Origin of the sequence: Hymenobacter sp. UYP22 (assembly GCF_040547285.1) — a bacterium.
In the GTDB taxonomy this organism is placed as follows: Bacteria; Bacteroidota; Bacteroidia; order Cytophagales; family Hymenobacteraceae; genus Hymenobacter.
Map to the genome: position 1 here is coordinate 1 of NZ_JBEPPK010000015.1, position 115,343 is coordinate 115,343.

Annotated in this window: 101 protein-coding genes, 1 tRNA gene and 1 pseudogene (1 of these 103 running past the window's edge); 40 read left to right on the forward strand and 63 right to left on the reverse strand. The window is 58.1% G+C overall.

All coding sequences use genetic code 11. The features are described 5' to 3' along the window. Positions 1-117: 117 nt before the first annotated feature. The 15 genes from ABIB60_RS18510 to ABIB60_RS18580 form a co-directional block, all read right to left on the reverse strand. Positions 118-1,218 (reverse strand): RluA family pseudouridine synthase, encoded by a 1,101-nt coding sequence (locus tag ABIB60_RS18510; protein WP_502915138.1) that lies wholly within the window; start codon positions 1,216-1,218, stop codon positions 118-120. A 115-nt stretch (positions 1,219-1,333) separates the two neighbouring features. Then, positions 1,334-1,972, reverse strand: a complete 639-nt coding sequence (locus ABIB60_RS18515) for an OmpH/Skp family outer membrane protein (RefSeq protein WP_354581970.1) — start codon at positions 1,970-1,972, stop codon at positions 1,334-1,336. A 36-nt stretch (positions 1,973-2,008) separates the two neighbouring features. Then, the gene (locus ABIB60_RS18520; RefSeq protein WP_354581971.1) at positions 2,009-2,689 is read right to left on the reverse strand and encodes an OmpH/Skp family outer membrane protein; all 681 of its coding nucleotides are present in this window, start codon (positions 2,687-2,689) and stop codon (positions 2,009-2,011) included. 42 nt (positions 2,690-2,731) lie between these two features. Beyond that, positions 2,732-5,263, reverse strand: coding sequence for an outer membrane protein assembly factor BamA (gene bamA / locus ABIB60_RS18525; RefSeq protein ID WP_354581972.1), 2,532 nt, complete (start codon positions 5,261-5,263; stop codon positions 2,732-2,734). Positions 5,264-5,272: 9 nt separating this feature from the next. Continuing rightward, the gene (gene uppS, locus ABIB60_RS18530; RefSeq protein ID WP_354581973.1) at positions 5,273-6,019 is read right to left on the reverse strand and encodes an undecaprenyl pyrophosphate synthase; all 747 of its coding nucleotides are present in this window, start codon (positions 6,017-6,019) and stop codon (positions 5,273-5,275) included. A 145-nt stretch (positions 6,020-6,164) separates the two neighbouring features. Next, positions 6,165-6,938 (reverse strand): type IX secretion system protein PorG, encoded by a 774-nt coding sequence (gene porG / locus ABIB60_RS18535; protein WP_354581974.1) that lies wholly within the window; start codon positions 6,936-6,938, stop codon positions 6,165-6,167. A 39-nt stretch (positions 6,939-6,977) separates the two neighbouring features. Beyond that, on the reverse strand, positions 6,978-7,880 hold the full coding sequence (locus ABIB60_RS18540; RefSeq protein WP_354581975.1) for a DUF6089 family protein: 903 nt from the start codon (positions 7,878-7,880) through the stop codon (positions 6,978-6,980). A gap of 125 nt (positions 7,881-8,005) precedes the next feature. Further along, complete coding sequence (locus tag ABIB60_RS18545; protein ID WP_354581976.1) at positions 8,006-8,899, reverse strand: NAD kinase; 894 nt, start codon at positions 8,897-8,899, stop codon at positions 8,006-8,008. A 36-nt stretch (positions 8,900-8,935) separates the two neighbouring features. Continuing rightward, entirely contained in the window at positions 8,936-10,243 is a 1,308-nt protein-coding gene (locus ABIB60_RS18550) for a POTRA domain-containing protein (protein WP_354581977.1), read from the reverse strand. Positions 10,244-10,418: 175 nt separating this feature from the next. Beyond that, positions 10,419-11,096, reverse strand: a complete 678-nt coding sequence (locus ABIB60_RS18555; protein ID WP_354581978.1) for a CBS domain-containing protein — start codon at positions 11,094-11,096, stop codon at positions 10,419-10,421. A gap of 153 nt (positions 11,097-11,249) precedes the next feature. Then, positions 11,250-12,029 (reverse strand): alpha/beta fold hydrolase, encoded by a 780-nt coding sequence (locus ABIB60_RS18560; protein ID WP_354581979.1) that lies wholly within the window; start codon positions 12,027-12,029, stop codon positions 11,250-11,252. A gap of 5 nt (positions 12,030-12,034) precedes the next feature. Beyond that, complete coding sequence (locus ABIB60_RS18565; protein ID WP_354581980.1) at positions 12,035-12,649, reverse strand: anthranilate synthase component II; 615 nt, start codon at positions 12,647-12,649, stop codon at positions 12,035-12,037. Between the two features lie 40 nt (positions 12,650-12,689). Beyond that, on the reverse strand, positions 12,690-13,211 hold the full coding sequence (locus ABIB60_RS18570; protein WP_354581981.1) for a CvpA family protein: 522 nt from the start codon (positions 13,209-13,211) through the stop codon (positions 12,690-12,692). 73 nt (positions 13,212-13,284) lie between these two features. Next, positions 13,285-13,749 carry a GatB/YqeY domain-containing protein gene (locus ABIB60_RS18575; RefSeq protein ID WP_354581982.1) on the reverse strand — a complete coding sequence of 155 codons (465 nt, stop codon included), beginning with the start codon at positions 13,747-13,749 and terminating at the stop codon, positions 13,285-13,287. Positions 13,750-13,778: 29 nt separating this feature from the next. Continuing rightward, a complete protein-coding gene (locus ABIB60_RS18580) occupies positions 13,779-14,834 on the reverse strand; it encodes a hypothetical protein (protein WP_354581983.1) in 1,056 nt (351 codons plus the stop codon). Between the two features lie 82 nt (positions 14,835-14,916). Here ABIB60_RS18580 and ABIB60_RS18585 point away from each other — a divergent pair, with 82 nt between their 5' ends. From ABIB60_RS18585 to ABIB60_RS18620, 8 genes are all read left to right on the forward strand, one after another. Beyond that, positions 14,917-15,630: a pyridoxine 5'-phosphate synthase gene (locus ABIB60_RS18585; protein WP_354582080.1), complete on the forward strand. Its 714-nt coding sequence runs from the start codon at positions 14,917-14,919 to the stop codon at positions 15,628-15,630. A 121-nt stretch (positions 15,631-15,751) separates the two neighbouring features. Beyond that, on the forward strand, positions 15,752-16,765 hold the full coding sequence (gene mnmH / locus ABIB60_RS18590; protein WP_354581984.1) for a tRNA 2-selenouridine(34) synthase MnmH: 1,014 nt from the start codon (positions 15,752-15,754) through the stop codon (positions 16,763-16,765). 11 nt (positions 16,766-16,776) lie between these two features. Beyond that, positions 16,777-17,166, forward strand: coding sequence for a VOC family protein (locus tag ABIB60_RS18595; RefSeq protein ID WP_354581985.1), 390 nt, complete (start codon positions 16,777-16,779; stop codon positions 17,164-17,166). A gap of 37 nt (positions 17,167-17,203) precedes the next feature. Then, complete coding sequence (selD, locus tag ABIB60_RS18600) at positions 17,204-18,262, forward strand: selenide, water dikinase SelD (protein ID WP_354581986.1); 1,059 nt, start codon at positions 17,204-17,206, stop codon at positions 18,260-18,262. A 58-nt stretch (positions 18,263-18,320) separates the two neighbouring features. Beyond that, a complete protein-coding gene (locus ABIB60_RS18605) occupies positions 18,321-18,914 on the forward strand; it encodes a PH domain-containing protein (RefSeq protein WP_354581987.1) in 594 nt (197 codons plus the stop codon). Between the two features lie 153 nt (positions 18,915-19,067). Continuing rightward, the gene (locus ABIB60_RS18610) at positions 19,068-20,966 is read left to right on the forward strand and encodes a tetratricopeptide repeat-containing sensor histidine kinase (RefSeq protein WP_354581988.1); all 1,899 of its coding nucleotides are present in this window, start codon (positions 19,068-19,070) and stop codon (positions 20,964-20,966) included. Positions 20,967-21,035: 69 nt separating this feature from the next. Continuing rightward, positions 21,036-21,815 (forward strand): alpha/beta fold hydrolase, encoded by a 780-nt coding sequence (locus ABIB60_RS18615; protein ID WP_354581989.1) that lies wholly within the window; start codon positions 21,036-21,038, stop codon positions 21,813-21,815. Between the two features lie 63 nt (positions 21,816-21,878). Next, positions 21,879-22,586: an SAM-dependent methyltransferase gene (locus tag ABIB60_RS18620; protein WP_354581990.1), complete on the forward strand. Its 708-nt coding sequence runs from the start codon at positions 21,879-21,881 to the stop codon at positions 22,584-22,586. Between the two features lie 58 nt (positions 22,587-22,644). Here the strand turns inward: ABIB60_RS18620 and feoB are convergent, their stop codons facing one another. Together feoB and ABIB60_RS18630 are read right to left on the reverse strand one after the other, a co-directional pair. Further along, positions 22,645-24,828, reverse strand: a complete 2,184-nt coding sequence (gene feoB, locus ABIB60_RS18625) for a ferrous iron transport protein B (protein ID WP_354581991.1) — start codon at positions 24,826-24,828, stop codon at positions 22,645-22,647. Between the two features lie 10 nt (positions 24,829-24,838). Then, on the reverse strand, positions 24,839-25,057 hold the full coding sequence (locus ABIB60_RS18630) for a FeoA family protein (RefSeq protein WP_315998402.1): 219 nt from the start codon (positions 25,055-25,057) through the stop codon (positions 24,839-24,841). 264 nt (positions 25,058-25,321) lie between these two features. Between ABIB60_RS18630 and ABIB60_RS18635 the strand changes: the two genes are divergently transcribed. After that, positions 25,322-26,218: a carboxypeptidase-like regulatory domain-containing protein gene (locus tag ABIB60_RS18635; RefSeq protein WP_315998403.1), complete on the forward strand. Its 897-nt coding sequence runs from the start codon at positions 25,322-25,324 to the stop codon at positions 26,216-26,218. Positions 26,219-26,315: 97 nt separating this feature from the next. Here ABIB60_RS18635 and ABIB60_RS18640 read toward each other — a convergent pair whose 3' ends face one another. From ABIB60_RS18640 to ABIB60_RS18650, 3 genes are all read right to left on the reverse strand, one after another. Beyond that, positions 26,316-26,669: a GxxExxY protein gene (locus tag ABIB60_RS18640; RefSeq protein ID WP_354581992.1), complete on the reverse strand. Its 354-nt coding sequence runs from the start codon at positions 26,667-26,669 to the stop codon at positions 26,316-26,318. 200 nt (positions 26,670-26,869) lie between these two features. Next, positions 26,870-27,520, reverse strand: a complete 651-nt coding sequence (locus tag ABIB60_RS18645; protein WP_354581993.1) for an OmpA family protein — start codon at positions 27,518-27,520, stop codon at positions 26,870-26,872. Positions 27,521-27,622: 102 nt separating this feature from the next. After that, positions 27,623-30,127, reverse strand: coding sequence for a bifunctional UDP-N-acetylmuramoyl-tripeptide:D-alanyl-D-alanine ligase/alanine racemase (locus tag ABIB60_RS18650; protein ID WP_354581994.1), 2,505 nt, complete (start codon positions 30,125-30,127; stop codon positions 27,623-27,625). Between the two features lie 161 nt (positions 30,128-30,288). Between ABIB60_RS18650 and ABIB60_RS18655 the strand changes: the two genes are divergently transcribed. The 3 genes from ABIB60_RS18655 (at position 30,289) to ABIB60_RS18665 (ending at position 35,025) form a co-directional block, all read left to right on the forward strand. After that, entirely contained in the window at positions 30,289-31,179 is an 891-nt protein-coding gene (locus ABIB60_RS18655; RefSeq protein ID WP_354581995.1) for an EamA family transporter, read from the forward strand. A 209-nt stretch (positions 31,180-31,388) separates the two neighbouring features. Next, positions 31,389-33,962 carry a YfhO family protein gene (locus tag ABIB60_RS18660; protein WP_354581996.1) on the forward strand — a complete coding sequence of 858 codons (2,574 nt, stop codon included), beginning with the start codon at positions 31,389-31,391 and terminating at the stop codon, positions 33,960-33,962. A gap of 166 nt (positions 33,963-34,128) precedes the next feature. Next, positions 34,129-35,025, forward strand: coding sequence for a 1-aminocyclopropane-1-carboxylate deaminase/D-cysteine desulfhydrase (locus ABIB60_RS18665; protein ID WP_354581997.1), 897 nt, complete (start codon positions 34,129-34,131; stop codon positions 35,023-35,025). A gap of 7 nt (positions 35,026-35,032) precedes the next feature. On the opposite strand, the gene ABIB60_RS18670 is transcribed toward ABIB60_RS18665, so the two are convergent. After that, a complete protein-coding gene (locus ABIB60_RS18670; protein ID WP_354581998.1) occupies positions 35,033-36,241 on the reverse strand; it encodes a hypothetical protein in 1,209 nt (402 codons plus the stop codon). Between the two features lie 210 nt (positions 36,242-36,451). On the opposite strand from ABIB60_RS18670, the gene ABIB60_RS18675 reads away from it, so the two are divergent. Both ABIB60_RS18675 and ABIB60_RS18680 read left to right on the forward strand, forming a co-directional pair. Further along, on the forward strand, positions 36,452-37,081 hold the full coding sequence (locus ABIB60_RS18675; protein ID WP_354581999.1) for a DUF4230 domain-containing protein: 630 nt from the start codon (positions 36,452-36,454) through the stop codon (positions 37,079-37,081). 11 nt (positions 37,082-37,092) lie between these two features. Continuing rightward, entirely contained in the window at positions 37,093-37,500 is a 408-nt protein-coding gene (locus ABIB60_RS18680) for a hypothetical protein (protein WP_354582000.1), read from the forward strand. Positions 37,501-37,534: 34 nt separating this feature from the next. Here ABIB60_RS18680 and ABIB60_RS18685 read toward each other — a convergent pair whose 3' ends face one another. Continuing rightward, the gene (locus ABIB60_RS18685) at positions 37,535-38,035 is read right to left on the reverse strand and encodes a regulatory protein RecX (protein WP_354582001.1); all 501 of its coding nucleotides are present in this window, start codon (positions 38,033-38,035) and stop codon (positions 37,535-37,537) included. A gap of 169 nt (positions 38,036-38,204) precedes the next feature. Between ABIB60_RS18685 and ABIB60_RS18690 the strand changes: the two genes are divergently transcribed. Then, positions 38,205-40,856, forward strand: a complete 2,652-nt coding sequence (locus tag ABIB60_RS18690; protein ID WP_354582002.1) for a DUF5686 and carboxypeptidase regulatory-like domain-containing protein — start codon at positions 38,205-38,207, stop codon at positions 40,854-40,856. Positions 40,857-40,924: 68 nt separating this feature from the next. On the opposite strand, the gene ABIB60_RS18695 is transcribed toward ABIB60_RS18690, so the two are convergent. Genes ABIB60_RS18695 through ABIB60_RS18705 form a run of 3 tightly spaced genes read right to left on the reverse strand, consistent with a single transcriptional unit; the run spans position 40,925 to position 42,512 of the window. Further along, positions 40,925-41,206, reverse strand: a complete 282-nt coding sequence (locus ABIB60_RS18695) for a DUF4834 family protein (RefSeq protein ID WP_354582003.1) — start codon at positions 41,204-41,206, stop codon at positions 40,925-40,927. 24 nt (positions 41,207-41,230) lie between these two features. After that, on the reverse strand, positions 41,231-41,983 hold the full coding sequence (locus ABIB60_RS18700) for an FkbM family methyltransferase (RefSeq protein ID WP_354582004.1): 753 nt from the start codon (positions 41,981-41,983) through the stop codon (positions 41,231-41,233). A gap of 49 nt (positions 41,984-42,032) precedes the next feature. Beyond that, positions 42,033-42,512: a hypothetical protein gene (locus ABIB60_RS18705; protein WP_354582005.1), complete on the reverse strand. Its 480-nt coding sequence runs from the start codon at positions 42,510-42,512 to the stop codon at positions 42,033-42,035. Positions 42,513-42,650: 138 nt separating this feature from the next. On the opposite strand from ABIB60_RS18705, the gene ABIB60_RS18710 reads away from it, so the two are divergent. Then, a tRNA-Thr gene (locus tag ABIB60_RS18710) sits at positions 42,651-42,726 on the forward strand. A 115-nt stretch (positions 42,727-42,841) separates the two neighbouring features. On the opposite strand, the gene ABIB60_RS18715 is transcribed toward ABIB60_RS18710, so the two are convergent. Further along, a complete protein-coding gene (locus ABIB60_RS18715; protein WP_354582006.1) occupies positions 42,842-43,318 on the reverse strand; it encodes a hypothetical protein in 477 nt (158 codons plus the stop codon). Positions 43,319-43,552: 234 nt separating this feature from the next. On the opposite strand from ABIB60_RS18715, the gene ABIB60_RS18720 reads away from it, so the two are divergent. Further along, positions 43,553-44,311 (forward strand): SDR family NAD(P)-dependent oxidoreductase, encoded by a 759-nt coding sequence (locus ABIB60_RS18720; RefSeq protein WP_354582007.1) that lies wholly within the window; start codon positions 43,553-43,555, stop codon positions 44,309-44,311. Positions 44,312-44,675: 364 nt separating this feature from the next. Here the strand turns inward: ABIB60_RS18720 and ABIB60_RS18725 are convergent, their stop codons facing one another. Continuing rightward, on the reverse strand, positions 44,676-45,041 hold the full coding sequence (locus ABIB60_RS18725) for a hypothetical protein (RefSeq protein ID WP_354582008.1): 366 nt from the start codon (positions 45,039-45,041) through the stop codon (positions 44,676-44,678). Positions 45,042-45,357: 316 nt separating this feature from the next. Between ABIB60_RS18725 and ABIB60_RS18730 the strand changes: the two genes are divergently transcribed. Further along, positions 45,358-45,957, forward strand: a complete 600-nt coding sequence (locus ABIB60_RS18730; protein ID WP_354582009.1) for a C40 family peptidase — start codon at positions 45,358-45,360, stop codon at positions 45,955-45,957. A gap of 356 nt (positions 45,958-46,313) precedes the next feature. Continuing rightward, positions 46,314-46,475, forward strand: a pseudogene (locus ABIB60_RS18735) (YkvA family protein); the annotation flags it as partial. Positions 46,476-46,874: 399 nt separating this feature from the next. Here the strand turns inward: ABIB60_RS18735 and ABIB60_RS18740 are convergent. The 5 genes from ABIB60_RS18740 to ABIB60_RS18760 form a co-directional block, all read right to left on the reverse strand. Next, positions 46,875-47,147 (reverse strand): acyl carrier protein, encoded by a 273-nt coding sequence (locus tag ABIB60_RS18740; protein ID WP_315998422.1) that lies wholly within the window; start codon positions 47,145-47,147, stop codon positions 46,875-46,877. Between the two features lie 175 nt (positions 47,148-47,322). After that, complete coding sequence (locus ABIB60_RS18745) at positions 47,323-50,796, reverse strand: efflux RND transporter permease subunit (protein ID WP_354582010.1); 3,474 nt, start codon at positions 50,794-50,796, stop codon at positions 47,323-47,325. A gap of 31 nt (positions 50,797-50,827) precedes the next feature. Then, positions 50,828-51,949, reverse strand: coding sequence for an efflux RND transporter periplasmic adaptor subunit (locus tag ABIB60_RS18750; RefSeq protein WP_354582011.1), 1,122 nt, complete (start codon positions 51,947-51,949; stop codon positions 50,828-50,830). An 84-nt stretch (positions 51,950-52,033) separates the two neighbouring features. Continuing rightward, positions 52,034-53,725, reverse strand: a complete 1,692-nt coding sequence (locus ABIB60_RS18755; RefSeq protein ID WP_354582012.1) for a TolC family protein — start codon at positions 53,723-53,725, stop codon at positions 52,034-52,036. A gap of 24 nt (positions 53,726-53,749) precedes the next feature. Next, positions 53,750-54,364, reverse strand: a complete 615-nt coding sequence (locus ABIB60_RS18760) for a TetR/AcrR family transcriptional regulator (RefSeq protein ID WP_354582013.1) — start codon at positions 54,362-54,364, stop codon at positions 53,750-53,752. A gap of 213 nt (positions 54,365-54,577) precedes the next feature. Between ABIB60_RS18760 and ispF the strand changes: the two genes are divergently transcribed. The 5 genes from ispF to ABIB60_RS18785 all read left to right on the forward strand — a co-directional run bounded on the left by ispF (position 54,578) and on the right by ABIB60_RS18785 (position 61,986). Next, positions 54,578-55,054, forward strand: a complete 477-nt coding sequence (gene ispF / locus ABIB60_RS18765; RefSeq protein WP_354582014.1) for a 2-C-methyl-D-erythritol 2,4-cyclodiphosphate synthase — start codon at positions 54,578-54,580, stop codon at positions 55,052-55,054. Positions 55,055-55,172: 118 nt separating this feature from the next. Beyond that, on the forward strand, positions 55,173-56,855 hold the full coding sequence (locus ABIB60_RS18770) for a M28 family peptidase (protein WP_354582015.1): 1,683 nt from the start codon (positions 55,173-55,175) through the stop codon (positions 56,853-56,855). Positions 56,856-57,030: 175 nt separating this feature from the next. After that, a complete protein-coding gene (locus ABIB60_RS18775) occupies positions 57,031-58,431 on the forward strand; it encodes a LutB/LldF family L-lactate oxidation iron-sulfur protein (RefSeq protein ID WP_354582016.1) in 1,401 nt (466 codons plus the stop codon). 119 nt (positions 58,432-58,550) lie between these two features. Beyond that, positions 58,551-59,588, forward strand: coding sequence for a hypothetical protein (locus ABIB60_RS18780; protein WP_354582017.1), 1,038 nt, complete (start codon positions 58,551-58,553; stop codon positions 59,586-59,588). A gap of 364 nt (positions 59,589-59,952) precedes the next feature. Further along, positions 59,953-61,986 carry a T9SS type A sorting domain-containing protein gene (locus ABIB60_RS18785; protein ID WP_354582018.1) on the forward strand — a complete coding sequence of 678 codons (2,034 nt, stop codon included), beginning with the start codon at positions 59,953-59,955 and terminating at the stop codon, positions 61,984-61,986. Between the two features lie 241 nt (positions 61,987-62,227). Here the strand turns inward: ABIB60_RS18785 and sdaAA are convergent, their stop codons facing one another. The 3 genes from sdaAA to ABIB60_RS18800 all read right to left on the reverse strand — a co-directional run bounded on the left by sdaAA (position 62,228) and on the right by ABIB60_RS18800 (position 64,664). Then, positions 62,228-63,133, reverse strand: coding sequence for an L-serine ammonia-lyase, iron-sulfur-dependent, subunit alpha (gene sdaAA, locus ABIB60_RS18790; RefSeq protein WP_354582019.1), 906 nt, complete (start codon positions 63,131-63,133; stop codon positions 62,228-62,230). Between the two features lie 173 nt (positions 63,134-63,306). After that, a complete protein-coding gene (gene msrB, locus ABIB60_RS18795) occupies positions 63,307-63,765 on the reverse strand; it encodes a peptide-methionine (R)-S-oxide reductase MsrB (protein WP_354582020.1) in 459 nt (152 codons plus the stop codon). Between the two features lie 89 nt (positions 63,766-63,854). After that, positions 63,855-64,664 carry a M949_RS01915 family surface polysaccharide biosynthesis protein gene (locus tag ABIB60_RS18800; RefSeq protein WP_354582021.1) on the reverse strand — a complete coding sequence of 270 codons (810 nt, stop codon included), beginning with the start codon at positions 64,662-64,664 and terminating at the stop codon, positions 63,855-63,857. Positions 64,665-64,703: 39 nt separating this feature from the next. Here ABIB60_RS18800 and ABIB60_RS18805 point away from each other — a divergent pair, with 39 nt between their 5' ends. Continuing rightward, positions 64,704-66,227, forward strand: coding sequence for an NAD(P)H-hydrate dehydratase (locus ABIB60_RS18805; RefSeq protein WP_354582022.1), 1,524 nt, complete (start codon positions 64,704-64,706; stop codon positions 66,225-66,227). A gap of 41 nt (positions 66,228-66,268) precedes the next feature. Here ABIB60_RS18805 and ABIB60_RS18810 read toward each other — a convergent pair whose 3' ends face one another. From ABIB60_RS18810 to pafA, 5 genes are all read right to left on the reverse strand, one after another. Beyond that, positions 66,269-68,554, reverse strand: a complete 2,286-nt coding sequence (locus ABIB60_RS18810) for a GH92 family glycosyl hydrolase (RefSeq protein ID WP_354582023.1) — start codon at positions 68,552-68,554, stop codon at positions 66,269-66,271. Between the two features lie 77 nt (positions 68,555-68,631). After that, positions 68,632-69,519, reverse strand: a complete 888-nt coding sequence (locus ABIB60_RS18815) for a UbiA family prenyltransferase (RefSeq protein ID WP_354582024.1) — start codon at positions 69,517-69,519, stop codon at positions 68,632-68,634. Between the two features lie 50 nt (positions 69,520-69,569). Next, complete coding sequence (locus ABIB60_RS18820; RefSeq protein WP_354582025.1) at positions 69,570-70,253, reverse strand: DUF6766 family protein; 684 nt, start codon at positions 70,251-70,253, stop codon at positions 69,570-69,572. Positions 70,254-70,389: 136 nt separating this feature from the next. Next, positions 70,390-70,971 (reverse strand): inorganic diphosphatase, encoded by a 582-nt coding sequence (locus tag ABIB60_RS18825; protein ID WP_354582026.1) that lies wholly within the window; start codon positions 70,969-70,971, stop codon positions 70,390-70,392. Positions 70,972-71,119: 148 nt separating this feature from the next. Then, positions 71,120-72,832 (reverse strand): alkaline phosphatase PafA, encoded by a 1,713-nt coding sequence (pafA, locus tag ABIB60_RS18830; RefSeq protein WP_354582027.1) that lies wholly within the window; start codon positions 72,830-72,832, stop codon positions 71,120-71,122. A 123-nt stretch (positions 72,833-72,955) separates the two neighbouring features. Here pafA and ABIB60_RS18835 point away from each other — a divergent pair, with 123 nt between their 5' ends. Next, entirely contained in the window at positions 72,956-73,681 is a 726-nt protein-coding gene (locus ABIB60_RS18835; RefSeq protein ID WP_354582028.1) for an HAD family hydrolase, read from the forward strand. Between the two features lie 70 nt (positions 73,682-73,751). On the opposite strand, the gene atpG is transcribed toward ABIB60_RS18835, so the two are convergent. The 8 genes from atpG to ABIB60_RS18875 all read right to left on the reverse strand — a co-directional run bounded on the left by atpG (position 73,752) and on the right by ABIB60_RS18875 (position 79,834). Beyond that, the gene (atpG, locus tag ABIB60_RS18840) at positions 73,752-74,642 is read right to left on the reverse strand and encodes an ATP synthase F1 subunit gamma (RefSeq protein WP_354582029.1); all 891 of its coding nucleotides are present in this window, start codon (positions 74,640-74,642) and stop codon (positions 73,752-73,754) included. A 105-nt stretch (positions 74,643-74,747) separates the two neighbouring features. Further along, on the reverse strand, positions 74,748-76,331 hold the full coding sequence (gene atpA / locus ABIB60_RS18845) for a F0F1 ATP synthase subunit alpha (protein ID WP_354582030.1): 1,584 nt from the start codon (positions 76,329-76,331) through the stop codon (positions 74,748-74,750). Between the two features lie 6 nt (positions 76,332-76,337). Beyond that, the gene (gene atpH, locus ABIB60_RS18850) at positions 76,338-76,898 is read right to left on the reverse strand and encodes an ATP synthase F1 subunit delta (RefSeq protein WP_354582031.1); all 561 of its coding nucleotides are present in this window, start codon (positions 76,896-76,898) and stop codon (positions 76,338-76,340) included. A 90-nt stretch (positions 76,899-76,988) separates the two neighbouring features. Further along, a complete protein-coding gene (locus ABIB60_RS18855) occupies positions 76,989-77,483 on the reverse strand; it encodes a F0F1 ATP synthase subunit B (protein ID WP_354582032.1) in 495 nt (164 codons plus the stop codon). Between the two features lie 169 nt (positions 77,484-77,652). After that, on the reverse strand, positions 77,653-77,910 hold the full coding sequence (gene atpE / locus ABIB60_RS18860; RefSeq protein WP_125432155.1) for an ATP synthase F0 subunit C: 258 nt from the start codon (positions 77,908-77,910) through the stop codon (positions 77,653-77,655). A 55-nt stretch (positions 77,911-77,965) separates the two neighbouring features. Further along, positions 77,966-79,030, reverse strand: a complete 1,065-nt coding sequence (gene atpB / locus ABIB60_RS18865; RefSeq protein ID WP_354582033.1) for a F0F1 ATP synthase subunit A — start codon at positions 79,028-79,030, stop codon at positions 77,966-77,968. Between the two features lie 33 nt (positions 79,031-79,063). Continuing rightward, positions 79,064-79,471: a hypothetical protein gene (locus ABIB60_RS18870; RefSeq protein ID WP_354582034.1), complete on the reverse strand. Its 408-nt coding sequence runs from the start codon at positions 79,469-79,471 to the stop codon at positions 79,064-79,066. Positions 79,472-79,585: 114 nt separating this feature from the next. Next, a complete protein-coding gene (locus ABIB60_RS18875; protein WP_354582035.1) occupies positions 79,586-79,834 on the reverse strand; it encodes an AtpZ/AtpI family protein in 249 nt (82 codons plus the stop codon). Between the two features lie 210 nt (positions 79,835-80,044). Here ABIB60_RS18875 and porW point away from each other — a divergent pair, with 210 nt between their 5' ends. The 3 genes from porW to uvrC all read left to right on the forward strand — a co-directional run bounded on the left by porW (position 80,045) and on the right by uvrC (position 87,726). Then, on the forward strand, positions 80,045-83,242 hold the full coding sequence (porW, locus tag ABIB60_RS18880) for a type IX secretion system periplasmic lipoprotein PorW/SprE (RefSeq protein ID WP_354582036.1): 3,198 nt from the start codon (positions 80,045-80,047) through the stop codon (positions 83,240-83,242). Between the two features lie 120 nt (positions 83,243-83,362). Beyond that, complete coding sequence (locus ABIB60_RS18885; protein WP_354582037.1) at positions 83,363-85,702, forward strand: transglycosylase domain-containing protein; 2,340 nt, start codon at positions 83,363-83,365, stop codon at positions 85,700-85,702. Between the two features lie 215 nt (positions 85,703-85,917). After that, positions 85,918-87,726 carry an excinuclease ABC subunit UvrC gene (uvrC, locus tag ABIB60_RS18890; protein WP_354582038.1) on the forward strand — a complete coding sequence of 603 codons (1,809 nt, stop codon included), beginning with the start codon at positions 85,918-85,920 and terminating at the stop codon, positions 87,724-87,726. Between the two features lie 119 nt (positions 87,727-87,845). On the opposite strand, the gene porN is transcribed toward uvrC, so the two are convergent. The 10 genes from porN to lipB form a co-directional block, all read right to left on the reverse strand. Beyond that, the gene (porN, locus tag ABIB60_RS18895; RefSeq protein ID WP_354582039.1) at positions 87,846-88,721 is read right to left on the reverse strand and encodes a type IX secretion system ring subunit PorN/GldN; all 876 of its coding nucleotides are present in this window, start codon (positions 88,719-88,721) and stop codon (positions 87,846-87,848) included. A gap of 48 nt (positions 88,722-88,769) precedes the next feature. Then, positions 88,770-90,359 (reverse strand): type IX secretion system motor protein PorM/GldM, encoded by a 1,590-nt coding sequence (gene porM / locus ABIB60_RS18900; RefSeq protein ID WP_354582040.1) that lies wholly within the window; start codon positions 90,357-90,359, stop codon positions 88,770-88,772. A 62-nt stretch (positions 90,360-90,421) separates the two neighbouring features. After that, positions 90,422-91,189, reverse strand: coding sequence for a type IX secretion system motor protein PorL/GldL (porL, locus tag ABIB60_RS18905; RefSeq protein ID WP_315998453.1), 768 nt, complete (start codon positions 91,187-91,189; stop codon positions 90,422-90,424). 139 nt (positions 91,190-91,328) lie between these two features. Further along, a complete protein-coding gene (porK, locus tag ABIB60_RS18910; RefSeq protein WP_354582041.1) occupies positions 91,329-92,348 on the reverse strand; it encodes a T9SS ring complex lipoprotein PorK/GldK in 1,020 nt (339 codons plus the stop codon). 236 nt (positions 92,349-92,584) lie between these two features. Continuing rightward, positions 92,585-93,574: a PorP/SprF family type IX secretion system membrane protein gene (locus ABIB60_RS18915; RefSeq protein WP_354582042.1), complete on the reverse strand. Its 990-nt coding sequence runs from the start codon at positions 93,572-93,574 to the stop codon at positions 92,585-92,587. Between the two features lie 147 nt (positions 93,575-93,721). Further along, complete coding sequence (locus ABIB60_RS18920; protein WP_354582043.1) at positions 93,722-94,537, reverse strand: uroporphyrinogen-III synthase; 816 nt, start codon at positions 94,535-94,537, stop codon at positions 93,722-93,724. A gap of 72 nt (positions 94,538-94,609) precedes the next feature. Beyond that, positions 94,610-95,797, reverse strand: coding sequence for a DUF4271 domain-containing protein (locus ABIB60_RS18925; RefSeq protein WP_354582044.1), 1,188 nt, complete (start codon positions 95,795-95,797; stop codon positions 94,610-94,612). 18 nt (positions 95,798-95,815) lie between these two features. Continuing rightward, entirely contained in the window at positions 95,816-96,886 is a 1,071-nt protein-coding gene (locus ABIB60_RS18930; RefSeq protein ID WP_315998458.1) for an MraY family glycosyltransferase, read from the reverse strand. Positions 96,887-96,955: 69 nt separating this feature from the next. After that, positions 96,956-97,375: a hypothetical protein gene (locus ABIB60_RS18935; protein WP_354582045.1), complete on the reverse strand. Its 420-nt coding sequence runs from the start codon at positions 97,373-97,375 to the stop codon at positions 96,956-96,958. Between the two features lie 13 nt (positions 97,376-97,388). Further along, a complete protein-coding gene (lipB, locus tag ABIB60_RS18940) occupies positions 97,389-98,183 on the reverse strand; it encodes a lipoyl(octanoyl) transferase LipB (RefSeq protein ID WP_354582046.1) in 795 nt (264 codons plus the stop codon). A gap of 107 nt (positions 98,184-98,290) precedes the next feature. Between lipB and ABIB60_RS18945 the strand changes: the two genes are divergently transcribed. Beyond that, positions 98,291-98,647, forward strand: a complete 357-nt coding sequence (locus ABIB60_RS18945; RefSeq protein ID WP_354582047.1) for a YraN family protein — start codon at positions 98,291-98,293, stop codon at positions 98,645-98,647. Between the two features lie 92 nt (positions 98,648-98,739). Here the strand turns inward: ABIB60_RS18945 and ABIB60_RS18950 are convergent, their stop codons facing one another. The 3 genes from ABIB60_RS18950 to ABIB60_RS18960 all read right to left on the reverse strand — a co-directional run bounded on the left by ABIB60_RS18950 (position 98,740) and on the right by ABIB60_RS18960 (position 102,427). Then, positions 98,740-99,696: a toxin-antitoxin system YwqK family antitoxin gene (locus ABIB60_RS18950; RefSeq protein ID WP_354582048.1), complete on the reverse strand. Its 957-nt coding sequence runs from the start codon at positions 99,694-99,696 to the stop codon at positions 98,740-98,742. Between the two features lie 255 nt (positions 99,697-99,951). Continuing rightward, on the reverse strand, positions 99,952-101,784 hold the full coding sequence (gene htpG / locus ABIB60_RS18955; RefSeq protein ID WP_354582049.1) for a molecular chaperone HtpG: 1,833 nt from the start codon (positions 101,782-101,784) through the stop codon (positions 99,952-99,954). A 175-nt stretch (positions 101,785-101,959) separates the two neighbouring features. Continuing rightward, on the reverse strand, positions 101,960-102,427 hold the full coding sequence (locus tag ABIB60_RS18960) for a hypothetical protein (RefSeq protein WP_354582050.1): 468 nt from the start codon (positions 102,425-102,427) through the stop codon (positions 101,960-101,962). Between the two features lie 531 nt (positions 102,428-102,958). On the opposite strand from ABIB60_RS18960, the gene ABIB60_RS18965 reads away from it, so the two are divergent. The 10 genes from ABIB60_RS18965 to ABIB60_RS19010 all read left to right on the forward strand — a co-directional run bounded on the left by ABIB60_RS18965 (position 102,959) and on the right by ABIB60_RS19010 (position 114,361). Next, positions 102,959-103,303, forward strand: a complete 345-nt coding sequence (locus ABIB60_RS18965) for a hypothetical protein (RefSeq protein ID WP_354582051.1) — start codon at positions 102,959-102,961, stop codon at positions 103,301-103,303. Between the two features lie 163 nt (positions 103,304-103,466). Beyond that, positions 103,467-105,869 carry a TonB-dependent receptor gene (locus tag ABIB60_RS18970; protein ID WP_354582052.1) on the forward strand — a complete coding sequence of 801 codons (2,403 nt, stop codon included), beginning with the start codon at positions 103,467-103,469 and terminating at the stop codon, positions 105,867-105,869. A gap of 28 nt (positions 105,870-105,897) precedes the next feature. Then, entirely contained in the window at positions 105,898-107,118 is a 1,221-nt protein-coding gene (locus tag ABIB60_RS18975) for a hypothetical protein (protein ID WP_354582053.1), read from the forward strand. A 36-nt stretch (positions 107,119-107,154) separates the two neighbouring features. Beyond that, positions 107,155-107,712, forward strand: coding sequence for a hypothetical protein (locus tag ABIB60_RS18980; RefSeq protein ID WP_354582054.1), 558 nt, complete (start codon positions 107,155-107,157; stop codon positions 107,710-107,712). Between the two features lie 269 nt (positions 107,713-107,981). Then, a complete protein-coding gene (locus tag ABIB60_RS18985) occupies positions 107,982-110,444 on the forward strand; it encodes a TonB-dependent receptor (RefSeq protein WP_354582055.1) in 2,463 nt (820 codons plus the stop codon). Positions 110,445-110,564: 120 nt separating this feature from the next. Continuing rightward, the gene (locus ABIB60_RS18990; protein WP_354582056.1) at positions 110,565-111,497 is read left to right on the forward strand and encodes a cation diffusion facilitator family transporter; all 933 of its coding nucleotides are present in this window, start codon (positions 110,565-110,567) and stop codon (positions 111,495-111,497) included. Positions 111,498-111,680: 183 nt separating this feature from the next. Next, positions 111,681-112,946: an MFS transporter gene (locus ABIB60_RS18995; protein ID WP_354582057.1), complete on the forward strand. Its 1,266-nt coding sequence runs from the start codon at positions 111,681-111,683 to the stop codon at positions 112,944-112,946. A gap of 76 nt (positions 112,947-113,022) precedes the next feature. Next, positions 113,023-113,400, forward strand: a complete 378-nt coding sequence (locus ABIB60_RS19000; RefSeq protein WP_354582058.1) for a hypothetical protein — start codon at positions 113,023-113,025, stop codon at positions 113,398-113,400. A 93-nt stretch (positions 113,401-113,493) separates the two neighbouring features. After that, complete coding sequence (locus ABIB60_RS19005; RefSeq protein ID WP_354582059.1) at positions 113,494-113,943, forward strand: DUF6526 family protein; 450 nt, start codon at positions 113,494-113,496, stop codon at positions 113,941-113,943. A 115-nt stretch (positions 113,944-114,058) separates the two neighbouring features. Further along, positions 114,059-114,361: a DUF4286 family protein gene (locus ABIB60_RS19010; RefSeq protein WP_354582060.1), complete on the forward strand. Its 303-nt coding sequence runs from the start codon at positions 114,059-114,061 to the stop codon at positions 114,359-114,361. Positions 114,362-114,489: 128 nt separating this feature from the next. On the opposite strand, the gene ABIB60_RS19015 is transcribed toward ABIB60_RS19010, so the two are convergent. Both ABIB60_RS19015 and ABIB60_RS19020 read right to left on the reverse strand, forming a co-directional pair. Continuing rightward, positions 114,490-114,990: a GNAT family N-acetyltransferase gene (locus ABIB60_RS19015; protein ID WP_354582061.1), complete on the reverse strand. Its 501-nt coding sequence runs from the start codon at positions 114,988-114,990 to the stop codon at positions 114,490-114,492. A gap of 147 nt (positions 114,991-115,137) precedes the next feature. Next, on the reverse strand, positions 115,138-115,343 hold the 3' portion of the coding sequence (locus ABIB60_RS19020; protein ID WP_354582062.1) for a hypothetical protein. It continues 25 nt past the right edge of the window; the window shows 206 of its 231 coding nt (coding positions 26-231); the start codon falls outside the window, past its right edge — the gene reads right to left on this strand; its stop codon occupies positions 115,138-115,140.

Here is a 115,343-nt window from a genome sequence, read left to right on the forward strand (position 1 = left end):
CCCTAATCAAGTCCATCAGCAAGCGAAAAGCCCCGCCGGAAAATCCGAGCGGGGCCCTTGCCTTATTCCTGTCAACAGTTAGCCGGACGCGACAACTTTCTGGGGCACCTACAAACTTTACGAGTATTCAGTGGAGTACTGAGTCCAGTTGGTCAGTAGCTGCTCAAAATCGTCAGGCAGTTCTACCTCAAATTGAAGAAACTCCCGGGTAGTTGGGTGCTCAAAGCCCAATGATTTGGCATGAAGCGCCTGACGGGGCATTAGCTCTAGCATCTTCTCGGCAAATACTTTATAAGCACCCGTACGCTGGCCGTACACGATTCTGTCGCCGCCGTAGGTGGCGTCGCCAAACAGGGGGTGCCCGATATGCTTCATGTGCGCCCGAATCTGGTGGGTACGGCCGGTTTCGAGGTTGCACTGCAGGAGCGCTACTTTACCAAAGGACTGCAGCACTTTGTAGTGCGTAACGGCATGCTTACCCTGGTCACCATCTGGGTATACAGCCTGCACCTTCCGATCTTTGAGGCTGCGGCCGATATGCCCCCGAATGGTTCCGGCAGGCTCTTTGGGCACGCCCCATACCAAAGCCAAGTAGGTTCGCTCAATGGTATGATGAAAAAACTGATTGGAAAGGTGCGTCATGGCAAACTCGGTTTTTCCAACTACCAATAGCCCTGAAGTGTCCTTATCAATGCGGTGCACCAGGCCCGGACGAATTTCGCCGTTGCGGCCGGTAGGCAGGTTCTGCAGGTGGTAGGCCAGCCCATTTACCAGTGTACCGTTCCAATTGCCAAAAGCCGGATGCACTACCAGCCCAGCCGGCTTATTTACCAAGAGTAGTTCAGCATCCTCGTACCGGATATCAAGAGGCATGGGCTCCGGCACAACCTTGAACTCCCGGGGTGGCTCCGGCAGGGTAATAGTGATGGTGTCGCCGGGTTTTACGCGGTAGTTGGACTTCACTGGCCGCTCATTCACCTGCACGGCTTCGGCCTTGATGGCGTTTTGAATGCGGGTGCGCGAAGTAGCCGGTAGGCGGTTCAGCAGAAACTTATCTAGGCGCAGCAGTTCCTGACGCTTATCGGCCGTGATGCGGTGGTGCTCATACAATTCATCACCGCCTTCACTATCGTCGTCCAACTCCGCCTCCGGCACGGGCGGGGCAGTATTCGATAAGATGGGTTGCTGCGGGTTTTCTTCCTGCTCCAACATGGGGATATACGGTCAACTCACTAAGTATTCCAGCATCCGGGCTGGGTTTCTATAAAACAGCAACAGCCGGAGCTAGTGCCCCGGCTGCGCCAGAATTCAACTCAAACTAGACCGTGGAGCCTTATTTCTTGGTCTTCGTTTTGGTTTTGGTAGCCGCTGGAACAGCCGAAGGGGCCGCAGCAGCCGGGGTGGTTACTTTAGCAGCCGGAGCGGCAGCACCCGGCGTAACACCCATTTTCTTCAGAACCAGATCTGATACGTCGCCGTCCTTGGGGCCGTGCAACAGCACGGGGCTGGCACCGTCCGAGTTCAGGATGTAAGTGTAGCCGTTCTCTTCGGCTACGGCATCAATGTTCTTCTGTAGCTTGTCCAGCGCCGGCTTCAGCAGCGCCTGCTGCTTCTGCTGCAGAGAGGCTTCTGCATTCTGCTGGAACTCCTGCATGGACTGCTGCAGGTTTTGCAGTTCCTTTTCTTTATCAGCCCGTACGGGGTCAGGCATAGCTTGGCCGCCCTTCTGATAGGCCTCCAGCTTGGTACGGAAATCAGTTTGCTTGGCGTCCAGCTGATTCTTAAGCTGCGTGCTATAATCCTTCAACTGCGACTCGATCTGCTTGCTTTCGGGCATCTGGCTCAACACGTACTCTACGCTGGTATAGCCAATTTTCAGCGGTGCAGCCGTCTGTGCCATTGAAACCGTAGCCGTGGTGAAGGTAAGGGCGGCAGCAGCCAGCGCAACGCGGAACTTGTTCATGGTGGTCATCAAAAAGGGAAAAGTCAGAGAGTTAGATGCGTAAAGTTACTTCTTTCGGGTAGAAGGTCGTGCGGCCGGACGCGCCGGCTGCTTACCAGCTACTGGTTCCTCCTCCACGGCAGCATCACCGGATGGAGCAGCGGGAGTAGCCACTGTTTTCACCGTGCCCTTCTGAGCCGGCTGGTTGCGCTCCTCCGATGCTAAACCCAATTCTTCCAGTACAAATTCCGTGTAATCATGCACGGGATTGGTGTACAGCATGGTCAGGTCGCCGGATTTATCGAACATGATGGCCAGCTGCTTCTTTTTGGCCACCTTTTCAATGGCCTCAAATACCTTATCCTGCACGGGTTTGGTAAGCTCCTGGCGCTTCTTGAAAAGCTGGCCCTCGAAGCCGAAGATTTTGTTTTGGTAGGATTTAATATCCTGCTCCTTTTTCAGAATCTCGTCTTGGCGCTTTTTCTTCATGGCCTCTGTAAGAACCACTTCTTCGGCCTGATAATTCCGATACAGCTTATCCAGGTCCTTTTTCTGGGTTTCGATATCCTTCTGCCAGTTGCCCGACAGCGTATTAAGCTCCTGCTGGGCCTGAGTGTAGGCGGGCATCTTGCTCAGGATGAACTCCGAATCCACATAGCCGAACTTTTGGGCCTGCGCCGCCTGCGGGGCCAGCATCATCCACACTAGCCCCAGCAGGGCCACTGCTCCCGAAAACAGTTTTTTCATACAGATAAGAGGGAAGATGAACGGCCCGCAACGCCGCTAGGCTTAGCGGAGCTGCTGACCAATGATAAAATGGAATCGGCCGGCTTCCTGCTTCTGGCCAGGGGTAGCCACTGGCACTTTGTCGAAGCCCCAGCCGTAATCGAAGCCTAGCAAACCGAATGCCGACATGAAAATCCGGGCCCCTATTCCCGCCGAGCGGTACAACTTGTAGGGGTTGTAAGTAGCGTATTGCTCGAAGGCATTACCCGCTTCTGCGAAGCCCAGCACGTACACCGTAGCCGCTGGGTTGAGGCTGACGGGATAACGCATTTCCATTACGAATTTATTGTACACCACGCCCCCGGCCGAGTTTTGGCGGGATGGAGGCAGTGCATCGGCTTCGTTGGGGTCGGCGTAACCGCGGAGGCCTACGTATTCGGTACCGGCTATGAAGTTGCTGGAGCCACCGTAGCCTAGGCCTGAGCCACCGAGCTTGAACCGCTCAAATGGGCCAATAGGACGGGCACTGTTGTAGCTGCCAATAAACCCGAAGTGCGCCCGCGTGTTCAGTACCAGCTTGCCCACCATCGGCGAGAACCACGAAGCATCGAACATCCACTTATGAAACTCTACCCACTCGTTCACGCTGGGGTGCGAGCCCGGGAACAGGGAGTAAGGCGGCGTCAGGTTCACGCTCAACGACAACGAGGAGCCCCGACGCGTAAACGTAGGGTTGTCGATGCTATTGCGCGAGAGGGTAGTGTTGAATGTTACGTTGGTGGCGTTACCGGTACCCGTAGGGAAGAAGTTGGTACCCAGAGCCGTGTAGTTCTGCAGCTTGTACTGCGTCACTGACATGGCATTGCTCAGGGTAAAGTAGTCATCGGGCCAGCGTAGGCGGCGGCCCAGGCTCACACTACCCCCGTTGGTTTTCAGGAAGCTCCCGGTTTCAGCGTCGAAGTTGGTACCCAGGCGGTAAATCGTCTTGGTCAGGCTCACCGACAGGGAGTTGGGCTTGCGGCCACCCAGCCAGGGCTCCGTGAACGAGAAGGAATAGGCCTGGTACTGCAAGCCGTTGGCCTGCACGTTCAGAGCTAGGCGCTGCCCGTCGCCGGCCGGTACGGGCGTCCAGTTGCGGAGCGTGCCGGCTTTGCGCAGGGAGAAGTTATTGAATACCAACCCTACCGTGCCGATGAAGCCAGCGTAACCACCCCAGCCACCCGAAAGCGTAATCTGGTCGGAGGGTTTCTCCTCCACGGTGTAGTTGATGTCTACGGTACCGTCGGCTTGGTTAGGCACGGGGTTCAAGCCAATCTTCTCGGGGTCGAAGTAACCCAGCGTGGCAATTTCGCGCTGACTGCGGATGAGGTTTTCACGGCTGAATTTCTCGCCCGGCAGCGTGTACAACGCCCGGCGCACCACGTGGTCGGAGGTTTTGGTGTTGCCGGCAATATTCACATCCTTGATGCGGGCCTGCACACCTTCGGTCACGCGCATCTCAATATCAATTGAGTCGCCCTCTACTTTGGTTTCTACCGGCTCAATCTGGAAGAACAGGTAGCCGTCGTTCATGTACAACGACGACACATCCTGCCCCGTAGGGTTATAATTCAGCCGTTTGTCGAGGGTTTCCTTGCTGTAGACGCTGCCCTCCCGAATACCTAGCACGGAGGCCAGGGTTTTGTCGTCGTAGAGGTAGTTACCCTTCCAGGTGATGTTGCGGAAGTAGTACTTCGGCCCCTCATCCACTTTCACCGTCAGGCGCAGGCCATCACCCTCCCGCGACAAGGAGTCGGACACAACAACCGCGTCCCGGTAGCCTTCACTGTTGTAGAAGTCAATGAGCTTCTGCTTATCATCAGCAAACTCCTTAGGCTGATACTTGCCCGAGTTGAAAAGCTTGGGAAACTTCTTCTCCTTGGTTTTCTTGAACTTGCCTTTCAGCTTACCATCTTTGAAGGCCGTGTTGCCCTCAAACACGATTTCGTTGATCTTTACTTTGTCGCCTTTATCAACGTTAATGAGCAGCACTACGCTATTGGACAGGGCCGAATCCGGCTTCTGCACAATGTTCACCTTGGCATCCAGGAAGCCTTTGTTGGTGTAGAACTTGCGCACCTGGGAGCGGGTGTTGCTCAGCAGCGCGTCCGTGACCACCTTCCCCCGAATCAGCTTGATTTTATTTTTCAGCTCATCGGCCTGGCCTTTGCCAATACCGGTAAACTCAAATTTGGACAAGCGGGGGCGCTCTTTCAGGTTGAAATCCAGGAATACCCGGTCACCTTCCACGCGGGCAATGCTTACGCTCACGTCACCCAAAATGCCTTGGTCCCACAGTTTCCGAATGGCCCGTCCAATTTCCTCGCCGGGAATGGTAATCGGGTCACCTATTTTCAGTCCCGTTAAGCCAATCAGGGTATTGGGGTCAAGGTAACGTGCGCCGCTAATGGTGATGCCGCCCAGCGTGTAGCGCTGGCCCTGCTCACCCTCAGTTGAGGGTGCTTGAGTCTGACCAAAGGCAGCTGGAGCCGAGGCAGTACCTAACGCCAGGGCTAGTGCAGTTGCCGGAAGTAACTTGTGATAAGAAGAACGCATGTTCTGGAATTACGAAACGGTTAGCTGCTCACTGGTTTTACCAAATCGACGCTCCCGCTGCTGGTACGCCCGCAGAGCATCATAAAAATGCTCCCGCCGAAAATCCGGCCACAGCAAATCGGTAATAAACAGTTCCGTATAGGCCAACTGCCACAATAGAAAATTACTGATGCGCTGCTCGCCACTGGTACGAATCAGCAGTTCAGGATCAGGAATACCCGCCGTTGATAGAAACCCCGCCACGGTAGCCTCCGTTACTTGCTCAGGCTGCAAGCGGCCCGCAGCTACCTCTACTGCTATCCGCTGTGTGGCCTGCGTAAGGTCCCAACGGCCGCTGTAGCTCAGGGCCAGCAGCAGCGTGGTACGGGTGCCGCCTTTCGTGAGCTCAATAGCCTCCGCTAATTCCTTCTGGCACGAAGCCGGTAGGTTTTCAATCTGCCCGATGGACTGCAGCTTGATACCATTCTTCAGCAATGTGGGCGTTTCCTGCCGGATGGTGTGTACCAGCAGTTGCATCAGGGCTATTACCTCGTGCGCCGGCCTCGACCAGTTTTCGGTAGAAAAGGCGTAGAGCGTCAAGAAGCGCACCCCTACCTCAGCGGCAGCTTCCACAGTTTCCCGCACGGCCGTAATGGCGCTCTGGTGACCGAAGATGCGTAAACCGCCTTTCTTCTTCGCCCAACGACCATTGCCATCCATGATGACAGCTACGTGAGCGGGTATGTTCTGAGAATCAAGTTCGGACCGGACGGCCATTAGTACTTTTTGCGTAAAGAGGCCGCAAGTTACGCAAATGGTTGCATTCCCATCTGCCTGATAACTGCTTGCGCTATACCGGCTAAAATACGCACCGCCCCCAACACTTAGTATGTTGGGGGCGGAGTAACTGTATCCACCCGAATTACCGGCCCTTCCTCTTGCCTTTTTCCTGGTTGTTATCCGGGCAACGAATCTTGTAGAAGGTGTAAGAAATGCTCAGCCCATTGTAGAAGTACCAGTCTTGGTCGTGCGGGTTACCTACAAGGTCATTCTGCCCCCTCGACTTTCCATCGATGTTGTCTAGGTTATCGGTAAGGGTTTTGCGGGCTCCAGCCTCCAACCCCAGATTCCAGTGCGTTGAAAGCGCATATTTAAACCCTAGCCCTACTGGAACCGCCAAGCTGATTACACTACCCGTTTTATTTAGTTGGGGCTCGAGCGCTGGGTCAGTACTCGTTCTTGTTTTAGGATTTGCGAAGAATCCCGCCAGACCAACGAACACATACGGTGTAAAATGAACCTTGTCTTCCCGGTTATGATAATCGTAAAAATTGTACTCGATACCGCCGCCTAGCTCCACTAGATTACCCTTCATGCTGGCATCCCGATACGCGGCCTGCGGCGTAATGCTCCCATTCAGTCCTTTCACGTTCCGGTCGTCGGCCCGTAGCATTCCAAATAGTCCACTGGCTCGCAGTGTTATCGGGGCCGAAATATCCTTGCGGTAGAAGGCGGTTACTGCGGGTCGGTTATTGCGAAACTGGTAGGAAGGCGACAGTTCTCCTTTATAAGACAAGCCGCCCAATCCGACACCTATTTCACTGGTATTCTGAGCGGCGGTGACACGGGCAAAAAAAATACTCCCTACCGACACGGAGCCGATAAGGAGCATTTGAAAGGGAAATGACTTTGTCATTAGGCTGACTGTTGAGTAAAAGACAGTCAGCTAAACTGACTATCTGAATTTGGGGTTACGAACTCGGGGGGCGAGGATATAGTTAACGGAAATACCCAGCGTGGAGTACCAATCCTTCTCGTTGCTTTTGCCGCGCATTTCACCGCCTTGCTGCGCTTCTGTATAAGTGCCGGGCAGTTCACGGGTGATATCCCAGCCAAAGTACTTGGAAGCATCCGACTGCAGAACGTCACGGCTGGCTACATAATTGCCGCTTACGTCGTCAAGATAGTCGGTAAATGTTTTGCGGAAGCCCAGTTCAATACCTACGTCGAAGCTCTTGTTGAGCTTGTAACGAGCACCTGCACCGAAAGGAATAACGAATTGGGTAAGGCTGTAGCCTTCCGACTGACCTTCCGTTCTGAGCGGCTGCAGAGCCACATACGAGCCGGGCGACAAATTAGTAGCATCGCTGCCAATAAGGGCTTTGGGGTTGTGGCGGATCACGCCAACACCGCCAAACAGGTACGGAACGAAGTCCGGGCGCTTGATGTAATTATTCCGGTTCTCAATCAAATCAAAGATACCGGTTGCCGAGAATTCCAGAATATCGTTGCGGAAGTTCATGTTCCGGTTGTAGCGGAACTTGGCGTCTCCATCATTCTGGTCAGCTGCTTTGGCATCGTCGCCGGTGATACGGCCATAGGCCAATGCGGCACGGGCCGAAATACGGGGAGCGAACCGGCGAGTGATAGACAAGCCAACGTTCGGGCGGGTAGCTCCTGGCCGGAAGCTTGGAATGCTGGGCTTAGGAGTAATATCGCCAAAATAGGCCATACCATTCAGCGTCAGGCCAACCGAGTTGTACTGCTTCCGCTTACTAAACTGCTGTGCACTCGCCTCCGACGCTACCAGCGCGAGGACTAGCAACAAGGCCAAAGTGTGAGTCAAGAGTTGCTTCATATTGAGCGAGGGTTAAAGATATCGGTCTGAAAAAGGGCGAAGTAGCGGTATGGGCACGGTCGCAGTGAGTGACAAAAGTAGAAGATGCCGGGAACTTAAAAAAGGTTTGACAGAAAACTATATACCTAAACTGGTATTCCAGCCGGATTCCGCCGGTCAAGGCCCCAGTTCAACTTACTGCGCAAGGTACTCAGGAAGTTAACGTGGTTTAGTTTTACCAGGCGAGCATTAAAGTTTTCACGGCGAACGGCAATCTGAATACTGGCTTCTACCGTTTGGGAACGAGAGTCAAGGGAGAGTAGAAAATTGTTACTACGCCCTTCAATTTCAAAGGAAATCACACTCCGATCCGACACGATAAGGGGCCGTACGTTCAGATTGTGAGGGCATACGGGAGCAATGATAAAATTGTTTGTTTGCGGGAGCATCACGGGTCCGCCGCAACTTAGAGAGTACCCGGTGGAGCCGGTAGGCGTGGATACGATGAGGCCGTCAGCCCAATAGGAGTTCAGGTATTCTCCATCGATGTAGGTGTGCACTACAATCATGGATGAAGTATCGCGCTTCAGAATACTGAACTCGTTGAGTCCGAAGTTGATATCCCCAAAGGTATCAGGATCGGTATCTACCCGGATCAGGCTCCGGTCTTCCAGCACAAAGTGGCCTTTGAAGAGGGCATCTATGGCTTGGGCAATCTTATCGGGGGAAATGGTGGCTAGAAAGCCTAATCGACCAGTATTGATGCCTAGGATGGGAATCTGGAGTGCTCCCACGTAGGTGATAGTATCCAGGAGTGTTCCGTCGCCGCCAATACTGAGTACGAAGCGGGCTCCAGCCAGGGAGTCGCCGCGCCGGAAGGTGCTTATTCCTTCGGGTATCTGAATGTGCTGACTTAGGTACTCATGAAAGGATTCCAGGATACTTATGTCCGCCTGGCGGCGAATTAAGTCATCCATCATTTCCTGCATGAAAGCAGTTTGCTGCTCATCAAAGGGCTTTCCCAGAATGGCTATTTTCATAACAAAAACATAACCTGACTACCGCGCAAAAAGGGGTCAGATGGGAAACTGCGTGCGAAAGAAGAAGCCGCCCTGTTGCTCCCGATTACGGGCGTATTCCAGCGTAAATACCCAATCGTAGTACGTAACCAGATGAAGTGCAACGCCAGCGGATGCTAACAGGCGGTTGGGGAGTTGGTTGTCGCGTAATACGGCAGGCTGCCGGACGTATCCTGCATCGACAAAGGTATTTAAATAAAATGCCAGCGGAATGCCATTAAAACGGGAGCTGCGCAAGTTGCCTATCTGCAGCTTGCCAAGGTCGAAGAGGCGGTAAGTGAAGCCTTGCTGCAACAGACCCAGGTGCGGGCCCTCTATTACGTACGCATCGTAGCCCCGAACTAGCACATCATACCCGAAGGCCCGGCTATCAGGATAGGCCAAGGCCCGCGCAAAACGAAGCTGGGCAGTAGCTCCCACGCTGTAATAGAATGGGCCGCCCAATGCTACGTAACGAGCGTAACGGCCGCGCAGCGTTAGGATACCAGGGTTGCTGTTATTCAGGAATGACCGGTATGAAATTCCGACTTGCGCATACTGTCCCGTGAGCGGGTAGGCGAAAGTGTTCCGTTGGTTGAGGGTGCTTATGAGGCTAACCTCCATGTACTGCCGCCGGGGTCCATGTAGAAAGTACCGAGGATTATAATACAGTACAGAATCTGATACTTGCTCCCGGTGGTAAGAAACATCCAAGGCCGTGAGGTGCTGTACTGTTCGGCGCCACCGAATACCAGCCGTGGCATACTGGCGCTCAATGGGGAAGCCGGTTTGTTGGCGCAGGTTACGAAGCCGATCATCTACGGTGACGTAGTCGAGGGCACGGCTGCGGTAGTAGGAGTAGCCGGCCCCGAAGCCAATACGCCGACGACGGCCGTACCCGGGGGCCTCATAAAAGAGCTCATACTTGCGGTTGAAGCCCAACTGCAAATTTCCCAGCAACTGCTCATTACGGCCCCGAAAATTGCGGTGCACTACATGTACACCATAATCGACCCGTTTTGCCCGGTCGGGACGGTCAAGCCAGGAGCGAAAGTTACGGTCGGCGAGGGAGAAAATGGGGATGGGAAAAATGTACCACCGTTCCTGTACGCTGTATAAAATTGTCAGCTCCCCGTCGCGGCAGATGGGTTGCACCAGCACCTGGTGGAACAGCTGCAGATTGTACAGACGGCGGCGGTTGGTTTCAAGGCGGCGGATGAGGCTGGTAGTACCCAGCGTATCACCTTCCTGAAAATCAAGCTCAGCTCTTAAGACAATTTCTTTGGTTTTGTTATTGCCGACAAACAGAATACGCCCGACCCGCAACGTGGAATACCCAGCGCACTGTGCCTGGATCAGGCTATCGGCCGTGGACCGGCGAGCAGAGTCGGGCAGTTGTACTGCGGACGCAAGCTCCCGTGGAGGCTGCGAAACCGATGTGACACGGGAAATTTCTCCCAGCCCCAGAAACAATACGGACAGTAGCACCTCCCCTACCGACTCAGATACTCAGGTAGCGCAGCAGGGCATTATAGCGCTCCTGCTCGTCTTCGCTTACCTCGCCAGTACCGCTGAACTGGGCCGTAATGGAATAGCCGAACCGTTCCAGCGTGGCAATAATGCGGGTGATGTTGGGCGTATTGAGCTTGAGCGTAAGTCGGATGCGGTAGGGGTCGTGCTCATCCTGGGCCACGTGGGCGCTCATGATTTTGGCGTTGTTCTCCTCTACGTACCGGCTAATTTGCGTGAGCGAGTAATCTCGCTCCTCCATGGCCAGCACAATTATACCCTGCTGACCAGTAGCCACGGGAACCTTGCCAAAGGCGGCCAGCGTGTCGCTTACCGTTACCACGCCTAAGTACTCGTGCTGCGCATCCAGCACTGGCACCAGCTGAATTTTATTCTGGACAGCCAGCTCAATGATGTTGTAGAAGTGCTGGTCGTGCTGCACATGCACGTCGGTATAGTTCAGGGCCAAGCTCCCCAGCAAGCACTCCACTCCCTCCCGGTCCAGCAGGTCCGATTCCGTTACGAGGCCCCGGTACTGGCGGTCATCGAGCACGGGAAGTTGGCCCACGTGAAATTCCTCCAGCCAGCGGGCAGCCTTTTCCGTTGAGTCCGTCACCTTCAGCGGCGGAATCATTTGATTCAGTAAATCTTCGGCGAGAATGGAATTCATCGGAGAATAGGCGAAAAGCGGGACGAAGCTCGGAGGTGGGGCAATACAAGCCCGAACACCTGCAAAAGGTTTTTGGGCCATTACCTGCCTTCGTAACTACGTAGAAGAGCGGAGAAAACAGCCCAGAGGTTGCACCAACCGAGTCAGCACATATTACGAGGTGGGTACTGAAGCGGCCGTGCGTTCCAGAAATTTAGTAAGCAGCTGGTTGAACTCCCGTGGGCGCTCCATCATGGGGGCATGGCCGCAATGGTCAAGGAAGCGTAGCTCCGCGTTCTGCATCAGGCGGTTGAATTCATGGGCCACTACTGGCGGGGTAATGGTATCATTAAGGCCCCACACCAGCAGCGTGGGCACCCGAATTTTGTGCAGTTCCTTGGCCAGGTTATGGCGCTGGGCTGAGCGGGCAATGCTGATAATGCGCAGACACTTGGCATTGGAGTTTGTCACGCTGAACACCTCGTCCACTAGTTCCTGCGTTGCCACGGCGGGGTCATAAAAGGTATAGGCCACCCGCTCCTGCACGTAGCCGTAATTGCCGCGCTTAGGGAAAGAGCCCCCCATACCATCCTCGAACAGGCCGCTACTGCCCGTAAGAACCAGGCGCTGCACCCGCGTGGGGTTTTGCAGAGTGTACACCAAAGCAATGTGGCCACCCAGAGAGTTTCCCAACACTGTACAGGGCTCTGTGAGGGTAATTTCAGCCAAAAATTCCTCCACGAAACCAACCAGGCCCGGTACGCCGGCCTTCAGTAGAGGCATGTCATAGATGGGCAGCAACGGAATAACTACCCGGTAGCGCAGGCTAAACTGCTGCACCACATCCTGCCAGTTGCTAAGTGCTCCGAACAGGCCGTGCAGCAGCAGCAGCACCTCACCGGTACCCTCGTCCACGTACTGAAATCCATTCTTTTCCTTGATCTGCAGCTCCATCTTTGCTAGGGAATACGCCCGCCGGCCGGAGCTGGCGCGGGCTGTGCAATGATACAATTCTTGACCCAATTGCCCAGAAGTGCCAGTCCGTGGGGGGTAAGCAAGGCTTCGGGGTGGAACTGTACGCCGTGCAAAGGCAGCGTACGATGCCGTAGGGCCATTATTTCGGGGGCCGAACTGATAGTGAAGGCCAAAGGCTCCAGACAGGGCGGCAACTGCTGCAGCACCAGAGAATGGTAGCGGGTAACGGGCATCCGGGCGGGCAGGTTCTGCCAAAGTACGTCCGGCTGGGTCCACTCTACCTCCGACACTTTGCCATGCATGGGCCGCTGCCCCCGCTGCACCGAGGCCCCAAAAAACTCGCCTAATGCCTGGTGTCCCAAGCACACGCCCAGTATGGGTTTTTGTGCGTGGTACTCCGCAATAACTGCCAGTAAATTACCAGCTACTGCCGGCGTACCGGGCCCCGGTGATAGTACCAGCGCGTCAAATGGCAGCTGGCGCAGTTCGGCCAAAGGCGCATCGTTGCGACGAACTACCACCTCACACCCCAGCTGCCGCAGGTAATCCAGCAGGTTGTACGTGAAGGAGTCGAAGTTATCCAGCAGCAGAACACGCATAATACTCAATAACGAAGCTGGCAGCTAGTGGCGTTCTTCTCTAAAACACCTCCCGCAGGCGGCTAAGCAGCGTACCGGCGAAGGGCATTACAAAGGCTACGGCACTCAGGGCAAGTGGCGTGGCCTCCTGCACTATGGGCAACACCTGCGAGTCGGCTACTAGCTTGGGCGATACTAACTGCAGGTCAGCTAACCCTACCCCGTGCAGCAGCAGGCTCAGGCCCAGTACCCACTTGAGTACTCCGCTGGCCGCGCCGCCTAGGTTATCGAGCATGCCCAGTGGGGTAAGGTGCACGGCCGTTTTGATGAACCCGCTGAGCAGGTGTACTCCCCACACAATGGCAGTGAACACCAGCACGAATGATACTAAGGGCAGCATACCGAAAGCATCGCCTACGTAGTGGCGCACCAGCGGAATGGCATCATTCAGCAGAGCTAGCCCTCCTACTGCGCCAAGCACGAAAGCCAGCAAGGAAGCCACCTCCAGCACCAGCCCACGCCGGTATCCCTGCACGGCCCCAATGCCCAACGGAATCAGTAAAAGGATGTCGAGGGTGGACATTGGAGAGGAGGTGCCAAAGCGGAGGTGTGCGTGCCGGACAGTAATCCAGCACGCACACCTCCGCTTTCAGCCCTTACAGATTGGTGTTGTTCAGCAGGTTGTTTACTGTTTGAGAAATTACTCGGCCATCGGCCAAGCCGGCCAGCTCCCGGGCTGCCACGCCCATCACTTTGCCCAAGTCGGAGGGGCCGGTGGCACCCACGCGCTGGATGATGCCCACGAGTTTTTCTACCAAATCAGCCTCGGAGAGCTGCTTGGGCAGGTATTCCTCAATAATGGTCAGCTCGGCCAGCTCTATTTCCTCCAGGTCGGAGCGAAACTGTTTCTGGTACATTTCGGCGGCTTCGCGGCGCTGCTTGGCGGCTTTGGTGAGCAGCTTCATTTCGGCATCGGGCGTAAGGGCGGCACCGTGCTGACCTTCGGCCGTTTCGGCCAGCATAATCTGCGACTTGATGCTGCGCAGAGCCGTTAGGCGCACTTTATCTTTGGCCAACATTGCCTTTTTGATATCGGCGTCGATGGTTTCTTTCAGAGCCATAGGAATGGGGGGATAATGAAGGTGCAAGATTACGGCTTATTCCCGAATACGGGGCCACCGGTCGAGTTAGGGGGCAAGGCCAGGGCCGCCAGCAAACCCGCCGCATCATCTACGTACAAGGCCAGCTCGCAGGCAGTGCGGCGCAGGCCGTAAGGGCCCGTTACGGCTTGAGGAGACGCGCACACCAGCAGCAGATTGGGTGGCGTGAGCAGCGGCCGGGCCAGATTCAGTCGGCCCGGCGCCGGCACCGGGGTATCGGGCAGCAGCTGGGCCGTGAGCAGCGCCGCGCGGGGCAGTCGCACCGTCCAGAAAAACCCGACCTGTATTACCAACTCCTGGTCGGCAGTGAGCTGCACGGGTAGCAGCCGTACCGCCCGCGCGTGTGCCAGCAGCAGTAGTAACCCGTACAGGTGCAGAACCAGTGCAGCGCCGGCTACCAGCGGGTTCCAGCGTACCAGCAGCAGATGAAGCGCGCCCATTTCCGCCACCGACAACAAGGCTATTGTACCCAGGTAAGCCATGCACGCCGAGTTCTGATAAGTGGTGAATACGCGGCTACTGGCGGCTACTATCGGACGGGTCCGCCAGCTCAGCAACGCGTAGTAGAACAGCATGAGCTCGAATACCAGCGGCGCCATTGGTCGGCCAAACACCTGCCGGAAAGCCGCGGTGAGGCACTCCGCCACCTCGGGCGTGTGCGGGCGGGCAGCCCGGAAAGCGCGCTGGAGCCGCCGCAGGTTCAGCAGTGCCAGCGTAAACGTCAGAACTTCCACCGCGCCCAGCGCCTGCCCTGCCCAGCGGACATACTGCTGCTGCGGGCCCGGAATCAGCCAGTGGCCCAGCGCCACGACGGCCACGAAAGCCGCCGCCACGGTACTCACCGGCAGCCGGTAAGGCCGCACTATCAGCAGGTAAAACAGAATCGGTAGCCCCACCAGCACATCAAAGCTGACGGCGGCCGGCAGCAGCGGCGTCTGCGTAAACACTGGCTGCCGGATTATCAGCCATTCAACAAGAATAACGGCTAGTAGCAGCAGGCTAAACCCCAGTGCTGGACGAATAGAAACGGGAAATCGGGCTACCATGGCTGCTTCAACTAAAATCGGCCAACGCTGTTGGGGCTACGTATCTTTGAGCACGTACTCACCCGTAGCGCCGTTCCAGAATATGACCAAGCTCAGCGTAAATATCAACAAAATAGCCACCCTGCGAAATGCCCGGGGCCACAACCGCCCCGACCTGCTACAAGCGGCCCGTGACTGTGAGCGGTTTGGGGCCCAGGGCATTACGGTGCACCCGCGCCCCGATGAGCGCCACATTCGCTACCAGGATGTGCGCGACCTGAAAGCCGTAGTGACTACCGAACTGAATGTGGAAGGCAATCCAACTCCCGATTTCCTGGACTTAGTGCGGGAAGTGCGCCCCGAGCAGGTAACACTAGTGCCCGATGCGCCCGATGCCATTACCTCCAACGCGGGCTGGGACACGATAAACCACCAGGACTATCTGCGCGAAGTAGTGGCCGACCTCAAAAGCCTGGGTTGCCGCGTGAGTATTTTCCTGGACCCGGTAGCCGAGCTGGTACGCGCCGCCGCTACCACCGGCACCGACCGGATTGAGCTGTACACCGAAGACTACGCCCGCCAATACCACGCCGGTGCTGAAGCCGCCCTGCGCCCCTACCGCGCAGCCGCGCTGCTAGCCCAAGAGCTGGGCCTGGGCCTTAACGCCGGCCATGACCTGGACCTGGACAACCTGGCCTACATGCACCAGCACTTACCCGGGCTGCAAGAAGTCAGCATCGGCCACGCCCTTGTGTGTGATGCGCTGTATCTGGGTCTGGAAAATACCATTCAGCTTTACCGGCGGCAGCTAAAGTGAGTTGGTGAATGGTGAAATAGTGAGTTTGACGTTCTACTTGCGCTATATATGCCGTCAGAGGATCAAATCCACCATTTCACCACTCACCAACTCACTAACTCCCCACTCACTATTCCCTCCCGTGCCGCGTATTCCGCTTTCCGATTTTCTGCAGGGTGCTGCCGAGGTGCCCATTCTGGACGTGCGCGCGCCCGTTGAGTACGCCCATGGCCATATTCCGGGGGCGGTGAGCTTCCCCCTGTTTTCAGACGAGGAACGGGCCCGTATTGGTACCACCTACAAGCAGATCAGCCAGGACCGGGCCGTGCTGCTGGGCCTCGATTTTTTCGGGCCGAAGATGAGCCACTTGGTGAAGCTGGCGCAGAAGGTGGCCCCGCACAAGCAAGTGCGCGTGCATTGCTGGCGCGGGGGCATGCGCTCTGGGGCAGTGCAATGGCTGCTAGAGCTGGCTGGATTTCAGGTGCAACTGCTGGATAAAGGCTATAAGGAGTACCGTCGGGGCGTGCTGGTCTCCTTGGAGCAGCCTCGCCCCCTGTGGGTGCTGGGTGGCCTCACCGGCTCCGGCAAAACCGATGTGCTGCACCAGTTAGCGGCCCAGGGCCAACCGGTACTAGACCTAGAAGGCTTGGCCAACCACAAAGGCTCGGCCTTTGGTAGCCTTGGCCAACCCGAGCAACCAACCCAGGAGCAGTTTGAGAACAACCTGGCGGCGGCCTTGGAAGCTTTGTCGGTAGCTGCTTCGGCCTGGGTTGAGGATGAAAGCCGGACGATTGGGGCGGTTCACCTTTCCGGCGGTTTTTATGAGCAGATACGCCAGGCCCCGCTGCTGCTGCTGGAAATTCCGCGGGAGGTGCGGGTGCAAAAGCTGGCCGAGGAGTATGGCCGCCACGACCCGGCCGCCCTGGCGGCTTCCATACTGCGCATCCGGAAGCGGTTGGGCGGCTTGGCTACCCGGGAGGCGTTGGCGGCCATTGGCGACGATGATATGCCGAAAATGGTGAGCCTGGTGCTGGACTACTACGACCGGACGTACCTGCACGGGCTGGAGGGCCGTTCCTTCGTGCGCGTTAGCTCCTCCACCGCCGACCCTGCCGAAAATGCCGCGCTGGTCCGGCGCGCCGCCCAAACGCTATAACCCAATGCCCAATGATTGCCAAGCTGCGGGTTGCCCGCCCCACCGATAACCTGCCGGCCCTGCTGCGCTTCTACCGCGACGGGCTGGGCCTCGCGGAGCTGGTGGCCTTCACCGGGCATAATGGGTTCGATGGCGTAATGCTGGGCCACCGGCAGGCCTCCTACCACCTGGAGTTCACGCACCAACCGGGCCACCCGGTAGGCCGGGCTCCTACCCCCGACAACCTATTGGTGTTTTACCTGCCCGATGCCACCGAGTGGCAGCAAGCCGTAGACCGTATGAGAGCAACCGGCTTTGCGCCCGTTGCCTCCTACAACCCGTATTGGGACCAGCTAGGCTGCACCTTCGAAGACCCCGACGGCTACCGGGTGGTGCTCCAACGCGCCGCCTGGGTTCTGTAGGTTTCCCGTTTTATCGTTGCTTTCCGTTTTGCTTTCTATGACCTCTCCCGACGCTTCCGCCGATGTTCGCCTTACCCAGTACAGCCACGGTGCGGGCTGTGGCTGCAAGATTGCACCCAAGGTACTCGACCAGATTCTGCACACCAGCCTGCCGCAGCCCCAGCATGATAAGCTGCTGGTAGGCAACGCCTCCCGCGACGACGCGGCCGTGTACGATATTGGGGGTGGGCAGGCCATCATCAGCACCACCGACTTTTTCATGCCCATCGTGGATGACGCCTACGACTTTGGGCGCATTGCTTCGGCCAACGCTATTTCCGACGTGTATGCCATGGGCGGGCGGCCCGTAATGGCCATTGCCGTGCTGGGTTGGCCCATTGATAAGCTGGCGCCTGAAGTGGCCCGCCGAGTAATTGAGGGCAGCCGCAGCATCTGCCAGGAGGCTGGTATTCCGCTGGCGGGGGGCCACAGCATCGACTCCCCGGAGCCCATCTTTGGGCTGGCCGTGACGGGCCTGCTCTCTATCGAAAACCTGAAGCAGAACGATACGGCCACGGCCGGCTGCGAGCTGTACCTCACCAAACCCCTGGGCGTAGGCATGCTGACGACGGCCCAGAAAAAAGGCATTCTGCAACCCGAGCACGCCCACATTGCGCCCCAGAGCATGATGCAGCTCAATAAGATTGGGGCGGAGCTGGGCCAACTTTCCGGCGTGCGGGCCATGACGGACGTAACTGGCTTTGGCCTGCTGGGCCACCTGGCCGAAGTGTGCGAGGGCAGCAACCTCACGGCCGAAATCGACTTTGCGAAAGTGCCTCGCCTGGCCGAGGCCGAACAGTACCGCCAACAGAAGGCCATTCCGGGCGGCACCGTGCGCAACTGGGACTCCTACGGCCACAAAGTCGGCCCCATCACCGACGAGCAGCGCGCCTGGCTCTGCGACCCGCAGACTTCCGGGGGCCTGCTGGTGTGCGTAGAGCCGAGCGGCAGAGCGGCTGTGCAGGCAGTATTTGCCCAGTACGGCTTACACCTGGAAGCTTTTGGCCAGTTGCGGGAGCACACGCCCACTGAGCCCTGGATTCTGATAACGGCCTAACTCTCGCTCCTGTTATTTATAGTTTTTCCCGCCCATTACCCGCGCCGCTAGTTTTTGCATGAAGCTCTTTTCTGTTTTGCGCCCTCTGCTGGAAATAGCGGCGCTGGTGGGTGCATTTATTATTGGTCTGCGGTTGGTTACAGGCTTGTTCACCCGCAAAAGTCAGGTATACCGGCCTACCGGGCTGCGCCAGTTTCAGTTGTTGTTCTGGCCCCTGCTGTGCTTAGGAGTGGGCTTGCCTTTCTTAGCCTCTTTCCTCTACGCTCCTACCCTTTCCACCTTCGAGCTCACGCTGCTGGTAGTCCTGGCAGCGGTAATACTCGGATTTTCGGTACCGGCTTTCCTGCTGCATCTGGCCTACTACGCCCGTAATCAGCACACTACCTTGGTTTTCGACCCCAAGCACAACCAGTTGGAAGTGCACGAGGGCGCTACCCCTATTCCGTTTAGCAAGCGTGATTTGGTGCGCGTGGAATACGTTACCTGCAAATCGGAGCAGCTGTTCTGGAGCCCGTATGCGTACCTGCAACTCCACTTGCGCTCCGGCCACGTGCTTACCATCACCTCTCTGCTGCTAAAGCTGCCCCCACTGGTCGAATTTCTGCGCAATACTCCGCTGGAACGCCGCCAACGCTGGTTCTGCTGGCCCTGATACCGCCGCTGCATACAAGTACTGAGGCTGATTCCCTACTGACAAGCTTACAACTCGCGTAGAATTCTATATTTGTTTGTCTGCTTCACTACCTGCGCCTGCTAGTACCGGGGCTATTTGTGGGGAGTTGCCCTGCCTATTTCCCCGTTGCTTATGCGGCGTTTCGTTCTGGTTGCCGTGCTGCTCAGCTGCTTGCTGGGAACTGCCAAAGCCTTTGCGGCTACGGAGGCCGAGCTTGTGCGGCTTCTACGGAGCCAGCCCGCTGACACTGTTCGGCTTCGGCTGTTAAATACGCTCTGCCACCAGCTACACGATAATGAGCCTACCCGGGCCTTGCCCTATGGGGAGCAAGCCGTGGCGCTGGGCCGGCAACTGCGGTACCAGCCCGGGTTGCTACAGGCCCTGCTAAACCTGGGAAACTGCTACGCCAACCTAGCCGATGGGGCCCACGCTCTGCGGCTGCAGCAGGAGGCCTTGCTCTTGGCCCGCCAACTTCGCTCCACCAATGACATAACCCGGGCCCTCACCGATATGGGCCGGGTGCAACAGGAGCGCAATGATACAGCGGCGGCCATGCGCAACTACCAGCGGGCCCTCACCTACGCCTACCAACCTGGTGTGCAGCCCCACACCCAGTTGTTGCTGTTCGGTAACCTCGGAAACCTGTACTTCAACCTCCGTCAGTACCCCGAGGGCCTGCTCTTTACCCGCCGGGCTCTGCAGCTGGCCCGCCGCACCGGTGACCAAGCCGGCGAAGCGCAGTATCTGGCCGATATGGGAGCGTTTTACATGCAGATGAACCAGTTGGAAACGGCGGAAGGGTTGCTGCGAAAGGCTGTTCTCCTAGCTCAGGCTCAGCGCAATGAGCGTTTCAGGGCTAGCAACCTGGAGCTATTGGCTACCGCTCTGCTGCTCCGCAACCAGCTGCCGGAAGCCGACAGCCTGGCCCAGCAGGCTCTGCTGACGGCCCGCCGCATCCAGTACAAGGAGCGGATATTGGGTGCATATGGTTTGCTGGCGAAAATAAATGCTCAGCAGGGCCAGCACGAGCAGGCGTACGCGTGGCAGGTTCGGCACCGCGACCTGAATGACAGCCTGAACAGCCGCTCCCGCATGCAGATGCTCACGGCCCTGCAAACCCGCTACGAAACCGCTGAAAAGGAACGCCAGATCAAACGCCTCACGGAGCAGGAACAAACCACCCAGCAGCGCAATCGGGCGCTGTGGGGTACCGTGGCAGCCCTGCTGCTGGGGCTCAGCGGCATGGCTTATTTGTACACCAAGCTCCGCCTGAGCCGCAGTGCCCTGGCCGCCAACCATCGGGCGCTGGGAGAAGCTACCCGGGAACTGCGGCAGCTGGCCGCTTCCAAAGACCGCCTCTATGCCATTGTAGCCCACGATTTGCGCGGCCCGGTGACGGCTTTTGCGGGGGTTACTGAGCTGATCGACTTCTACCTCAAAAAAGGCGACGAGGATGGCCTGCGCCGCTTGCCCACGCTCGTTCGGCAGTCGGCTTACCAGCTCAACCACCTGCTGGATAATTTGCTGAACTGGGCCGTAAACCAAACTGGTGAGCTCGCCTTCCGGCCCGAGCGGCTGTTGGTGCGGGAGTTGTACCAGGATACGATACGCCTCTACGAAAATGCTGCCGAGGCCAAGCAAATCACCTTGCACAGCCAAAGCCCGGAGTGCCTGGCCGTGTGGGCCGATGCGCACATGACGCAAACCATTCTTCGTAACCTCATAAGCAATGCCCTGAAGTTTACCCCCGCCGGCGGCTCCATTCACCTGCTTGCCCAAACCGATGGGGCTGGCACCGCCACTCTGTGCGTGCAGGACTCCGGCGCGGGCATGACCACCGCGCAAACGGCGGCGTTGCTTGCCTCAGGTCCCTTGATGCCGTTGCCGCGTACGGCACGCTCCGGCACGGGGCTGGGGCTGCTGCTGTGCCGGGCGTTTGCGGATCGGCAAAGCGGGGCACTATCTATTACGAGCAGTCCGGAGCAGGGCACCAAGGTGTGCCTCACGCTGCCGGCTGCCCAGCCCCGTTAGCCACCTGCCGGAATTTGCTGGAACCGTGGGCGGGCATTTCAATTTCGCAGGCCCCATCTTTGTGCCCTTATGCTACAACTACACTTCCGCGAAATGGGGCAGGGGGCCCCGCTGGTCATTCTGCACGGGCTGTTTGGCACCCTCGACAACTGGCAAACCCTGGCCCGCCGCTGGGCCGAAGCCGGCCACCGGGTAATTGTGGTGGATTTGCGCAACCACGGCCGCTCCCCCCACGCCCCGGAGCACACCTATGCCCTCATGGCCGAAGACGTGCTGGGCCTGTTCGACCAGCTACAGCTGGGGGCTGATACTACCCTCATGGGCCATAGCATGGGTGGCAAAGTAGCCATGCGCTTCGCCTTGGACTATCCCGAGCGGCTGGGCAAGCTGATTGTGGTAGACATTGCCCCACGCTTTTCTGATATGCGCCACCAGGATGATATTGTGGCCGGATTAAACGCCGTGCCGCTGGCTACTCTGGAGAGCCGTCAGCAGGCCGATGAGGCGCTGGCCCAGCATATCAAGTGGCCCGATGTGCGTCAGTTTCTGCTCAAAAACCTGTACCGCCGCGAGGATAACTCCTTTGCCTGGCGCCCCAACCTGGCGGCCCTCACCGCCGAAATGGACGACATCGGGGCCGAAATTACCGCTGCCCACCCCTTCCTGAAGCCTGCCTTGCTTATTCGGGGCGGCAAGTCCGATTACGTGAGCCCCGAGGACAAGCTCTACGCCATTCCGGCCCTGTTCCCGAACTCGCAGGTAGAAACTGTAGTAGATGCCGGCCACTGGGTACACGCCGAGAAGCCGGAGGAAGTTTTCCAGTTGGTTACGGCCTTTCTGGGGCAGTAAGGCCCCGCGCATTCAGGCGAGGCCAGCAGCACTTCATTATTCTCACTTACCCAGCTTCTCCCTGTGCCCGGTACGCTCTATCTTATTCCCACCATTCTGGCCGATGATACGGCCGCGCAGGTGCTGCCGCCCCAAGTAGCCGAGCAGATTCAGGGCCTGCAGTATTTCCTGGTAGAAAACGCCCGCACGGCCCGCCGCTTTATCAAGAGCATGGCCCCGCAGCACGTAATTGAGGAGTTGCGCATCAGCGTAATTGACAAGGACAGCACTGAGGCCCAGATTCAGGCAGCTCTGCAACCCGTGGTGGCTGGCCAGACTGCGGGTGTGATTTCCGAAGCCGGCTGCCCCGGCATTGCCGACCCCGGCGCCGAGCTGGCCCGCCGCGCCCACCAACTCGGTATTCGGGTAGTGCCGCTAGTTGGCCCCTCTTCTCTCCTGCTGGCCCTGATGGCTTCGGGGATGAACGGACAGAGCTTCGCGTTTCATGGCTATCTGCCCATAGAGCGGGGCAAACGGATGGCGGCCATCAAGAAGCTGGAGCAGCAGGCTTTGCAACAGCACCAAACGCAGCTATTCATCGAAACCCCCTACCGCAACCTGCCCCTGCTCGAAGATTTGCTGAGTACCCTGCACTCCAGTACCCGCCTCTGCGTAGCCGCCAGCCTCACCGCCGCCAACGAGTTTATCCGCACCGATACGGTAGCCGGCTGGAAAAAGCACCCGCTGCCCGATATTCACAAGCAGCCCGCCGTTTTCCTGATTGGGCAATGAGGTAGTTGTTAGTTGTTTGTATTTCGAAAACTAACGACTAACAACCAGCAACTACCAACTACTTCAGCAGCTGGTACACCAACAGCGACGACACGTAGGCCAGGCCCGTCATGTAGAACAGCTGCAGCAGTGGCCACGTCCAGCCTTTGGTTTCGCGGTAGGTGGCGGCCAGGGTGCTCATGCACTGCATGGCAAACACGTAGAACACCAGCAGGGAAAAGGCCCGGGCCGGCGTGAAAAATGGCTGCCCGTTCACATCCTTTTCGGCGGCCAGCTTTTGCTGCACGGTTTGCTGGTCGGCATCCTGGCCCACGCTGTAAATGGTGCTCATAGTACCCACAAACACCTCCCGGGCCGCAAAGGAGGTAAGCAAGGAAATACCAATCTTCCAGTCGAAACCCAGTGGCCGGATGGCTGGCTCCAGCACGTGCCCGAACACGCCGGCGTAAGAGTTTTCGAGTCGTTCAGAAGCCACCCGGGCTTCGGTTTGCTCCGGGGTGAGGAGTTGCGCAGCGGCCTGCGTACGGGCAGTTTTTTCGGCTTGGGCTATGCGGTCGGAAGGCCCGTAAGAGGCCAGTACCCACAGCAGGATCGAAATAGCCAGAATGACTTTGCCCGCCTGAAAAACAAAGGCTTTCACCTTCTCTACAATGGTGATACCCACGTTTTTCCAGCGCGGCCAGCGGTACACCGGAAACTCCATGATGAAGTAGCTCCGCTCCTGGGTTTTAAGCAGTAGCTTCATGGCCCAGGCCGAAATAATAGCCGCAAAGAAGCCCAGCAGGTACAGGCCCATCAGGGCAATGCCGCGCAGGTTGAAAATGCCCAGCACCGGCTCATCGGGCACTACCAAGCCAATGAGCACCGTGTACACCGGTATGCGAGCCGAGCACGACATCAAGGGCGTGACGAAGATGGTGATAAGCCGGTCTTTGCGGTTCTCGATGGTGCGGGCGCTCATAATGGCCGGCACGGCGCAGGCCACCCCCGAAATCAAGGGCACGATGCTCTTGCCATTCAGCCCAAAGCGCCGCATGATGCGGTCCATCATAAATGTTACGCGGGCCATGTAGCCGGTTTCCTCCAGCACCGCAATAAAGGCGAAGAGCAAGGCAATCTGGGGAATGAAGATGAGCACCCCGCCCAGGCCCGCCAGTACGCCCTCCGTGAGCAGGTTCACCAGCGGCCCGTCAAAGTTAGTCTGGATAAGCCCATTTATCCACGCCACTCCCTGGTCAATTAGCTCCATGGGGTAGCTGGCCCAGGCAAATACTGCCTGAAACATCAGGAACAGAATGCCGAAGAAAATCAGGTAGCCCCACACCTTGTGCGTCAGTACCCGGTCAAGGCGGTTGCTGTAGGGCTCGTTCTGCTCGGTGCGCGTCACCGACACGCAGTTGAGCAGTACCTCGTTGATGCGCTGGTAGCGGCTGATAGTTTCCTGGGCCTGCTGCTCGGTGGGCTTGAAGCCGTACTGCTCTGTCAGCTCCTGAATGTAGGCCCGGTCATCGACCGATAAAAAACTGATGTGCTGGTACTGGTGAGCGTAGTGCAGCGCCAGGTAGTCGTTGTGCAGGTTAAAGTAATACCGAATCTGCCGAATCATGGGCAGCAGGTCTTCGGTAGGCTCATAGAAATGCACGGTAGGCGCATCCAGCGTCTGCGCCATCACAATTTTCAGGGCCGCAATACCCACGCCCTTGCGGGCATTCATCGGGATGATGGGCACGCCCAATTCCTGCTGCAATGCCGGAATATCAATCTGGACGCCGTGCTGCTCAGCTACGTCCATCATATTCAGGGCCAGTACCGTGGGCAGGCCCATGTCAGCCAGCTGCGTAAATAGTAGCAGGTTGCGCCGCAGGTTACTGGCATCCACCGTCACCACCACAAAATCGGGGTACTGGGTGCTGGTCTGGTCGTAGAACAGGTCGGTAATTACCTTCTCGTCCAGGCTTTTGGGGTAGAGCGAGTAAGTACCCGGCAGGTCAATTATTTCGGCCCGGTGCTGGGAAGTCAACTGGCTGATGCCCGTTTTGCGGTCTACCGTGACGCCCGGAAAGTTGCCGACCTTTTGATTGAGCCCCGTAAGCTGGTTGAACAGCGAGGATTTGCCGGAGTTGGGGTTACCCACCAGCGCAATACGAGTGAGGGCCCCAGGATGACGTTGGGCGGCTGTTTCCAGCTGCCTGGCCGATACGCCGGCCCCGGCCCGTCCGGAAAGTAATTGCCCACCTGTCATGTATGCGTACTTATTTCAGAAGAATAGTTGCCGCCTCGCTCACCCGCAACGACAACGTATAGTCGGCCATGTCACCTACCACCAAGGTGATAGGGCAACCCAAAGGAGCCCGGCTGTTCAAGCGAACCTGCGTGCCCGGAATGCAGCCCATTTCCAGCAGCTTGAGGGCCATTTCAGGATCTTTCAGGCAACAAATAGTCCCGCTTTCTCCCAGTTGGAGGTCTTTCACGCTACGAGGAGCGGAAACGGGAGAGGTAATTGGTGGGCGTTCAGACACGGGCGGGACTATTTAGACTTACTTCAAACAAAGGTACCACCCAATTATGTTTCAGCCAACATTCGCTGAGGCACCGGTTTTTTTGGGTGTCTCGGGCAATGCGCTGATTTGTAACTATTCCGAAAAGGAATTGCACCGGTATAAATATTCAGGGAAGTATTGCTTTTCTTGCCGCATTTCATTGTAATTTTGGGATATACACTAGCTTGCTCGCATATGCTTCAACGCGTACTTTCTCTTTTTGCACTGGTTTTACTACCAGCTTTAAGCTTTGCTCAGGATGCGAAAATGACGGGCCGCATCGTCGATGAAAAGACGAAAGAACCCATTCCGTTTGCGTCTATTGGTTTGAAAGAAGAGCAAACGGGGGCCCTCACCAACGAGTATGGCTTCTTTCAGCTAGCCATGCCCCAGAAGAACCCTCAGGATTCCCTGATTGTGAATGCTTTGGGTTATTTCCGTAAGGCAGTCCTCATCAAGCCCGGCATTAAGGTGCAGGATATGATTATTGAGGTTCCCAAGCGTGCCATTGAGCTGGCCAACGTAACGGTAAAAGGCGGTAAGGTGAAAAACCTGGCTCTGGGCTCCAACTCCAATACGCCCGGCGAGGGCATGATTCAGGGGATGCCGGGCAGCCAGTACGCTTTCTTCGTAAAAAACGAGAAGGGCAAGAAACTAGGTAACGTCCGCTCGGTGTCGTTTTACATTGGTGAAAACGGTTTTCCCCGGGAGCCATTCCGAGTACGTCTGTACAAGGCCGATGGCAACTACAACTCGCCCAACACCGATTTGCTGACGGAAAACATTGTGGTATCGGCCCCGAAAGGTGGAGAGTGGTACACCGTTGACCTGACGCAGTACAACATTGAAGCCCCTTTGGAAGGCTTCTTTGTGGCCATGGAGTGGATTGTGAGCGGGGACAACTTCTACAGTGTAAACTTCATGGACAACTACACGCCCTACGGTCAGATTCTGCGCCCCACTTTCGAATTCAAGGAAGCCCGCACCTGGAACTACACCATTGGCCGGGGCTGGAGCCTGATTACCCTGGCTAACAACGGCATGCGCTACAACGCCATGATCCGGGCCGAAGTAGACCAGATTAAAGACTAACCACTGATTGCACGGATTTTTCGCGGATTCCGCAGATTTTGTGGACGGCTCCTGCTCTGGCAGGGGCCGTTTTCTTTTTGGGTTTTGCTTGGTATGGCTATGCGGGGGGGCAGTTAGGTATATGATTGGGGTTGTGCAAAAATCGACGGAATTTCAGGCTGGTTTCGCCAAAATTCAGCAGCAACGCTACTTCAAGCCGGTAGGCTTTTAGATAGTTTATCACTTGGGCAAAGTGACTTTCCTGTAATTCACTGACAGCCTTCAGTTCCAATAAAATACTGCCAGCAACCAGCAAATCTGCCCGCCGGGTGCCAATAACAGCGCTTTTATAATAAACCGGCAACGAAACTTCACACTGGTGAGCTAGACCGACTTCTCTGAGCTCAACAGACAAACCACGCTGATAAATAAGCTCGGGAAAACCATGGCCTAGTTCCCGATGCACTGCCATAGCGCAGCCGATTATTTTTTGGTCAACTCATTGTGTCGAATATCAACCAGCATAAGAAAAGACAAATGGAGTAGTAGCAGTGGTAGTGATGATAGTGAAAACGAACTGTATCAAGGTATAAAAAGAAAACGGCCCCTGCCAGAGCAGGAGCCGTCCACAAAATCTGCGGAATTCGCGAAAAATCCGTGCAATCAGTGGTCTTATTTGATGACGGCAATTTCTACGCGGCGGTTTTGCTGGCGGCCGGCGGGGGTAGCGTTGGTGGCTACCGGTGCCGATTCACCCATGGGCTCCAGAGTTACCTGGGTTTCCGACATCATACCGTTGCTCACCAGCCATTTCTTTACGGCGGCGGCGCGCTGGGCGCTCAGCTCCCGGTTATAGCTCTTGTCGCCGCGCGCATCGGCAAAGCCTAGCACCCGCACATCTTTGCCCCGGTAGCGCCGGGCAATAGAAGCACTGATTTCGGACAGGGCACGGGTAGCGGAAGGCTTGATTTCGGCTTTATCGGTGTCAAATAGCACCTTTTCTTCCAGGCCGTACACATTGTAGGTATCATCACCGCGCACCGACACTTCGGGCAGGTCAATTTCCTCCAACTTCACATCGGCCAGCTTCGCCTTGGTCATGTCCCAGGAACGCTCCACCGCATTAGCGGCTTTATCGGCCGCCGCCCCTACCTCGCCGGCCGCGGCGGTAGTGGCCTCGGCAGCCGTTTCACCTTTGCGGAACACTACGGCTGTATCGGCAGTGGCTTCCTGAGGTTGGTCTTTGTCTTCGGGTTTTTTAAGGTCGGAGCACGAGGCCAGCAACGTGGAAGCGGCCAGCACCGACAGGAAGGTCTTACGCATGGGAAAGTAAATGTTGGGGAGAGAAAGTATGTTACGGGGACTATATACGTAAATCCGGCCGCCCTGACTATGCGCCCCGCTATTTTAGCCTGTCGCTGCTGGCTACACTTCCGCCACAAATACCCGCTTCACCCGCTCACTCACATTAGTGAGTAGCTCGTAGGGAATGGTACCAATGCGAGCCGCCAGTTCCGTAAGCGGCAGGCCCTGACCAAATACCGTGGCCAAGTCGCCGGCCTGGGCGCCCGGAATGTGCGTTACGTCCACCATACACATATCCATGCACACATTGCCCACCAGCGGGGCCCGTTGCCCTCGTATTACTACTTTCCCGGCCCCGTTGCCGAAGCGTCGGTCGTAGCCATCAGCGTAGCCGATGGCCAGGGTGGCAATGCGCCGCTCGTGGGTGGCGGCCTGGCCCCGGCGGCCGTAGCCCACGGTATGACCAGCCGGCAGGGTTTTAATCTGCGAAACGGTGGTGCGCAGCGTGCTAACCGGGTGCAGGGCATCCTGCTCCTGCCCGGTGGCCTCCACCCCGTACAGCCCAATACCCAAGCGCACCATGTTGTGTTGGGCCTCGGGAAAGCGCACGATGCCGGCCGAGTTGAGAGCGTGTTTCAGAATACTGTACCCCAACGCTTGCTCAACCAGCGGCGTCATGCGCTGGAAGGCAGCCAGCTGAGCCCGGGAGAAGTCGTTGTGCTGGGCTTCATCGGCGCCGGCCAGGTGGGTAAGGGCACTAGCCACGCGCACGTGAGCCGCATTTTCCTTGAGCAAACGGCAGAGTTCCGGTAAATCTTCCTCGGCAAACCCCAGGCGGCGCATGCCGGTATCGAGCTTGAGGTGAATGGCGGGCATGGGCGCTTCCCGGGCGGCCCGCAGGTACTCCTGCAGCAGCTCAAAGGAGTAGATTTCCGGCTCCAAGTGATACTGGCGCAGCTTCTGAAAGGCATCGGGGGCGGGGTTCATCACCATCAGCGGCAGGCTGATGCCGTGCTGGCGCAGGTCCACGCCCTCATCGGCGTAAGCCACGGCCAGGTAGTCGGCGCGGTGAAACTGGAGCAGGTTGGCTACCTCGGCGGAGCCGCTGCCGTAGGCGAAAGCCTTGACCATCACCATAAGCTTCACGCCGGGCTGCAGGCGGCGGCGGTAGAAGTTGAGGTTGTGCACTAAGGCATCTAAGTCTACTTCCAGCACCGTGCCGTGGATTTTTTGCTGGAAGGCGGCTACAATCCGCTCAAACCCATAGCGCCGGGCTCCCTTCACCAGCAGCACTTCCTGGCGGAATTGCTCAGGCCTGAAATCAGCGAGAAAAGCGGCCGTATCGGGGTAGAAGCTGGTGCTTAGTCCCTGAAAGGCTGCCTGATGCTGGCTAATATCGGGCCCGATGCCGATGAGGCACTCCACCCCGTGCAGGGGCAGCAAGGCCGCTACCCGGGCGTACAGCTCGGCCCCACTCAGCCCCGATTCCAGCACATCGGAGAGGATGAGGGTGCGGCGGCCGCGGCGGGTTTGGCGGGCCAGCGCATCCAGGGCCAAGCGCAGGCCGGCCAAGTCGTTATTGTAGGTATCGTCGAGGATGTAGCAGTCATTGACAGCCTGCTTCATTTCCAGCCGCATGGCTACGGGCTGCAGCCGGTCGAGACGGGCCTGAATATCGGGGGGGGCTACCTGCCGCCACAGCAGCACCGCGAGGCAGTGCAGGGCGTTTTCCACGGAGGGCTCATCGGCGAAGGGCAGGGTAAAGGTGTGCTCCTGGGGCCGGGGGCGGTTGCGCTCTAAGCGCACCACGGTGCGGCCGGCGGCGGCTTCCTGCACCGTCACCAGCACATCGGCCTGGTGGGCATCGTAGAGGGGGCGGTGGCGGGTCCAGGCTACTAGGGCGGTTCGGGTGGGGTTTAGCTGCCGGCGGGCAGTAGCGTGCACCAGCTCGTGGTCGGCGCAGTAGAACAGGGTGTTTGTGCCTTCGAATAGCCGCATTTTTTCGGCGGCCTTCTCCGCCTGGGAGGCAAAACCGGCATCGTGGGCGGTGCCCAAATTGGTGAAGATGCCTATGGTGGGCTGAATTACGTGAGCCAGCCGAGCCATCTCGCCGGGCTCCGAAATGCCGGCTTCAAAGATACCTACCGTGTGCTGGGCCGTCAGCTCCCACACGCTCAGGGGCACGCCTACCTGGGAGTTGTAGGAGCGCGGGCTTTTGCACACCAACTCATCGGGGCTCAGCAGCTGGGCCAGCCACTCTTTCACAATAGTTTTGCCGTTGGAGCCCGTGATGCCAAATAAGGGCAGGGCAAACCGCTGCCGGTGCCGGGCGGCCAGCTCCTGCAACGCCACCAGCGTATCAGGCACCCGTACGAAGCCGGCCTCGGGGTAAGCGGCTACGTCAACGGCATCCTGCACGACAAACTGCCGGACACCGGCCCGGTATAGCTCCGGCAGGTAGCGGTGCCCATCGTGCTGGGGGCCGCGCAGGGCGAAGAACAGGCTGTCGGCAGGTGTTTCAACCCGCCGACTATCCAGCAGCAGCCGTTGCGCAGTAGCCGGAGTGGTGGGGAGTTGCAGCAGGGTACCACCAAGCAGTGGGGGCAGGTCAGAGAAGAATAGCATAGCGCCGCAAAGGTAGGCAGGTGAGCAAGGGCAGTATAATAAGCTGCTGCGGCCCCGCTTTGTTGGTGGTATATCTGGGCCAGTAAGGACTGTAATTCACACGTTTTACCGGGGGCGGCAGTGGTGACATGCTACCTTTGCGTCCCTTTTACTTCCTACCCTTGAAAATCTCCCGTTACCACCTGGCCGCTTTTGTTGCTTTCTTCATCTGGGGCTTTTTTCCGATACCTCTGCGCTGGCTGGCCGGCTACCCCAGCGGGCAGATTCTGTTTTTCCGGGTATTGTTTTCCCTAGTGCTCCTCCTGCTCATTCATGGGGTGGCGCGGCGCGACACGGTGCGCCAGACGTGGGGGCAGTGGCGGGCGGCCCCGGCCACTGAGCGGCGGCAGGCTTCGGTGAGTACGGTGGTGGGGGGCTTTCTGCTCACGGCCAACTGGCTGCTGTTTATTTATGTAGTAAACCAGGTAAGCGTGCAGGCCGGCTCCTTCGCCTACCTCATCTGCCCGATTCTGACTTCGTTGCTAGGGTTTGTGGTGCTGGGGGAAAAGCTGCGGCGTAACCAATGGCTGGCTATTGGGTTAGCGGCAGCCAGCTGCGCGCTACTAGGCTCCGGCGAAGTCCGGACGCTGCTGATGAGCCTAGTGGTGGCCTCTACCTATGCGGCCTACCTCATTAGCCAACGCCGCCTCCAGGGCTACGACCGACTGGTACTGCTGACGGTGCAATTAATCTTGTCGGCCCTGGTAATTCTGCCGCTGGCCCCGCTGCTGGGTGCCCAGCCCTCAGCCGGCCTGCACGATGCGCATTTGCTTGCCACGGTTGTGCTACTGAGCATTGTTTTCACGGTGCTGCCGCTGTTTCTGAACCTGTACGCGCTCAACGTGCTGCCCTCGGGCGCAGTGGGCATCTTCATGTACATCAACCCACTGCTGAGCTTTCTGCTGGCTTTTCTGTACTTCGGGGAGCAGGCTACGGGGGTACAGTTGGGAGCTTATGGGGTGATTTTCCTGTCGATTGTGCTGTACAACTGGAAGAAACCAGCCACGGGATGAACAACTGGCCCTCATCATCCTGAGCGGAGCGAAGGACCTCATCACGCGTGAACGATACGTTGCTACGTAATAAGGTCCTTCGCTCCGCTCGGGATGACAGCCCTCCTACCCTCTTACCCGCACACCTTCCTACCCTCCTAATCACCTATCCTGCTTACCTTCGGGCCTGGGTTGATTCTCTACCCGTAGCCGACTTTTTAGTAAGCCGAATGATTACTCCTCCCCGTCAGGCCGTGGCGCCGTGGTGGCGGCGGGTGCTGCCGCACCTGCTGGCCGTATTGTTTTTCCTGGTGCTGGCCGCCGCGTACTTCTCCCCCATCCTCTTCGATGGCAAGACGCTGGCTCAGCATGATATCGTGCAGTTTAACGGCGGGGCCCACGAGGCCGCCGAGTTCCGGGAGCGAACCGGCGAGGAAGCCCTCTGGACCAACTCCATGTTCTCGGGGATGCCCACTTACCTCATCAGCACCCGCTTCCCCGGCGACCTGAGCCAGTACCTGCACAAGCTGTTTACGCTGGGCCTGCCGGCGGTGGTGGCCAACCTGTTTCTGGCCCTGGTGTGCGGCTACGCGCTGTGCGTGGCCCTGGGCCTCTCGCCGCTGGTGAGCGTGGTGGGGGCCATTGCCCTGGGCTTCACGAGCTACAACCTCATTATTCTGGCTGCTGGCCACAATACCAAGAGCCTGGCCCTAGCCTACGCCCCCCTGGTGCTGGCCGGCTTGCTGGTGGCCTTCCGGCGCAACAAGTGGCTGGGCACGGCGCTGTTTGCCCTGGGCCTGGCCATGAACATCCGCTCCAATCACCTCCAGATTACTTACTACCTGTTGTTGCTGGTGCTGGTATTTGGGGTAGTAGAGCTGGTATTTGCCTTCCGCGAAAAGCGCCTGCCCGATTTCCTGACCCGCACGGCCCTGCTGGCGGTGGCCGCGCTGCTGGCCGTGGGCGTGAGCTTCGGCCGCCTCTATACAACCCTGGAGTACAGCAAATACAGCATCCGGGGCAAGTCGGAGTTGAAAACGCCCGCGCCCGTGGCACCCGGCCAGACGCCCGCTCCGGCCGAGGATGATGCTGGCTCGGGCCTGGGCAAAGACTACGCCTTCAGCTACAGCTACGGCATTGGCGAAACGGCTACGCTACTGATTCCGAACTTCTATGGCGGGGCTTCGCAGATGAAGCTGTCTGATAACTCGGAGTCGGGTAAGGCCTTGGCCGCGGCCGGCGTGCCCCCGGCGCAGCTTTCCGATGTACTGGCCCATATGCCCACCTACTGGGGCGACCAGCCCATTACCAGCGGCCCGGTGTACGTGGGCGCGGTGGTGTTCTTCCTGTTCGTGCTGGGCCTGATGGTGGCCGACCGGCGCACCCGTATCTGGCTGTTGGTGGGCACGCTGCTGTCTATTGTCTTGGCCTGGGGCAAGAACTTCGATACCTTTAACTATCTGATGTTCGACTACTTCCCGGGCTACAATAAGTTCCGGGCGGTCAGCATGGCCCTCACTATTGCCCAGCTGGCCATGCCGGTCCTAGCGGTACTGGCGTTGGCCCGGGTGCTGCGCGGCGCCCCCTCGGCCATTGCGGCGGCTCCGGCCAGCACCCACCCCAGCCTGGCCGGCCTCGTGGGTAAGCCCGTGGATACGGCCGACACGGCAGACTTTAAAAAGCACGTCGTGCGCGCGTTGGGTATTACGGCGGGGCTGTGCGTACTGGCATTCCTGGCCGGGCTAGTGTCTGACTTCGCGGCGCCCATTGACGCCCAGTTGCAGCAGCAGGGCTTCCCGCTGGAGGCACTGCGCGCCGACCGGGCCGGCTTGCTGCGCACCGACGTATTCCGCTCCCTGTTTTTTGTGGTGGTGGCCGGCGGGCTGCTGTGGTTTTTCCTGCAGCGCAAGCTTTCAGCGGGCCTCACGGCTACCCTGGTGGGCCTACTCACGCTGGTCGATTTGTGGGGCGTGGATAAGCGCTACCTCAATGACGGCAACTTCCAGCAGGAAACCATTGCCGAACAGTTTGTAGCCTCCCCCGCCGATGAGCAGATCCGGCAGGACAAGGACCTGAGCTACCGGGTGCTGAATGTGCAAAACCCCTTCAACGAAGCCCAGACCTCCTATTTCCATAAGAGCATTGGCGGTTACCACGGGGCCAAGCTGCGCCGTTACCAAGACTTGATTGAGCGCCAGATTTCGGCCAATAACACCGCCGTACTCAACATGCTGAACACTCGCTACGTGATTGTGCCCGGCGAGCAGGGGCAGCCCCAGCAAGTGCAGCGCAACCCCGGGGCGCTGGGTAATGCCTGGTTTGTGAGCGAAGTGCAGAAAGTGCAGAACCCCGACGAGGAAATCAAGGCCCTGACCGGGCTGAACACCGCTACCACAGCCGTAGTGGACGCCTCCAAGTTTCCGCTCAACAAAACGGCATACTCGGCCGAGGGCTCCACCATTGCCCTCACCGATTATACACCCAACGCCCTCACCTACCGCGCCAACGCGGTCCAGGACGGACTGGTCGTTTTCTCGGAAATCTACTATGCCGACGGCTGGAAGGCCTTTATTGATGGCAAGGAAGTGCCCTATCTGCGGGCCAACTACGTGCTGCGCGCTTTGCAGGTGCCGGCCGGCAACCACACCATCGAGTTCAAGTTTGAGCCCTCCGAGTACGCCATTGGCAACACCGTTTCCCTGGTATCCTCGGTGCTGCTGATTGCCGCTATGCTGGTAGCCCTGTTCTACGCCCTCAAGCACCGCCCCGAGCCCCGCTCCGTAACCGATACGCTGCTGGCGTAACAGAATAAGCAACAACCTGCAGCGAAAACGCCTGTCATCCTGAGCAGCGCGAAGGATCTTGTCACGTCAGCCTGGTAATCGTTCCAACGGCTCGTTCTGACAGCATAAGATCCTTCGCGCTGCTCAGGATGACAGGCGTCTTTTTTTACCACCTAATAGCTACTTTATGGTTCTTCAGCCTATTCCGGAACCGGCGGCTGAGCGGGCCGGCGTACGGCTGCTGCTCCTGCGCGACGACCTGACCTACCCGGAGCTGCCGGGCAACAAGTGGCGCAAGCTCAAATACAATCTGCAGGAAGCCCGCCGCCAGGGCCACGATGCGCTGCTGACCTTCGGCGGGGCCTACTCCAACCACCTGGCGGCCGTGGCGGCGGCGGGCCGCCTACTGGGGCTGCGCACGGTGGGCGCAGTGCGGGGCGAGGAGCTGGCCCATCGGCCGCTCAACCCCACGCTCACCCAGGCCCGGGCCGATGGTATGGAGCTGCATTTCCTGGACCGGACCACTTACCGCCGCAAGCAGGAGCCCGGGGTAGTGGCGCAGCTACTGCAAGCAACCGGCCCAGCCTACGTGCTGCCCGAAGGCGGCTCCAATGCCCTGGCCCTGCCCGGCTGCGCCGAGCTGGTAATGGAGCTGCGGGCTGAAACATCCTTTGACTACCTGTGCGTGGCCTGCGGCACGGGCGGCACGCTGGCGGGCCTGGCCACCGGCTTGCAGGGCCCGGAACTAGCCCTGGGGTTTGCGGCGCTGAAAGGCGCGGATTTTCTCCGTCAGGATATCGACCAGCTTACTCAGGCGGCCGCAGGCCGCACCTACACCAACTGGGAGCTGCACACGACCTACCACGGCGGCGGCTACGCCCAGCTCAGCCCCGAATTACGGCAGTTCATTCAGGAATTCCGGCGGCGCCACGACGTCCTTCTCGACCCTATTTATACCGGCAAGATGCTGGTGGGTGTGCTGGATTTGCTGGCGCAAGGCCACTTCCGGCGGGGTAGCACGGTAGTAGCGGTGCATACGGGTGGTTTGCAGGCCTGGGCAGGTTTCGGGGGGGCGCCGGAGTGAAGTTGGCTTACTGCTCCGCCTGAGCCACCGGGGCGCGGGCATGCAGCCAATGCGCTACGGCCACGCCGGCCAGGGCAAATACGCAGGGCAGCACCGGCAGCAGAAACCGCACGTCCCAGTCCTCCACCGTCAGCATTACTACCAGCCCCTGCACTGCCACCACACCGCCCAAGAACACCCGCGCCGGCAGCCAGGCCGCACTGGCGCGCAGCCCCCGCCCCGCCAGCCAGTAGCAGGGGTAAATGAACAGCACAATCAGCCCGATGTGGCTCCAGGAGTAGTAGGTTTTGACGTAGCTGAAAAAGAGTAGCCCCTTCAGCGCCGCCAGTTTGGCGAAGTACACCGGGTTGGCCATGATGAAGTAGCCCAGTCGCAGCACCGGGGCCAGTCCGGGTGGGGGCAACAACAACGGCTCGGTGGGCTCCACTACCCAGGGCGTATAGCCGTAGATGATTTCGCCCCGCAAATAGGTTTCGACCAGCGTGAAGGTGAGCAGCAGCTTGTTGAGCACCCACCACCACAGCGGGGCCAGCAGCGCCCCGGCCAGCAGTGCCCGTCTGAAGGCCCGGCGCCCTGGTAGCTGCCACAGCCGGGCCAGGCCCGCCAGACCCGCCGCCGCGGCCACCACAAACCCGTTGGGCCGCACAATGCCCGCCAGCAGCACCAGCAGGCCAAACACCACCCAACGCTCCGCGGGCCCGCGCCGCGCCCGCACCAGCGCCCAGAACGAGAGAATGGTTAGGCTGGCAAATAGGCTCTCAGTGAGAATGTACACGTTAAACTGTTGGGCGTCGCGCCAGCCGACGAGGGCGGCCGTAGCCAGGGCCGCAGGCCGCCAGTCGGCGGGAACGGGCGTGAGGCGGCGCAGGGTGCGGTAGAAGGCCCGGGCGGCCAGGCCACTCACCGCCATCTGGCCCAGCACGATGCCCCACCAGCCCGCCCCCAGCTTCAGCCACAGGCTGATAAACAGCGGATAGCCCACGTAGCGGAGGTTATGGTCGTGCTCGAAGTACCATTCCCGGGCAATGCGGGTGCCGTAGGCCAGGTAGCGGCCACTGTCGTTCACGTAGCGCGGGCCGTGGTGCTGCACCAGCAAGGAAACCTGCACCAGCACCCACAGCCCCAGCAGCAGCCAGCCATGCCAGCGCCCCAGCCACACCAGATAGGGGCGGGCAACGGTTGGCGGGGCAGCGGGCAGCGGGTTGACTTTCAGCATGAACTGCAAAGGACGGTAGAAGCCGTAAAACTTTTCGCACCGCGCAGCTCAACTATGCGTATTTCATCCTCGGAGCGGTTCGGGCAATTGCTCGTCTAGCTTTCTGCCACCGCGCCCGGTAAACCCGCTTGCCGCGTACCGGCAGCAGGCCCACGCTGCTCCAACCGGCACATTTGCCGCATTTTTCCCTCATTCTGCTTATTCATTGCTATGCCTTACTTGCTCCGCCGTTTACTGCCGTTGTTGTTTCTGCTGGGGTTGGGGTGGTTTCTCTGGACGAAAGTGCGCCCCGCGCTCAGCAGCTTTGAGAACCCACTGAACCCCACTCCCCGCATCACCGTCACGCACAACACGGTGCTGGAGAAGGTAGAGGCTCTGGGCCGCATGGAGCTGGTGCGCTACCAATTTAAGGATGTGGTGGAGTATAAAAAGAGCACCTACCGCTTCCTGCCCGATGCCAAAGTAGCCCTGATTGTGGCCGGCCACGCCGTAGGCTGCCTCGATTTGCGCAAGGTGCGCCCCCAGGATGTGGTGCTGGAAGGCGACTCCGTGCTGCGCCTGGCCCTGCCGGAGCCGGAACTCTGCGTCTGGCAGGTCGACCATTCCAAAAGCAAGGTATACAGCGTGGAAAACGGCTTTTTTCAGGATGCCGAACTAGTGGATGCCGGCTATAGATACGCCGAGGCTAACGTGCGCACCGCCGCCCTGCAATCCGGCATTCTGGCCCAAACCACCCAAAACGCCGAGCTGATTCTGCGGCCCATGCTGGAAACCATGACCGGCCGCCGCGTGGTGCTTACCAAGCCCATGCCGAACCCAGTGCTACCCCAAAAACGCTAAGCCGAGCCCGCATGAAAGTGGTTGAGTATGAACGGAGCCTGCAGTGGGTGGGCCACTTGCACTGCCCCAGCTGTCAGCACGACAACATTGGCTGGCGCTCCAGCGGCATGAGTGAGGCTTTCCCGCACTTCTACTGTTCCCGCTGCTCCAATGTGTACCTGAACCGGCGGGCTCAGGACCTGGTTTATTACGAAGCCACGCCCGAGCTACTGACCCGCATTGCCGCCGCCTTGCCCGCCTGCCTCTGCGGCGGCCACTTCACCCCCACCGCCGGCCCCAAATGCGCCGCCTGCCACCACGAAATTCCCCTCGTGCGCAACGCCGTGCAGCATCTGCAGAACCCAAACATGGTGCTTTTGGATGGAGCCTGCCTTATCCGCGACGAGGGTGAAGCATATCAAGTACGCATCTTAAGCTAAGTGCCGCACTGGTAAACTCCGTGCCCGGCGCGGCTTATTCCTCGTCTTGCCCGGGCTCCTTGCCCAGGTCTTCCAGGGCCATCTTGATGAGGTCCTGCTCGTAGCCTTTGGCCGTAAGGTAGAGCTGAATTTTCTGGCGGCGCTTGCCGGGGTGGCGCTCCTTTTCCTGGCGGTCTTTCTTCTCCAGCAGATCTACCAGGTTCTGGTAGTATTCGTCGCCGTCGATTTCCTTGAGGCCTACTTTAATGCAATAGTCGGTGAGGCCTTTTTGCTTAAGCTCCTGAGTGATGCGGCGGCGGCCCCACTTCTTGCGCACGTGGCCGCGCACAAACGTCTGAGCGTAGCGCTCCTCGTCTAAGAAACCCTCCCGGCTTAACCGAATCATGATTTCGCCGGCTTCGTCTTCCGTCAGGCCGTAGTCGCGCAGCTTGCTTTCCGTTTCCTTGAAATTGCGCTCCTGGTACACGCAAAATGCCAGAATTTTCTGCAGGGCCTCGGTAGGGGTGTAAAACTTCTTTTTGGCGGGCTGCATCATCGGTAAAGCAGAAAAAACAGGAAGGTAAAGAGTGGCCTTATAGGACGCAGATCAGTCAGAAAACGTTCGGGGAGGCGGCAAGCTACGGCGTTGCCCGCGTTCCGCCTACTTAACTTCATCGGCGCAGGCAACCGGCTGGCCTCGGTTTATATCTATCTTGACAACCTCTGTGGATATCTTCTCTATGCGCTACCCCTACCTACTGCTCTGCTTTTTTCTGTTCAGCTTAAGCCCGGCCCGCGCTGGCATTGTGCGGGGGCTGGTTTCTGACTCCAAAAATACCGGGCTACCCTTTGCCAACGTTGCCGTGAAGGGCACTACCACCAACACGGCTACCAACGAGCAGGGCAGCTACCAGCTGCGTCTAGCCCCTGGGCGCTATGAGCTGGTGTTTCAGTACGTGGGGTTCAAGCCCCGGATGGAAACGGTGCGCGTGGCCGGCGGCGACACCGCCACGGTACTGAACGTAACGCTTACTCCTGAAAGCTACCAGCTGCGCGAAGTAGTAGTGCGCTCCACCGACAAAGACCCCGCCTATAGCATTGTGCAGCAGGCCATGCAGTGGCGGCGCTACCACCAGCGGGAGGTGGCGGCCTTCAAAGCCCGCGCCTACGTAAAAACCCTGGCCCGCTTTACCGATGTACCGGGCAAAATTCTGGGGTTGGTGAAGGTGGGGCCCGATTTCAAGCCGGGCATTTTCTACCTCTCCGAAACCGTGTCGGAAATGAGCTTCCGCCAACCCAACGTGGTGCAGGAGCGCATGATTTCCTCCCGCGTGAGCGGCGACACCAAGGGCATCAGCTTTAACCGGGCTAGTGCGGGTCGGGGGCTCAATTTCTACCAGAACGTCCTGAAAAGCGGCTTTTCGGAGCGGGGGTTTGTGTCGCCCATTGCGGCCAATGCGCCCCTGTTCTACCGCTATGAGCTGGAAGGCAGCACTCAGCAGGGCGGCCTGCTTCTGCACAAAATTAAGGTGATGCCCCGCCGCCGCACCGACCCAGTGTTTGCCGGCCATATTTACGTGGTAGATGGCACCTGGCGGCTCCACTCCGTGAGTCTGGACCTGACCAAGGATGCCCAGCTTGATTACGTGGAAAGCCTGCACATTGAGCAGCTGTTTGCCCCCGCCCCCGGCCCCTCCGATGTATGGGTGATGCAGAGCCAGAAGGTAACGTTGGGCTTTACGGCGCTGGGCTTCAAGGGCAACGGCTACATCACGGCCATCCTCTCCAACTATAAAGTATCGCCCACCTACCCTAACCGCCCTGCCCCCACTAGCCCGCTCCCGCCCGCATCCTCCGCGCCCGATGATGCCCCCGTTACCCGCGAAACCGTGGCACAGGTGAAAAAGCAGAAGCCCAAGCTTGATGGCCTGAGCCGGGCCGCGCGCCAGCAAAGCCGCCAGGCCGCCGCCCACGACACAACCGGGCTGGGCCTGGGCAAGCTAAAGCGCGGGGAGGTAATGCTGGTGGAAAAAGGGGTGAACGAGCGGGACACCAGCTACTGGGCCAGCATCCGGCCTCTGCCCCTTACCCAGGAAGAGCAAAAGGACTACTTGGTAAAGGACAGCACGGAGGTAATCCGCAACTCCCGTCCCTACCAGGACTCCCTGGACCGCAAGCGTAATGAACTGGGCATTGGCAAGTTTCTGCTTACCGGCTATACCTACGGCAACACCTTCCGGAAGCGCCAGTGGTATGTAGCCCCGGTATTTAATATCATCAACTACAACACGGTAGAGGGCATTGTGGCTAACCCCCAGGTAACGTATACCCAGCGCACCGACGACCGAAGAACGTGGTCCGTTACGCCTAGCCTGCGCTATGGCTTCAGTAACGAGCTGCTCAGTCCCAGTGTGGCTGCCTCCTGGCAGCTGCACCCCGTAAAACTGGCCCGCCTAAGCCTGACCGCCGGCCGCACCATCGAGAATTTCGACCCTAACACCCAGCTTACGCCCTTCATCAACTCTTACTACACCCTGTTTGAGAACCGCAACTACGCCAAGCTCTACCGCCGCGACGGGGTGGCGCTAGGCTACCAGTGGGAGCCGGTAAACGGCCTCACGGTGCAGGCTGCCAGCAGCTACTTTGTGCGGCGGGAACTCCAGAACACTACTATCAAGCTGATTGCTGACCGGGAAGGGCGCGCATTTACCTCCAACGTACCTGTAAACGAGGAGCGGCCCGATAACACCCAATTTGGCCAAAGCGAGGCTCTGACTACGGAACTAACCGCTTCTTTCCGGCCCGGACAGCGCTACATTACCCGCCCCAACGGCAAGGTGAACCTAGGCTCTAAGTACCCCACGTTTCAGGTTACCTGGCGGCAAGGTATTGGCGGCGTATTGGGCTCCGAGGTGCGCTACACGCTGCTGGAAGCGGGTGTGCGGCACTCCGTTAGCCTGGGGCTGTTGGGCACGAGTAATTATCAGGTAGAGGCGGGCTTTTTTCCGGGCAACGGTACCCGCTTAGCTTTCATGGATTTCCGCCATTTCAGTGGCAACCGCACCTACCTCACCGAGGATTTCGCCAAGTTTCAGCTCCTGGATTACTACCGCTATAGCACTGCCGATAAGTTTGTAGAAGTGCACTACAACCACCATTTCAATGGGTTTCTGCTCAACAAAATTCCGTTGCTGCGGCAGCTGCATTGGCAGGAAGTAGCCTCGCTCAATTACCTCACCACGCCTACCGCCAACCACTACTTGGAATTGGGAGTAGGCATTGAGCACATCTACAAACTCCTGCGTGCCGATTTCTACACCGGCTTTCAATCGGGCAAGCGGGCTGGCACCGGCATTCGGGTAGGTTTCGGGTTTTAGGTGAAGCACGACAGAAAAAGGTCAAAGCTCGGTTTCTGGAGCCCTGACCTTTTTCTGTCGATTCGCTGCTACTTCACTTCCTCAAAGTCCACGTACTCACCGCCGTTAAACTCCTTGGGCTTTGGGCGCTTTACCCGGGGCGGCACGTAATCAACCTGCACCTCACCGGTGGGCGTGTGGCTGGGCCGGGGCCTGGCTTGTGGAGGGTTAGCAAACGGGTTGGCTCCGTAGTGCTGGCCAAATTTCTGCGCCTGCTTTTTGAGTAGATGCTTCACTGCGAAACGCAGGACCAGCGGCAGCACGTACCGCACAAACAGCCACAGGATAATCAGAGCAAGAAAAAACTTCATGGGCAGAGCGCCGGTTAAAAACGCTTAGGCGAGGGGTTGAAAGTAAAAATCGGCCGTAACGGCGCTTTCCAGCTGGGCCGTGGTGCAGGGCACCAGCTCCAAACGCTCCGACAGCACAAATGGTTTGTAGCCCAGCTCGGCCAGTAAGCCAGCCACGGCCCGGCGGTTTTCCAGCCCGTTCAGCTCCGTCTGAATCAGTGGGCGGAAGCGGCGCAGGGTTTCCTGCATGTGCCGGAACACCTCATACTCGAAACCCTCTACATCACACTTCACAAAATCCAGGCGGGGCAGGTGGGCAAACAGCTCATCGGGCACCCGCATGGGTACCTCGTAGGTACGGGCGTAGTGCTCATGGGGGTTACTGGCCGCTACTTTGGTCATGCCGTGGTGCAGCAGGCCGTTACGCTCGGGCGTGCCCATCTGCACGGTGCGGTTTTCGCCGCCCAGCGCGTAGGGCAACAGGGTGAGGTTGGCAATGCCGCTGAGGTGCACATTGTCTTTCCAGATGGCCTGAAAATCGGGAATAGGCTCCACGGCCAGCACTTGGCCCTGGGCACCCGCCAACTTCGATAGGGCCACGGAATAGTACCCCAGGTTGGCCCCAATATCCAGGCAGACAAAGCCGGGACGCACTATCTTTTCCAGGAAGAACAGCTCCGGATACTTCTGGCGGCCCCAGCCCGAGCCAACTAGCCGCAGGTACACTCGGCTCACCAGCCGGATATACCGCTCAAAACCCAGAGTCCGGACCAGCAGCTTGCGCAGTTGTTTCATCATAACGCTGCAAAGATGCCGGAAACGCCGCAAACCCAGAACCTGCGGCTGCTCAACTTTGCAGACCGTTTGCTTCTTGCACCTTGTTCAGCGCCCACGAGGTTGTGGCAGCTGCTAAGCCGCCTACCAAGTACCAGGCAACCGTCATGGCCTTGGTTTGCGGAGTGCGGTTGCTGGGGGCTTTGCCCAACCCTAGTGGCCCGGGCAGTAGCACGCCGCCAACACCCGCCGCCAGCCCCAGAGCCGCGCCCCGCCACCACACTCCCGTTCCTGTTCCAACCAAGCTATAGTACAGGCCGTTGCTAAGGATGTCGCCCGCCAAGGTGAGCTTGTAGGCCGTGGCATGGTTAGGCTGGGGTGCCTCAGCGTGGGCCAGCAGTTTCCGCAGCCCCCTCTCACCCAACAGGTCCATGCGCGGGGCATCGTCGGGGCGAATACGGCGTACCGTTTCGTGCAGAACATTCAATACAATGGCCCCAGCAAAACCACTGGTAAATGCTTGGGGCAAGTGACGAGAGAAGGAAGTTGCCATACAGCAAAGTGGTTTTGTTAAGAAGAAGCCCAAGAAAGGGTTTGCATCAGTCTGGAAAAAAATACGGGAGGCAGTTGCACGTTGTTCCCGCGCCTTTCTATCTTTGCTGCCCCTGGCAGAACTACTGCCACGGAAAACGCCTGTTTAGCTCAGCTGGTAGAGCAGCTCATTCGTAATGAGCAGGTCGTTGGTTCGAGTCCAATAACAGGCTCCAAAGCCCCGCTTCTGTAAAGCAGCGGGGCTTTTTTGCGTTTACATGAAAAAGCAGGAGCCGCCGGATGTACTCCGGTGGCTCCTGCTTTTTCATGTAGGTAATACCAGTGGGTGGCTTACAGGTCGGTGGCGTAATCGTCTTCGCCGTAGCTGCGGGTAGCACCGCGGTATACCGAGTCACTGGATTTGTTCCAGCTGCTGTCTTCGTCGCTGCTGCCGCGGTAGGTTTCGCCTTTCGGGCTGCTCTTAGCGCGCAAGGCCAGCCAGCTCAGACCACCTACCAGCAAAGCGCCGCCGATTACCTTTTGGGTGGGCGACAGGCTGTTTACCTGATCTACTGCTTTCGTGCTGAAGTCTTTGGCTTTCGAGCTGAGGTCTTTTACCTGCTGCGACAGTTGATTTACGTCGATGTTCTTCAGCCACTGCTGCTGGTCCAGCCATGACTTCTGCTGGCCCTCCTGGTGCGAAGATTCCTGCGAAGAGCTTTCCGAGGAAGCCGAAGCGTCCGACGAGCCGTTTACTTCGCTGGCGGGGGTAAAGGTGATATGCTTATGGGCTGGAGCGCCGGGCTGATGTGATTTTTGCGTGCTCATGGGCGACGAGATTAGGTTGAATAGAAAGGGAGATACGGGTGACCATCAGGTCATTTGCCTCCCTATTCGTGAAAAGCCGGCAGAAGGTTACCGCTACTTTACCGAACTCTCTGAATCTGTGGGTTGCGGGCCCGTTTTCCGGTTAGGCCTTTGTGCCTAGCTCCGCCGTGCCGCCCAACCTCCCGTTCAGCTTCCCGTTAGGAGGAAACGTCTCTCATGTTTGTGCTTCCTTTTATGCCCTTCACTCCCCTCCCCGACGCCAATAAACGTTTTCAGGATAAAGTATGCGTAATTACCGGTGCCACTTCGGGTATTGGCCAGGCCGTGGCCGTGCGCATGGGCCGGGAAGGCGGGCGCGTGGCCGTACTGGGCCGCGACGCCGAGGACGGCAAAACCACGGTGCAGCTCATTAAACAGGCCGGTGGTGACGCCCTCTTCATTCGTACGGATGTAAGCAAGGATTCGCAGTTAGTCCACGCCGTGGAGCGTACCTTAAAGGAGTGGGGCCGCATTGATGTGCTGGTGGACAACGCCGGTATGATGACGTTTGAACCCATTCTGAAGCTCGACCCCAAAGACTGGGACCAACTTATGCAGGTAAACTTACGGCCCCTGTTTCGGCTAACGCAGCTTTGCCTGCCGCACATGAAGCAGGGCAGCATTATAGCCGTTAGCTCCGTGCATGCGCAGCAGACCACTTCCAATGTAGTACCCTACGCCACTAGTAAGGGAGCCATTGAGGCATTTGTGCGCGGCCTTAGCCAGGAGATTCCGCACACCCACACCCGTATCAATGCCGTAGCGCCCGGTGCCGTAGATACGCCCATGCTCTGGAGCAACCCCAACGTAAAGAGCGGCAAGGAGAAAATTACCGGCCAAGTAGGAACCCCGGAAGAGTTGGCGGCTGCTATCTGCTTTGTAGCTTCCCCCGAAGCCAGCTTCATCAACGGCACCACTTTAGTAGTAGATGGGGGTCGGCTGGCAGCTCTCTAGGCTGTGTGGAGAGTTGATAAAATGTTCTGTCTAGACCGTCATGCAGAGCCGGAGGCGAAGCATCTCGCGTGCTGAGGTTGTAAGGCTCCAGACAGCAGCACGCGAGATACTTCGTCACTGGCTCAAGGCGACACATGCTCTGCAGGACGGTGCTCTCTCCGCACAGACTAGAAGGTGAGAGAGTGAGTTATAGGGTCCGACTGCGCAAGCGACGCTAGCCGAACCTCAGAACTCCACTGCTATACCTACCAAAAGCCCCATCGGGGCGACGTTCCCGCTAAACGGTTGGCGTCGCTCCGATGGGGCTTTTGCAGATTGGGCGTGTCCTGGTTGCTTACAACATTGCCTCTGCCTTTTTACCACCCTATGATTTCGCCTTCGGAGAAGGGTGACGCTCGGCGGGGCCAGGCAAGGGCTTACCTTGAGCATAGAGGTGGGCGTTGAGTTCGGCCGCAGTGCGGGCTTCCGCTTCAAACGGGATATTATAGTAGCCGTGCCGCATCCAGTCGCGCAGGTAGCGGGCCAGAAACCCCAGTCGTCCATATTGCTGAAACTGCCGGATATGCTCCATTTCGTGCGCTACCCAGTACGGGTCCTGCAAAAACTGCTCCCGGCTCACCCCACTCAAATGAATGCTGGTACCCAGTACCATAGCCACATTCTTAGCGCCCAGCTTAGCGCGAGCTAGCCGGGCGAAAGGTGAGTTTTCAACTATACGGGGCAGTTGCATAGGAGGCAAGGTAAAAACCGGGCGGAATGTACGGAAGGCTTTTGGCAGAGGTTGCCAGAAATAGTAGTAATTTTCTACAGTTTAGTTGTGTATACAGAAGAATTTTGCAGCGAAACGGGTAAAAACTTATTGAGTCCGAAATTTTGGCCTTAGCTTTAACCAATGGCCGTCGTCAATTCTTCGGGTTTCGGCAACCAGAAAGGTCTTATTTACTCTCTTTTGTCATCCGGTTTTCCGGTTGCCTATCGAATAATCAAAAGCACGCATACTCCCGTTCGGCTGACCCCAGCGGGCCTTCTTTCTCCCACGACGGACAATGAAAAACAGCATTCTGTATTGCCTCGCCGCGGCCTCGATGGTCCTGTCTTTTTTCTTCGAACAAAATCCTTCCGCTACGGCTACTGCGCCGCTGGCGGTTACGCAAGAAGCCTCCCTGTTGGGCGCCTTATTTTCGGGTGAGGAGGAAACCCGCCTGCTTACTGCTTCCGACTCGGTAGCATACGATAAAGTGGCGCACCGGTTGGGCATTGAAGCCAGCTACGACGCCGATAAAAACCTGCTGGAAACCGTAGTATCGTGGTTGGGTACCCCCTACCGCTACGGCAGCAACAGCAAAAGCGGCACCGACTGCTCGGGCTTCGTTACCCGCGTATTCAAAGAGGTGTACGGCATCACGCTACAGCGCAGTTCCCGCTCCATGTTCACCAGCGTGAAGCACGTGCAGAAAGATGAAATGGAAACCGGCGACCTGGTATTCTTCCGCCGGGGTCCAGGCCAGCCCATCTACCACGTGGGTATCTACCTGAAGGACGGTAAATTTGCTCATTCGGCCTGCGGGGGTGGCGTAATGGTGAGTTCCCTGAACCAGGCGTATTACAGCCGCAACTTCTACGCGGCTGGCCGCGTGGAGCGCTGAACGCCCCTATTTCTACCTGGCTTTTCTATAAGGCCCCGTTCCTGCGAACGGGGCCTTTTTGTTTTTCCTGTCGACCTGCAGGCAGGAAAACCATTTTGAGCTAACAACGGTATAGCACACCGCCAGATTACTCTATCTGTTTACCCTTCTCTCCCTCCGCCGCCATGGATAAGCACAACCCCAAAGGCCAGGACATAGCCTCCTCCCCTATTTTTAAGAAGTTCGTCGGGAAAGCCGAGGAATACGTGAAAAAGCCCACGCGCATGAAGCAGTTGCTGAATGACGCGTACCAGAAAGCCAGTGATAAAAAAGACGTAGGAACCATTGCCCACGAGGCCTGGGAGACGCTGCAAACCATGCTGCGCCTGATCCGCACCTCCGTTTCGGGGGAGTACACGGGCCTGCCCACCTCCACGGTTGTTGCGGCCGTTGCCGTCACCATTTACTTTCTCAGCCCCATCGACCTGATTCCGGACTTTATTCCGGTGCTTGGTCTGCTGGACGACGTTGCCCTGGTAGCGTGGTTTAGCACCACTATCAAGGAAGAGATGGACAAGTTTCTGGAGTGGGAGAAAACCCGCCCCGCAGTAGTGGAAGACACCACCCCGGAGCCAGCCGCCACTCCAGCCAAACCCGCCACTGCGAACAGCTACTCGGCGGGCTCCGATGAAGCTCACACCTCCGCTACCTTGCACCACGATGTAGCCAGCACCACCACCGACAGCAGCCGGGAGCCCAGCGCCACCGCTGAAAGCCGCCCAAATGGTGGTGACGCGGGCGGAAACGTGCGCTAACCATTATCAACTCAGCAAGAGGAAGCCCCGTGGAGGCGGCCGCACTGGTAGTGCGCCGCCCCCACGGGGCTTCATACGTGTATGCAAAAAAGGGGTAAGGCTTCTTCAGCCCAAGGCAATTGGTTACGCGGCCTGCTGACGAGCGGGGGTATGCGACACTACGTACTTCACAAAATCACCCACCGTAGCCAGGGGCACCTCATCCGGAATGGTGATGTGAAAGTTGCGCTCCAACTCCAGGATAATATCGACCACGTCCACGGTGTCGAAGCCAAATTCCCGGCTCAGGTCGGTACCAATGCGCAGGCGACGAGCCTTGATGGCTTTGCGCTTGCTGATGATGCGCAGCACTTGCTGCTGAATGGTTTTGGGGGCGGTAGTCGTTGAGATAACCATACGAGGAACGACAGGGTACGAGGGAGAAAAAAGCGAGCAAATTAGGCCGGCTCCAGCAGTGGCCGCCCATCCGGGCGGAGGAGTAGCTGCGGGGCCGAGATGGTTGCAAGCCAGGAGAGAAAAAAGCAACGGCCGGACCACCATTTGGCAGTGGTCCGGCTGTTGCAACAGCCACTTAGTGCGAGAGCACCGGCGGCCTAGCGGCTTCTACTTCTTCAGCGTCGGCCACGGGCTCATCGTTCTTTTTGAGGCGCAGCTTCAGGCTTTCACTCAGCAAATACATCACCGGCACTACCACCAGGGTAATACCAGTGGCAAATACCAGACCGAAGATGATGGTCCAGGCCAGGGGGCCCCAGAACACCACCGACTCACCACCGATGAAGAAGTGGGCGTGGCCGCTGGCAAACAGCTCGTAGAAGTCGATGTTCAGACCAATGGCCAGCGGAATCAGGCCCAGCGTGGCGGCCGTGGCCGTTAGGATTACCGGGTTCAGGCGGGTACGGCCGGCCAGCACAATGGCTTCGCGCAGGGGCATACCCTGGGCCCGCAGAATATCCATGAACTCGACCAGCAGAATCCCGTTTTTCACCACGATACCGGCCAGGGCGATGATGCCAACCCCAGTCATTACAATGGAGATGTTCATGCCTGTAATGGCCAGGCCCCAGAACACACCCGCAATGGAGAACAGCACTTCGGAGAGGATGATAACCGGCTTGCTGAACGAGTTGAACTGCGTCACCAGAATCAGGAAGATGAGGGCCAGCGCACCCAAACCAGCCATGGGCAGGAAGTCGGTGGTTTCCTTCTGATCTTCCTCGGCGCCACCCATTTTAATGGTGTAGCCGGCTGGGGTCGGGAACGACTTTAAGGCCGTGCGGATGTTAGCCACCACATCGGGGCCGGTGTAGCCATTGAGCACGTTGGAGCTGATGGTGATGACGCGCTTGGTGTCTTTGCGCCGGATACCGCCGTAGGTGGAGCCGTAGCTAACCTGGGCAATGGACGAAATAGGCACCTGACGCACGGCACCGGTCGCGTCGCGGAAAGTCAGCGGGGAGTTGATGATGGCATCTACGTCGTTGCGGTAGGGCTTGGCGTAGCGCACCTGCACGGGGTATTCATCATCGGGGGTCTTGAATTTGCTGGCCTCCGAGCCGTAGATGGCCGTGCGCACTTCCAGACCGATCTGGCCGGTGCTGATGCCTTCCCGGTTGGCCCGGGTCCGGTCGATGTTCACCGCAATTTCAGGGTTACGGTCCTCCAGGTTGGAGCGCAGGGCTTCCACGCCGCCAATGTTGAGCGAATCGACGTAGCGGGTTACCTTCTTGCTGAGCTTAGCCAGGGTGGGGTAATCGTCGCCGATAACCTCAATGGCAATGGGCTTCTGCTGGGGCGGGCCGCTGGCTTCCTGATCAACGGAAATTTCGGCGCCGGGAATCCCTTTTACGGCCTCCCGGATTTTGTCCATGTAGGTGCCGGTAGTGGGGCCGGTTCGGTCGCTGAGCTCTTTAAAGGCCACCGCTACCTTACCCATGTTCGACATGGCCGTACCACTTGCCGACGAGGCGTCGCCGGGGTCACCGGCGCCGATGGCCACGTTGCTAATGACCGATTCCACATCGGGGTTGTTGCGGCCGATAACGCCGTAGATGCGGTTTTCCAGCACTTTGGTGATGGAGTCCGTAATTTCTACGCGGGTGCCCACCGGCATTTTCAGGTAGGTATAGATGAATTTCGGGTCGCCTTTAGGGAAGAAGTCCACCTTGGGGCTGCGCATGCCAATGGCAACGAACGAGCTGATGAACAGCACAATTACGCTTATCATTACCAAGGCCGGGTGGTTGATGGACCAGCGTACCAGGTTGGCGTAGCCGTTCTGGAACTTAGGCAGGGCGCGGGTCTGGAACCAGGCAATCATCTTCACCAGCACAAACTTGTCGAGCAGGATAAAGCCGGCCAGCGCCAAGCAGACGTTGCCGATGAAGTGCCCGATCAGGCCGCTGGTTTCGCCGTCGGGGCCCACCTCGGGCGTAGCACCCAAGGCCAGCACGTTGAACAGAATGCCCAGCGCCACCAGCACGCCCACGGCAATTTTAAGCCCCTTGGTCAGCTTGGGTTTGCTGTGCAGGTCCTCTTCAAAGTGCTCCTCGCGCTCCATGAAGCTCACGGCAAACACTGGGTTCATGATGAAGGCCACCACCAACGACGACATCAGGGTGATGATGAGCGTCACGGGCAGGTAGTACATGAACGAGCCCACAATGCCAGGCCAGAACATCAGCGGTACGAAAGGCGCCACCGTGGTCAGTGTACCGGCCAGTACCGGCACGAATACCTCGCCAGCGGCGAACTTGGCGGCCTTTTCGGTGCTCAGCTCGGGGTGCTCGTGCAGCAGGCGGTGGGTGTTTTCGATAACCACAATGGCATCGTCCACCACAATACCCAGCGCCAGCAGGAAGGCGAAGAGCACAATCATGTTCAGCGAGAAGTCGAAGCCCGGGATAATCAGGAAGGCCAGGAACATCGAAATCGGCACCGAGAGGCCCACGAACATAGCGTTGGTGGTGCCCATGAAGAACAGCAAGATGGCCGTTACCAGCAGGAAGCCAATAACGATGGTGTTGATCAGGTCGTGGAGGGTTACGCGGGTGTCGTTGGAGCTGTCACCGGTGATGGTAACTTTTAGCTCCTTGGGCAGCGTTTTCTCAGCATCCTTCACCAGGGCCTTGATTTTATCGGAGGCGTCAATCAGGTTTTCGCCCTGGCGCTTCACCACGTTCAGGGTAATGGCGGGCTTGCCGTCGAGGCGGGCGTACGATTCCCGATCCTTAAAGCCGTCCTGCACGGTAGCAATATCACCGAGGCGTACGGCGGCTCCGTTCAGGTTTTTTACCTGGATATCGGCAATGTCTTCGGCACGCACGTACTGGCCGGCCACGCGCACGGCTCGCTTCTGGGAGCCCACATCCACGGAACCGCCCGAAATGGTCACGTTTTCGCGGGCAATGGCGTTGCTGATGTCGGAAAAGCTGAGGCGCGAAGCCCGCAGCTTGTTCAGGTCCACATCCACGTTCACCTGCTGGTCGAGGGCCCCCACAATGTCCACGCGGGTAATTTCGGGCAGGGCCTCAATCTTATCCTGGAAGTCGTCGGCGTACTTTTTGAGCTGCACGGCGGGCAGGTTGCCACTCAGGTTCACGAACATGATGGGCTGCTCCGATATGTTCACCTCGTTTACCGTGGGCGGCGAAGGCAAATCGTTGGGCAGCTCGGGCGCGGCCTTATCAACGGCGTCCTTGATAAGCTGCTTGGCATACTGCACGTCTACGCCCGAGTTGAACTCGATATCAACGATACAATAATCCTGGTTGGAAGTGGAGTTGATTTTCTTGACCCCGTTGATGCTTTTCAGCTCCTTTTCGAGCTGGCGCGTCACCAAGTTCTCAATATCCGCCGGAGAGGTACCAGGGTAAATGGTGGCCACGATAATGCGCGGAATAACGATGTCGGGGAATTTTTCCTTGCCCAGCTTGATGTAGGCAAAAATCCCCGCCACGCACAGCAGCACCGTGATGATGTAGATGCTGGTTTTATTATTAATCGACCAACTGGTCGGCCCAAACTCTTTCTCTAGATCCTGCATGTTGTTGGGTTTTTGGCGGTTGGGGCTACGCTTACAGCGTTACCAGTTGGCCTTCGTTCAGGGTCTGATACCCGGCGGAAATCACCTGGTCGCCGGCTTGGAGGCCGCTGGTTACTTCCACCTTGCCGTTATAAGTCTGGCCGGTCTGGATAACGCGCTTGGCGGCTACTTTTTTACCGCCTTTCTCATTCACTACCAGCACGTAGCTGTTCTGCTCGTCCTTCTGCACCAAATCCACGGGCAGCACGGTAGCGTTCTGCCGGTCGTAGTTCTGGATGCGCACATTGGCCACCATGTTGGGGCGCAGTTGGCCCGCCTTGCTGCCGCTCAGGCGCAGCTCCGCCGTAAAAGTGCGACTAGTGGGGTTGATGGTGCTGGACACCACGCGCACGGTGGCGGGCAGTTCCTCATTGCCCAAGTCCGGGATGGTTACTAGGGCCCGGTCGCCAGCTTTGATGCGGGAAGCGTAGGCTTCGGATACATCGGCCAGAATTTTACCGCTGCCGCTGCTGCTGATAAGCTTCACTACCGGGGCACCGGGGGCTACGGTTTCGCCAATCTTGGGCAATACATCGTCTACGGTACCCGAGAAGGGAGCCACCACGCTGTAGAGGGCGCGCTGCTGGTTGAGGGCCGCCAGGTTGCGCTGCAGGGCCTGGTAGTTGTTTTTGGCTTGCAGATACTGTATTTCGGTGCCAATCTGCTGTTTCCAGAGGCGGTCCTGCTTTTCATATACAACGCGGGCCAGGTCCATGCGGGTACGCAACTCGGCAATGCTGGCGTCGAGCACGGAGGCATCCACCGTGGCCAGGGTCTGGCCTTTGCTTACCCGGTCGCCGCGCTGCACGCGCAGGCTGGTGAGGGTACCGGCGGCGCGGGCAGCTACGTTGGCGTTCTGGTCGAAGTCGACACGGCCTTGTAGCTCCAAGTAGCTCTTGAAGCTCTCGGGAGCTACTTTGATAACCGATACGGGCGTCGTTTGGGCAGCGGCACCCTCGGCCTTAGCACCAGTTTTGGCTTCCAGCTCGGCAATTTTGGCCTGATTGGCGGCCTGTTCTTTTTTCAGCTCAGCCAGTTGAGCGTTGGGGTCTTTCTCGCCGCAGGCGGTCAGCAGGCCCAACGTTAGGATAAAGGCGGAAGTAGCGTATTTCATCTTGAGGAGAAGCTAGGAGCTAGAGTTATGGGGTTGGCAGCTGGGTCAGAAGCTTCTAGCTCCTAGCTTCTGACGTCTAGCTTCTTACTTCTTGGCTTGGTTATACAGCTCACCGGTGGCCTTGTCCCGGTCTACTTTGGCTACCAGCACGTCGTAGATGGCGGCGTAGTAGTTGGTTTGGGCTTCACGCAGGCTGGTTTCGGCCGTTACCACTTCCAGGTTGGAGCCTACACCCTCCTGAAACTTGATGCGCGACACCCGGGCCACGTCGGCGGCTAGGTCGAGGTTGGCCTTCTGGTTATCCAGCACGTCCAGGGCATTCACCAGGGTGGTGCGGCTCTGGGCATCCTGCAGGTCGATGCTCTGACGCAGGGTTTCGAAGCCCCGCTCAATAGTTTGCTGGGCAATGCGGGCCTGCTGCACCTGGTACTTGCGGCGGAAGCCATCAAACACCGGAATCTGCAGGCTCAGGCCGTAATTGCCAAAGCCAAACCAGTTCTGGTTAGGGAAGCCGTTGGCAGCGCGGGAGTCAGGGCCCCGGAAGGCAAACAGGTCGCCCTTGGTCTGGCCCGAGCCCGAGAAGCCGTAAGCGGCCGTGAACAGCAGGCGGGGGTAAGCCCCAGCCCGGCGGTTGGCCAAATCCAGCCCGGCCAGGGCCTGCTGGGTTTCCAGGGTGCTGAACTCGATGCGGTTGTTGTAGTTGAAGGCGGCAGCCAACTGGCCGGTGCGTGCCCCGCTGAGAGCGGTTTGCTGGTCCTGCTGGCGCTGCGCATCGGTGCTGCCGGAGGTGGGAGCCGTGCCGGTAGGCACACCGCCCAGGCCCGTTACGCCGCCGCCGTTAGTAGCACTGGCCACGCCCAGACGCTGGCGCAAAGCCCCGGCATCCACCACGGCCGCGCCGAGCGAATCCGAAAGCTGAATTTCCTGGTTTTGGGGTAAACCCATCTGAAACTTCAGCAGGGCCACGCTCAGCTCGGTGAGGCGCTGGGCTTTTTGCTGCTCTACCAACAGGTTATTGCGCTGCACTTGCAGGCGCTGCACATCCAGCTTCTCGGCAAAACCGGCCTTAAAGGTTTCGTTGGTTTGGTAAAGTACCGTATCGAGGCGCTGCACATTGCGGGCCAGCAACGACAAGCGGGCCCGGGCTACCAGCGTGCTGTAGTAGGCCTTGCTCACCTGCTCCACCACGTCAATTTCGGCCTGTTGCGTCTGCTTTTTGGCCAGCTCCTCGTACACCTTGGCTGCGCGCAAACCGATAAGGTAGGAACCATCAAAGAGCAGCTGAGACACAGAGGCACTGGCGTTGCCGGCGTTGCGCAGGCCAAAAGCCAGGGCCTGGGGTGGCACGGGCTCCGAAGGCAGCGTTACGGTGCCCAAGTTTACCGTTTGCCCGCTTTGCACGGCGGCAATATCCGCCGGGGTGAGGGTGGTGGCCGAGCCTCCGCCCGCAAACGCCCCAAAATCAACCAGCGACTTTTGCAGCTTGAAGTTATCGGCCACGTTGGCGGCCACGTTCACCTGCGGCAAACCGGCGGCTTTAATTTCACCCACCCGCGCCTTGGCAGTTTGCTCATTCAGGCGCGTGGAGAGCAGGGTCGACTTATTCTTGACGGCGTAGTCGATGGCCTGCTGCAGGCTCAGGGGCATCAGTCCGGCGGCCGCGGAGGTGGCCAGCGCCGGCTGCTGGGCCGGGGCCGTCTGCGCCAGGGCGGCACCGGCGGGGGCCAGCAGGCCCGGCCCGGCAGCCAGCAACATAACGCGGAGGTTGTTTTTCATATCAGGGAAAGCAGGTGATGAAGCTTATTCTTCTTCCGTCACGTGACGGTACTCGTTGATCAATTTGTGGCCTTTAAGGGACACCACGCCCAGCAGAAAATGCTCGTTGCAGGCCATCTGCACCCGCATCTGGTCGAACTGGGCCGGCGGGTACACATCGGGGTTGAACAGCACGTCTATCTGGGCCAGGCGCAGGCGGGAAAGCACTTCAATGTCGAGGTCGGCGCGGTAGAGGCCTTCCTGCACGCCCCGGCGCAGGTTGGCCTGAATCTGCTGCAGAATGAAGCCGCTCTTGTGCTCGTGAAACAGGCCCCAGGCCGCGGGGTAGTACTTGCGCAGGTCGTGAATGGCGTTGGGGTTGATGTTGGCGAACTGGCGCTTGGCCCAGTCCATCATCTGCACCATCTCGTCCACGGCGTTGCGCGCGTGCCCGATGATACCCTCACACTCGCCCTGCACCCCAGTCAGGTGGTTGCCAATGACGGCGGATACAATCTGGTCTTTGTTCTCGAACCACTTGTAGAGCGTCTTCTTGGAGATGCCCAGGTGGGTGGCAATGTCGTCCATCGACACGCTCTTAATCCCGTTGCGGGTGAAGAGGCCAATGGCGGCTTGCAGAATTCGGTCTTTGATTTCCATGACTACGGCAGCAAAGGTACTATGGAAACTTTTAATGACTCCGTAGTTTCCATTAATTTTTTGCTATCCTTTTTCATGCGGACCGACTTCTTCCCCGCTACTGACGCACGCGGCCAATTTTTACTTTACCCGCGGGGCATTTTTTTCCCGGTCAGCAACGGCGTGGTTCCCGTACCTTGCCACTCTATTCTGTTTCCCTTCGCCTCGAACCCTATGAAAATCCGGACTGGCTTCGGCTACGACGTTCATCAACTGCAGGAAGGCCTGCCCTTCTGGCTCGGTGGCATTCAGGTGCCCCATACCCACGGCGCCTTGGGCCACTCCGATGCCGACGTGCTCATTCACGTCATCTGCGACGCGCTGCTGGGCGCAGCCAACCTGCGCGACATTGGCTTTCACTTCCCCGACACCGACCCGCAGTACAAGGGCATCGACAGCAAGCGGCTGCTGGCCGAGGTAGTGCGCCTGCTCCGGGAACGGGGTTACACTATCAGCAACATCGACTCCACCATTTGCCTGGAAGCCCCCAAAGTCAACCCCCATATTGCCGAAATGCAGCGCGTGCTGGCCGAGGTGATGGGCATTGAGGCCGACGACATCAGCATTAAGGCTACCACCACCGAAAAGCTGGGCTTTGTGGGCCGCCGTGAGGGCGTGGCCGCCTACGCCGCGGTGCTGATTACTAAGTAGCAGCCTGCTTCCGGGCCGCAGCGCAAAGCAAAAGCTTCTCGCTACTGCTCCCGCTGAATGCAGCCTTTTGCCCCTGCTTCGTCTTTAGCCGAACTCCACCCCTACCGTTTTACTCTGTATGAAAAAAACTTCCCTGCTCACCTGGCTGCTGGCCGCGGGCGTAGCTACCTCCGCAGTGGCTCAGGCACCCGAAAAAATCAAGGTAAAAACCAAGCGCAAAGCCAAAACCGAGGTAACCGCCACGCCGGTAATGGAAACGGCTGCTCCGGCCGCCGCCACCGACTTGCCCCAGGGCTACGCCGAAACCATTACTCAGGCCGACCTGCGCCAGCACCTTTCCGTGCTGGCCTCGGATGCCTACGAGGGCCGCGAAACCGGCGAGAAAGGCCAGAAAATGGCCGCCGACTATATTGCCAAGCAGTTTGCCGACTTAGGCCTGAAAGGCCCGGTTACCGGCTCCGACAACCCCTACCTGCAGCACTTTACCATGGTGCGCAGCTCCTGGGCCGATGGGGCCACCATGAAAATCGGGACGACTAGCTACAAATGGCTCACGGATTTCTACGCTTTCGGGGGCAACGGCTTCCAGCAGGAAACCAGCGTGCAGCCCGTATTTGCCGGCTACGGCATTGAGCAGGACGGCTACTCCGACTACGCCGCCCTGGGCGACGTGAAAGGCAAGGACCTGCTGATTCTGCTGGGTGAGCCCCAGACCGATAAGGGCACTGCCCTGTTGGGCAAGGATGGCCAGAACAGCAAGTGGGGCCAGGATTACCGGGCCAAGCTCACGCTGGCCGCCCAGAAAGGTGCCCGCTCGGTCATCTTCGTGGATTTCAACCCCAACAGCAACTTCGAAAAGCTGGCTGCCCGCATGACGCCCTACATCAGCCGGCCCAGCATTGCCTTCAAGGAAGCTTCCCAAACTACCCGACCCACGGCCTACTTTGTGAGTCCGGCGCTGGGCTACAAGCTGCTGGGCACCACGGCCCCCGCCGTTACCAAGTACACGGCGGGCGTGAGCAAGGCCGCCAAACCTACGGCCAGCCCCTTCAAAGTGGCTAAAGTGCTGGTGAAAGCCCCCAAGAAAACCGAGGACTTCACCACCGAAAACGTGCTGGGCTACCTGGAAGGCACCGACAAAAAAGATGAAATCATGGTGTTGTCGGCGCACTACGACCATATCGGCATCATCAACGGCGAGGTGCACAACGGCGCCGACGATGATGGCTCGGGCACCGTTACGGTGCTGGAAATGGCCCAGGCCTTCGTGAAAGCCAAAGCCGAGGGCCACGGCCCCCGCCGCAGCATCCTGTTCCTGACGGTAACGGGGGAGGAAAAGGGCCTTCTGGGCTCGGAGTACTACACCGACCATCCTATTTTCCCGCTGGCCAGCACCGTGGTGGACCTGAACACCGATATGGTGGGCCGCACCGACAAAGACCACGAGGGAAAGGGCGACTACGTGTACGTAATTGGCTCAGACAAGCTCAGCTCCGAGCTGCACACCATTCTGCAGGCGCAGAACGACAAGTACACCAAGATGGACCTGGACTTCCGATTCAACGACCCGGAAGACCCCAACCGCTTCTACTACCGCTCCGACCACTACAACTTCGCCAAGCACCGCATTCCGGTAGCCTTCTTCTTCAACGGCGTGCACGATGACTACCACGGCGCCGGCGACGAAGTAGAAAAAATCGAGTTTCCGAAGATGGAAAAGCGCGCCCGCCTGGTGTTCTACACCGCCTGGGACTTGGCCAACCGCGACCAGCGCATCGTGGTGGACTCGAATAAGAAGTAGAACTACTGTCATTCCGAGCGAAGCGAGGAATCTGGGTTACCCGCCAGAAGGTGCACCCAGATTCCTCGCTTCGCTCGGAATGACAAGAAACATCTTTAGCCTAAAAACCCGCCGAACCCTATGAGGTTCGGCGGGTTTTTATATTTGCTAAGAACCTGTTGCTATCTGTGCTGCCATGAACCCGACGATACCCACGCCCGCTCCCAAAAAATCGGCCCAGTTTCTGGTTGACTCCGACCGTAAAGCCTTCGACCTGGAGCACCGGCGCAAAATCCGCTTCAACATTGGCAAGTACAACGCGGCCGTGCAGACGGGCATGGGGTTTTACCAGGACCACGAATTGGCCCGGGACCGAGCCTCCTACCTAAAAACGCAGGTTATCAACCGCCTGGATGAGTACTTGCTGCAGTTTGAGGAGAAGTTCACGGCCCGGGGTGGTAAGGTTATCTGGGCCCAGAACGCGGAGGAGGCCTTGTTCGAAGTAGGTAAGATTATGGAGCGCCGCCAGGCCCGCACCGTGGTGAAGGCCAAAAGCATGACCACCGAGGAAATTCACCTCAACAAATACCTGGAGAAGCGCGGTATTGAGTCGGTAGAAACGGATTTGGGTGAGTTCATTGTGCAGTTGAACGGGGAGCGGCCCTACCACATTGTAACGCCGGCCATGCACCTGAGCAAGCTCGATATTGCCGATATCTTCGTCAAGCACCTGGGCATTGAGTACACCGACGACGCTCAGAAGCTGGTACTCACGGCCCGCCACCTGCTGCGCAACAAGTACACTGCCGCCGAGGTGGGCATTACCGGCGGTAACTTCCTCATTGCCGATACCGGGGCCGTGTGCGTAACCGAAAACGAAGGCAACGCCCGCCTATCGGCTACTTTCCCGAAAACCCACATTGCCATTGTGGGCATTGAGAAGGTGATTCCGCGGCTGCAGGACCTGGATTTGTTCTGGCCCCTGCTCAGCACCAGCGGCACCGGCCAGCAGGTAACGGTGTATAACACCATTTACACTGGCCCTCGCCAGCCCCTAGAAAAGGACGGCCCCGAGGAAATGTTCGTGATTCTGCTGGATAACGGCCGCACCAACCTGCTGGCCCAGCCCGACAAGCGCGAGGCCCTGAACTGCATCCGTTGCGGAGCCTGCCTGAACGTGTGCCCGGTGTATAAGAACATTGGCGGCCACACCTACGAGGCCACGTACTCCGGCCCCATCGGCTCAGTAATTACGCCCCACCTCTCGGGCATGGCCGAAAACAAGCACCTGAGCTACGCCAGCAGCCTGTGCGGGGCCTGCACTTCGGTGTGTCCCGTCCGGATTCCAATTCACAACATTCTGCTCAAAAACCGCCAGCAGAGCGTGCAGGAAGGTCACACCGACAAAGAGGAGCGGCGGGCTGTGGGGCTGTGGCTGTACGGCATGAAACACCGCTGGGTGTGGGATTTGGCCCCCGCCGCCGGCAAAAATTGGGTACTCAGCCGCCTGCTGGGCGAGGTAGGCTGGAACAAGCGCCGCGACGCCGTGCAGGTAGCTCCTAAAACGTTCCGCCAGCTTTGGAAGGAGCGGAAGTAACGCTCAAGACGTAGCCCGGCTGGTACAACCAGCTTGCCAGCCGCTTGCAGCCGGCCAACCCTGGCAGCCACCTGGTAGTACAAGCACGGCGGCACTGCAGCCGCGCGTGCTTGCTGTATATGCTTGATTTTGTATTTCGGGCGCTGGCTTTTATAGCGGGCGTTTACTTGGTGGCCGATACCGTGCTGGCCGCTATCCGCTCGTTTGTGCTGCCGCGCAGTGACTCGGCGTGGCTGAATACGGCCGTGTTTCGGCTGGTGCGCTGGGTGTTTGAAAATGCCGCCCGCCTGGGCCGCTCGTACGAGCAGCGTGACCGAATTCTGGCGTTGTACGCGCCCGTGGGTTTGGTTATGCTGCCTATTGCCTGGCTCACGATGGTTAGCCTGGGCTACACCGCCATCTTCTGGGGATTGGGCGAAGGAGACCTGGAGCGCTGCTTCCGCATCAGCAACAGCTCCCTGCTCACCCTCGGCTCCGAAGACCCCAGCCACGACGTACTGCCCACGGCTATGTCGTACTCCGAGGCCACGTTGGGCCTGCTGCTGCTTACGCTGCTCATTTCCTACCTGCCCACCATGTACCAGGCCTTCTCCAAGCGTGAGCTAACGGTGGCGCGGCTGGAACTGCGGGCCGGCATTAAGGCCTCAGCCGTGAAGCTACTACTGTGGCTAAACCGCTCCGGCTCTTTGCAAAACGATGGTAATCAGTGGCGCGAGTGGGAGGAGTGGTTCGTGGAAATAGAGGAAACCCACACCTCGTTGCCCATCATGGCGTTTTTCCGCTCGCCGCAGCCCGGCCGCTCCTGGATTACGGCCGCCGACATCATTCTGGACACGGCCGCTCTGATCAGCAGTACTGTGGACCAGCCCCGCGACGCCCACCTGGAGCTGTGTTTCAAAGCCGGCTGCGTATCCCTTAACCGCGTGTCGCGCTACTTCAAGTACGATGCCGGGGCCGAAGAATCGGCGGGCAAGGCCCCAGCCCCGCCCAGCCGCGCCGATTTTCAGGACGCCTACGAGCAGTTCCAGGCGGCTGGGTTGCCCCTGCACGATGAACCCGTGGCCTGGGAGCAGTATCAGGAGCTACGCAGCCGCTACGCCGGGGCCATTGCCTACCTGGCTCGTCTTATCATGGCCCCGGTCATTGAGCCCATCTAAACAACCCACCAACTTCTTGCCAGACTTCCCTTGAGGCTCAGGCTCCTAGCCTTGCCGGAGGCCCAGCTTTACTTGAGTTGCGGGGGCCCCTGAAATAGTTACGGCCGAAGGCCTGCCTTATTCAGTTTGCTTGCTTCCTGCTTTCGTCCAAACAGAAATGCCCCTCTGTTCACTAGCTTACTGTAGAGCTTGGGAAAGATCTATTTCGATGCTCTTTATATATAATTTTTCGAATTTAATATTGATTTATTTTAGCAAACCTACTTCAACTTTTCCGGCACACCTGCGTTAAGCGCCCCAACTGTGCTCAACCTGGGACAGGAACCTAGTTGATTTTCTGCGCTTTTACTTTCGCTTTACCTATATGATTACATTCATCTACCAATTTGGGAATAGTACTTCCCGGCGGCTGGGAGCATTGTTGCTTTTCCTCCTGTTGGCGGCTCCCGCCTGGGCTGGTTCCGGCTTCTATAAGAACTTCGTGGTCCTCAACTCCGGCCAGGGTAATGTGTATTATGACACGGAACTGACTGACACTGGCAACCCCAATTTTGGGGGTAGCCTCGGGTCGTTTGACCGTACTACCGGCCAACTGCTGCTTAATGGCGCGGAAGCCAACACGTTTGAGAATAACGGCGACGATATTCAGGCTACCCGCCTCTACTACCGCCTCTACCGCCAGGGCACGGCGGCAGCCGGCTTTCAGTCGATTGAGCTGGGCTTCCGGGCCCGGGGCGTAGATGGCAACCCCACCAACGAAAAGTGGGATGTACTCACTGCTAACCTCGATTTGTTGGCCCGCACCAATGGCAATGGCACCTATATTCTGGAGGTGTACTTTGAGGGCAGCGGCGTGAACAACGGCAATGGCTACCAGGTATACGACAGCCGGGGAGGGCAAAATTACCGCGCCACCTTCACAGTAACCGGGGCTACGCCCGCTACCACCACCTGGACGGGTAGCCAGGGCACCAACTGGTTTAACGACAACAACTGGACGGCCGGCGTACCCACGGCCCTAACCGACGCCCTGATTCCGGTAGGCCCCATCAATTTTCCGGATATTACCGCTGGCATCGCACAAACCCGCAACCTCACCGTAGCCGGCACCGACCCTACCAACCGCGCCGTGCTGCGCCTGACGGAGGGCGAGCTACAGGTATTTGGTAATTTCTCCAACCCAGCCTCAGGCTATGAGCAGAGCGGCGGCTTTTTTGTACTTGCTCGCACCGGCGACCAGCAGTTTGATGGCGACGTATTTTTTAACGTCCGCGTTGAGGGTGGTGGTGTGAAAACGCTGACCAACACGGCCAGCATTGTGGGGCGGCTTACGTTTGTCAGCGGTATTCTGCAAACCTCCGTCAACGACCCGAACGTTTTCAATATCAACCTGTTTGCCAACGCCCGCATTGAGAACGAAACGGAAAGCAGCTTCTTGCTGGGCGTGGTGCAAACCAACCGACTGGTGACGCTGGGCGTAGCTCAGGACTTTGGCAACATAGGCTTCACGCTGACCACCACCGGCCGCGCCGCCGGCCAGACCCTAGCTTCCCGCCTTACGGGCCTTACTTTTTCGGGAGCCGGTAGCAGCCAAAGTGTGCAGCGCCAGTTCAACCTCGTGCCCGATGTGAACGGAGGGCTGAATGCTACCATCGTCTTCCGCTACCTCGACCGTGAGCTAAACGGCATTCCGGAGGCAGATCTGGTACTGTTCCAGTCGCAGAACAGCGGGGCTACCTGGGGGTTTGTGGGCAAAGACGGGCAGGATCAGAATGCCAATGACATAACCAAAGCAGGAGTGGATCGGCTGAGTTTCTTCACGCTGGGCGACCGGAACAACCCTTTGCCCGTTACGCTCACCAGCTTTGAAGCGCAGCGCCAGGGTTCCGACGCGCTGCTGCGCTGGGCCACCGCCCAGGAACTCAACAATGCCGGCTTTGAGGTACAGGTATCTACCAACGGCCAGGTGTTCCGCACGCTGGCAACCGTACCCGCTGCTTCGGCCAACTCCCAGCAGGCCCGCACCTATCAGTACACCGACCGGGAAACCGGCAAAAGTGGCCTGCGCTACTACCGCCTGCGTCAGCTCGACCTCAATGGCCAGGCCACCTTATATGGCCCGCGCACGGTAGCTTTCGGCGTGGCCGCGCGCACCGTGTACCCCAACCCGTTCAGCTACAGCCTACGAGCCCCGATACAGTCGGCCGTGGCGGGCACCGTAACCACCAGCCTGCTTGATGGCCTCGGCCGGGAAGTGTACCGCGCCACCACGCAGGTGGAAGTTGGAGCCGCCGAAATTGCGCTGGATGCCCTGGACCGGCTACCTGCCGGAACCTACTTCCTCCACCTCACCCTGCCCGATGGCTCTCAGCAGCGCGAAAAACTGCTGAAGCGTTAATCAATACTTTCATTCAGGCTCCCATGAGAAAAGCCTTACCGAACTAGAGTTCGGTGGGGCTTTTGCGTTGAAGGCTGCTCGAAAAGTTGATAGTCTTTATAATTCGCCTGTCATGCTGAGCGAAGCCGAAGCATCTCTACTTCTGGCTAACTTAATCTTACAAACGAAGCGGTAGAGATGCTCCAGCTTCGCTCAGCATGACGGTCTGTTTTGATTTGCTTATTCAACCACAGGGGCGGCCTTATTCCGTTTCCTCGTCGGGCAGAATCTGGACGTCTTGCACCAGCACCATTTTCTCGATTTCGCGGCCCCGAGTAGTGTTGGCCAGGCCACCGAGGGCGGTTTCCTTGTAGCGGGTTTCCATGCTCTGGCCCACTTCGCCGAGGGCGGCCACGCACTGGTCCACGGGAATTACGGGGTCGACGCCGGCAATGGCAATTTGGGCGGAGCTGAAGGCAATGGCCGAGGCTGAGGCGTTGCGCACCACGCAGGGTACTTCCACCAGGCCCGCCACCGGGTCGCAGACGAGGCCCAGCATGCACTGAATGGTAATCGCCACGGCCGCAAACGTTTCCTCCACCGAGCCGCCCAGACAGTAGACAATAGCCCCCGCCCCCATGGCCGCCGCTGAGCCGGTTTCGGCCTGGCAGCCGCCCACGGCCCCAGCCAACGAAGCGTTCTGCTCAATAATGAGGGCCACGCCCGCCGCTACCAGCAGCCCTTCCAAAATGGCCCGGTCTTCCAGCTTGTGAATATCCTGGAGCGTAACCAGCACGCCCGGCAGAATGCCCGAGGCTCCGGCCGTGGGCGCGGCTACCACCCGGCCCATGCACGAATTCACTTCCTTAGCTCCCAACGCCCGGGTTACCAGATTTTTGAACTCCGGCGAAAGCACCGTAACGGGTGAGGCGGCAATTTTCTTGGCCCCATTATTTACCATGCCCGAGCGGGAGGTCATGTTCTGGGTAAGGCCGGTGTGCACGGCGTCACGCATTACATCGTAGGCCCGCTGCAGGCCCGTCCAGATCTGCTCCTCGGTGCGGCCTTTCTGCTCAATTTCGTAGGCGAGTACGGGCTGATAAAGCGGTTCGCCGGTGCTGGCACAGTGGGCCTGCCAACTGGCAAAATCAGTGAAAAGCAAGGACATGGTGGGTGGAAAATGGGGTGGGAAAGCAGCAGTAACACGGACCGTTTCCGGCAAGTTGCGGAAGCGGGCTACGAAAGTCGGCAGAAATTTGGCAGTTCTGGTAGCGGCCCTCAAACAAATACCCCGGCGCCTGGCGCCGGGGTATTTGTGAACTCACTAAGGATGGTAGGCTACTACGCCTCCTGCCGCTCACTCACCAGCTTCACCGAGGCCGAGTTGATGCACAGGCGTAGGCCGGAGGGTGGGGGCCCGTCGGGGAAAACGTGCCCCTGGTGGGCGTCGCACACATTGCAGAGCACTTCCACGCGGGTCATGCCGTAGCTGGTGTCCTTTTTGTAGCGGATGGCGTTTTCCTTCACGGGCTGGGTGAAGCTGGGCCAGCCCGTACCGGACTCGAACTTGGTGCGGGAATCGTAGAGCGGAGTGCCGCAGCATACGCAGGCGTACAGGCCCGCCTCGTGGGCTTCGCAGTACTCGCCAGTAAAGGCCCGCTCCGTGCCGTGTTCCCGCGTAACGTGGTACTGCTCGGGAGTGAGCTGGGCGCGCCATTCGGCGTCGGTTTTTTCTACTCGTTTATCGGGGGCCGGGCCGCCGTGGTTGGCCAGCCGGATTACATCATTCCAGGTTTGCATGGTTGTCGAGGATAAGGTCAGCAATTCAACTACTGTGCAAACGCGGGGGCTGGGCCGGAAGTTTTCCACTGTTGCGTTAGGGAGGCACCCTACAACTCTTCCAGCGTATTTCCTCGCACCGACCAGCGCTGCCATTCCTGCCGCGCAAAACGCAGAAAAGCCGGCGGAGCTTTCCTGAAGTCTTTCTCGTTTTCGTAGCGCCCACCAAACAGTTCGTAATGCTCTTCCAGCCGCGCCGCGCTAATAGTATCCAGACAGCAGGCATTGGCGGGCCGGCGCTCTGAGGCCGGAATTGAATCGTACTGCACCACGGTATAGCCGCGCAACGCGTATTTGGCCTTGCCCTCGTGCAGAATGAGCTTAAGCGTAGCCGGGCTCACGTCGCTGGTGCAGGTAAGCGAATAGAGTAGCGTCGTTTCCGTGAGCCCGTCGGCATCCAGGTCGGTTACGGAGGTAGCACCCGGCACAGGTCCCAGCCCCAGATCGAATGGGCAGCCCGCCACTCCATCCTGCAAGTGCCACAGCTCCTGCCACTGGCGCTGGCCGGCCCGCTGCACATACTGGCGGGCGTACATATCGACCGACTGCGCTTCTTCCGGCCCGTCGGGTTGGGGCGGGTCGTCGCGGACGGGCGTGCGAGTGAGTACCAGCAGGTTTAATCCATTCTGATCAGTCCACTGCTTCAGTTCCAGCACCCGGCCCGGTTGGCGGGGCACTCCGGCCGGCAGCTGATTGAGCGGCAGATCCTGCACGCGGACTACGTTGTCGGCATCAACGGGAATAGCGGCCGCAGGTGCTGTGGCCGGAACAGCGGGAGCCGTCGTGGTTTCGGGCGAGGAACGTTGTTCGGAGCAGGCTGCCAGCAAGGGCAGCGTCGCCAGCCAGAGAATAGCGCGCATGATGTATCTGATAAACCAGGTTCCAAGTATAGGCAGAATATGAAGCTCCTCTCCGCCGCCCAAACCCGCACCCTCGACCAAGCCACCATCAAAGCGCAGGGCATTACCTCCCTGGAGCTAATGGAGCGCGCGGCCACGGCGTTGCTTGACTGGCTACTCACGCAGCTGCGCCCGGCCTACGCGACGCCGTTTCACCTATTCTGTGGCCCCGGCAATAATGGCGGCGACGGGCTGGCCCTGGCGCGCCTGCTCCACGAGGCGGGCTACACCCCCACCGTGTGGCTGCTGCCCGCCGGAAAATACTCGGCTGATTTTCTGGCTAACCTCCAACGGCTGCCTGCTGACGTTGCCTGTGATGAGCTAAAGTCAGCCCGGTTCCCGGAGCTGCCAGCCGACGCGGTACTGGTTGATGCCTTATTTGGCACCGGACTTAGTCGGCCGCTCACGGGCGTAGTGGCCGAGGTAGTAGCGCACCTGAACCAGAGCCCGGCCCTCCGGGTTGCGGTGGATATGCCCTCGGGCCTGCTTACCGACGCACCCCAGCCGCCCGCCAGCCCAGTTGTGCAGGCGCACTACACGCTATGCTTTGAGTTGCCCAAGCTCGCCTTCCTGCTGCCTGGCAATGCGGAGTATGTGGGGGAATGGCAAGTTCTCCCGATTGGGTTGGAACAGGCAGTTATCCACAAAATGCCTGTGGATAACTATTTTATTGAGGATAACTTTATGCGGGGCCGGCTACCGAAGCGCCCGAGGTTCAGCCACAAAGGTACATTTGGCCACGCGTTGCTCTTGGCTGGCAGCCAAGGTAAAATTGGGGCGGCGGTATTAGCCGCTAGTGCCTGTCTGCGTGGTGGGGTGGGGCTCCTGACGGTGCAAGTGCCGCGGGTGGGGTACGCTATTATGCAAACTGCCGTACCCGAAGCCATGTGCCTGACTGACCCAGCACCGGATTTCCTCACCGAACTGCCCGATCTGAAGTCCTACGCTGCCGTGGGCATCGGGCCGGGTTTGGGCCAAACAGATGCCAGCCGGGAGGTGCTACGCCAGCTGTTGCAAGCCGCCCGGGTGCCGCTAGTGCTGGATGCCGACGCGCTGAACCTGCTGGGGGCCAACCGGGAGCTACTGGATTTGCTGCCGCCCGATACGCTGCTTACCCCCCACCCCAAGGAGTTTGAGCGGCTGGTAGGCGAGCCCGCCCGGGACGATTACCACCGTCTGGAGCAGCTTCGGGCCTTTACGCGGCACTACCATTGCTACTGCGTGCTGAAAGGCGCTTACTCGGCTTTGGCTACGCCCGATGGCCAGGTGTACTTTAACAGCACCGGCAACCCCGGCATGGCCACCGGCGGCAGCGGCGACGTGCTGACCGGCTTGCTCCTGGCCCTGCGCGCCGACAAACGCCTCTCGCCCCTCCATGCGGCCTTACTTGGCCTCTACGCCCACGGCCGGGCCGGCGACCTGGTCGCCCGGCAAACCGGGGAGGCGGGCCTCGTGGCTGGTGATATTGTGCACTCTATTGGGCCGGCGCTGCAGGAGCTGACCGATGCGAACCTCACCCCCTAGCCCCCTCTCCTCGAGGAGAGGGGGACAGGGGGTGAGGTCGGCTACCGGGTTTTCGATACCGAGAATGGTGCGGCCTGCAACGTGTTGCCCCGGCTACGGTTGGGCTGCGAAGTCATATCAAAATCTAAGGTGGCACCCTGCATCAGGGCCTCATGGCTCAGCCAGTTTTGCGGGTAGTCCTGCCCGTTGATTTTCAACCCGTTGATGTAACGGTTGGCGGCGCTGTTGTTGGGCGCGTTTAGGACTACCTGCTTGCCGTTTTCCAGGGTCAACGTTACTTTAGGGAAGAGGGGGGCGCCCAGCACGTACTGGTTGGTGGCGGGACACACCGGGTAGAAGCCCAGGGCCGAAAATACGTACCAGGCCGAGGTCTGGCCGTTGTCCTCGTCGCCGCAGTAGCCGTCGGGGGTGGGCTGGTAGAGGCGGTTGAGGGTTTCGCGCACCCAGTACTGCGTTTTCCAGGGCTGACCGGCGTAGTTGTACAGGTAGGTCATGTGCTGGATGGGCTGGTTGCCGTGGGCGTAGTTGCCCATGCCCGCAATCTGCATTTCCCGAATTTCGTGGATGACGGAGCCGTAGTAGGAAGCATCGAACACCGGAGCCAGGGTAAACACGGTATCCAGCGCGGCCACAAACTGCTTAGGGCCGCCCATCAGGTTCATCAGGCCCTGCACATCATGAAATACCGACCAGGTGTAGTGCCAGCTGTTGCCCTCCGTAAAAGCGTCGCCCCACTTGAACGGGTTGAAGGGCGACTGGAACGTACCGTTCTGGTTTTTGCCCCGCATCAGCCCGGTTTGCTTGTCGAAGAGGTTGCGGTAGTTCTGACTGCGCTTTTCGTAGAGCTGCACTTCCTTTTTGGGCCGGCCCAAGGCTTTGCCTAGTTGGGCAATGGCGAAGTCATCGTAAGCGTACTCCAGGGTACGGGCCGCACTTTCGTTGATTTTGACATCGTAGGGCACGTAGCCGAGCTTGGTGTAGTAGCCCGCGCCGGCCCGGCCCACGGCTTCCATTGGGCCCTGGTTGTTGGCCCCTTTCAAGGCGGCTTCGTACAGGGCATTAACGTCATAGCCCCGCACCCCTTTCAGGTAGGCATCGGCCACAATGGAGGCCGAGTTGTTGCCCACCATGATGTTGCGGTAGCCGGGGCTGGCCCACTCCGGCAGCCAGCCACCTTCCTTGTAGGTATTCACCAGCCCTTCCTGAATCTGGCTGTTTACGCTGGGGTACAGCAGATTGAGAAAGGGAAATAGCGCCCGGAACGTGTCCCAGAAACCCGTATCGGTGTACATATAACCGGGCAGCACCTGCCCGTTGTAGGGCGAGTAGTGCACCGCCTTACCCGCGGCATCCAGCTCGTAAAACTTGCGCGGAAATAACAGGCTGCGGTACAGGCAGGAATAAAACGTGCGCTGTTGGGCCTCCGAGCCGCCTCCTACCTTGATGCGGCCTAGCTGCTGCGCCCAGGCCGCGTGGCCTTTCTGCTTCACGGCCTCAAAATCTGCCGCCCCAATTTCCTGCTCCAGGTTGCGCAGGGCCTGCTCCGGACTGATAAACGACGAGGCCACCCGTACCTGCACCTGCTCACCCTTACGGGTTTTGAAGCCCACTACCGCGCCAGTGTGGCCTCCAGTAGCTTCCAGCAGCTTGCCATCCAGCACCTTATCCTGGTAGATGGTGCTACTGCTGAACGAGTGGTCGAACTCCAGCACGAAGTAATTCTTGAAATTGGCCGGCACTCCCCCGCTGTTGCGGGTGGTATAGCCAATGATGCGGCGCTGCTGGGGCAAAATCTGGACGTGGGAGCCTTTGTCGAGGGCGTCCAGCACCACGTAGGCACTGTCGGTTTGGGGGAAGGTGAAGCGGAAACGGGCGGCCCGCTCGGTGGGGGTTAGCTCGGCGGTTACGTCGTGGTCGGCCAGGTATACCTTGTAGTAGTGGGGCTGGGCTACCTCCGCTTTGTGCGAAAACCAGCTGGCTCGCTCCTCCTCCTCAAACCGCAGCTTGCCGGTGATGGGCATGAGGGCAAACTGCCCGTAGTCGTTCATCCAGGGCGAGGGCTGGTGGGTTTGCTTGAAGCCCTTGAGCTTGTCGGCGGAGTATTGGTAGGCCCAGCCGCTTCCCATTTTGCCGGTTTGGGGCAGCCAAAAGTTCATGCCCCAGGGTAGCGCAATGGCCGGATACGTGTTGCCGTTGGAGAGACTGGGCTTGGAATCGGTGCCCATCAAGGGGTTTACCAACTCTACCGGGTCGGGCGTTTGGCCTTGGGCCATTCCCACTACCAGACAGCTCAGCAGGGCCATACCAGCCCATAACAGTTTCAGCATAATGCACCTAAGTTCCGGGGCCTGTACCGCACAGGCCGGGCAAGAATAGTCGTTTTTGGGCAGGAACCCGCACGTTTTCAGCGAAACCCTACCGCCTGCCCCCGCGTGGCCCACCATACGGCCAGAAATTGCAGCACCATTACACCATCCGTCAGCAGGGCAAAGTAGTAGTCGGGGCGCCTTTCCTCCGCAAACCAAATAACCAGCGCTGCCGCCACTATGGGTAAAAACAACGCTACCCCCTGGCCTGCCGGGGTACCGGGTGGTACCAGCGCCGCCGCTATGGCCAAGGCACCCAGCGCTATGTATTTGGTAGTCCTGATACCGAAAATGCCCGGAAACGTACGGGTGCCGGTAGCCTGGTCCTTGGTATGGTCCCGAATGTCAAACACGAAGGCCAGCGCCAGAATAAACAGGAAGCGCCGCAGAAACAACAGCCACACCACTGGCTCCATTAGCTCCCGGCCCAAGTACAACGCCGGCACCCACACCGTTACGCCAGCCCAGACGTAGGCAATCAGAAAGACCTTCAGCAACGGTAAATCCCGCAGGGCCCACCAGCGGCCCTGCCGCTTCAGCAAGGGCATGGAGTACAGCACCGAAATCAGGCCCAGGTGCAACAGAAACGGGGTGAGGCGCAGCAACCGCGCATCCAGCAGAAATAGCGCCCCCGCCACCAACCCGGCTACCAGGGCTACTACCAGCAACGTGCGCCGATGCCGCTGCATCCACTGTTTGCGCTTGGATAGGCCGGGGTGCTGGCCTTGCTTATAGGGCAGCACACTGTCGAGGTTGTAGAGGAAGAGCGTGGCCGAAAAAATCAGCCCACCCAACCGCGCCGGAATGTGTACCTGCCAGAACAGAAACGTGGCCCACATCAGCCCCAGCGCAGCCCCCGCCAGCCAGGTGCTGCTGTACAGCACGGCATCAAGGCAGCGGCGAAGCAGGTGAAACAAGGTAGACACGGGCAGACGGGTTGAGTGAGCAAGATACCACTGAACCCTGCCACTCCGCCCTACTTGCCCGTGTCGCCGTGCGCTGCATCCACCGGCTTGGACTCCGGGGAGCCGTGCTGCCGCAGGAATATCGACAGTCCGACAATAGAGACGATGGAGAGAAACTCGCTCTGCCAATTCTGGAGCGACTCAAACCAGAACCGGTTGGTAGCCATGTACTCCAGAGTGGTTACGGCCGGTTTACCATGCTGCCGCTGCTCGATGCTGTACACCTCGGCCCCACCTTGAGCATGCAGCCACACAGAGCCGAAAAATAGCAGAAAGAAAGCAATACTGAGGGAACGGCGGTACAGGGCTAACTGCCAGCCCCCACACTTTACAGGGCCCGGAGCGTCCTCTTTGCCGGGGTCGGGCTCCTTGTCTACTTCTTCCTGCTCATAGAGCTTCTTGGACTCGGAGGAGCCGCGCTGTCGCAGCCAGACGGTGAGCACCACATAAAGGCCCATTTGCAGAAACTCACTTTCCCAGTTCTCGAAAGTTGCCTCCAGGAAATGCCCGGAGCGGGCGTACTGCCCTACGCTCAAGGCAGCCAGCCCCAAGTCTTCCAGCTCAGAATTGTACTCGTGCCAGCCGGTAAAAAACTGCCCCACTAACGTACCTATTACCAGGGACGTGCCCAGCAGCAGCAGGCTATTTTCGTAGAGGAACCGAAGAAAGCGGGATGTTGGCGGATGGTTGGGCATGGGCTCCTCATACGCAAAGCCCCCGGCGGAAAGATGCTACGGTTGAGCCGGAAAATGCAGCTCTTAAACGCAACAGCCCCCGGCGTCAGGAATGACGACCGGGGGCTGCACGGTGTGTAGAAGGAAGTAGGGTGGATTAGCTCAGGGCCTCCTTTACGTCCTCTTCATCTTTGGGGTTGCCCTTGGGGAAAGTTTTTTCGTACAGCTGAATGCTGTCTTCGATGATGCGGTAAGCATCTTCCCGGCCCATAAAACGCTCTACGGTTACTTGCTTGTGCTCCAGGGCTTTGTAATCCTCAAAGAAGCGCTGCATTTCCAGCAGAGTGTGGGGGGGAAGGTCGGCAATATCGTTGTAGTGGTTCACCGATACGTCGTTGGCGGCCACGGCAATGATTTTGTCGTCTTCCTCGTCCTGGTCAATCATCTGCATCACCCCAATCACCTTGGCATCCACCAGGCACATGGGCACGATATCCACCGAGCACAGCACCAGAATGTCGAGCGGATCTTTATCGTCGCAGTACGTTTTCGGGATAAAGCCGTAGGCGGCCGGATAATGCACCGCTGAGAACAGCACACGGTCCAGCTTCAGCAGGCCGCTGTCCTTGTCCAGCTCATATTTGCCCTTCGAGCCTTTGGGAATTTCAATGATGCCGTTAACGATTTTGGGAGCGTCTTCGCCACGCTCTACGTCGTGCCAGGGGTTAAAGTGAGCCATTAATGGGTATTGGTTTTTGGTTGTTCGTTGTTCGTTTTTGGCTTCTGATCTTTAGTTATTCGCTTTAGCTACCTGTTCTCGGATGTCGGCATGTATAGTCAGACAAGCGGCTGAAACAAAAAACCGAAAACGAATAACCAAAAACCAGTTACCAGCCCAGCACTTCCGGCAGCGGTTGGCCGGTGCAGCCATCAGGTTCCTGAATATGGAGCCAGCGGGCAATGGTGGGTGCAATATCGGTAATCTTTGCCGGAGCTGAAGACTGTCCGTGCTTTACGTGCCATCCCCAGAACACTACTGGTACGTGGGTGTCATAATTGCCCGAGGAGCCGTGGGTAGTACCCTTGTTGATGGGAAACTGGTACGACTCCAGCCAGCCCGGCTCCAGCACTACCAGCACGTCGCCGCTGCGCTTGGGGAAGTAGCCGTTTTCCAGGTACATCAGCATCCCGCTTTCCCAGTGCGACTTCTGCACATCCTCGGCGGCCAGGGCCCGCGTTACGCCCGCAAAGCTGAGCATAATGCCCGCCACCTCGCGCTGCACTTGATAGAGGTCCAGCTTCTTCTCGGCAAGCAGGGGGCGGTTCAGGTACACCTGCTGGTTTTCGTAGCTGAGCACCCATTTGCCAGGGCCGTGCAGCTGCTGTAGCTTGCGCTGCACCGAGTCGCGCATGAGGCCCGGCCCCACCGAGCCGGCCGGTATTTTCTTGTCAATCAGGAAATTGGGCGAGTGGGCCGCGCCGTGGTCAGCACTCAGGAATACCAGCGCCTGCTTGCGGCCCACGGCTTTGTCGAGGTAGCTGAACAGCCGTTCCAAGTCCCGGTCAAGGCGCAAATACGTATCCTCGGCCTCAATGGAGTTCGGCCCAAACTGGTGGCCGACATAGTCGGTGCTGCTGAAGCTCAGGGCCAGGAAATCAGTCTGGCCGCGCTGGCCCAGCTGCTCGGCCCGCATGGCTTCCAGGGCAAAGTCCAGGGTGAGCGAGTTGCCAAAGGGAGTGGAGCGGATCAGGTCGAGGTTGCGGGCGGTGGCTACGGGCGCTTTTTCGCCGGCGGCCTCCATGTTGCCTTTCACGGCCCGGGTGGGCGCGGCGCTCAGGGCGGGCAAATCGTGGGGGAATACCGGCTTGGCTTCACCCTTGAAGGCGCCCTCCCACGCTACATCATCCGGGGAGCTTTCGGTGTACTGCGCAATGGGCAGCAGCGTGTTCCAGGGCTGATCCAGGTACTTGGCGGCTCGGTTCTCGGCGTTGAACTTCGTAGCCCACTCGGGCAGCTGCTGGGCGTAAAAGGTGCTGGTAATAAAGGCACCATTGGCCCCATCGTACCAATACGCGGCATTGGCCGCGTGCCCGGCTGGCAGAATGGAGCCCCGGTCTTTGATGCACACTCCAATCACCTTGCTCTGGAAATTAGTAGCCAGCCGCAGCTCGTCGGTGATGGTAGTGGTGAGCATGTGGCGCGGCGACTGTTGGCCGGCGGCCGCTGTGCCGCCTACGGCCTGCACGGTATTATCCTCCGTTACGTAGGTGCCCCGGCCCTGCTCCCGCTCCAGCCAATTGTTGCCGATAATGCCGTGCACCGAGGGCGTGGTGCCGGTGTAAATGCTGGCGTGGCCCGGGCCGGTGTAAGTGGGCACGTAGTTATAGTGGGCGTTTTCGTAGCTGAACCCCTCGCCCAGCAGGCGGCGAAAGCCGCCGCGGCCGTACTTGTTCCAGTAGCGGTAGAGGTAATCGTAGCGCATCTGGTCCACCACAATGCCCACCACCAGTTTGGGGCGCTCAAGGGGTTTGCCGGCTTTCTGGGCAAAGGCCGGAACCGCCAGGGTAGCGGCCAGCAGTAGGCTCAAGGGTGTTTTCAAGGCGGAAAGAAAGTATGAAGCAGCACCTTTAGGCCCTGCTGGGTTCGGAACTGCAAAGATAGCCCTGCCTCGCCGGAGTTGCGTACTACGCTGGGAGCTTCTGCCACGTATACCACCACTTACATGCCTACTGTTCAGCCTTACGCCCTCATTTTCGACATGGATGGCGTGCTCATCAATAACACCTCCGAGCAAGCCAAAGCCTTCCAATTGCTATTCCGCGACCTGGGCCTGACCACTAACGCCCGCAAACTGTTGCGCCGCCTCAATGGTATGCCGGCCACCAACATTCTCAAGACTGTTTTCACCAACCCCGTTCCCGAAAAACAACTCAAAGAGTACGCCGCCCAGCGGGAGTTTCTGTACCGGGTGCTGTACTGGAACAAGCGGCGGGAAGTGCCTGGCCTCACCCGGTTTCTGCAGGCCGCCCGCGCGGCCGGTTTCCGCATTGGCCTAGGCACTGGCTCCGCTACCGATACCATTGAGTACATCATCGACCACCTAGACCTGCGCCAGTATTTCGACGTAATAGTGGGCAAGGACGACGTGGATAAAGGCAAGCCCCACGCCGAAACCTACACCGTTACCGCCCGCCGACTGGGTATTCCGCCCGAGCGGTGCGTAGTAGTTGAAGATGCCATTTTGGGCGAGCAAGCGGCTTACCGCGCCGGCATGCATTGCATCGGGGTTACCACTAATCTCAAAGTCGCCGATTTCCAGGCCCCGCTCCTCACCATCCCCGATTTCACCCAACTTACGCCGCAGCGGATTCTGGAGTTGCTGAACCAAAATCCGAAACTACCCCAGCCCAGCCGGGAGCTTGCCAAACGGCAGTACGCTCAGCTGTAATGCGCGCAACAGCAAAACGGCCCGCCTCCTTCCGGAAGCGGGCCGTTTGTTTTTTGATTCAGGCGAAACCTTAGCGGCTGGCAGCCAACGCTTCAGCACCACCCACGATTTCGAGAATCTCGGTGGTAATGGCCGCCTGGCGGGTCCGGTTGTAGGTCAGCTTGAGCGACTTGAGCAGCTCACCGGCATTTTCGGTAGCTTTTTCCATAGCCGTCATGCGGGCGCCATGCTCCGAGGCGTTGCTTTCCAGCACCGCCTTGTACAGCTGCACCTTCAACGACTGCGGAATCAGGGTACGCACGATTTCCTCCTTCGAGGGCTCGAAGATGTAATCGACGTTCGAGGTAGCCGAAGATCCGGCGGGCAGTTCAGCAGGCAGCAGCGGCAGCAACTGCTCGGTCCGAACAATCTGGGTAGCCACGTTTTTGAACTCGTTGTACACCATCACCACCTCATCGTACTGGCCTTCCCGGAAACCGTCCATGGCTTGCTCGGCCGCTTCGCGCACCGTATCGAACGAGAGCTTGCCGAACACGTGCGTGTAGTTGCCCACCAGCGCACCGCGTCGGCCGAAGAAGTCGTGTGCCTTCTTGCCGATGGCCATATAGGCTACGTTGCCGGCGGCAGCCTGCGTTGCGTAGCGTTCCTGCACCACGGCATTCACGCCCTTAAACACGTTGCTGTTGAAGGCACCAGCCAAGCCCCGGTCGGAGGTAACGGCAATAATCAGTACCCGGCGTACCTCGCGCTGCTCCGCGTACTCGCTTACCACATCCTCGCCGGCCAGCGCCGTAAGGTTGCCCAGAATGCTGTTGAGCCGCTGGGCATAGGGGCGCATGCGCAGGATGTTATCCTGAGCCCGACGCAGCTTGGCGGCCGCCACCATTTTCATGGCTTTGGTAATCTGCTGCGTGCTCTGCACCGACGTAATGCGGCTCCGAACTTCTTTTAAGCTAGCCATATTATTAAGGATTAAGGATTAGGGATGAAGGATTAAGGATTAAGCAGCTTGTCCATCTATTGAACAGCTCCTTTATCCTTAATCCTTTCATCCTTTATCCTGGAGCTATTTACCGGCGTACACCGACGACAGGTCCTTGGCCACCTGACGGATAGCGCCGGTGGTGGTGTCGTCCAGTTTGCCAGCCTTCAGGCCTTGCAGCACCTCGGGGTGGCGGGTGTTCATCACCTGCGTGAACTCACGCTCGAACTCGCGCACCTTGTTCACTGGCACTTGGTCCAGCAAACCGTTGGTAGCGGCGTAGATGATGGCCACTTGATCCTCCACCTTCTGGGGCGAGAACTGGGGCTGCTTCAGGATTTCCAGGTTACGACGGCCCCGCTCGATGGTGAGCTTGGTCGAGGCATCTAGGTCGGAGCCGAATTTGGCAAAGGCCTCCAGCTCGCGGAACTGCGCCTGGTCAAGCTTCAGCGTACCGGCTACCTTCTTCATCGACTTGATCTGGGCGTTACCACCTACGCGCGATACCGAGATACCTACGTTAATGGCGGGACGCACACCCGAGTTGAAGAGGTTGGTTTCGAGGAAGATCTGGCCGTCCGTAATCGAAATTACGTTGGTCGGAATGTACGCCGAAACGTCACCAGCCTGGGTTTCGATGATGGGCAGAGCCGTCAGCGAACCACCACCTTTCACCAAGTGCTTGATGCTGGCGGGCAGGTCGTTCATGTCCTGGGCAATGGCGTCCGAAGCGTTGATCTTCGCGGCGCGCTCCAGCAGGCGGCTGTGCAGGTAGAATACGTCACCGGGGTACGCCTCACGTCCGGGAGGACGACGCAGCAGCAGCGACACTTCGCGGTACGCTACGGCCTGCTTGGAGAGGTCATCGTATACTACCAGAGCCGGACGGCCGGTGTCACGGAAGAACTCGCCGATGGCAGCACCGGTGAAGGGAGCAAAGAACTGCATGGGAGCCGGATCCGAAGCCGATGCCGACACTACTACGGTGTAGTCCATCGCACCGCCTTTGGTCAGGGCGTTTACTACCTGCGCCACGGTCGAAGCTTTCTGGCCCACGGCTACGTAGATGCAGAAAACCGGCTCACCACGCTCGAAGAATTCGCGCTGGTTCAGGATGGCGTCAAGGGCTACCGTCGACTTACCCGTCTGACGGTCACCGATGATCAGCTCACGCTGGCCCCGGCCGATTGGAATCATGGCGTCAATAGCCTTGATACCCGTCTGCATGGGTTCGTTTACCGGCTGACGGTAAATTACACCGGGAGCTTTACGCTCCAGGGGCATATCATAGGTGTCGCCCTGGATAGGGCCACGGCCGTCGATGGGCTGGCCCAGCGTGTTTACCACGCGGCCAATGATGCCTTCACCTACTTTAATGGATGCAATTTTATTGGTACGGCGCACCGTAGCACCTTCCCGGATTTCAGAGTAGTCACCGAGCATTACGGCACCTACGTTATCTTCTTCCAGGTTTAGCACCAGGGCCTGCAGGCCGTTTTCAAATTCGAGCAACTCCCCCGACTGGGCTTTGCCCAGACCGTAGATACGGGCTACACCGTCACCAACCTGCAGAACCGTACCTACCTCTTCGAGTTCGGCTTCGGTTTTGAAGTTGGAGAGTTGTTCCCGCAGAATGGCGGATACTTCATCCGGACGTACTTCTGCCATGGTGGGTTATACTAAAGAGTGGTAGGGGTTCTTTGAGAATTCGGTGCGCAGCTTGCGCAACCGGTAGCTTACCGAGTCATCAATCAGCTTGTCGCCGATGCGCAGTACGAAGCCGCCAATCAGCGCCGGATCAACTTTCTCGGTCAGGGTAACATCCTGCTGGCCGGTTTGCTGGCGCACCAGCTGAACGACTTGCAGGCGGGTAGGCGCATCCAGCGGAGCCGCCGTGGTTACCTCGGCTAGCTGCATGCCGCGCAGTTGGTTGTACTGGCGCTGAAACTCGGTGCCAATAAACTCCAGTGCGCTTTCACGGTTCTTCTGCGTGATAATGGTGAAGAACTTGCTTGTGATATCCGATACCTTGCCGGTGAACACCGCGTTCAGGATGGCTAGTTTTTTATCGTGCTTCACAATAGGGTTGCGCAGCAACAAGCGCAGCTCACGGTTCTCGTCCAGCACTTTCGTGAACAAGTCCATGTCCTGCTTTACCTGCTCCAGCGTCCCGCGCTCCTCCGCCAAATCCAGCAACGACTTCGCGTAACGGGAGGCAACTCGTAGTTCAGACATTGATTTCAGTATTGAGTAGTTGGTAGTGCGTATTGAGTTGGCGGTTATCCGGCAAGGCGAATCTCACTACTCAATACTCGATACTCACTACTAATTCAATTTCACTTCTTGCAGATACGAGTCCACGAGTTGCTGCTGGGCGGGCTGGTCGGCCAGCTCGCGGCGCAGGATGCGCTCAGCAATATCAATGGAAAGCTTGGCGGCGGTGTTCTTCACCTCGGCCAGAGCAGAGTTTTTCTCGTTCTGAATGGCTTCGCGGGCTTGCAGGATCATGCGGCTGCCTTCTTCGGTTGCCTTGTTTTTGGCCTGCTCAATGAGCTGGTTCGAAACGTCGGTGGCTTCCTTCAGAATACGGTCACGCTCCATGCGGGCTTCAGCCAGCAGCTTTTCGTTGCCGGCTTTCAGCTCCTGCATCTCCAGCTTGGCCTGGTCGGCCATGCGCAGAGCGCCTTCGATGGAGCTTTCCCGCTCTTTCAGCGAGGCCAGGATGGGCTTCCAGGCAAATGCACGCAACAGCAACAGAACGATGCCGAAGATGAAGATTTGCCAGAAAATAAGGCCTAATTCGGGCGTTACAATTGACATCTGGAAAACTAGTAGGTAGTGTGAGTGATAGGTGCCGGTAACTGCTACAATTCGGACGTTAGTTCCGCCGCTTACCGGCGCAGTCCGGTACCAGAAAAGCCAAGACAGCCCGCTACGCCGTGCGCTGAAGCGACGCGCGCAGCGGGCTGCTCTTGTACTATCTCAAACCCTACAGGTTGAACGAAATCAGCAGGCAGACTACTACTGCGAACAGCGCCAGACCTTCAATCAGGGCGGCTACGATCAGCATGGCAGTTTGGATTTTGCCCGAAGCCTCAGGCTGACGACCGATGGCCTCCATAGCCTGACCACCAATACGGCCGATACCCAGACCGGCGCCCAGAGCAACCAGACCGGCACCGATAGCGGCACCAAATACAGCCAGACCAACGGAGTTAGCGAGTTGCAGCAACAGAGAAAGAAGCATAAAAAAATGGTTTGTGGGGAGTGAAAAACAAAAAAATCAAGGGGGTGGTGAAAGCTTAGTGCGCGTGGGCCGGCTCCGCGCCGTCGCCACCGCCCATCTGGTAGTCGGCGTCGTGGTGCTCTTCTACTGCGCCGCCAATGTACATGGCCGTCAGCAGCGTGAAGATATAGGCCTGCAGAATGGCTACCATCAGTTCCAGCACGTTAATAAACAGGCCGAAAGCAACCGAAACCGGACTTACGTAAATGCTTTGGAAAATGAAGATGAGCGAGATGAAGCTCAACGTTACAATGTGGCCGGCCGTGATGTTGGCGAACAAACGCACCATCAGGGAGAAAGGCTTTACCACGATGCCGATTAGCTCCACCGGAATCATGATGGGCAGCAGGGCCTTGGGTACGCCGGGCGTAGCAAAGATGTGGTGCCAGTAGTTCTTGTTGGAGCTGAACAGGGTGATGAGCAGGGTCAGCACGGCCAAGGTCAGCGTAACGGCAATGTTACCGGTGAGGTTGGCACCGCCGGGCATCAGGCCCAACAGGTTGTTGAACCAGATAAAGAAGAACACCGTGAGCAGGTAGGGCATGTACCGCTCGTACTTCGGGCCGATGGATTTCTTGGCTACCTCGTCGCGGATAAACACGATGATGGGCTCGAAAAAGGACTGGATGCCTTTGGGGGCACCGCTGCCGCGCTTCACGTAGCCGCGGGCTACGGCCGAGAATACGATGAGCAGCAGTGCTGCGCTCAACAGCAGGGAGGCTACGTTTTTGGTGATGGAGAAGTCGTATACCTTGCTACCATCTTCCGACACCAAGTGCTCGTGCTCGAGCTTCATGCCGTTGTACACTTTGCCTTCGGCCAGCTGCGAGGAGGAGAATACGCTCAGGCCGTGGGCCGGGCGGTAGGCAATTACGGGCAGCGGCAAGGTGAAATGCGTACCGTGCTCTTCATTGCCCAGGGTGGCAAAGTGCCACTCGTGCGAATCACCGATGTGGTGCAGAATCATCTCCCCGGGGCTGAAGGCCTCCTTGTCGGTGGCTTCCGCGGTAGTGGCCGTCGGTTCGTTAGCGTAGACAGAGAACGAGAGGAAGCAGAAGAGTGCTAAAAGTAAGCGCTTCATTCAGAGGGGATTGGGGTGGGGTTCACAAAACCTTCATCTTGGATTTTCACCCGGTTTTGAAAACGGGCGCAAGTTACTCAGAACGCTCCACACTTCAAACCCGGCAAACAGAAAATACAAGAGAAAGAAGCTCCCGAGGAAAGCCCAGCGGCCGCTGCCCTCGTGCCGCCCGCCGGTAAAAAGGTACACCAGCACCAGCGTAAGGGACAAAAGCAACCGTGCAACCATGCTACCCATATAGGCGACCATAAAGTTTTGCGCGTCGCTCTGCACGAGCTTAGCAATGACCCAATAGGTGAGCAACGTCAGCAGAAAGAAGAAGCTGAACGTGTACACCGTAAACGGATGCACAATGCGCGGCCCAAACTGGCTGTACAGGGCATATAGGATAAAGCCCAGTAACAAGGAAAAGCCTATATATGTGCGGAGAAAAGACTTCAATGGCTGTGAGGTTAAGAATGAAAGAACTGCCATTCTATGGATGAGAATAGGAGTCTGGGTACTGTACTGACGGTCAACTTAGATTCTGCCCTACGCCCGTAACAACTTGGAGCATTACTGGTCCTTCGACACGGAACGGATGACGTTATATAAGGCCGCAAACAGGCCCAGCAGCATCAGGCTCAGCGTAAACCACGGCGTTTTGTTCTGGAAGTGCCCATCAAGCCAGTAGCCGGCCCAGGTGCTGAGGCCAATGGTAGCCAGCATTTGGGCCCCGATGCCGGAGTAGCGGGCTACAGAGCGCATCCGGTCGGCGTTGTTTTCTGGATCGGGGCGGGGTGGTTGTGGGGTGGGCGAAGTCATGAGCAGACAAACCAAAGGCGGTAGGAACGACAAAATTACGTGGTAGCGGGTTAGCAACCGGCCCCAGCCCGTACTTGGATTACGGGTAGCCGGGAAACCTGTACTTTTACCTACGCTGCTTCGTTGGGGAAGTGCGCACCGCCGAACGATTTGGACGGAGTGCTGCGTTTTCCGGTCAACATCTTTTCTGTCCTGAGCTTCTCTGCCGCTTTGACAACGACACCTTCTCTGTTTTTACGCGTACTTTCTGCCTCTTCGGCCACTGTGGTGCTGGCAGCTGGCATTGCCGGGTGTGCCTCGGAGCGCCCCTCATTAATTGGGCACGCGTACGATAATGTGGTAGCGCGCGACAACGCGTACTTTCTAGCGCGGGAAAAGCTGCGGGCCACCGAAATCACGCTGAACGCCGCCCGTCTCAACGACTACAACCGCGTCCTGCCCATATTCCCTACCCTGGATGATGCCACTGTGGCCCGCGCCACGGCCGACATGGACGACATTATCAAGAAGGCCTCTCTGCCAGTGCAGCACCGCCCCGGCTCCGACTGGACAGATGACAGCTACCTGCTCATCGGCAAAGCGCGCTACTACAAACGAGAGTTAGAGGACGCGGCCAAGACCTTTAAGTACGTAAATACCACCAGCAAGGACTCCAATACCCGCCATGAAGCCCTGATTTGGCTGATGCGCACGTTTGTGGCCCTGAAGGAGCTGGAAAATGCCGCCGCCGTTTCCGACCTTCTGGATAAGGAGCAGGGCTCGGAGGCCAACGCCCGGGAGCTGTTCCTGACCCGGGCCGACTACTTCCTGCAAGTAGGCGAACCGGCCCGCGCCATCGAGAACCTGGAAAAGGCTATTCCTTACATCGAGCCGAAGAACGAACAGTCGCGCACCCGCTACATTCTGGCGCAGCTGTACCAAAACCAAGGCGACGATAAGCAGGCCTACGCCCAACTCAACCAGATTCTGAAGAAGAATCCACCCTATGAGCTGGACTTCTACAGCAAGCTGATGCTGGGTCAGGTTTCAGACTTGAACCAGAACGATCGGGCACGGCTGGATAAGTACTTCGCCAAGCTGCTGAAGGATACTAAGAACAAGGAGTACCGCGACAAGATCTATTACGAAATGGCGCGGCTGGAATACCGGCAGCAACGCTACCCCGAGGCCTTGGCGCTGCTACAGAAGTCGGCCCGCGTGCCTACCACCAACCGGGCGCAGAAGTCGTACACCTACTTGCTGGACGGCCGCATTTACTACGAAAACCTGCAGAAATACCGTCTGGCGGCAGCGTACTACGACAGCACGGTACAGAACCTGCCCCGGGAAGCCCCCGACTACGCTGCTACGGCTGAGCGGGCCGCTATTCTAAAGGATTTTGCGCAGCAGCTCACCGTCATCGAAACCCAGGACAGCCTGCAAACCCTGGCCCGCCTGGATACCGCCACGCTCCGCACCCGGCTGACGACCTATGCCCAGGCTGAGCTGGACCGGCAACGCAAAGCCGCCGAGGCTTTGGCAGCCCGCCAAGCGGTAGAAGCCCAGCGCGGACAAGCTCAAACTGCCACCGGCCTCAGCAACAGCCGCGACCTGCAGCCCAACGTGAGTGCGGAGGATTTCCTGGCCGGCAACACGGGGGCCAAATGGTACTTCGATAACCCCACGGCCCTGAGTACGGCTCGCAACGACTTTATTCGGCGCTGGGGCGACCGTCCGCTGCAGGACAACTGGCGGACGGTAAACCAGGCCAGCAACTCGGCGGTAACAACCCGTGGGGGCAATGTACCGGTTAGCATTGCCGGCAACAGCAATACCGTTGTGAACGGCACCGAACAGCCCGGCACCTCCCTCGACCCAGCGGTCCAGCTAAATACCCTGATAAGCTCCTACCGCCAAAACCTGCCACTGACGAGTACTCAGCTGCAGCAATCAGACGCGCAGACGGAAGAGGCGCTATATGCGCTGGGTGGCATCTATAACCAGCAACTGAAAGAGCCGGCTCGCGCCGCCGAAACCTACGAGAAGCTACTTACCCGTTACCCGAAAGGCCCGCACACCTCCGAAACACTGTATATCCTGTACCTGCTGTACAAGGAGCAGAACGACACGGGCAAGACCGAAGGTTATGCTGTCCGGCTCCGGGAGTCCTACCCCAACTCATCCTACGCCCGTCTGGTAGCCGACCCCGAATACCTGCGCCGCACGTCGGTGGCTAACGCGCAGGTGGCTATCCTGGTCGATTCAGCCTTTACTTTCTACAAGAAGCAGGAATTCAAAAAATCAGCGGCGGTACTGGCCCGCACCCGCAAACAGTACCCGGAAAACGACCTGAATGATAAGGTTGATTTCTTGAACACGTTGCTGACCATCCGTACGCAGCCGCCCGTGGCCGCTAAAGCGGCGGTGGAGAAGTTCTATAAAGCTTACCCGGAAAGTCCCCTGGCCAACCAGGCCGTGGCTATGATAACCACGTACAAAAAGTACGACGAAGGCCAGATTACCGGCGCGCTGATTTCTACCGATAAGCCCCCGATATCCGTGTTCCGCCCCGGTGAGGTAGAAAACCGGATGCGTATCTATTACCAGGAAAATGAGTCGCCGGTGGTAGCTATGGCACGGTCAAAAGCCTCTACTCCAGCATCTGCTCCGGTTGGTAGTACTCCTGCTCCTACGTCCGTGGCAGGTACCCCACCGGCCCCAACAGCTGTAGTGCCGACCGATAGGGCTCCGGCGGCTACTACTGCCACTCCAAGCCAGCCGGCAGTTACTGAGCCAGTAGCTCCCCCAGCCCCGCCTACCCCTGAGGAAACTGCTAAAGCGGCCCGTATGGCGGCCGCGCAAGCCCGGGCCCGAGGAAAAAAGGTAGCACCCGTGAAGGCCACAGTACCCCCTGCTTCCTCTCCGGCTGTATCCGCTACAGGAACTGCTGCTCAGCCTACTACATCCCCCCCCGTTTCCGCCACGCCTAGCCCAACCCCAGGCTCCACAGCCGTTACGCAGTCGGCTCCGGCAACCGTAGCTCCTCCTACTGCCCCTGCTTCGCCCTTCAAGGCGAACCCAACGGCTTCGCATGCAGTAATTCTGGTATTCGCCAAGGATGCCCCGGCCCTGAAGGATTTGCCGGCCCAACTCGGCGCCTATAACGTACGCTACTTTAAGTCGAGCAGCCTGTTGGTGCGGCAACAGCCATTGAGTGCAACCCAGGAAATGCTACTCGTGGAAACTCTACCCGGAGCTAAACTGGCCCAGAACTATGCGCTAAAGCTGCGCGGGCCCCAGTCGCCGATAAGCAAGCTGCGCGGCGCGGGTTACCAAACGGTGGTAATTAGTATTGACAACCTGCCAGTGCTGCTGCAAATGCAGAATCTGGAGGAGTATCAGCGCTTCTACCAGCAGACCTACCGTTAACTTTGCAGGCAGAAGGCAAAGAGGAAAAGCCCTGGCTTTTGCAGACCGATACGCCTCTTCCGGTGAGAAAGACAGCGGCGGCTTCTTTGACTTTTGACCTTTTACCTTTCTCTTCTAGCAATGGCTTACCCCGCCAAAAGCAAAGCTTCTTCCCGCAAATCAACTTCCTCCGGCCGTTTCACGGGCTGGGCCCGCAGCCTCTGGGTTCTTTTTGGGCTTGGCGTGGGCGGGATGATACTGTACGTATTGGCCGTAAGCGTCAATTTTCTGAATCTGTTCGGGCGCATGCCCAACCTGAAAACCTTGGAAAACCCGCGCAGTGAGCTGGCCTCCGAAATCTATTCGGCCGACAACGTGCTCATGGGCAAATATTTCCGGGAAAACCGCACGCCTACGGAGTACGAGGACCTGCCCCAGCACCTGGTAGACGCGCTGATTGCCACTGAAGACGCCCGCTTCGAGGAACACTCCGGCATTGACCCCCGGGCCACGGGCCGGGTAGCGGCGGGCCTGCTCACGGGCGGCAGCGGCGGCGGCGGCTCCACGCTCACCCAGCAGTTGGCTAAAGTGCTGTTCCGCACCCGCGAGGACTTGAACGATGGCATCCTGAACGATGTGCCGGGCGTGCGCATGCTCGTTACCAAAACCAAGGAGTGGATTCTGGCCACCCGCCTGGAGCGGAGCTATACCAAGCGTGAAATTTTGCGCATGTATTTGAATACCAACGACTATGGCTCCAACGCTTTTGGTATTAATACGGCGGCTAAAACCTTCTTTAGCAAGAAACCCCGCGACCTGACGCGCCCGGAGTCGGCTACGCTGGTGGGCGTGCTGAACGCGCCTTCCCGCTTCAGCCCTAAGTTTAACCCGCAGCGCTCCAAGGCCCGCCGCAACTGGGTACTGCGCCAAATGACCAAGTATGGTTACATGGATGCCCAGCAGCTCCGCGCCGATACCCTCCAGCCTATTGTGCTGCGCTACAACGTAGAAAACCAGAACGAGGGCATTGCCCCCTATTTCCGGGTGGAAGTGAGCAAGATGCTCAAGCAGTGGGCCAAGGAAACCGACCACGACCTGTACGCCGACGGCCTGAAAATCTACACCACCATCGACTCACGCATGCAGAAGTACGCGGAGGCGGCCGTGGCGGAGCACATGAAGCTGCAGCAGAAGTGGTTTGACCAGCAATGGAAAGGGCAACAACCCTGGCGCGACGAAAACGGCCGCATCATTCCTAACTTCTTGAGTACTTCCATTCAGCGCACCGAGCGGTACCGTTCCCTCAATACCCGTTTTGGCGGCAACAAAGACTCCATCAAGTACTACCTCAACAAGAAGTACAAGATGAAGGTGTTCACCTGGAACGGGGGCGAGAAGGAGGTGACTATGTCGCCTATGGACTCCCTGGCCTACTACAAGCGCCTGCTGCACTCTGGCTTTATGGCCATGAACCCGCTGAACGGGCAGGTAAAGGCTTGGGTGGGCGGCATCAACTTCAAATACATCAAGTACGACCACGTGAAGCAGGGTAAGCGGCAGCCGGGCTCCACCTTCAAGCCTTTCGTGTACGTAGCCGCCATCGACCAGGGATACTCCCCCTGCTACCAGCGCCCCGACGTGGCTACTACTTTTCCGGCCGAGCGGGGGCGCCCCGCCTACACGCCTCGCAACTTTGAGGGCAGTTACTCGGGCCGCACGTTCACGCTCCGTCAGGCGCTAGCCCGCTCTATGAACTCTATTACGGCTTGGCTGGTGCAGAAACTGGGGCCCGAAACGGTGGTCAGCTACGCCAAGCGCCTGGGCATCACCTCCCCTATTGAAGCGGTACCGGCCGTGGGCTTCGGTTCCTCCGACGTGAGCATTTATGAATTGGCCGGCGCGTACAGCACTTTCGTTAATAAAGGCATCTGGACGGCCCCCATGATGGTCACGCGCATTGAGGATAAAAATGGCAACGTCCTGCGCGAATTCGTGCCACAGACCCGCGAGGCGCTAAGCGAGGAAACGGCCTACTTGATGACCTACATGCTGCGCGGCGCCACCGAGGAGCAAGGCGGCACCAGCATCATCCTGAAAGGTGGCTTCAAGTTTCCGTATGAGATGGGCGCCAAAACCGGTACTACCAGCAATTACTCCGACGGCTGGTTTATGGGCCTCACCCCCGACTTGGTGTGCGGCACTTGGGTAGGCGGTGAAGACCGGAGCATCCACTTCCGTACAGGGGCGTACGGGCAGGGCTCCCGCTTAGCGCTGCCGCTCTACGGCATCTTTATGAAGAAAGTATACGCCGACAAGAGCATCGATATCAATAAAGGTGCCTTCCCCAAGCCTGCGCAGCCGCTCAGCATCGAAATAGACTGTTCCCGCTACTACAACGGTTCCGGCCAGCGCGACACGATTCCCTATGAGCAGAAGCTCAACCAAGTAGAGCTGGAAGACCTGAACGAGGAGGACATCTAAATCACGGATTCTGTTGATTTTTCTCTGATTTCACTGAATTTTACGCAAGGTGGCCGGGACGTCCCGGCCACCTTTTTTGTTCTATCGGTAGCGCCGTACAGGCTGGGTGAACCTCCGCCCCAATGCGTTGCGTACTTCCGTTAAAAAGTAGGTTGAACAGGACAGGCTCTCCCGAAATCTGTGCCATCCAATTCATCTGCAACATCTGTGATTTTATGGCTGCCCGTCCCGAACTACAAGACCAAATTCGTCAGCTGCCCCACCGCCCGGGCGTGTACAAGTACTTCGGAGAGGAGGAAACCATTATTTACGTGGGCAAGGCCATTGACCTGCGCAAGCGCGTGAGCAGCTACTTCACCAAGCAGGACCACAACAAGAAAACCCAGCAGCTGGTCAAGAACATCCGCCGCATTGAGTTTACCATCGTTGATTCCGAGTCGGACGCGTTTCTGCTGGAAAATAACCTCATCAAGCAGCACCAGCCCAAGTACAACATCCTGCTCAAGGATGGTAAGACTTACCCCTACCTGCTGCTCACAAATGAGCGGTTCCCCCGCCTGATTCCTACCCGCAACAAGATTCCGGGTCAGGGCCACTACTACGGCCCCTACGCCAACGTAACGGGTATGAATCTGCTGCTGGAGCTGATTCGGGCGCTGTATCCGCTCCGCACCTGCACCTACAACCTCTCACCTCAGAACATTGCCGCTGGCAAGTTCAAAGTGTGTCTGGAATATCACCTGGGCAATTGCAAAGGCCCCTGTGAGGGGCTGCAAGATGAGGAAACATACAACCAATACATCCAACAGATCCGCCAGATTCTCAACGGCGACCTGCGCCTACCCAAGCAGTATTTCCGGGAGCGGATGACGCAGGCCGCCCAGGAGCAGCAGTACGAGCTAGCCCACCAGTTTAAGCTCAAATTGGACAAGCTGGATGAATTTCAGGCCAAGAGCACCATCGTCAATGCCAACCTCACCAACATCGACGTGTTCAGCATTGCTTCCAATGAGAAGTCGGCCTTTATCAGCTACCTCAAGGTGATGAATGGCAGCATCGTCCTCACGCAGTCTCTGGAGGTGCAGAAGAAGCTGGACGAGCCCGACGACGAAATCCTGGCCCCACTGATTATGCAGATGCGGCAGGAGTTTGAGAGTGAGTCCCGAGAAATCCTGACCAACGTGCCCGTGCCCAACCTACCCCTGCCCGGCGTCAGCATCACCCAGCCTCAGATTGGCGACAAGCGCAAGCTTATCGAGCTAGGTCTGAAGAACGTGCTCTACCTGCGCAAGGAAAAAGAGAGCATGAACGACCGGAGCAAGGACCTGAACGAGGTACGCATCATGGAAACCATGAAGAAGGATTTGCGCCTTACCGAGCTTCCTAAGCACATCGAGTGCTTCGACAACTCCAACTTCCAGGGCGACAACCCGGTATCCGCCATGGTGTGTTTCCGCAACGCCAAGCCCAGCAAAAAGGACTACCGCCACTACCACATCAAAACCGTAGTTGGCCCCAACGACTTCGACTCGATGTACGAAGTAGTAACGCGCCGCTACCGCCGCCTCGTGGATGAGGGTGCCAGTCTGCCCCAACTCGTTATCGTGGATGGCGGTAAAGGCCAGCTCAGCATGGCCGTAAAAGCCCTCAAAGACCTTAACCTCTGGGGCCAGATTCCAGTCATCGGTATTGCCAAGCGCCTAGAGGAAATCTACGTACCCAACGACCCGCTACCTCTCTACATCGACAAGAAAAGCGAGACGCTTCGCCTTATTCAGCGCATGCGTGACGAGGTTCACCGCTTCGGCATCACCTTCCACCGCTCCCGCCGCGACGCCGCCACTCTCAAGACCGAGCTAACTGAAGTGAAAGGGCTAGGCCCCGTTACGGCCGACAAGCTCCTGTCCAAGTTCAAATCAGTCAAGAAGATCAAAGAGCTAACAGAGGCCGAACTTATTGCCGAAGTCGGTAAGGCCAAAGCGCGCATCTTACTGGACTATTTTAGCCAACAAGAAGCTACGTAATGCTATAATAGATGTATAACGCAAAAGAGCCCCTTCCTTACGGTGGGGGCTCTTTTTATGCAAGAACTAGACGAATACAGAATCCGCGTAATCCGAAAAATCCGGCTGAATCCGTGGATTTAGAAGGACCACAGATTGTACTCGTACTCAATCAAATCGGCGGCTGCTTGCTGCGAGGCCAGAATACCTTGCTGCTGGCCCCCGTAGATTTCATCAAGGCGCGAGTCGTTAGGGTTCGACACTTTTACGATATAGGAGTTGAACAGCCAAAGTTCGAAGGCATCTGCCAAGTTCTTGTGCTGAGCATCGTTCTGAGGGTTAAACCAAATGGCTTTATCCGGATTAGCCCGAAATACCCGCACCAAGTCGCTGTACTTGAAATAGCCTATCGGTTTTTCAATGCCCGACGTGTTGGAAGACAAAGTAGAAGGCAACAACAGCCCGATAGACTTAATGTCGTGATACATTCTCGACCGTTTTTTGTCGAAAATCATATCCTCCTTAATCTCCATCTGATACACGTCCTTGGGGCGAACCTCGTAGCTCATCGGAGCAGCCGGGGCCGCTTTGGCAGTAGACTTAGCACCTTTCTTCTTAGGAGCACCCCAGTCATCACCGGTGTCTTCTGTGAAGCCCGCAGCTCGTTCTTCATCACTCAAACCAGCACTGGCTTCAGCAATCGACATATTGCCAAGCATTTCCTTCGATGACAAGGTAGAAGTCAGCGAGTCGTTACGATAAGCTTGTAGCTCACCACGGCGAACGGCCTCAATGATTACACGGCTGATTTCCTTGCCTTCTGCAAACATGGGCTTGTTCTGCTTCTCGCGCAGGTCAACCGCCCGCCAAATCGTCTTCCGGAACATGATGTCCGAATTCGGAATTGGACGGTACGAGCCATTGCTGCTCGCGGTGGTAGCTTGTTCCTGAGCCGAAGCTGCCACCGACAGCGTCAGGCCGGCCGTCAGAGCGGCGAAGGAGAGGAATTTGTTCATACCTGAGTAATCAAAAAAGCGCAACGGATAGTTCAGAGTCTCTAACGCTTACAGCAGCGGAATATTGAACTGCTTGGAAACATTCACATCCTCCACGTTGCCTTGGAAGTTTTGGCGCTGTACACCTTTCACTTCCACGTACAAACGGTCACCTTCGCGGGCCGAGTTTACAACATCGGTCAGGTCAGCATTAGGACCGTTAATGGTGCGCGTAGGAATAGCAGGACGCTTACCACGTACCAACGTAATCTGGTAGCTCGACACCCGGAAACGGGCATCCTCTGGCAGGAAGCTGGCAAAGCTGGCGTCTGGTACAGCTTTCAGGTTCATATTCCGAACTGCTGTGATAGGAGTGCCTTGCTTCTCGTTAGCCGGACGGCCACCAACCCAGCACTGAATGTCGGGCTTGGGAATCTGACGAACTTGGAAAGTTTGCGAACCAATGGCATTGCCATTGCTGCTCACGTTCAGAGTTACCTCGCGGGAGTTTGGCACCAGCGTTACTTCACCCTTAGCCGAACCTTTGATGGTAGAAGCACCGGAAGCGGAAAAGCTAGGATCATACTGCGCGCCCAGAGCGGGCACTTGCACACTTAGTTTATTGCCGCACTTGAAGTACAAAGCCTGCACCGAAGCCGACTGAATCTGCATTACCGGCTTGGTAATGGTGTACGGCGTCTTAACAGTGAACAATGTGTCACGACCGTTCTGCTTGAAGCGGATAGTACCAGTCCAAGACGCCTTAGCGTTACCAGCCTGGTCGAAACCACCGGGTTTGGCCGTAAACTCGATTTTACCTTTGCCGGTAGCTGGATCCACCCGGAGAGGTGAACCGTTAAGCGTCATGGTAGGATTCAGGCCCGAAGCCGAAGCAGTCAGAAACAGTTCTGCTTTGTACTTAGTACCAGCGGCTACTGTGTTCGACTCAGCGCTAGCAAATGCGCCAATCTTATCGAATACGATGTTAGATGCCCCAACTTGTTGAGCCAACCGGTTCAGTGCATCTGACTCATACTTCAGCACTTCCGTTTCTTTCTGGGAAAGAACCGCCAAGGCGGCAGCAACTGGAGTTTGCTCAAAGTTCAGCTGAGCAAAGTCTTTGGTTTTCTGTTCAGCCGTTACAGCGGCATCATCTTTGGCATCCAATGCCAGTTTTGGTACAGTAACTCCTGGTACCAGCGTCTGCAGATCAGTTGCATACTGGTTCAGGTCATTCTGCAGCTTGTAGCCTAGCCCTTTCTTGTTGCCGGCACTGCCCAGCATTAGGTTGGCAACCGCTTCAGTAGCTTCCAGATTCTCAAATTTCTCAGGAGTGTTCTTGGAAGCCTTCATCAGCTGGTCGCGCATGTCGCGCAAAGAGCTAACCATTTGAGCCGTCCGCTCCCGTACTTTCTGGCTAGCAGCCAGTACTGCACGGTCCCGAGCTTGGTTGCGGTTATCAGCTACCGCCTTCTCAATGCCTTTTACAGCATCCTGATTGCTTTTATCCGTTTTCTGGTTCACCCCAAATAGAGCGTCATCCAGGAATTTAAACTTCAGCAATATTGCTGAATTCACGTTGAGAGCCAGAAGAGCAGTCAGTACCAAGTACATCATGCCAATCATCTTCTGCCGTGGAGTTTCCTTACCTCCCGCCATCGTATCTGCCTATTCTAGTACTAGTGGAACTTATATCTGAAACGTTATGCAGTGCGGCTACCTTAGTTGGTAGCGCGCATAGCGTTCAGCATGTTACCGTACACACGGTTCAGCGAGCTGAGGTTGGTGGTCAGGCCGGTTACTTCCTGCTTGAACTGCTCAGTTTCCTTACCGGCTTCCGTCAGGTTTTCCATGGCTTGCGCCAGCGTGCCATAGAACTTGTTCATGGACTTCAAATGCGTGTTAGCATCCTGCAGTTCCATTTCGTACACAGCGTTCAATGCACCCAAGTTCTTAGTTACATTCTGCACCTGCACGTGGTACTCGCGGGCATCGTTGGTAGCATCGGCCATAGCCGTCATAGCCGTAGCAGTGTTCGAGTAAGCCTCGTTGATGCGCTCCAGGGACTGGGCGGCCGTACGTACTTTGGTGGTGTACTCATCCGTAGCGCTGGTAGCGTCACCGAGAGTGGAGAGCTGCTGCGTAGTGGTGCTCAAGCGGTTCAAACCCTGGCCCAGTGAGGCAATGGCTTCGGGCGTTACGTTTGCATCTTTCAGCATGTCGTCCAGCTTACGAGTCAAACCGGTACCCGTACCTTGCTCAACAAACTTGTTGCTGTTGGTGGAGGGGTCATAGCCTTCGCTCAGCTCTGGATATACCAGGGACCAATCAACATCCTTGGGGTTAGGCTGGAATGCACTCAGGAAGAAAATTACTGCTTCCGTACCAAGACCGATGATGAGCATCAAGTCAGCACCTGGTAAGTGAAGTATTTTGAACAACGCTCCGATAATTACGACTGCCGCGCCGATGCCGTAAATTTTCGGCATTACCGAATCAAAGAAGAAGTTACCGCCTTTAGCTGCCATGTGAATGGTTATTGAAAGAGAAGTTTGTTGAGGTAATGTTTTTTAAAGAACGCGGGAGAGTTGTGCGGGTAGTATTTGAGTAGGCAGCCAAGGTTGGCTACTAGTTCAGACTTTCGTTAGTGCCCATGCCAATCTGAATCATGGCCGTGCGGAAACCGATATAAGAGCGGGCAGAATCCTGGTATTCAAAATTGCGAGTACCCGTTTCGAGGAAGTATGCAATATCCTTCCAGGAACCGCCACGCACCACTTTGCGGGGCTCGTTATCATCAGGGTTGGTAGGGTTCATATCCCACACCACTGGCACCGAAGCTTCCATGTAGGCATCATCGCACCACTCAGCTACGTTGCCCGACATGTCGTACAGGCCGAAGTCGTTGGGGAAGAAAGCACCAACTGGTGAAGTGTACGCATAGCCATCCGAAGCGTAGTCACCGCGGCCGGGCTTAAAGTTAGCCAGCATGCAGCCTTTGGAGTTGCGCAGGTAAGGGCCACCCCAAGGGTAGGTGGCCAAGTCGCGGCCACCGCGAGCAGCGTACTCCCATTCAGCCTCGGAGGGCAAACGGAAGTTAGGCGTAGGAGCCAAGCCAGCTTCGGCGTTGGCGGCATTCTTGTTTTTGGTGCGCCAGTTGCAGAAATACTTAGCCGCAAACCAGTCTACCCCTACTACCGGATAGTCGTCGAACGCCGGGTGGGTGTAGTAATACTCCATGAGAGGATCACCCATGTGGTAGGTGAAGTCGCGCACCCATACCGTCGTATCTGGATAGAGTTCCGTCATCACGTACTCCTCACCCAACACGTCAATCGAATCCTGCCGGATGGCATTCATGAATTGACGGTATTCGTTGTTGGTAATTTCTGTTTCATCCATGTAGAAGCCGGCAATAGTTACCTGCTTGTTCATGTTGACCATAGAAGCCGAGATATCCTGGTCGGTCTGGCCCATGTGGAACGTTCCACCGGGGCAAGGCACCATGCCGAAAGGTACCTCCTGGGGGTTAAATTCCGGACGGTCCTCTGCCCCAACCAGGTCACCTTGCGGTCCTTGGCCAAAACCACAGCCCCCCAAAATAAGCGTCGAGAAAGCGACGAGAGGCAATAAGAGAAACTTGTTCATGTGAGAAAGAAAAAGACGGTCGAGGCGGCGATATCCAAAGATTACAATTTTTCGAGCTGGCAAAGCTAACGAATGATACGTTCGTACGCAAGCCTATCGCTCAATGCATTCCATTTGTCTGCGAACTAACCTTACGGCCAGTTAAACAATGGTTAACAAGGAGTTAAACTATTTTTGCAATGGGGGTGAGGACAGCAAGAGTACAACAAAGGTTCCTAGTACCGAAAGTCGTCTTTCTAGAAGCTGTAACGTGGTGTGCGGACTGCTGGGCGGACTGTTAGTCCGGGCTTCGGCAGACGATAAGAGAGCATAATTTCGAATGAGCTCAGAGCCCTTGCATCCTGGTTAAATGCAATCAGGTCGTAAGCCAATCCCACTCGCATGGCATTGTCTTTAGCAAAACTCAGGCCACCTAAAGCAGTAAACGACTCATCATAGCGGTAACCAATGCCTCCCCAGAAACGGTCGTTGAACGTTGCCCGAACACCAGCCTCATAGGAGTTATTCCTAAAGGAAAACTTATTGTCGTCTCCAAACTTACCAGGAAGCACCATCTTCATCAGTACTGTAGGGGTAACTACAACGGAGGAAGAGGCTTCAATATTATACCCGGCCGTGAGGTAGGCGTGATTTTCGTTGATATACTCGGCGGTTTTTCCACCTGCTACGGCGCTATTGAACTTGTAGTCCGAACGCAACAGATTATTCACGCTCAGACCGGCGTATAGCTTCTCTGATTCGTACCAAGCTCCTACTCCCAGGTCAACTTTGCGGTCAGCCCCCTCTTGTGGTACTTTGATATCTCCTTGATCAACCGGACGATAGGTCCCTTGGTAGATATTATTGAATACTCCCTGTACCCCGATACCTAGTCTGCCCTCCCCTATTTTTATATGCTTGGAGTACGACAGTTGGGCGTTGGTGGTCGTTAGCTGCGCAATCTTGTCTCTGTAGACGCCAATTCCCAGTCCACCTCCAATTGCCGCGACGGGCAAAGAGGCTGTAAGAGAATATGTTTGGGGAGAGCCACCCGCGTCGAAAGTAGCATCATAGCCAAAATACTGGGAGCGGCCCAGTGCTGTTATTTCGCCTTGCCCTTTGATGCCCGCATACGCCGGATTCAGAAACATCCCATTGAAGCCGTAGTGGCTGAATTGGGGCTGCTGCTGCGCCAGTGCGTAAGTTGAGAGAGAAGAGAAGAAAAGGATAGATAGTATTCTCTTCATATTGGGGCCTGTTTACGGCTGATTACGCAGGTAAAAGAAAAAGGTGGCGTGCTCCAATAGCACCTCGAATAGCCACTCGTAACTAATATACTGAAAAGACAGGAGGAAACAGAAATCTGTTTCCTCCTGTCAGCTAATACACGATAATTATTTACCTTTTTTTTCTTTTGCCAGCTCCGCCCCGTGGTGCAAGCGGATATATGCCTCAATGGCTCCGGTCATAGACGGCGCGTTAGGCTGCGGAGCCTCAATATCAAGCTCTAGTCCGGCATCCAACACAGCTTTGGCAGTAGTTGGACCGAAGGCAGCAATGCGCGTTCCGTTTTGCTCGAAGCCAGGGAAGTTGACGAATAGGGAGCTAATGCCGGAGGGACTAAAGAAGGCAATGCAGTCGTACTTCACGTCCGACAAATCCGACAGGTCGCTGGCCACTGTGCGGTAGATAACCGCCTCCGTGAACTTAAAGCCATTGGCCCGCATAAACTCCGGAATGTCATCCTTGCGGATGTCGGAGCACGGATACAGGAACTTCTCGCCCTTGTGCTTCTTGATTACCTCAAATAGATCAGCAGCGGTACGCTGCCCCACGAACAGCTTACGCTTGCGGAGCACAATATACTTTTGCAGGTAATTAGCAGTCTGCTCCGAGATGCAGAAATACTTCATCTCGGCGGGCATTTCAATCTTAGCTTCCTGACAGATGCGGAAGAAATGGTCAACCGCATTACGGCTGGTGAAGATAACAGCCGTGTGCTCCGGAATATTGACCTTCTCCTTGCGAAAGTCCTTGTAGGATACGGGCTGAACCTCGATAAATTCCCGGAAGTCTACCTTGATACCATACTTGTCCGCAATGGAAAAGTAGGGCGACACATCGTTGGTGGGTTTAGGCTGGGTGACCAGGATGCTGGAGATACGCTTGGCGTGACGGCCCGTCCCCGGTTGGTCTTTGCTCTCGGCCATAGTAAGAAGTGGGTAAGTCTAAGGCAATAAGGGGGCGTTGCAGGTGCCGCCGGCGAAGCCGGCAGGGATGTACTAGTAGGTAAAAACGATCAGCTTGAGCAGAATGATCAAGGGAATCACTTCCGTGGCGCAAAGGTACGAAAACAAATGCAGATTCAGTAAGGAGGTTTTACGATGCAGCGTGCGCCCTACCCGGAGCACTGTCCCAATCAACAGCAAGGAAACCACACCGTTGGACACCCATAATACCGTCTCAGGCAGCCGCTGATTCAGGCCCAGATAGAGCAGCATTACGACCGGCAAAAAGAGCCCCATAAAGAGGATGGTGCGGATGAATTCGCGGTATTGCAGCGTGACTAGCTCTGTCACGTCAAAAATATACCCCATCAACTCCAGGAACAGGTACTTGCCCAGCACGAAGCCAGCTACCAGCACGGTATAGAGCAACACCCGCACCACTATTGCCGACTCCGCCACATCAAACAGGGCCCGCAGGATAACGATACTCTGAATATTGGTATGTATGGCTACCAGCAGCAGCGCGAAGGAGAGCGAAAACAGCAGAACAAGCACCAGATTAAGCCAGGTTAGGGTTGGCTTGACTAGAAAATCCTGGTCGGTAGTGGCTTTACCCCACAGGCCATCCAACTGATAAATCCGGGCAAAGCTGGGCTGATAGCTGGCGCGCAGGCCACCATAGCACAGACCAATTAGTAACAGGAAAGCGACGAACACATTCTGGCCCTGGTGCCCACGCGGGCGGGGCTGTGCGGCCAAGGGAGCCGTCCTAGGTTCGCCCGCCTTGGTAGTTACTGCCAGCGGAACTGTATTGGTGAAAGAGGCCAGGTTTGGCACGGCATCAGGCTGCCATACACAGAGCAAGTGAGAACCAGGCTGGCTGCCGGGCGGCAGAAGCGCCGCCAAGTCTATAGTATAGGAAGCTGGCGTACGGGCGCTGAATACCAAACGATTATCCAGAAACAGGCTTAATCTTTCGCGGGCGGTGAAGCTGATGCGCAAGGGCTTGCCCGGCCGAATTGAAAGCCACTGGTAATACGCGTGAACCGGCGCGTGGTAGTCGGGTAGATACAGTACGAGGCGGTTGCGGGGCTCGTTAAATATTAGCCAGTCGGCGGTGAGTCCGGCCCGGGGAGCGGGTGCCAATGGCCGGTATTCTGCGGCGTAGGCAGCCTGAACCGGGCGCAACCCCAACAGTGCTAACCACAGACCCCATATCCAGAAACGCCAGGTGTTCAGCACCGTTGTAAGAGAATATGCTTACGAGGCCACCCGCTGCCGCTCAGCCCGGCTGTGGTACACACCCAAGAAAACACTCAGCAGCAGCGAGAAGGCTATGAGCGTAGCAATCAGCCAAGTATTGCCGAGGTAGGAAAAGTTAATAACGAAGAGGATGACGACGATGTTGAGCAGGCCCAGGAGGATAACTGTGCCAATCTGCTGGAAACCCATGGCCAGAATGCGGTGATGCACGTGGTTTTTGTCGGGGGAGAAGGGCGAACGGCCCGCCATCATCCGGACGATGAATACCCGTAACGTGTCGAACAAGGGCACAAACAGGATACCCACGGCTACTGAAGGAGCCGAGGAGGCGAACGGCTGGCCCGGCACTTTTAGTCCCATCTCAATGAACTGGATGGTGAGAATGGACACGATGAAGCCGCAAACCAGGGAACCAGTGTCGCCCATGAAGATGGTGGCTTTGTGGAAGTTGTAGCGCAGGAAGCCGAGCAGGCCGCCAATTACACACACTGCTACAAACACGTAGTTCTGAAAATCGGGGCCGCCATAGCGGTAGAAATAATAGCCAAACGTGCTGCAGATAATGAGCACAATACTACCAGCCAAACCATCTAGCCCATCAATGAGGTTGATAGCATTGGTGATGCCCACAATGGCAAAGAAGGTGAAGGCGTAGCTGATGCCAATGGGCAACTCCTGAATACCCAGAATGCCTTGGAAGCTGGTGATGCGCACATCGGCCATAATCATCACCACCCCAGTGGCCAAAAGCTGGCCCACAAACTTCTTGGCAACGGAAATGCTGACCAAGTCGTCCTTCAGGCCCACGAAGAACAGGACGATGCAGCCGGCCAGTAGCTCCTGCACCCCATTTTGGAGCGGAGCGAAAATGGTAAGCGCCGACATGAACCCGGCAAATACGGCCACCCCGCCCAAGCGGGGCGTCAGCGACTCGTGCACGGTACGCGCGTTAGGCGTATCGAGCATGTTTTTCAGGTGGGCAACATAGATAATGGACGGGACGGCAAACAGTGCTACCAGAAACGCCCATAAGGAGGACAGGCCCAACTGAATTTCGAGTGTACTCATTGCGGAGTCGGCTGTTATTGAAACGCGCCTCAACTTAAATCTAAGCAAGCGAGGCACAAAGATAACTACTTAGTTGTGCAGGATACCAAGTTGACCAAGCAGGAGAACAATGGGGGTCAGGTTTTCGGGTACAATGGAATCCGGCACGAAGATGAATTTCTTGTCGAATACCTGCTTATTTACGTAGTAGCTCACCCAGTACTGATTATTGAGGTGAAACAAGGCCGGATCAATGGGCTCAATGGGCACGGCCGCACAGGGTTGAACTTCCGGCAGCACATGGCGCAGGGTAGACGTGCGGATGGCTTCACCCTCAGCATTGGTACCGTAGCCGTTGGAGCTGACGATGACGTTTTCCAGGGGGAAGTCGTTGTCGTTGATCAGGTACACCAACCAGCCGGGCTGGCCTTCGGTCGTGGTTACCGTGTCGTCGGGCACAATGGCCACCATAACGCCCGTTACCGGGTCAAATGCAATGTCTTTTTTCATGCAACTAGGTATGCTATGCAAACTCAGCGCCAAATAATTGGCCAAGGTGGGGCAATAGTCGTTCCTGCACCTCCGTTACGGGCACCGGCCGGCCCAGCTCGGCCTGCAGGGAAGTAACGGCTTTATCGGTGATACCGCAGGGCACAATGTGGCCGAAGTACGAGAGGTCGGTGTTTACATTGAGGGCGAAGCCGTGCATGGTAACCCAGCGGCTGCACTTCACGCCCATAGCGCATATTTTGCGCGGATTGGGGGCGCCCTCCTCAAAATCAATCCAGACGCCGGTAAGGCCAGCAATCCGGCCGGCCCGCACACCGTAGTCGGCCAGGGTCAGGATAACGGCCTCCTCCAGCAGGCGCAGGTAGCGGTGAATGTCGGTGAAGAAGTTGTCGAGGTCGAAGATGGGATACCCAACCAGTTGACCGGGGCCGTGGTAGGTAATATCGCCGCCCCGGTTGATGCGGTGGAAGGTGGCACCGTGGTCCAGCAGGCTCGCCTCATCCAGCAGCAAGTGTTCGGGCTTGCCGCTTTTGCCCAGCGTATACACGTGCGGATGTTCGCACAGCAGCAAGTAATTGCTGGTTAGCTCGGGCGTTTGGCCAGCAGCCTGGGCGTCACGGTTACGGGTTTTTACCGTTAGCGTATCGGCCAGCAACTGTTCCTGCAACTCCCAGGTGGGCTGGTAGGCTACTGCCCCCAGCCGCTGCACCGTTACGCGCCGGTTCTGACCGGGAGAAGGAGCCCCAGCGGCCCGCTCAGGGTCCTGGCTAGCAGCTACTGGCGTTACGCAGGCAGAATACGTGTTCATATCAACAGAAAAAGAGAAGGCCACCACACGGAAACGCGCAAAGGTACTAGATTTAGCACCAGCAGAGTGCCGCGGTGAGTGTCTGCCTTGGATCCTTATTTTCTCCGATGATAACTGCGCATCAACTCGGACAGAACGGCGAAGAAGCGGCCTTGCAGCATTTGTTAGTTCTTGGTTATGAACTGGTGCAGCGCAACTACCGCCACCGCCGGGCGGAGGTAGACCTGATTGTGCGGCTGGGCAGCCGGCTGCTGGTATTCGTGGAAGTGAAAGCCCGCTCCTCCGCACACTATGGTTACCCCGAGGAATTCGTCACGGAGCGCAAACGTCAGCTGTTCCGGTTGGCAGCTGAGCAAGTGCAGGAAGAGCTAAACTGGTCGGGGGACATTCGATTCGACATCATTGCCCTCTCCCCTACTGCTACCGGTCTGCGCCTGGAGCATTTCGAGGATGCTTTTTGGTAAGTGGTGAAATGGTGAGTTTGAAGTTCTGGCAGCTCTAAGCGGAGCGGAAAGAACGTTAAACTCACCATTTCACTATTTCACCATCTCACCACTTACCGCCGGCTGCCGGGGCGGGCAGTGTCAGGTTTGTCACGGTTATCCAGCTTATCTTTTTCGTAGATGAGCACCCCGTTGCGGTTGTATTCCTTTACCAGTACTGGCTCGGTTACTTCTGGCTCATACCCCGATTCGCCGTATTGGTACTGGTAGCGCAGGCGGTTCCGAGTGTTACGGAAACCCCAATACCGGTCCCAGTTGCCCACGCGCTTGCCGTTCTCAAACTGGCCCGACCATTCCAGCTGCCCGTTTTCGTTGTAGCGCACATAGTCGCCTTCCAGCTTGCCGTTGAGGTAGGGCACTACTTCTTTTACCTGCTTCTGGCTTGCATCATAGTACGTGATGTTAGCGTCACGCGGGAAGCCCATTTCGTAGTGCGTTTTGGTGAGCAGGGTATTGTCGCGGGTGAGCCGCTCCCAGCGCAGGTGGCGGGTACCGAAGGCGAAATAGCCAGTTTCAATGACCTTGCCGCCCTGCAGCATTTTGTAGGGCCCGTGCAGCACCTTATCCGTTGAGGCATTCAGCTCAGTACTGGCTTTGAATATTTTGCGCTTGCGGGGATTGAAGTAGTAGCGGGCCGGGGCAAAGGGATTGGGCTGCTGGAAGGTGCGCAGGTAATAGAAGATTTCCACCTTCTGGTTTTTGCCCTTAGGACCCGATTTCACATACCCTTTCTTGATTCGCTCCCCCAGGAAGATGTTTTTCTTTTTCTTAGGCTTACGTTGCGCCGCTTTTTCCTTATCCTTCGCGGCGCGCTCCTGCTCCTTGGTCATGCTCACGCGCTTGGCCACTAAGGAGGGGGCACTGGCGGTATCGGCCGCCGTAGTCAGCGTATCGGCAGCGGCCAGGGTTATGGGCGCATCAGGGCGGCTATTGAAGGAAACGGTTTTGTGCGAGCAGGCCGCAGCTAGCCACAGCCCCGGCACAAGAAGAAACAAACGCAACGGACGCATCAGGGTATCAGGCAGGATTTGCAGCAACGAACGTAAATATAAAGGGATTTGGTGCCCACGGTGGAGTAACTGAGCCGGCCGGATACCTAAGCTAGCGGCTGATGCACAAACCTAGAAAGCTACGGCTCCCTCACATCCGAGAGTGCAACTAGGCCACAGGTGGTGTTCATATTGCGGCTCCCACCAAAAGCAAAGCGCCGACCCCATCAGTGGCCGGCGCTTTGTACCATTTTAAACTTTTAAGACTTTCTACTACTACTCAGCAGCCAGTAAATCGGCGCTACGCTTCACAAACGCCGTTAGCGCCTCTCCTTTCAGCATACCCTGGGCCAGCAAAGCTAAGTCAAAAGCTTGGCGAGCCAGCTTGTTACCCGCTTCGCCTTCAGCACTCAGCACGCGCTGGGCTACGGGGTGGTTGGCATTCACGCTCACCGTATAGCTGTCGGGCAGGCTGCCGAACATCTGCATACCGCCTCCGCCGCCGGCGCGCTGCATATCCTTCATGCGGCGCATAAACTCGGGCAGCGTAATGACCACGGGAGCATCCTGGGGCGAAAGAGCTTCCACCTGCACGTGCATCTGCTCGTTGCTGATGGCCTGCTTGAACACCTCAGCCAGCTTGGTTTTGTCGTCCTCGCTGAGCACGCTCTCGGTGGCGTCATCCTTCTCAATGAGTTTGCCTACCGTATCGGCATCCACGCGCTTGAAGGTCGTCTTTTCCAGCTTCTGCTCCAGCTGCCCGATGAAGTGCGAATCGAGCGGGCCGTTGAGCTCCAGCACGTCGTAGCCCCGGTCTTGGGCAGCTTGCACGAAACCGTGCTGGGCCTCTGCGTCGGTGGTGTAGAGCACCACAGTCTGCTCGTTCTTATCCTTCTGGTTAGCCTGCACAAACTCCTGGTACTCGGGCAGCGTGAACAGCTTGCCGGCCACGTTCTGCACCAGCGCAAAGTCCTTGGCTTTGTCGTAGAACTTCTCGTCGGAGAGCATGCCGTACTTCACAAACAGGCCAATATCCGACCACTTTTGCTCGTAGCCGGCGCGGTCCTTGCGGAACAGCTCGCTGAGCTTGTCGGCCACCTTTTTGGTGATGTACTGGTTGATTTTGCGCACGGCCGCGTCGGCCTGCAGGAAGCTACGCGACACGTTCAGCGGAATATCCGGCGAGTCGATAACGCCGTGCAGCAGCATCAGGAACTCAGGCACTACATCCTTCACCTCATCGGTGATGAACACCTGGCGCGAGTACAGCTGAATTTTGTTGCGCTGGAACTGCAGCTCGTCCTTTACCTTGGGGAAGTACAGAATACCCGTCAGGTTGAAGGGGTAATCCACGTTCAGGTGAATCCAGAACAGCGGGGGCTCCGAGAATGGGTACAGCTCCTGGTAAAACTTGGTGTAATCCTCGTCGGTCAGCTCCGAAGGCTGCTTGGTCCAGATGGGCTGGGTTTGGTTGATGACCTCGCCCTTGAACTCGATGGGAATAGGCAGGAACTTGCAGTACTTAGTGAGGATGCCTTTCAGGCGCTGGGGCTCCAGAAACTCATCGGAATCCTCGGCCACGTGCAGCACTACATCGGTGCCCCGGTCGGCCTTCTCGGTAGTTTCCAGGCTGAACTCCGTGCTACCATCGCACACCCAGTGGGCCGCTTCGGTGCCTTCTTTGTAGCTCTGGGAGAAGATTTCCACCTCCTTGGCGACCATAAAGGCCGAGTAGAAGCCCAAGCCAAACTGACCGATAATCTGGTCTTTGGTGGCGGCGTCCTTCTCCTTATACTGCTCCACAAACTCAGTGGCGCCGGAGAAGGCAATCTGGTTGATGTACTTCTTGATTTCCTCGGCCGTCATGCCCAGGCCGCGGTCCGAGATGGTGATGGTGCGGGCTTCCTTGTCCACGCTCACCGTTACTTTCAGCTCGCCCAGCTCGCCTTTAAACTCGCCCAGCTGGCCCAGGCTTTTCAGCTTCTGGGAAGCGTCCACGGCATTGCTGACCAATTCCCGCAGGAAAATCTCGTGGTCAGAATACAGGAACTTCTTGATGATGGGGAAGATATTCTCAGTGTGAATTGAGATGCTACCTTTCTCTTGCATAACGAATTAGGAAGGAGTGAATGAAAACAACATCAGACGATTTGCCAGCTTGTATGCCGGCGAACCGCGCAGTTTCGGCCGTTTCAAACCCCGTTCCAACCTACACTCGGCTGTCAGTTTGACAGCGCCGCCAACCTGCTCTCCATCCAGGCACCCACCTTACTCCACAACCGGTTCAGCGCACCAAAGCACTAATTTGCGGCTTAGTAGTGCGTTGCCACTCCTGTTCCATTTGCGCGGCAGCCTGCTCATCCGATTCAGTAAGCCAATCCAGCGCCGACACCACATCGGAGAAGAACTGTACCTCTGCCCGCACCAAGCGCCGCCCATCAGCCAGCACGCTTTCCACTACCAGTTGGTTGTGCAGATTGGTAGGCAGCACCAGCGCAATTGTTCGTACGGGCAGTTCAGCAAAGTCTGGCAGCCACAGTTCACTGAGCCAAGCCTGCTCCTCAAACCCCACGACGGGGGCATGCGACACATCGACCAGCCAGTGTGTAACCCGGAGCTGCTGGGACTGTAGCAACAGCCGGTTGAAAGCGGCCCGAAAACTGGCCGCCGAGAGAGGTTCTTGCCAATCCCACCGAAGCAAATGCAGGTTCGGCACCCATTGGGTAGCCAGAGAATTGAGCGTACGCACCATAGCAGCCGGGCCCGGCCAAGTGGCGGGGCAGACTACAAAACTACCGGACAGCATAGGGCTGCTGCCGCCGTATTCGTTCACCCCGGTCCGATTCTCGCCCAACCCGGCCGTTTACCAGACTGATGCTCAGGCGGCAGTTTTTTCGACAGCACTCAATTGACTATCAACAAAGTAAACCACTGCCACAGGTGGTACTACCGCCAGCTGGCGGGTGCGGTAGCCAAAGCGCCTGGGCCGGTAACTGAAGGTCAACTTGGCGCTGCCACTCATACGAACAATTGCTCGGGGTTAGCCTTCTGGCCTTTGGTAGCCGCGGGCCTTAGTGCCTGCGCTAGTTGGCGCAATAATCGGTTTGTCAGCTTTTTCATGGTATTCTTCCTCAGCTATTTGCCCGGCAAAGGTGGGAAGTGGGTATTGCCTGGGTATTGCCGCAGAGTTATGCTTGCGTGATGCCCGATTTTTTTTCCGGGGCAGAAAATTGGGCTTTCGGTTTTCCGGTTACCTTTGCTTGTGTTCGACACATTGTTGCAAATGCGTACTCTTCGTTCCCGGCTGGCCCTTGTGCTGCTCCTGTGCTTTGTGCGGGTGCTGCTGCCAGACACGTGGGTACTGGCGCTGCACCAGCACGAGCACACCACCGAGGAGCCCACGCAGGCGGCTAGTTGGGCGAAAGGAAAAGCCTTGGTTTCGGCCAAGCACCAGCACTGCGACGCGGACCAGTTTTTCAAGTCGGCGTTTGAGCCGGCTGCCGTGCTTCCTCTGGTAGCGCCGGTGGCAGCAGTTTTTGCCGAGCTTGCCCCCAGCAGCCTACCAGCTGCCTGGCCCTGCTTACCTCAGCTCACCGCCGACCTGCGCGGCCCGCCCAGCCTGGGCTAAACTCACATAAACCCGTGTGCTAATTCGGGCCGCTCCTCTTGGGGCAGTGCCCACCTGTGAAGTTGGATTAGATGCGTACTCGCTACCGGAGCCCTGCCCGCTCCGGACAGCCTATGAGCACACCGGTTGGTTTACCTGACCACGGGCAGTTCCCTCTTTTCATATGTTTTCTTGTGCTCCGGGGCCATCCTGGGGCCGTTGCGCTGGCCTTGGGCTGGTGGTGGCACTGGTTAGCGTGCTGCCCCGGTTGTTGTGGGCCCAGGCTCCGGCTCCGGCTTGTGCCCTGCTCCTGAGCGGCCGCGTGCAGGACCATGAGTCGCGCGAAGCGCTGGCCAGTGCCACGGTGGTGGTGCTGGAAACCCGGCAGGCCACTCAAACCGAACCCGACGGCCACTACCACCTCGACAACCTCTGCCCCGGTACCTACCATGTGCAGGTGAGCTTTGTGGGGTTTGCCCCTGAGGTAGTGGAAGTGCGCCTGACGGCCGCCGCCTACCGGGACTTCCGCCTGCACCCCGATGCCGTGGCCCTTAAAGGGGCCGTGGTAAGCGGACAGCGGGCGGCGGCACCCACTACCCAAGCTACAGCTACTCTCACTGAAAAAGACCTGCAGCAAACTCGGGGGCAAACCCTGGGCGAAGCCCTGCAGAAGGTGAACGGCGTAACGGCCCTGCAAACCGGCCCCGGCATCTTCAAGCCCATGATTCATGGGCTGCACTCCAACCGCGTGACCATTCTCAACAACGGGGTGCGGCAGGAAGGCCAGCAGTGGGGCCAGGAGCACGGACCGGAAATTGACCCGTTTCTGGCCTCCCAGCTTACTGTGATAAAAGGCGCGGCCAGTGTGCGCTACGGCTCCGATGCTATTGGGGGCGTGGTGCTGTTGCAGCCCCGGCCCCTGCGCGACTCGGCGGGCGTGGGCGCGGAGCTGAACCTGGTGGGCATGAGTAACAACGGGCTGGGGGCGGCATCGGGTATGGTGGAGGGCAACCTGCGCCGCCTGCCCGCGCTCAGTTGGCGAGTGCAGGGCACCGTGCGCAAAGCCGGTACTATGCGGGCTCCGGGCTATTACCTGAAGAACTCGGGCTTCGAGGAGGGTAACTTCTCGGGCAGTTTGGGCTGGCGTAAGCCCACTTATGGGGTAGAGGTTTTCTACAGCCAGTTCAACACCCGCATCGGGATTCTGCCGGCGGCGCACGTGGGCAACCAGCAGGATTTTCTGCTGGCCGTGGCCCGGAACCGGCCCCTGGAAACCAGTGGCTTTACGTACGACATTGAGCGGGCCTACCAGCAAGTGCAACACCAGGTGCTCAAGGTGACGGGCTTCGTGAAAACCGGCAGCGCGGGCCGCCTGAGCACCACCGTAGCCCAGCAGCTGGACGGGCGCGACGAATATGACAAGTACCGCCCCCGCAACGACAACCGCGCCGCCCTCAACCGCCCCGAGCTGAGCTACACCAACCGCACCACCACCGCCGAGCTGCTGTGGGAGCACCGCGCCTGGCACCGCTTTACGGGCAGTATTGGGCTGGCCGGCACCTACCAGTTCAACCGCTACGCCGATGGCAGCCGGCAGTTCATCCCCTTTTACACCAACTACACCGGGGGCCTGTTCTGGCTGGAGCAGTGGCAGCAAGGCAAGTGGCTGCTGGAAGGCGGCCTACGCCTGGACCGCCGCGACCTGCAAGTGAAGCGCGCTACCCGCACGGGCGGCGTGTTCGGCGTAGCGGAGTCGCGCTTTCAGTACACTACCCCAGCCGCTTCTCTGGGAGCCGTGTATGATGCCTCCACTCACTTGGCGTTGCGGTTGGCCTCGGGCCTGACGCGGCGGGCTCCGGCCGCCAATGAGCGGTTTAGTGACGGAGTGCACAACGCGCAGTACGAGCTGGGCTACGACCTGGTGCCCGGCAACGGCCCCGCCGTACCCGAAACTGCTCTGAACCTGGGCCTCACTGCCACCCTGCACGATAATCCGCGCCTGAACGGGGAGCTGACCGTGTATCAGACGCGCATCCTCAACTTCCTGTACCAGTCGCCCATTTTGCCGCCGGTGGTGAACATTCGGGGTGTGCTGGCCAGCTGGCAGTTCCGGCAAACCAACGCCACGCTGCGGGGCTTCGATTTGAGTGGCTCCTACGTGTTGGGGCCGCAGTGGCAGCTGGGCGGGAAGGTGGCCGTGGTGCGGGGCCGGGACACCCGCCAGGATGAGTGGCTCATCTTCATGCCCGCCGACCGGGCCGAGCTCAGCCTACGCTTCGATTTGAAAAACCGCGCCGCCAGCCGCCCGCGTGACACCTACGTGCAGGCTCTGGGCACGGGCGTGGCCCGCCAAACCCGGGTGCCGCGCAACTACGCCGAGCGGGACTACCGGGAGCCCCCGGCCGGCTACGGGCTGCTGGGCCTGGAAGCGGGCACCACGTTGCGCTGGGGCCGCCTGCCCCTGGAGTTGAGCGTGGCCGGCAGCAACCTGCTCAACCAGCGCTACCGGGACTACCTGAACCGGTACCGCTACTTCGCCGATGAGATGGGCCGCAACGTGACGCTGCGGCTGCGCCTCGCCATGTAATCTTTTCGCCTTTTCTCTTTCTGCTTTTATGAAACTGACTTTTAACCGTTCTGCCCTTTTCCTTTCCTTGCTCACTATGGCCGGGGGTAGCCTCCTGTCTTCCTGCGACAAAAACGAGCGGGAAGAAGAAACTGCCGCCCCCAAAACCGAAAGCAGCTTTGCCCGCCTGCTCATCACCGACAAAACCTCCAACACGGTAACTCTGCTCAACCCCGCTAAAAGCGAGCAAACCGCTTTTCAGGCCGGCTACGGCGGGGCGTCGGTGTATCCTTCGGCCACTGGGCGCTGGGCCGCCGTGGTGAGTTCCGGCAACAACCTGGTGGAGTTTTTTGACACGGGCATTGACCGCCACGACGACCATGTGCACGTGAAGGGCACGCCCAAATGGGGCCTCACCAAATCAACGGGGCTGACTCCCTCGCACGTGTATGCTTCGCACAACAAAATCAGCATTTTCAACGACGGCACGGCCTCCATTAGCTACGTGGAGGAAGGCCAGCTGCACACCGTGCCGGCCCCAACCAGCTTTGTAACGGGGGCCGCCCACCACGGCGCCATGATCTTGTTTGACAATGGTACCTACGCCGTTACGCACAAGAATAACACGGTATCGGGCTCCTTGCCGGAGCAGGTGAAGCTGGTAAATACCCAGGGCACGGTGGTGAGTGCGTCCACGGTGGCCACCCAGGGCATTCACGGCGACGCCGGCGACGGGCAGCAGGCGTTATTTGGCTCCGCCAGCGGGGTACTGGTGGTGAAACAAACCGGGGAGCAGCAGCTGATTCCGTACCCGGCCGGGGCCGGCAGCAACTGGCTTTCCACCATTTACTACGCCAAGAAAGCCCGCACCTTCCTGGGTTCCCGCAACAACTACGGCGTGTTCCGCATCGACCCATCCGCCCGCACCATGACGCAGGTAGGCACTACGGCCACCTTCGTGCGCGTGGCCCTGGATGAGGAAGGCAGCAGCGTGTTTATTCTGGATGAGCAGGGTACGCTGAGCGTGCACGATGCCGCCACTGGTACGCGCACCGCCAGTCGCTCCCTAACTGGGCTGCTCGATGCCAAAGCTGCTACGCCCTACCTCGCGGCTAGCCGCCGCTACGTGTACGTGACCAACGCCCCCCAGGGTAAGGTGCACATGCTGCGCAAAACCGACCTCTCCGAACACTCCACCTTCACTGTAACCGGCCAGCCCCTGCGCCTGGCCCTGGTAGGTGCCGATGTGGACGAGGAAGACAGCCACTAATCCTATTTACTTCCACTCTTCATTTCCCCCAACCACATGAACAACCTGCTTTTCCGCTCCGCTTTCCTGGCCACTCTGGCCGCCGCGCCCCTGCTCAGCAGCTGCTCCGACGACAACGACACGCCCACGCCCGACGATGACAATGAGCAGATTACCACAGTACGCTACGAGCTGACGCCGACCAACGGCGGCAGCACCCTCACGGCACAGTACCGTGACGTGGATGGCGACGGGGGCGCGGCTCCGGTGATTAGCGGCCTTACACTGGCGGCCAACACCACCTACACCGGCAAACTGGTGCTGCTCGATGAAACCAAGACCCCAGCCGAGGATATATCGGCGGAGGTGAAGGAGGAGGCCGATGAGCACCTCTTCATCTTCACTCCCTCGGGCGTCAACCTCACCGTAACCCGCACCGACAAAGACAAGAACAACCTGGAAATCGGCCTGGAAACCCGCCTGCAAACGGCGGCAGCCTCGGCCACGGCGGGTACGTTGCGCGTTACGCTCCGGCACCAGCCCGGCACCAAGAACGGCAGCGCCACCCCCGGCGACACGGACGTGGAAGTTGATTTCCCGGTTACGGTGAAATAAGTGAGTTGGTGAGTTTGACGTTTGAGTGATGCTCGCATCGTACGGCGCAGTGGTGCAAGTAGCAGGTCAAACTCACTAAATCACCAGTTCACTATTTCACTAGGAGGGGCTGGCTGCAAACGGCCTCTCCACCCACTTTTCTCCCGTTTTGGTTGTGGAGAAATTCCAGGAAGACACCGGCCCTTGGTCGGTGTTTTCTTTCGTTTCCGGCCCAGTGCAGCTTTCGGGCTGCATTTCTCGTTCCTTGCCAGCGTGTAATTTGCGTTTCTATGTCCCGACCCTTACTTACTACCGGCCTGTTGCTACTAGCCGGCCAGTCCTTGGCCCAAACTCCGCCCCAGCAACCAACCCCTAATTCCGCCGCTTCGTCCCGCTCTACCCGCCTAGCTGCCACCCCGGTTACCGGCCGCATTACTGATGCGGCTACCGGCGAGGCGCTGCCCGGCGCCACCGTGGTATTTCCCGACCTCAAACAGGCCACCGCCACCGATGCGGAGGGCAACTTCCGGTTTGCCAACCTGCCCCGGGGCCGTTTTCTGATGCAGGTGCGCTTTGTGGGCTACACCACCGTGGTGCGCACCGTGGATACCGGCGCTGGCACCGGGCTGGATGCGGCCCTCACGCCCGCCGAAACCGAAATTGGGCAGGTAGTGGTAACGGGCGTATCGGCCAGCACGGAAATGCGCCGCTCCCCGGTACCCACCTCTGTGGTCGACCAAACCCGCCTGCGCCAGACGGCCGCCACCAACGCCGTAGATGCCCTGGCCCATACGCCCGGCCTCAACCAGATTACCACCGGCGCGGCCATCAGCAAGCCCATTATCCGGGGGCTGGGGGCCAACCGCGTGATTACCCTCAACAACGGCAGCAAGCAGGAAGGCCAGCAGTGGGGTGATGAGCACGGCATTGAAATCGACGAGTACAGCATTGACCGGGCCGAAATCATCAAAGGTCCCGGCTCCCTCCTGTATGGCTCCGATGGGCTGGCCGGCGTTATCAACTTCCTGGCCCCCGACCCGGTGGAGGACGGCCGGATATTAGGCTCTGTAACGGCCAACTACCAAACCAACAACTACCAGCAGGGCTACTCCGTGTGGAATGCGGGCAACCTGAATGGCTTCAACTGGCAGGTGCGGGGCTCGGGCAAAGTGGCCGCCGACTACCGCAACCCCTACGATGGGCGGGTATACAACTCGGGCTTCCGGGAGCTGAACGGCAGCGGCTACGTGGGCCTGAACAAAAGCTGGGGCTACTCCCACCTCACCGTCAGTTCCTTCAACCAGATTCTGGGCCTGATTGAGGGCGAGCGGGACAGCACCTCGGGCCGGTTTACGCGGGTGAACGGCCTAGGTGAAACGCAAATAGTTAATGGCAGCGGCTTTTCGGGCTACGGCCTCGATGTGCCCCGCCAACAAATCAACCACCTGCGCATCGGCACCGATAACAACTTTGTGCTGGGCCAGCACCGGGTTACGCTGAACGTGAACTGGCAGCAGAACCTGCGCCGGGAGTTCGGCAACCCCAAAGATTACTACGAGAAGTCCCTGTTCTTTCAGCTGCGCACCGTGGACTACGCCCTGCGCTGGTATTTGCCCGAAATGCAGGGCTGGAATACCACCGTGGGCGTGAGCGGCATGGGGCAGGAAAACCAGAACAAGGGCGTGGAATTCCTGATTCCGGCCTACCGGCTCTGGGAAGGGGGTTTGTTCGGCGTGACGCGCAAGAGCTTCGGCAAGCTGGATGTGAGCGGGGGCCTGCGCTACGATGTGCGCCGCATTACGGCCGATGCTCTCTTCCTTAACGACGAGGAGCAGCCTGTACCCACCGGCCAGGGGGAGGAGAAATTCCCGGGCTTCCGGAGCACCTTCCGCAACGTGAGCGGCAGCGTGGGCGGGGCCTACAACCTTAGCGAGAAGTGGCTTCTCAAGGCCAATGCCGCGCGCGGATTCCGGGCACCTAACATTGCCGAGCTGGGCTCCAATGGTATCCACGAGGGCACGGTGCGCTACGAAATCGGGGAAGCAGACTTGAAGGCCGAAACCAGCTTTCAGCTGGACGGGGGCCTGAGTTTCATTTCGGACCACGTAAGTCTCTCGGCCGACGTGTTCCGCAACCGCATCAGCAACTACATCTTCCCCCGGGCCCTCACCACGCCCACCGGCCAGGACTCGGTATCGGCGGAGGGGGACCGGGTGTTCCGCTACGGGCAGGGCGACGCCCGCCTGGCCGGGGGCGAGGTCAGTCTGGATATTCACCCCCACCCCCTGGACTGGCTGCATTTCGAAAACACCTTTTCCATGGTGCGGGCTGTGCAGCTTGATCAGCCGGCCGGGCAGCGCAATCTGCCCTTCACCCCGGCCGACCGGCTGCAATCGGAGCTGCGGGTAAACTTCCGGAAAGTGAATAACTCGCGGCTGCGCAACCTGTACGCCCGGGGCACGGTGGAGCACAACTTCCGCCAAAACCGCATCTTCTCGGCCTTCGACACCGAAACCCGCACGCCTGGCTACACCCTATTTAACGCCGGGTTGGGCACGGATGTGGTGTCGGGCAAGGACCGGACGTTGTTTTCGGTGTACCTGGCGGCCAACAACCTGTTTGATGTCGCGTATCAGAATCATCTCAGCCGGTTGAAATACACGGCCATTAACTACACCACGGGCCGGCAGGGCGTGTTTAACATGGGCCGCACGGTGAGCGTGAAGCTAGTGGTTCCGTTGTCGTTTAAGTAGTTTGGTTGTAGCGCGAACTGTGTAGTTCGCGTCCCCCGCGCCGTCACAACAATTCTATCGGCGCGGGGACGCGAACTACACAGTTCGCGCTACTGCTCACAGCCTAATAGTAGCCCCCTCATGGCCCACGACCACACCGGACACGACCACCATCACCACGGCCCACCCGCCGATGGCAACTTTAGTCGGGCCTTTGGCTGGGGCATTGCCCTGAACCTACTGTTTGTGGCCGGGGAAACGGCCGGGGGCCTGTGGGCCAACTCGGCCGCCTTGCTCTCCGATGCCGGCCACAATCTGAGTGACGTGCTGAGTCTGGCTCTGGCCTGGGGCGCAGCGTTGCTGGCTAAGCGGCAGGCCACTGAGCGGTTTACTTACGGCTACAAAAGCGCCACCATTCAGGCCGCGTTGCTGAATGCGGCGCTGCTGTACTTGGCGCTGGGCTTTATTCTCTGGGAAACCATTGACCACCTGCGCCACCCGGCCCCCATCAACGGCCCGGTAGTAATGGCCCTGGCGGGTCTGGGTATCCTCATCAACGGCTTCACGGCCTGGCTATTCCGCAGCGGGCAAAAGGGCGACGTGAACGTGCGCGGGGCCTACCTGCACATGCTCACCGATATGCTCGTGTCGGTGGGTGTAGTGGTGGGCGGGGCGCTGGTGTACTTTACTGGCTGGCTTTGGCTCGACCCCGTTATCAGCTTTGCCATTCTGGCCATCATCGGGTACAGCTCCTGGGGCCTGCTGCGCGAAACCGTACAACTGGGCCTGCAAGGTGCTCCGGCCGGTATTGAGGTGGCGGCGGTGCGGCAGTTTCTGCTGGCCCGTCCCGGCGTCACGGGCGTCCACGACCTGCACATCTGGCCCCTCAGCACTCAGGACACGGCCCTTACGGCCCACCTGGTGCGCCCCGGCGGCCAGAACGGCAACCAATTCCTGCGCGACCTGCAGCACGACCTTCTGCACGAGTTCAACATCCGCCACTGCACCGTGCAGCTGGAAGACTCTTTCCCCCTGATGGGTGCCCATGGCTGCTGCGACGAACCGAGGGCGTGACCTCACCCCCTGCCCCTCTCCTCAGGGAGAGGGGTGCCAGACGTCGGCACAGCAGATGTAGTACTATCCGTTTTGATAAAGAACTAATCCTTCAGAACGCACCCTTCTCCCTGAGGAGAGGGGCCGAGGGGTGAGGTCTTGAATAAATCTTCGTAATCTGCGGGCCCCAAATTCCCTTCCCGTATGAATACCATTACACCGGCTTCTCCCCCCAAAACCACCGGCCTGCTCAGCGCCATTGTGGTGGTAGCCGCCCTAGGCTACTTCGTCGATATCTACGACCTGATTTTGTTCAGCATTGTGCGCGTACAGAGCCTCAATGAGCTGGGCATCACGGCCGCCGACCAGGTGACCAGTCAGGGCCTCTACCTCATCAATATGCAGATGGGCGGCATGCTGCTCGGCGGTATTCTGTGGGGCGTGCTCGGGGATAAAAAGGGTCGTCTCTCGGTGCTGTTCGGTTCTATTCTGATTTACTCGCTGGCCAACATTGCCAACGGCTTCGTGCAGACGGTGGAGCAATATGCCTGGCTGCGGCTGATTGCTGGCATTGGGCTGGCCGGGGAGCTGGGCGCGGGTATCACCCTGGTTTCCGAAACCCTGCCCAAGGAAAAGCGCGGCTACGGTACCATGATTGTGGCCACCGTGGGCGTATCTGGGGCCATGCTGGCCTACTGGGTAGGCGACAAGTTTGGCTGGCGCAACGCCTATTTCGTGGGTGGCGGGCTGGGCCTGGCGCTGCTGGCGTTGCGGGTGGGCGTGTATGAGTCGGGCATGTTCGAGCAAACCAAAAAGAGCGAGGTGGAGCGGGGTAACTTCTTTGCCCTGTTTACCAACGGCCCGCGTTTGGCCCGCTACCTCAAGTGCCTGCTTATTGGCGTGCCGCTGTGGTTTGTGGTCGGTATCCTGATTACCCTTTCCCCTGAGTTCGGCCGGGATCTGGGCCTGACTGGTCCCGTTACGGCGGGTTTGGGTGTGTTCTGGTGCTACTTCGGGCTGGTATTCGGGGACTTTGCCAGTGGCACGCTCAGCCAGGTGCTACGCAGCCGCAACCGGGCATTGCAGTTGTTTCTGGCGTTTTGCGGCCTGATGGTGGGCGTTTATCTGTTTGCCATTCGGGGGGCCTCACCCACCGTATTCTATGCCGTCTGCTTTGTACTGGGCATTTCGGTGGGGTTCTGGGCCCTGTTCGTGACGGTGGCCGCCGAGCAGTTCGGTACCAACCTGCGGGCCACAGTAGCTACTACGGCCCCCAATTTTGCCCGGGGCTCGGTAGTGCTGCTGGTACCCATTTTTCAGTATACGGCCGCCGCGTTGGGCCAGCCCGGCACCCCCAACCGCGTACTGGCCGGAGCCGTGGTAGGCGGTGTTTCCCTGCTCATTGCGTTTTGGGCGGTGAGCACACTGCCGGAAAGCTTTGGCAAAGACCTGGACTACGTAGAAGAATAAGCCTGTTTACTGGCTAACCGTCCCCGGGCACCTACGTACTAGGGGGCGAAGCTCATCTTATGCTTCGTCCCCTCTTATGAAAAAGATACTAGTTGTAGCCGCCATTGCTGCCCTGGCCCTGAGTGGCCGCCACGCGCAAGCGCAGGTGGTTGATACCACCCAGGCCCGCATTCAGATGCAGCAGCAGCGGGCCGCTGAAGCCAAAGCGGCTTTGGAAGCGCGCAAGCAGGAAACTACCGCCTCCCGTAGCAGCGTAGACCAAACGAAAGCCCAACTGCGCGACCAGGAAAACGCCATGCGCGAGCAGAAGCGGCAGATGAAAGAGCAGAAAATTGAGCTCAAGCGCCAGCGCGACGTAGCCAAGGAAGCCAGCCGTCAGGAATCGGCGGCCAAGCAAGCCGCCCGTGACGAGAAGCGTAAGGCCCGCGAAGCCAGGAAAGCCGCTAAAATGTAATCCTGACTTTGCTCAACCCCATGAAAACTCCGGTCCTTGGCCGGAGTTTTTTCGTATCACCCCTTTCTACACTCACCTTATTCCCTGCTCCCGATGGCCAATCAGCCTACCAAAAACACGCCTATGTATTATCCCTGGCACCATTTTGTGCTGGTGCCTGCGGCCCTCATTCTGGCCGCCTATGCCATCCGGCGCTACGTTGGGGTAGCCGGCAACGACGATGAAGTCTCCCGGCTGTGGTTCACGGTGATGCTACTAGCCATGGTGGGGCTGGGTGCCCTCATCATGATGCGCCAGCACTACGCGCTGCAACTCCAGGACCGCCTGATTCGGTTGGAAGTGCGGCAGCGCTACTTTGAGGTGACGGGCCAGAGCTTCCGCCCCCTGGAAGCCCAGCTCCAGCTCAGTCAAATTCTAGGCTTGCGTTTTGCCGGCGACGAGGAGCTGCCCGGTTTGGTGCAGGTTGCCATCCGCGAAAAGCTTTCTTCCAAGGATATCCAGGCCCGCATTCAGCAGTTTCAGTTTGATGATATGCGGGTGTGACACCCAGTCGCAAGCCTGCTAATACTCCCGTTGGATTTTTTGGCCGACTTTTGTGTTCCTCTACTCTGCACCCCGCAGAACCCTTTTTACCCTGAACCGCTTCGGCTTTTCTCCCATGATTCTATACAACGTTACCACCAGCCTCGACCCGGAAATTGAAGACCAATGGGTGAGCTTCATGCAGGACACCCACATTCCGGAGGTGATGGCCACAGGCTTTTTCGTGAAAAGCCAGCTGTGCCGCCTGCTCAACGAGGAGGACAATGGCATCACCTACGCCGCCCAATATTATTGTGTGAGCCTCGACCAGTTGGAGGAGTACCAGCAGGTAGCTGCCCCCTCTCTGCGGGCGGAAGTGGAAAAGCACTTCGCCGGCCGCTATGCTTCCTTCCGCACCATGCTGGAGGTAGTGGAGTAGCTTTCGGTATGTATGCCAACCAAAAAGGCCGCCCACTGGGCGGCCTTCTTTATTATTGACGATGATAAATAAACATTGACGCTGTTCGTCATTCCGAACGAAGTCGAGGAATGACGAGCTGTACAGGATTAAGCCTGCACGGCAGCTTCGGCGGCCGGGTGGCAGACGTAGGTATGCAGCTGCTCGTGGTTGAGGTTACCGTTGTCCCACTCGGGGTCGAGGTAGGCCCCCAGCTTTTTGTAGAAGCCGATGGCGGGCTCATTCCATTTCAACACCTGCCACTTCATACGGTTGGCACCCGTCTGCCGCGCCTCGGCTACCACGGCATCAAAAAGCTTGCGCCCTAGGCCGGTACCACGCTGATTTTCGGTTACTACTAGGTCTTCCAGAAACAGCATGCGGCCTTTCCAGGTGGAGTAGGCCGTGTAGTACAGCGCAATACCCACAATAGCGCCATCGGGCTGCTCGGCCACGAAGAACCGAAAAATTGGTTCGGGCCCAAACCCGTCGCGCTGCATATCAACCAGCGTGTTGGTGACCTCCTGGGGCGCTTTTTCGTATTCGGCCAGCTCCTGAATCAGGCCCAGCACCTGCGGTAAATCGGCCTCCCGGCCCCGACGAATGTTCATAGTAAGCAGGAATGATTAGTCAAAAAGCACCTTGGCCTGACGAAGGTACACACTGTGGGGGTTGCGCATTGCAGCCTAGCCTAAAACGGAATGAGCAACAACCCCAGGGGTCATTGCTCATTCCGTTTTAGGGGGTGCGTACGGCAATTACATTACCGGCTGCATCTTCTTGATGTCCTCGGTAGCGTTTACAGCGTTGATTTCGCGGGTAGCGGGGTTAACTGGCGCCGTTTTGCCGCCCGTGGTGTCGGGAGCAGCCGGAATTTCGGGCAGGGGCTTGGCCGTAATATCTTCATCCGAACGAACGTCGGGGTTTTTGCAGGAAGTGGCCGACAGCGAGGAAACGGCCAGCA

What these genes read in the sequence shown, in the direction of transcription:
- ABIB60_RS18515 (WP_354581970.1), bottom strand. Translation starts at nt 1,972, where the DNA reads ATGACCACCATGAACAAGTTCCGCGTTGCGCTGGCTGCTGCCGCCCTT.
- ABIB60_RS18520 (WP_354581971.1), bottom strand. Translation starts at nt 2,689, where the DNA reads ATGAAAAAACTGTTTTCGGGAGCAGTGGCCCTGCTGGGGCTAGTGTGG.
- bamA (WP_354581972.1), bottom strand. Translation starts at nt 5,263, where the DNA reads ATGCGTTCTTCTTATCACAAGTTACTTCCGGCAACTGCACTAGCCCTG.
- uppS (WP_354581973.1), bottom strand. Translation starts at nt 6,019, where the DNA reads ATGGCCGTCCGGTCCGAACTTGATTCTCAGAACATACCCGCTCACGTA.
- porG (WP_354581974.1), bottom strand. Translation starts at nt 6,938, where the DNA reads ATGACAAAGTCATTTCCCTTTCAAATGCTCCTTATCGGCTCCGTGTCG.
- ABIB60_RS18540 (WP_354581975.1), bottom strand. Translation starts at nt 7,880, where the DNA reads ATGAAGCAACTCTTGACTCACACTTTGGCCTTGTTGCTAGTCCTCGCG.
- ABIB60_RS18545 (WP_354581976.1), bottom strand. Translation starts at nt 8,899, where the DNA reads ATGAAAATAGCCATTCTGGGAAAGCCCTTTGATGAGCAGCAAACTGCT.
- ABIB60_RS18555 (WP_354581978.1), bottom strand. Translation starts at nt 11,096, where the DNA reads ATGAATTCCATTCTCGCCGAAGATTTACTGAATCAAATGATTCCGCCG.
- ABIB60_RS18560 (WP_354581979.1), bottom strand. Translation starts at nt 12,029, where the DNA reads ATGGAGCTGCAGATCAAGGAAAAGAATGGATTTCAGTACGTGGACGAG.
- ABIB60_RS18565 (WP_354581980.1), bottom strand. Translation starts at nt 12,649, where the DNA reads ATGCGTGTTCTGCTGCTGGATAACTTCGACTCCTTCACGTACAACCTG.
- ABIB60_RS18570 (WP_354581981.1), bottom strand. Translation starts at nt 13,211, where the DNA reads ATGTCCACCCTCGACATCCTTTTACTGATTCCGTTGGGCATTGGGGCC.
- ABIB60_RS18575 (WP_354581982.1), bottom strand. Translation starts at nt 13,749, where the DNA reads ATGGCTCTGAAAGAAACCATCGACGCCGATATCAAAAAGGCAATGTTG.
- ABIB60_RS18580 (WP_354581983.1), bottom strand. Translation starts at nt 14,834, where the DNA reads ATGGTAGCCCGATTTCCCGTTTCTATTCGTCCAGCACTGGGGTTTAGC.
- ABIB60_RS18585 (WP_354582080.1), top strand. Translation starts at nt 14,917, where the DNA reads ATGACCAAGCTCAGCGTAAATATCAACAAAATAGCCACCCTGCGAAAT.
- ABIB60_RS18595 (WP_354581985.1), top strand. Translation starts at nt 16,777, where the DNA reads ATGATTGCCAAGCTGCGGGTTGCCCGCCCCACCGATAACCTGCCGGCC.
- selD (WP_354581986.1), top strand. Translation starts at nt 17,204, where the DNA reads ATGACCTCTCCCGACGCTTCCGCCGATGTTCGCCTTACCCAGTACAGC.
- ABIB60_RS18605 (WP_354581987.1), top strand. Translation starts at nt 18,321, where the DNA reads ATGAAGCTCTTTTCTGTTTTGCGCCCTCTGCTGGAAATAGCGGCGCTG.
- ABIB60_RS18610 (WP_354581988.1), top strand. Translation starts at nt 19,068, where the DNA reads ATGCGGCGTTTCGTTCTGGTTGCCGTGCTGCTCAGCTGCTTGCTGGGA.
- ABIB60_RS18615 (WP_354581989.1), top strand. Translation starts at nt 21,036, where the DNA reads ATGCTACAACTACACTTCCGCGAAATGGGGCAGGGGGCCCCGCTGGTC.
- feoB (WP_354581991.1), bottom strand. Translation starts at nt 24,828, where the DNA reads ATGACAGGTGGGCAATTACTTTCCGGACGGGCCGGGGCCGGCGTATCG.
- ABIB60_RS18635 (WP_315998403.1), top strand. Translation starts at nt 25,322, where the DNA reads ATGCTTCAACGCGTACTTTCTCTTTTTGCACTGGTTTTACTACCAGCT.
- ABIB60_RS18640 (WP_354581992.1), bottom strand. Translation starts at nt 26,669, where the DNA reads ATGGCAGTGCATCGGGAACTAGGCCATGGTTTTCCCGAGCTTATTTAT.
- ABIB60_RS18645 (WP_354581993.1), bottom strand. Translation starts at nt 27,520, where the DNA reads ATGCGTAAGACCTTCCTGTCGGTGCTGGCCGCTTCCACGTTGCTGGCC.
- ABIB60_RS18650 (WP_354581994.1), bottom strand. Translation starts at nt 30,127, where the DNA reads ATGCTATTCTTCTCTGACCTGCCCCCACTGCTTGGTGGTACCCTGCTG.
- ABIB60_RS18660 (WP_354581996.1), top strand. Translation starts at nt 31,389, where the DNA reads ATGATTACTCCTCCCCGTCAGGCCGTGGCGCCGTGGTGGCGGCGGGTG.
- ABIB60_RS18665 (WP_354581997.1), top strand. Translation starts at nt 34,129, where the DNA reads ATGGTTCTTCAGCCTATTCCGGAACCGGCGGCTGAGCGGGCCGGCGTA.
- ABIB60_RS18670 (WP_354581998.1), bottom strand. Translation starts at nt 36,241, where the DNA reads ATGCTGAAAGTCAACCCGCTGCCCGCTGCCCCGCCAACCGTTGCCCGC.
- ABIB60_RS18675 (WP_354581999.1), top strand. Translation starts at nt 36,452, where the DNA reads ATGCCTTACTTGCTCCGCCGTTTACTGCCGTTGTTGTTTCTGCTGGGG.
- ABIB60_RS18680 (WP_354582000.1), top strand. Translation starts at nt 37,093, where the DNA reads ATGAAAGTGGTTGAGTATGAACGGAGCCTGCAGTGGGTGGGCCACTTG.
- ABIB60_RS18685 (WP_354582001.1), bottom strand. Translation starts at nt 38,035, where the DNA reads ATGATGCAGCCCGCCAAAAAGAAGTTTTACACCCCTACCGAGGCCCTG.
- ABIB60_RS18695 (WP_354582003.1), bottom strand. Translation starts at nt 41,206, where the DNA reads ATGAAGTTTTTTCTTGCTCTGATTATCCTGTGGCTGTTTGTGCGGTAC.
- ABIB60_RS18700 (WP_354582004.1), bottom strand. Translation starts at nt 41,983, where the DNA reads ATGATGAAACAACTGCGCAAGCTGCTGGTCCGGACTCTGGGTTTTGAG.
- ABIB60_RS18705 (WP_354582005.1), bottom strand. Translation starts at nt 42,512, where the DNA reads ATGGCAACTTCCTTCTCTCGTCACTTGCCCCAAGCATTTACCAGTGGT.
- ABIB60_RS18715 (WP_354582006.1), bottom strand. Translation starts at nt 43,318, where the DNA reads ATGAGCACGCAAAAATCACATCAGCCCGGCGCTCCAGCCCATAAGCAT.
- ABIB60_RS18720 (WP_354582007.1), top strand. Translation starts at nt 43,553, where the DNA reads ATGCCCTTCACTCCCCTCCCCGACGCCAATAAACGTTTTCAGGATAAA.
- ABIB60_RS18725 (WP_354582008.1), bottom strand. Translation starts at nt 45,041, where the DNA reads ATGCAACTGCCCCGTATAGTTGAAAACTCACCTTTCGCCCGGCTAGCT.
- ABIB60_RS18730 (WP_354582009.1), top strand. Translation starts at nt 45,358, where the DNA reads ATGAAAAACAGCATTCTGTATTGCCTCGCCGCGGCCTCGATGGTCCTG.
- ABIB60_RS18740 (WP_315998422.1), bottom strand. Translation starts at nt 47,147, where the DNA reads ATGGTTATCTCAACGACTACCGCCCCCAAAACCATTCAGCAGCAAGTG.
- ABIB60_RS18745 (WP_354582010.1), bottom strand. Translation starts at nt 50,796, where the DNA reads ATGCAGGATCTAGAGAAAGAGTTTGGGCCGACCAGTTGGTCGATTAAT.
- ABIB60_RS18750 (WP_354582011.1), bottom strand. Translation starts at nt 51,949, where the DNA reads ATGAAATACGCTACTTCCGCCTTTATCCTAACGTTGGGCCTGCTGACC.
- ABIB60_RS18755 (WP_354582012.1), bottom strand. Translation starts at nt 53,725, where the DNA reads ATGAAAAACAACCTCCGCGTTATGTTGCTGGCTGCCGGGCCGGGCCTG.
- ABIB60_RS18760 (WP_354582013.1), bottom strand. Translation starts at nt 54,364, where the DNA reads ATGGAAATCAAAGACCGAATTCTGCAAGCCGCCATTGGCCTCTTCACC.
- ispF (WP_354582014.1), top strand. Translation starts at nt 54,578, where the DNA reads ATGAAAATCCGGACTGGCTTCGGCTACGACGTTCATCAACTGCAGGAA.
- ABIB60_RS18770 (WP_354582015.1), top strand. Translation starts at nt 55,173, where the DNA reads ATGAAAAAAACTTCCCTGCTCACCTGGCTGCTGGCCGCGGGCGTAGCT.
- ABIB60_RS18775 (WP_354582016.1), top strand. Translation starts at nt 57,031, where the DNA reads ATGAACCCGACGATACCCACGCCCGCTCCCAAAAAATCGGCCCAGTTT.
- ABIB60_RS18780 (WP_354582017.1), top strand. Translation starts at nt 58,551, where the DNA reads ATGCTTGATTTTGTATTTCGGGCGCTGGCTTTTATAGCGGGCGTTTAC.
- ABIB60_RS18785 (WP_354582018.1), top strand. Translation starts at nt 59,953, where the DNA reads ATGATTACATTCATCTACCAATTTGGGAATAGTACTTCCCGGCGGCTG.
- sdaAA (WP_354582019.1), bottom strand. Translation starts at nt 63,133, where the DNA reads ATGTCCTTGCTTTTCACTGATTTTGCCAGTTGGCAGGCCCACTGTGCC.
- msrB (WP_354582020.1), bottom strand. Translation starts at nt 63,765, where the DNA reads ATGCAAACCTGGAATGATGTAATCCGGCTGGCCAACCACGGCGGCCCG.
- ABIB60_RS18800 (WP_354582021.1), bottom strand. Translation starts at nt 64,664, where the DNA reads ATGCGCGCTATTCTCTGGCTGGCGACGCTGCCCTTGCTGGCAGCCTGC.
- ABIB60_RS18805 (WP_354582022.1), top strand. Translation starts at nt 64,704, where the DNA reads ATGAAGCTCCTCTCCGCCGCCCAAACCCGCACCCTCGACCAAGCCACC.
- ABIB60_RS18810 (WP_354582023.1), bottom strand. Translation starts at nt 68,554, where the DNA reads ATGCTGAAACTGTTATGGGCTGGTATGGCCCTGCTGAGCTGTCTGGTA.
- ABIB60_RS18820 (WP_354582025.1), bottom strand. Translation starts at nt 70,253, where the DNA reads ATGCCCAACCATCCGCCAACATCCCGCTTTCTTCGGTTCCTCTACGAA.
- ABIB60_RS18825 (WP_354582026.1), bottom strand. Translation starts at nt 70,971, where the DNA reads ATGGCTCACTTTAACCCCTGGCACGACGTAGAGCGTGGCGAAGACGCT.
- ABIB60_RS18835 (WP_354582028.1), top strand. Translation starts at nt 72,956, where the DNA reads ATGCCTACTGTTCAGCCTTACGCCCTCATTTTCGACATGGATGGCGTG.
- atpG (WP_354582029.1), bottom strand. Translation starts at nt 74,642, where the DNA reads ATGGCTAGCTTAAAAGAAGTTCGGAGCCGCATTACGTCGGTGCAGAGC.
- atpA (WP_354582030.1), bottom strand. Translation starts at nt 76,331, where the DNA reads ATGGCAGAAGTACGTCCGGATGAAGTATCCGCCATTCTGCGGGAACAA.
- atpH (WP_354582031.1), bottom strand. Translation starts at nt 76,898, where the DNA reads ATGTCTGAACTACGAGTTGCCTCCCGTTACGCGAAGTCGTTGCTGGAT.
- ABIB60_RS18855 (WP_354582032.1), bottom strand. Translation starts at nt 77,483, where the DNA reads ATGTCAATTGTAACGCCCGAATTAGGCCTTATTTTCTGGCAAATCTTC.
- atpE (WP_125432155.1), bottom strand. Translation starts at nt 77,910, where the DNA reads ATGCTTCTTTCTCTGTTGCTGCAACTCGCTAACTCCGTTGGTCTGGCT.
- atpB (WP_354582033.1), bottom strand. Translation starts at nt 79,030, where the DNA reads ATGAAGCGCTTACTTTTAGCACTCTTCTGCTTCCTCTCGTTCTCTGTC.
- ABIB60_RS18875 (WP_354582035.1), bottom strand. Translation starts at nt 79,834, where the DNA reads ATGACTTCGCCCACCCCACAACCACCCCGCCCCGATCCAGAAAACAAC.
- ABIB60_RS18885 (WP_354582037.1), top strand. Translation starts at nt 83,363, where the DNA reads ATGGCTTACCCCGCCAAAAGCAAAGCTTCTTCCCGCAAATCAACTTCC.
- uvrC (WP_354582038.1), top strand. Translation starts at nt 85,918, where the DNA reads ATGGCTGCCCGTCCCGAACTACAAGACCAAATTCGTCAGCTGCCCCAC.
- porN (WP_354582039.1), bottom strand. Translation starts at nt 88,721, where the DNA reads ATGAACAAATTCCTCTCCTTCGCCGCTCTGACGGCCGGCCTGACGCTG.
- porM (WP_354582040.1), bottom strand. Translation starts at nt 90,359, where the DNA reads ATGGCGGGAGGTAAGGAAACTCCACGGCAGAAGATGATTGGCATGATG.
- porL (WP_315998453.1), bottom strand. Translation starts at nt 91,189, where the DNA reads ATGCCGAAAATTTACGGCATCGGCGCGGCAGTCGTAATTATCGGAGCG.
- porK (WP_354582041.1), bottom strand. Translation starts at nt 92,348, where the DNA reads ATGAACAAGTTTCTCTTATTGCCTCTCGTCGCTTTCTCGACGCTTATT.
- ABIB60_RS18915 (WP_354582042.1), bottom strand. Translation starts at nt 93,574, where the DNA reads ATGAAGAGAATACTATCTATCCTTTTCTTCTCTTCTCTCTCAACTTAC.
- ABIB60_RS18920 (WP_354582043.1), bottom strand. Translation starts at nt 94,537, where the DNA reads ATGGCCGAGAGCAAAGACCAACCGGGGACGGGCCGTCACGCCAAGCGT.
- ABIB60_RS18930 (WP_315998458.1), bottom strand. Translation starts at nt 96,886, where the DNA reads ATGAGTACACTCGAAATTCAGTTGGGCCTGTCCTCCTTATGGGCGTTT.
- ABIB60_RS18935 (WP_354582045.1), bottom strand. Translation starts at nt 97,375, where the DNA reads ATGAAAAAAGACATTGCATTTGACCCGGTAACGGGCGTTATGGTGGCC.
- lipB (WP_354582046.1), bottom strand. Translation starts at nt 98,183, where the DNA reads ATGAACACGTATTCTGCCTGCGTAACGCCAGTAGCTGCTAGCCAGGAC.
- ABIB60_RS18945 (WP_354582047.1), top strand. Translation starts at nt 98,291, where the DNA reads ATGATAACTGCGCATCAACTCGGACAGAACGGCGAAGAAGCGGCCTTG.
- ABIB60_RS18950 (WP_354582048.1), bottom strand. Translation starts at nt 99,696, where the DNA reads ATGCGTCCGTTGCGTTTGTTTCTTCTTGTGCCGGGGCTGTGGCTAGCT.
- htpG (WP_354582049.1), bottom strand. Translation starts at nt 101,784, where the DNA reads ATGCAAGAGAAAGGTAGCATCTCAATTCACACTGAGAATATCTTCCCC.
- ABIB60_RS18960 (WP_354582050.1), bottom strand. Translation starts at nt 102,427, where the DNA reads ATGGTGCGTACGCTCAATTCTCTGGCTACCCAATGGGTGCCGAACCTG.
- ABIB60_RS18965 (WP_354582051.1), top strand. Translation starts at nt 102,959, where the DNA reads ATGCGTACTCTTCGTTCCCGGCTGGCCCTTGTGCTGCTCCTGTGCTTT.
- ABIB60_RS18970 (WP_354582052.1), top strand. Translation starts at nt 103,467, where the DNA reads ATGTTTTCTTGTGCTCCGGGGCCATCCTGGGGCCGTTGCGCTGGCCTT.
- ABIB60_RS18975 (WP_354582053.1), top strand. Translation starts at nt 105,898, where the DNA reads ATGAAACTGACTTTTAACCGTTCTGCCCTTTTCCTTTCCTTGCTCACT.
- ABIB60_RS18980 (WP_354582054.1), top strand. Translation starts at nt 107,155, where the DNA reads ATGAACAACCTGCTTTTCCGCTCCGCTTTCCTGGCCACTCTGGCCGCC.
- ABIB60_RS18985 (WP_354582055.1), top strand. Translation starts at nt 107,982, where the DNA reads ATGTCCCGACCCTTACTTACTACCGGCCTGTTGCTACTAGCCGGCCAG.
- ABIB60_RS18990 (WP_354582056.1), top strand. Translation starts at nt 110,565, where the DNA reads ATGGCCCACGACCACACCGGACACGACCACCATCACCACGGCCCACCC.
- ABIB60_RS18995 (WP_354582057.1), top strand. Translation starts at nt 111,681, where the DNA reads ATGAATACCATTACACCGGCTTCTCCCCCCAAAACCACCGGCCTGCTC.
- ABIB60_RS19000 (WP_354582058.1), top strand. Translation starts at nt 113,023, where the DNA reads ATGAAAAAGATACTAGTTGTAGCCGCCATTGCTGCCCTGGCCCTGAGT.
- ABIB60_RS19005 (WP_354582059.1), top strand. Translation starts at nt 113,494, where the DNA reads ATGGCCAATCAGCCTACCAAAAACACGCCTATGTATTATCCCTGGCAC.
- ABIB60_RS19010 (WP_354582060.1), top strand. Translation starts at nt 114,059, where the DNA reads ATGATTCTATACAACGTTACCACCAGCCTCGACCCGGAAATTGAAGAC.
- ABIB60_RS19015 (WP_354582061.1), bottom strand. Translation starts at nt 114,990, where the DNA reads ATGAACATTCGTCGGGGCCGGGAGGCCGATTTACCGCAGGTGCTGGGC.